Source organism: Halomonas sp. SCS19 (assembly GCF_040147015.1).
In the GTDB taxonomy this organism is placed as follows: domain Bacteria; phylum Pseudomonadota; class Gammaproteobacteria; order Pseudomonadales; family Halomonadaceae; genus Halomonas; species Halomonas litopenaei.
Map to the genome: position 1 here is coordinate 2,859,512 of NZ_JAMSHN010000001.1, position 115,343 is coordinate 2,974,854.

The following is a 115,343-nucleotide window of genomic DNA, read 5'->3' on the forward strand; positions in this document are numbered from 1 at the left end:
ATATGGGCGAGGTCATCGAGGTGCTGTCGCGGGTGGTCGAGCTGGCCTCTCCAGGGAGTCGAGAGGCCGCCGTGGCGGTGCCATCCCGCGCGGCGATAACCCGGGTACTGCGCTATCCGGCAGCGCTCGATGATGAAGAGATCGAGGCCCGTATCGAATGGGAGTCAGACAAGCACATACCGTTTCCGTTCCGTGAGGTGGCCTTTGACTTCTATCGCCTGGGGCGCTGCTCCGACGATCCGCAGTGGCAGGAGGTACTGCTGGTGGCCTGTCGTCGCCAGGACGTCGAGCAATTGACCCAGGCGCTGGAGGCCAGCGGGCTCATGCCTGCGGCGGTGGATGTCGAGAGCTTCGCCATCGAGCGGGCCATCGCTGGCCTTTGCCGTCGTCGCCGACTGGGGGACGGCGCCCTGGCCCTGGTGGACGTGGGCGCCTACCTCAACACGCTGCACGTGGTGGTGGCCGGGCGCATCGTCTACAGCCATGACAGCCTGTTCGGCGGCATGCAGCTCACCGAAGCGATCCAGCGTCACTACGGTATCGGCATGGATGAGGCCGGCTTCGGCAAGAAACGGGGCGGTTTGCCGGACGACTATTCGCAGACGGTGCTGGGGCCCTTCGTCGAGACCCTGGTGGAGCACATCCAGCGATCGTTGCAGCTGTATCAGGTGTCGGACCATGTGCGCCCGCTCGAGCGACTGCTGTTGACGGGAGGTGGCAGCCTGGTCGCGGGGCTTGCCGATCGTCTGAGCCAGGCCCTCGGCCTGCCGGTCAGCCAGGTGGACCCGCTGGAGGGGATGGCGCTCAAGCCATCGCTGGACGCGGCGGCACTACGCGGCGAAGCGCCGGCCCTGCTGACCGCCTGCGGCCTGGCCATGCGAGGACGACCATGAAAGATGTGACGATCAACGAGGTCCAGGTCAATCTGCTTGACTGGCGCGAGGCCGCTCGCGCCAGGCGCACGCGACGCTTCTGGCTGGCGGTGGCGCTGTCGGCGTTGGCGGGTGTCGGGCTCGCGTTGATGGCGACGCTCTGGCTGCAGTGGGGGTTGAGGCAGATGGAGGCCCGCCAGCGACATGTCGCCGCTGCCGTCGAGCGTCTGGAAGAAAAGTCCGCCGAGATGGTAGATCTCGAACGCCAGCTCTCATTGCTGGATCAGGAACAGGCGTTGCTCGAGCGGCTGCAGGACGAGCGGCGCCAGACGCTTGCGGTGGTCAACGCCCTGGCAGCCACCCTGGCGCCGGGGGTCCGCTATCAGCGTGTCGAGCGCATCGGCGACAGATTGATGCTCGAGGGCGAGGCCGTGGACAGCGCCAGGCTGGTCGAGCAGCTGCGCTCCCTCGAGCGAGCGCAGGTCTTTGCCGAACCACTCTTGTCGCGGGTGGGGGCCGAGCAGGGCTATCAGCATTTTGCGCTGGAGATGACCCTCGCGGCATTGCCGGCGCTTGAGCCCTTGCCATGAATTCAGAGCAGGGCGGTGACGTCAGCTGGCGTGAGCGCTGGCTCGATGAGTGGCGCCGGCTCAAGGCGCTGGACTGGCGTCGGCTGGAGCTGAGTGAGGCCGGGCGCTGGCCGATGTCGCTGCGGACCCTGGTGGCGATCCTGGCTTTCGTGCTCGCCCTGGTGGCCATGGTGGTGGGCTATCTGCATCCCCTGTCACAGCGTCTGGTGGAGCTGCAGCGTCAGGAGCGAGAGGTGGTTGCCGACTTCGAAGGTCGCGCACGCGAGTTGGCGGAGCTTGATCGCCTCAAGCGGCTGTTGGTGGATCTCGATCAGCGTGTCAGCGAGCGGCGGCGCATGTTGCCGGATGGCGCCGCCATCCCATCGCTGTTGGAAGGCATCGGCCAGGTGGCCAAGCGTCGCGGGCTATCGCTGGAGGAGCTCGAACTGAGGCCGGCGCGCCCCCTGGAGCTTTATGTCGAGCGGCCTTTTGATCTGCGGGTGCGGGGCGACTACCACGCCATCGGTGGTTTCGTGGCTGATCTGGCCAACCTGCCCCGACTGGTGACGTTGCACGATTTCAGCCTGTCGCCGGTCGAGGGAGGGCTTGAGCTGCACGCGCTGGCGCAGACCTACAGTATTGGTGACGGCGCGCGCGTCGCGGATTCGACGCCGGATGCCGCCGATGCGCTGGTGGAGGATTCATGAGGCGGCGCCGGCTGGTGGGCGTGCTGATGGGCGCCTTGTTGGGTGTGGCCCTGACGGGTTGCCAGCAGGCGGACCTCGACGCCCTGGATCGGCGTCTGGCCGAGGCGCTGGCGCCGGAGCTCGATCGGCGGCCGGTAGCGTTGCCCGAGGTGGTGAGCCTGCCGGTGCTTCAGTATCGCTACGCCAACGCGAGAAGCCCCTTTCGCTTCGAGGGCCAGGGCTTCGGCGGTCAGCGGTTTGGGCAAGGCAGCGGTCTTGCTGCCTTTTCCCTGGACGAACTTGAACTGGTGGGAGTGCTGGGTCGAGGGCAGCGGCATTGGGCGCTGTTCGAGGCGCCCGATGGTCATCTCTATCGGGTGGCGCAAGGGGAGATGCTGGCCAATCCGCCCGCCAGGGTCGCGGCGATCAGCGCTGAGGCCGTCAGGCTGGAGGCGGTTGCAGGCAAGGACTATCGCTGGAAGGAGCGTGTCATGAGGGTAGGCGAGTGAGCAGGCGACCTGATATCGGTTCATGTCGGACAGGCGAATCGGCGTTTTCGCCTGGGCAGGCGATCGCGCGGTGGCTGGTGGGGCTGGTGGTCGGTGTGCTGCTGGTGTCGCCGGGCTGGGCGCAGGGCGAGGGCTATCAGGGCGCGCCGATCACTCTGAACTTTCAGGATGTCGAGGTGCGCTCGGTGCTGTCGGTGTTGAGTGACTTCACCGGCCTCAATATCGTCGCCAGTGATAGCGTCGCTGGGCGGGTGACCCTGAACCTGGAAGCGGTGCCCTGGGACCAGGCGCTGGACATGGTGCTGGAGAGCCAGGGGCTCGATAGTCGTCGGCAGGGCGACATCCTGCTGGTGGCGCCGGCCTCGGAACTGGCCGAGCGTGATCGCCTCAAGCTCGAGGCGGCCTCGCGGCTGGACGAGCTTGAGCCCCTGGTGACCGAACACATCGAAGTGCGCTATGCCAAGGCGGCGGAGCTCGCCGCCTTGCTGCGTGGCGAGAACGGTTTCGGGCTGTTGTCCGATCGCGGGCGCGTGGCCACCGATCCGCGCACCAATACCCTGCTGGTCCAGGACGTGGCCAGTCAGCTTGACGAGATTCGCTGGACCCTGGCGCGCCTGGATGTGCCGGTACGCCAGGTGCAGATTTCGGCGCGCATCGTGGTGGCCCGAGACAACACCGCCGAGGAGATTGGCGTCAACTGGGGCGCGCGCAGCCGCCACGACAAGTTGCCTGTGGGGAGCGGGGACGGTGCCCTGTCCGGGGCGCTGGGTGAATCGGTACAGATCGGTGATGGGGTCTTCGGCAATCGAGGGGATGCCTACGGTGGCCTGGGGGTGGATCTGGGCGATGCCCTGGATCCGGGAAGCTCTTTCAAGTTCGGCTATCTGGCCGGGGATGTGCTGCTGGATCTGGAGTTGCATGCGCTGGAGAGCGAGGGCAAGAGCCAGACCATCTCCGAGCCGCGGGTGATTACCGCCAATCAGCACACCGCCCTGATCAAGCAGGGCAAGGAGATCCCCTACCAGGAGTCCACCTCCAGCGGTGCCACCAACGTGGAGTTCAAGGAGGCGGTGCTGGCGCTTGAGGTCACCCCGCAGATTACCAGCGATGACCGCATCGTCATGGATCTGACCATCAACAATGACACCCTGGCCGAGCAGAGCTTCGACGGCGAGCCGGCCATCGATACGAACGAGATCCAGACCCAGGTGCTGGTCGAGGACGGCGAGACCGTGGTGCTGGGGGGGATTCTCACCACCCAGCAGCTGCATACGCTGTACAAGACGCCCTGGCTTGGCGATATCCCCTGGCTGGGAAAGCTGTTTCGCTATACCGAGGACGTCAACGATAAGGTAGAGTTGTTGGTATTCATCACTCCCCGGATACTCGACGACGGCCTGGCGACTCACTGATGCAGGAAGTACCCAACCTGATTCTGATAGGCCCCATGGGGGCGGGAAAGAGCACCATCGGCCGCCTGCTGGCGGCCGAATTGTCACGTCCGTTCTACGACAGTGACCACGAGATTCAGTCACGCTGTGGCGCGGATATCCCCTGGATATTCGATGTCGAGGGCGAGAGCGGCTTTCGTGACAGGGAAAGCGCCATGATCAGCGAGCTGGTGGACTACGACAAGGTAGTGATCGCCACTGGCGGCGGCGCGGTGCTGCGCGAGGAAAATCGCCAGCGTATCCGCGAGGGCGGTACCGTCATCTATCTGTTCACTACCGTGGAGCAGCAGTTGAAGCGCACCGCCAAGGATCGCAACCGGCCGCTTCTGCAGCGCGGCGATCGCGAGCAACTGCTGCGCGACATGTTCGCCCTGCGTGACCCGCTGTATCGCGCCACCGCGGACCTGGTGATCCGCACCGACCGCCGCGGGCCGCGCTCGGTGGTCAACGATATCGTTCGTCGCGTCCATCGCCTCCTCGACCCTCTCACCTGCAAGGCCTCATCATGAGCACACCCACGTCCGTGAATCCCTTGACCCTGACCGTCGCCCTGGGCGATCGCAGCTACCCCATCCATATCGGACCGGGGCTGGTCGATGACGGTGAGCGTCTGGCCTCCTATCTCAGTGGTCGCCAGGTGATGGTGGTGACCAACGACACCGTTGCCGCGCACTATCTCGAGCGGTTGACCTCGGCGCTGTCAGCGGCCGACGACCGCCTCAGGATAGAGACCCTGGTGCTGCCGGATGGTGAAGCCCACAAGAATGTCGATGGCGTCTCGCGCATCTGGGACGCCCTGCTGGAGGCCGGTTTCAACCGCAAGGCCACGCTGGTGGCGCTGGGCGGCGGGGTGATCGGCGATATGGTCGGCTTCGCCGCGGCGTCCTACCAGCGCGGCATCTCCTTTATCCAGGTGCCCACCACTCTGCTGTCCCAGGTGGATTCTTCGGTAGGGGGCAAGACCGGGGTCAATCATCCGCTGGGCAAGAACATGATTGGCGCCTTCTGGCAGCCCCGCGCAGTGCTGATCGATACCGCCACGCTCTCGACCCTGCCCGAGCGGGAGCTGTCCGCGGGTCTTGCCGAGGTGATCAAGTACGGACTGATCCATGACAGTGACTTTCTCGGCTGGCTGGAAGATGAGATGGCTGCGCTGCGTGACCTCGACGATGTTGTGCTCGCCAAGGCCATCGAACGTAGTTGCGCGATCAAGGCCGAGATCGTCGCCCTCGACGAGACCGAGCAGGACGTGCGGGCGCTTTTGAATCTGGGGCACACCTTCGGGCACGCCATCGAGGCCTACATGGGTTATGGCACCTGGCTGCACGGCGAGGCGGTGGGTGTGGGCATGCTGATGGCGGCGGACCTGTCGATGCGCCAGGGCTTTATCGAGCAGGCCGATGTGACGCGCACCCGTCGAGTGATCGAGCGGGCGGGTCTGCCGGTGGCGGCGCCCAGGGAAATGACGGTTGAGGATTTCGTGTCGCGCATGAAGCTCGACAAGAAAAATACCGATGACCGCATGCGCCTGGTGCTGATGCGCGCGCTCGGTGAGGCCTGCGTCTACGATCAGACCCCGCCGGCGCTGCTCGGCGAATGCATCGAGGCCTACCCGCGGGCCTGATGATGCCAGTCTCCAGCGTATCGACTGCGACGCCCGCCTTGCGCGGGCGTTGTCGTGTCTGGGGCACGCCGAGCTGCAAGGTTGGCTTTGGTTGGCACGGGTGGCTTTGGCGTGGCTTTGGCGTGGCTTTGGCGTGGAAAGGAACGGCAAGAGACGGGACAGGTATTGGCCGAACAGGGCTTCACGGAGTGCGGTACGAGGTGCTGTCGACGGCTTCGGGATGGGGGGAATAGGCGCCGCTCATGCGTGGATCTGTATGTCGTATGCCTGATCGGCATGGGGTGTCGACAGTTTTTGCGACTAAAGTCTAGTGGCGAAAGGCGTACAGCAAGACTTGCTGGAAACGGCTTCCAAGTCGTTGACCTGATAAGGTTTTTTTTCGAAGCCTTGGTGCAAGCATCAGATTTACGGTGTTTTTTTATGGGGCGTGCGCGGCGGGGAGATTGCGCGAGGGCGGGGGGCTGGCTATGCTGGGTACCCATTTTTCGTGCAGTTAGCGAAAGCCCTTAAGGGCTTAAAATCAAAAGAAAAACCGATAATAATATCGCGATTATGCTGTGACTACAACCCTTTCACCTGAGGCGCGCCCATGAACAGAGGTCTTCACCAGCCCGGCGAGTTCCGTGACAACTGCGGGTTTGGCCTGATCGCCCACATGGAAGGGCAGGCTAGCCATGAACTGCTCAGTACTGCCATCGAATCCCTGACCTGCATGACCCACCGTGGCGGTATCGCTGCCGACGGCAAGACCGGTGACGGCTGTGGCCTGCTGTTGAAGATGCCCGACGGCTTCATGCGCCACGCCGCCAAGGAAAGCCTGGGTATCGAACTGGGCGACAGCTATGCCGTGGGCGTGATCTTCCTGCCCGACGACGACCAGCGTGAGGAGCGCGCCCGCCAGGTGCTCGAGGCGAGCCTGACAGAGCGTGGTGTCAAGGTGCTCGGCTGGCGCGAGGTGCCGGTGGACCCCAGCGTGTGCGGCCCGATGGCGCTGGAGTGCCTGCCGCGTATCCGTCAACTGTTCGTCGAGCCCGGTGACGCCGAGGAAGCCTTTGACGTCTCGCTGTTCATGGCCCGCCGACTGGCCGAGCAGGCGCTGATCGACGAGCCGGACTTCTACGTCAGCTCGCTGTCCAGCGACGTCGTCTCCTACAAGGGACTGGTGATGCCGGTGGACCTGCCGGCCTTCTATCAGGACCTGGGTGACGAGCGCCTGGAAACCGCCATCTGCGTGTTCCACCAGCGTTTCTCCACCAACACCGCGCCGCGCTGGCCGCTGGCTCAGCCGTTCCGCCTGCTGGCCCACAACGGCGAGATCAACACCATCGAGGCCAACCGTGGCTGGGCCAACTCGCGCAAGGAGAACTTCGTCTCCGAGCGGCTGCCCGACATCGCCAGCCTCGACCAGATCGTCAATACCACCGGTTCCGACTCCTCGAGCATGGACAACATGCTCGAGGTGCTGCTGACCGGCGGCATGGAGCTGCATCGGGCGGTGCGCATGATGGTGCCGCCGGCCTGGCAGAACGTGGAGATCATGGACGGCGATCTGCGTGCCTTCTATGAGTACAACTCCATGCACGTGGAGCCCTGGGATGGTCCCGCCGGTGTGGTCATGACCGATGGCCGTCAGGCCCTGTGCATGCTCGACCGCAACGGCCTGCGCCCGGCGCGCTGGGTGATCACCCGCAACGGCTTCATCACCCTGGCTTCCGAGATCGGTACCTACGACTACAAGCCCGAGGACGTGGTGGCCAAGGGCCGTGTCGGCCCCGGTCAGGTCCTCGCCGTGGACACCGAGACCGGCGAAGTGCTGCACACCAGCGACATCGACGAGCGGCTGAAGTCGGCCTATCCCTACAAGCGCTGGCTCAAGCAGGAGGCTCAGTTCCTGGAGTCCGCGCTGACCGAGCTCGCCGCCTTCAAGAACATGGACTCCGACACCCTTCAGGTGCAGCAGAAGATGTTCCAGGTCAGCTTCGAGGAGCGTGACCAGGTGCTGCGTCCGCTGGGCGAAAGCGGCCAGGAAGCGGTGGGCTCCATGGGCGACGACACCCCCATGGCGGTGCTCTCCGGCAAGCACCGGATGCTGTCGGACTACTTCCGTCAGAAGTTCGCCCAGGTCACCAACCCGGCCATCGATCCGCTGCGCGAAGCCATCGTGATGTCGCTGGAGACCTGTATCGGTGCCGAGCGCAACGTGTTCAAGGCGACCCCGGAGCACGCCCACCGTATCGTGCTGACGACCCCGATCCTGTCGCCGCGCAAGTTCACCGCTCTGGTCGGCCAGGACGACCCGGCCTTTGCCAGCCAGCGTCTGTCGCTGGGCTATGACCCGGAGCAGACAGGGCTCAAGGCGGCGCTGCTCGAACTGTGTCGCGAGGCCGAGGCGGCGGTTCACGAGAACAAGGTGATCCTGGTGCTGTCCGACGCCGACCTGCCCCAGGGGCAGGTGCCGATCCATCCGGCGCTGGCGGTGGGCGCGATCCACAACGAACTCGGTCGCAAGGCCCTGCGCCCGCGGGTCAACCTGATCGTCGAGACCGGCTACGCCCGTGACGCCCACCAGATGGCGGTGCTGTTCGGAGTGGGCGCCACCGCGGTCTATCCGTGGCTGGCCTACCAGGTGATGGCCGACATGCATCGCACCGGCGAGCTGTCCGGCAATCCGGCGGACGCCCGCGAGAACTACCGCAAGGGCCTGCAGAAGGGACTGTTCAAGATCCTCTCCAAGATGGGCATCTCGACCCTGGCGTCCTACCGTGGTTCGCAGCTGTTCGAGGCGGTGGGTCTGTCCTCCGAGGTGATGGATCTTTGCTTCACCGGCATGGCCTCGCGCATCGAGGGCACCGGCTTCAACGAGATCCAGCTGACCCAGGTGGCGCTGGCCAAGGACGCCTGGAAGCCGCGCAAGGGCATCTCCCAGGGCGGCCTGATGAAGTACGTCCATGGTCACGAGTACCACGCCTACAACCCCGACGTGGTCAAGGCGTTGCAGGAGGCGGTGCAGGAGGGCGACTACGCCAAGTGGAAGAAGTTTGCGCAGCTGGTCAATGATCGCGCGCCCGCCACCATCCGTGACCTGCTGAAGCTGAAGCCCGCCGCCGAGGCGTTGCCGCTCGAGGAAGTCGAACCGGTCGAGGACCTGCTGCCTCGCTTCGACAGCGCCGGCATGTCGCTGGGTGCGCTGTCGCCGGAGGCCCACGAGGCCCTGGCCCAGGCCATGAACGAGGCCGGTGGGCGCTCCAACTCCGGTGAGGGTGGTGAGGATCCGTCGCGTTACGGCACCATCAGAAGCTCCAAGATCAAGCAGATCGCCTCCGGGCGCTTCGGTGTCACCCCGGCCTACCTGGTCAACGCCGAGGTGCTGCAGATCAAGGTGGCCCAGGGCGCCAAGCCCGGCGAGGGCGGCCAGCTTCCCGGTGGCAAGGTCAACGAGTTGATCGCCCGGCTGCGTTATTCGGTGCCGGGGGTGACCCTGATCTCGCCGCCGCCGCACCACGACATCTACTCCATCGAGGACCTGGCCCAGCTGATCTTTGACCTCAAGCAGGTCAATCCCGACGCCCAGGTGTCGGTCAAGCTGGTCTCCGAACCCGGCATCGGCACCATCGCCACCGGCGTGGCCAAGGCCTACGCTGACCTGATCACGGTGTCCGGCTACGACGGCGGCACCGCGGCGAGCCCGCTGACCTCGATCAAGCACGCCGGTTCACCCTGGGAGCTGGGCCTGCCGGAGGTGCATCAGGCGCTACGCATAAACGGCCTGCGCGACAAGATCCGGCTGCAGACCGACGGCGGCCTGAAGACCGGCCTGGACGTGATCAAGGCGGCGATTCTTGGCGCCGAGAGCTTCGGCTTCGGTACCGCACCGATGGTGGCGCTGGGCTGCAAGTACCTGCGTATCTGCCACCTCAACAACTGCGCCACCGGTGTCGCCACCCAGATGCAGTACCTGCGCGACGAGCACTTCCGTGGCACCGTCGACATGGTCAAGCACTACTTCCGCTTCATCGCCGAGGAAGTGCGCGAACTGATGGCGCTGGTGGGTGTGCGCAAGCTCACCGACCTGATCGGGCGCACCGACCTGCTCGAGGTGTTCGAGGGGCTGACGCCTTCGCAGCACAAGCTTGACCTGACGCCGTTGCTGGCCAACGACCATGTGCCGGCAGATGCCCCTCAGTATTGCCAGGTCAGCCGTAACGTGCCCCATGACCCGGGCGCCAAGAACCTCGAGGTGCTGGAGGCGCTCAAGGACGCCATCGAGTCCAAGGGCGGGGCCGACGTGTCCTTCACCATCACCAACTGTGATCGTTCGGTGGGTGCGCTGACTTCCGGCGCCATCGCCAAGCGTTACGGCGAGGCGGGTCTTGACGACGCGCCGGTGACCGCGCGATTCACCGGTGTCGCCGGTCAGAGCTTCGGGGTGTGGAACGCCCGCGGACTCAATCTGTACCTGGAAGGTGACGCTAACGACTATGTCGGCAAGGGCATGAACGGTGGCAAGATCGTCATCACCCCGCCGAAGAGCAGTCAGTTCGAGAGCCACAAGACGGCGATCATCGGCAACACCTGCCTGTACGGCGCCACCGGCGGCAAGCTGTTTGCCGCGGGTACCGCCGGCGAGCGCTTCGGCGTGCGCAACTCCGGCGCCCACGCGGTCATCGAAGGCTCGGGCGATCACTGCTGCGAGTACATGACCGGCGGCATCGTCTGCGTGCTCGGCGAGACCGGCGTCAACTTCGGTGCGGGCATGACCGGCGGCTTCGCCTACGTGCTCGACGAGGATCGCTGCTTCGTCGACCGTTACAACCACGAACTGGTGGAGATCCATCGGGTCAACACCGAGGCCATGGAGGCCTATCGGAGACACCTCAGGGAAACCATCGAGGAGTATGTGGCCGAGACCGGGTCATTGCGCGGTCAGGCGATCCTCGAGGACTTCAGCGACTTCATCCGCCACTTCTGGCTGGTGAAGCCCAAGGCGGCGAGCCTGAATGGCCTCTTGGCCCAGTCCACGCGTCAGCCCGAATAACCCGACGGCGTCCCGAACAAGGCAGGAGAACATCATGGCAAACCGTTTGAACAACGACTTTCAGTTCATCGACGTCGGTCGTCAGGATCCGCAGAAGAAGGCGGCGCGCACCCGCGCCCGCCAGTTCGCCGAGATCTACGAGCCGTTCAAGCCCATGGAGGCGGCCAGCCAGGCGCATCGCTGCCTGCACTGCGGTAATCCCTACTGCGAGTGGAAGTGTCCGGTCCACAACTACATTCCCAACTGGCTGCAGCTGGTCAGCGAAGGCAACATCCTCGAGGCGGCGGAGATGTCGCATCGCACCAACTCGCTGCCCGAAGTGTGTGGCCGGGTGTGCCCCCAGGACCGCCTGTGCGAGGGTGACTGCACCCTCAATGACGGCTTCGGCGCGGTGACCATTGGTTCGGTGGAGAAGTACATCACCGACACCGCCTTCGCCATGGGCTGGCGCCCGGACATGAGCCAGGTGACCTGGACCGACAGGAAGGTCGCGATCATCGGCGCGGGCCCCGCTGGCCTCGGCTGCGCCGACATCCTGGTGCGCAACGGCGTCAAGCCGGTGGTCTTCGACAAGTACGCCGAGATCGGCGGCCTTCTGACCTTCGGCATCCCCGAATTCAAGCTCGAGAAGACGGTAATGGAACGTCGTCGTGCGGTGTTCGAGGAGATGGGCGTGGAGTTCCGCCTCAACGTCGAGGTGGGCAAGGACGTCGCCTTCGAGGATCTGTTGGCGAAGTACGACGCCGTGTTCCTCGGCATGGGCACCTATACCTATATGGAAGGTGGCTTCCCCGGCGAGGACCTGCCCGGGGTGCACAAGGCGCTCGACTACCTGATCGCCAACGTCAACCACCGCCTGGGCTTCGAGAAGAATCCCGAGGACTTCGTCTCGCTGGAAGGTCAGCGTGTGGTGGTGCTGGGTGGTGGCGATACCGCCATGGACTGCAACCGTACCGCCATTCGCCAGGGCGCCCGTGAGGTGACCTGCGCCTACCGCCGTGACGAAGAGAACATGCCGGGCTCCCGGCGTGAGGTGGCCAATGCCCGCGAGGAAGGCGTGGACTTCCTGTTCAATCGTCAGCCGGTGGCGGTGGTCGGTGAAGAGCGGGTCGAAGGCGTCAAGGTGGTGCGTACCCGCCTGGGCGAAGCCGACGAGAACGGCCGTCGCCGTCCCGAGGTGGTGCCGGGCTCCGAGGAGATCATCCCCGCCGACGCCGTGGTCATCGCCTTCGGCTTCCAGCCGAGCCCGGCGCCCTGGTTCGAGTCGGTGGGCATCGAGGTCGACGAGCGTGGCCGGGTCAAGGCGCCTGAGCATGGCAGCTTCGCCTTCCAGACCACCAACGAGAAGATCTTTGCCGGTGGCGACATGGTGCGCGGCTCCGATCTGGTGGTGACTGCGGTCTATGAAGGTCGCCAGGCCGGTGAGGGCATCCTCGACTACCTCGACATCTGAGGCTCTGCCGAGCCCCGTCCCCCGTTGTGAGAACCATGGCGGAGGGGCGGGGCGGTTTCTCCAGGATGACTTCCTGTTGTGCAAATTGAGCCGTTAGTCGATATCTGCTAGTCTGTCGTCCCATCCTGGCGCGGCTTCCTGCCGGGCCTACCGATCACGTTTCGACAGGTTCTCCATGACACGATATATCTTCGTGACCGGCGGCGTTGTGTCCTCTCTTGGCAAGGGCATTGCGTCGGCCTCGCTGGCGGCGATTCTCGAGGCTCGCGGCCTCAAGGTCACCATGCTCAAGCTCGACCCGTACATCAACGTGGATCCGGGCACCATGAGTCCCTTCCAGCACGGCGAGGTGTTCGTCACCGAGGATGGCGCCGAGACCGACCTGGACCTGGGCCACTATGAGCGCTTCATCCGCACCAAGATGACCCAGTCCAACAACTTCACCACTGGCCGGGTCTACGAGCACGTGCTGCGCAAGGAGCGTCGTGGCGACTACCTGGGCGGCACGGTACAGGTCATCCCGCACATCACCGACGAGATCAAGCGTCGTGTCTACGAAGGTGGCGAGGGCTTCGACGTGGCACTGGTGGAGATCGGTGGCACCGTGGGTGACATCGAGTCGCTGCCGTTCCTCGAGTCCATCCGTCAGATTCGCAGCGAGAAGGGCGCCAGCAACGCCATCTTCATGCACCTGACGCTGGTGCCCTACATCCAGACCGCCGGCGAGACCAAGACCAAGCCGACTCAGCACTCGGTCAAGGAGCTGCGCTCCATCGGTATCCAGCCGGATATCCTGATCTGCCGCAGCGAGGTCGAGCTGGAAGAGACCGAGCGTCGCAAGATCGCGCTGTTCACCAACGTGGAAGAACGCGCGGTGGTACCGCTGCAGGACGCCGATACCATCTATCGGATTCCGCTGATGCTGCACGAGCATGGGCTCGATGACATCGTCTGCGACAAGTTGCGCCTCGAGGCCGACGAGGCCGACCTCAGCGAGTGGGTCAAGGTGCTCGACGCCAAGCTCAACCCGCTCAAGTCGGTGAACATCGCCATGGTCGGCAAGTACATGGAGCTCTTGGACGCCTACAAGTCTCTGAACGAGGCGCTGATCCACGCCGGCATCCAGACCCGCGTGAAGGTCAACGTCGACTACATCGACTCCGAGGACATCGAGCGTCACGGCACCGACCGGCTGGCCGGCAAGGACGCCATCCTGGTGCCCGGCGGCTTCGGTGAGCGCGGTGTGGAAGGCAAGATTGCCACCGCGCGTTTCGCCCGCGAGAACGACATTCCCTACCTGGGCATCTGCCTGGGCATGCAGGTGGCGGTGATCGAGTACGCGCGCCATGTGGCCGGCTGGAACGATGCCGACTCCACCGAGTTCACCCACGACACCCAGCACCCGGTGGTGGGCCTGATCACCGAATGGCTCAACCCCGAGGGCAAGATCGAGGTGCGTGACGAGGCCTCCGATCTGGGCGGTACCATGCGTCTGGGTGGCCAGGAGTGCCGTCTGGCCAAGGGGTCCAAGGCCCGCGAGGCCTACGGTGACGACATCATCGTCGAGCGTCATCGTCATCGCTTCGAGGTCAACAACCAGTTCATCGAGGACCTGGAAAAGGCAGGCCTGGTGGTCTCCGGACGCAGCGTCGACAACTCCCTGGTGGAAATGGTCGAGCTGCCGGACCACCCTTGGTACGTGGCCTGTCAGTTCCACCCGGAGTTCACCTCGACGCCGCGTGATGGCCACCCGCTGTTCACCGGCTTCGTCAACGCGGCCCTGGGTCACAAGGCCAAGCGCACCCGCGCCCAGTCCGCGCATCAGGAGTGATCGCCATGTCAGACGCCCAGCGTACCATCGAATTTGCCGGCCTGAGGGCCGGCAATTCATTGCCTCTGGTGCTGTTTGCAGGGATGAACGTGCTCGAATCCCGTGAGCTGGCCCTCGAGGTCGCCGAGGCTTACGTCGAGGTGACCGGCAAGCTCGACATCCCCTATGTGTTCAAGGCCAGCTTCGACAAGGCCAACCGCAGCTCGGTGCATTCTTACCGCGGTCCCGGCCTGGACAAGGGGCTCGCGATCCTCGATGAGGTCAAGTCGCGCTTCGGGGTGCCGGTGATCACCGATGTCCACGAACCGCACCAGGCGGCACCGGCGGCCGAGGTGGCCGATGTCATCCAGCTGCCGGCGTTTCTGGCTCGCCAGACCGACCTGGTGGTGGCGATGGCCGAGACCGGTGCGGTGGTCAACATCAAGAAACCGCAGTTCCTGGCCCCCCACGAGATGCGCCACATCATCACCAAGTTCCAGGAAGCCGGCAACGAGCGGCTGCTGCTGTGCGAGCGCGGCTCGAGCTTCGGCTACAACAACTTGGTGGTGGACATGCTCGGCTTCGGCGAGATGAAGGACACCGGCTTCCCGCTGCTGTTCGACGTGACCCACTCGCTGCAGCGCCCGGGCGGGCGCAGTGACAGCGCCGATGGCCGCCGCGCCCAGGTGCTGGACCTGGCCAGGGCCGGGGTGGCGGTGGGCATCGCCGGGTTGTTCCTGGAAGCCCATCCCGATCCCGATTCAGCAAAATGCGACGGCCCCTGTGCACTCCCGCTTGATAAGCTCGAGCCTTTCCTGTCGCAGATCAAGGCGCTGGATGACGTAGTAAAAAAACTACCGTCGATCGAGATACGCTGACGCTACCTCCGTTGGATCGTGTGTTCTGGCCCTGGGGCCTATGGTGTCACCCGGGCGGATCGACAACGCTGACACGAGTTTTTCACCCACAAGGATCCTCAAGATGACCAAGATCGTCGATATTCGTGCCCTCGAGGTGCTGGACTCTCGCGGCAACCCCACCGTGCAGGCGGAAGTCCGCCTGGAAAGCGGCGCGATCGGTGTCGCCTGCGCACCGAGCGGCGCCTCCACCGGCTCTCGCGAGGCGCTGGAGCTGCGTGATGGTGACAAGAGCCGCTACCTCGGCAAGGGCGTGCTGAAGGCGGTGGACGCGGCCAACGGCAAGATCCGTGAGCGTCTGCTGGGTATGGACGCACGCGATCAGCGCGGGCTGGATGATGCCATGCTCGAGCTCGACGGCACCGACAACAAGGAAAACCTGGGCGCCAATGCCATCCTGGCGGTCTCCCTGGCCGCGGCCAAGGCCGCCGCCAACGCCAAGGGCGTGCCGCTCTACGCGCACATCGCCGAGCTCTACGGCCAGCCGGGCAAGTACCTGATGCCGGTGCCGATGATGAACATCCTCAATGGTGGCGAGCACGCCGACAACAACGTCGACATCCAGGAGTTCATGGTCCAGCCGGTCGGCGCGCCGAGCTTCCGCGAAGGGCTTCGCGTCGGTGCCGAGATCTTCCATGCGCTGAAGAAGGTGCTGTCGGCGCGTGGTCTGGCCACCGCCGTCGGTGATGAGGGCGGCTTCGCCCCCAACCTGGCCTCCAACGCCGAGGCGCTGGCGGTCATCAAGCAGGCCGTCGAGGATGCGGGTTACGCGCTGGGCAAGGACGTCACCCTGGCGCTGGACTGTGCCGCCAGCGAGTTCTACAAGGACGGGCAGTACCTGCTGGCCGGCGAGGACAAGAGCTTCGACGCCGAGGGCTTCGGTGACTACCTGGTGGGCCTCAGCGACGAGTACCCGATCGTGTCCATCGAGGATGGTCTGGACGAGTCCGACTGGGACGGCTGGAAGTCGCTGACCGCCAAGCTCGGCGATCGCGTGCAGCTGGTGGGTGACGACCTGTTCGTGACCAACACCCGCATTCTCAAGCGCGGCATCGACGAGTCCATCGGCAACTCCATCCTGATCAAGTTCAATCAGATCGGCTCCCTGTCCGAGACCCTCGATGCCATTCGCATGGCTCAGGACGCCGGCTTCACGGCGGTCATCTCCCACCGCAGCGGTGAGACCGAGGACACCACCATCGCCGACCTGGCCGTGGGCACCTGTGCCGGTCAGATCAAGACCGGCTCTCTGTGCCGCAGCGATCGTGTGGCCAAGTACAACCGTCTGCTGGTCATCGAGCAGGAGCTGGGTGAGCGTGCGAGCTATCCGGGCCGCTCCGCCATCAAGGGGCAGGCGTAGGCCCTTGGCAAGGCACCGATGGTGCTAGTGTCGACGCGTCTTGTAAGAGATTGACTACAGTTCTTGTAAGACATTGACTATTTTGGCGTCGAAAAGGCTCGCAACCGTGTTGCGGGCCTTTTTTATCGCCTTGATTTTTCAATGCTTTTTCCGACAGGCCCTCTCGGTCTGCGTCATGGGTGAGAAAAGTAGGGTGCTTGTGATGACCCCAGAAACTGACAGAATGGCCACACGAATCGAGAGGTCAGGCTTCGCGGCGGCAAGTCGCCCGTCTGTCCCACGGAAACTTCATTGTTTCGGCATCGTTTCCGCAAGGAGGTGGAGTCGACGTCGGCAGTGAAGGGGCATGGATGTCCTCGGTGGTTGACACCCGGATGGGCCGGACTTGCCACTCTTCGGTTCAGGTAGGTGTTTTCGGGATGCGTTCAGGAGTCAAGAGCGCGCCTGGTGCGACAGGAAGTCGCTTCTGGGCACGGAGGGCGCTCAGGGAGTAGGGCGGAGGGAGCCGCCCAAGGAAACGCTTGGAGCGGGCGGCCTACGGGCCGCCTTTTTTTATGCCTGCCTGTCGGGCACCTGCTTCGAAAGGCCATTGCACCACGTCCTTCCTGCGCCGATGTCAGGCAGAAATCCGCGCCGGTCGATGCTTGTCCGGGGGCGAGTGGGCCGGACACCCTCCTTCAAGATTGCCGTTACACAAACGCGACAGCCGCCCGGATAAGGCGGCTGTCGCGTTTGTTCAGGTACTGCCTGGCGGCTAGGCTCAGCGCTCGAGCTTTTCCAGCTTGCCCGGCTTGCCGTCCCACTGCTCGGCGTCTTCCGGCGGATCCTTCTTCTCGGTGATGTTGGGCCACACCTCCGCCAGCTCGGTATTGATCTCCAGGAACTGTTCCTGGCCCTCGGGCAGTTCATCCTCCGAGTAGATCGCTTCGGCCGGGCATTCCGGCTCGCACAGGGCGCAGTCGATGCATTCGTCGGGGTGAATCACCAGGAAATTGGGGCCTTCGTAGAAGCAGTCCACCGGGCAGACCTCGACACAGTCGGTGTACTTGCACTTGATGCAGTTTTCGGTGACGACGAATGTCATGCCAGTCTCCCTTCCTCGGGCCAGCGCCTTGCCGGCCTCTCTGTACAGTGGTGGCTTTCGCCCGGGTCGTTGGTGACGTGCGTGCGGCGTGGCGCCCATGCAGGCCATGCAACCTTCGCGTCCGGCGTAACATGCCGGCGCGTCTTAAGCCTTAATGTTATATAGAAATGGCTTTTTATAATCTACGGTCCTTGGGTGCCACATTCTAGTCCTCGCGCCGCTATCGGGCAAGAGTATGCCTCACAAGGGCCTCACAGTGCCGACTTCCAGCGGTACAGCAGTTCCAGTGCCTGGCGTGGACTGAGGTCGTCGACCGCCAGGCCGCCGAGTTCTTCCACCAGAGGGTGGGGGGCGCTGGCGAACAGGTCCGCCTGCTGGGGGGCGGACTGGTGGTGTCGGCTTCCGCCATCCGGATCAGCGCTCCTGCGGCCATGATCGATCTCCTGCTGCTCCAGGGCGGCAAGCTTGGTCCGTGCCTCGGCGATGACGGTCTGGGGCACACCGGCCAACTGGGCCACCTGCAGGCCATAGCTCTGGCTCGCGGGGCCGTCCTCGACCCGGTGCATGAAGACGATGCCATCATTGTGTTCGGCGGCGGTCAGGTGGACGTTGGTCACCGCCGGCGCCTCTGTGGCCAGCGCCGTCATCTCGAAGTAGTGGGTGGCGAACAGGGTAAAGGCGCGGGTACGGGTCAGGTGTTCGGCGCTGGCCCAGGCCAGTGACAGGCCGTCGAAGGTGCTGGTGCCCCGGCCGATCTCGTCCATCAGCACCAGGCTGTGGTCGGTGGCGTTGTGCAGGATATTGGCGGTTTCGGTCATCTCCACCATGAAGGTGGAGCGCCCGCCGGCCAGGTCATCGCTGGAGCCGATGCGGGTGAAGATGCGATCCACCGGGCCGATGGTGGCGGTGTCGGCGGGCACAAAGCTGCCGCTGTGGGCGAGCAGGGTGATCAGGGCCGCCTGGCGCATGTAGGTCGACTTGCCGCCCATGTTGGGGCCGGTGATCACCAGCATGCGGCGATCGTCGTCCATGCGCAGGTCGTTGGGCACGAAGGGGCCGTCGCTGACCTGTTCGACCACCGGATGGCGACCACCGCGGATATCGAAGCCTGGGGTCTCTGACAGCGTCGGGCGGACGAAATCCAGCGCCCGGGCTCGCTCCGCCAGGGTGCACAGCACGTCGAGTGCGGCCAGCGCCCTGGCCGTCGCCTGGAGCCTGGCAAGTTCGGCGTTGAGGCTGTCGAGCAGGCTGTCGTACAGCAGTTTTTCCCTGGCCAGGGCGCGGGACTTGGCCGACAGCGCCTTGTCCTCGAACTCCTTGAGCTCCGGGATGATGAAGCGTTCGGCGTTCTTCAGCGTCTGGCGGCGAATATAGTCGGCCGGGGCCTCCTTGGCCTGGGCACGGGGGATCTCGATGTAGTAGCCGTGAACCCTGTTGTAGCCGACCTTGAGCCCGGCAAGCCCGGTGCGCGAGCGTTCGCGGGTCTCGAGCTTCACCAGGTAGTCCCCGGCGTGTTCGGCCAGGCCCCGGTGCTCGTCGAGCTCGTCGTCGAAGCCTTCGGCGATGACGCCGCCGTCGCGGATCACCACGGGAGGATTGTCGACCAGGGCTCGGGTCAGCAGTTCGGCCAGCTCCGGGAAGGGGCGAATGTGCTGGCGCAGGCCGTCGAGCGTGGTGCCGTCGGCGTAGCCGGCAAGGCTCGCCTCGAGTGCCGGCAGGGCGTTGAGGGCGTCGCGCAGCCGTGCCAGGTCCCGCGGGCGGGCACTGTTGAGGGCCACCCGGGCCAGAATGCGTTCGACGTCACCGATCGCCTTGAGGTCGTCGCGCAGCGGCTCATGGCCGTCATGGTCGAGCAGCAGGCTGATGGCCGCCTGGCGCCCCATGACCTGCTCGCGATCACGCAGCGGTCGATTGAGCCAGCGCTTGAGCAGGCGTGAGCCCATGGCGGTGGTGGTGGTGTCGAGCACGCTGGCCAGGGTGTTGTCGCCGCCCCCGCCAAGGTTGGTGTCGATCTCCAGGTTGCGCCGGCTGGCAGCGTCGATGACCACGGTGTCGTCGCGACTCTCGACGCCGATGGCGGTGACATGGGGCAGGGCGCTGCGCTGGGTGTCTCTGGCGTAGTCCACCAGTACCCCGGCGGCGATGATCGCCGCGTGCAGGTGGGCGCAGCCGAACCCCTTGAGGTCCTGCACGCCGAACTGGTCACACAGCACCCGATGGGCGCTCTCGTGGTCGAACAGCCAGTCGCTCTGACGCCGCAGGCCCCGGCGTTCGCCAAGCGCCGGCGGCAGCTCGGTACTTTCCGGTACCAGCAGCTCCGCCGGGTCCAGGCGGGTCAGCTCCGACAGCATCTCTGCCTCGCTTTCCACCTCGAGCACGCTGAAGCGGCCGCTGGAGACCTCGAGCCAGGCCAGGCCGATGCGCTCGCCCTGGGGCGCGATCGCCACCAGCAGGTTATCGCGGCGGGCGTCGAGCAGGGCTTCGTCGTGGAGGGTGCCGGGGGTGACGATACGCACCACCTTGCGCTCCACCGGTCCCTTGGAGGTGGCCGGGTCGCCGATCTGTTCACAGATCGCCACCGACTCGCCGGCGCTGACCAGGCGTGCCAGGTAGCCCTCGGCGCTATGATAGGGAATGCCGGCCATGGGAATCGGCTTGCCGGCGGACTGCCCGCGCTGGGTCAGGGTAATGTCGAGGGCCGCGGCGGCGCGCTTGGCGTCCTCGTAGAACAGCTCGTAGAAGTCCCCCATGCGGTAGAACAGCAGCACCTCGGGGTGCTCGCGCTTGATCCGCAGGTACTGGGTCATCATCGGCGTATGGCTGGGGGCGCTGGGCTTGGCCATGTCGTTCATGGGATCTCGAAGCGATGTTGATGAGTCGTCGGCGGCGGGCCGGCATCGCGAGGGACGCTGGCGAAAGGCGTCAAGGATAGCATGGGCGCAGGGCGCGCCTGTACCGCTGTGCCGAGATCCGTCTCGGGCTTTCTTCCCGGGGGCCAGGCGTGTCAGCATGATGTATCCACGATGCAGCATTTGTGGGGCCAGAGGGTGTCCGTCTACCCTTGTGGGTGATCGGTCGACGCCTTTTCTGGTGAGTGCGGAGCGATTTTCAAGGAACTCTCTTCCCTTGCGGGACTCTCTCAAGGAGTCGCCTACAAGGAACTGTCTTTACGGACTATTCAAAGGAGCTGTCATATGGACGTTGTACGCATTATTCTCGCGATCCTGCTGCCCCCGCTGGGCGTCTTCCTGCAGGTGGGCTTTGGTCTGCACTTCTGGCTCAATATCCTGCTGACCCTGCTGGGCTATATTCCCGGTATCGTTCACGCCATCTGGATCATTGCCAAGCGCTGAACCTGCCTGGATGACGGGTATCACTGTCGCGGCGACCTCGGTCGCCGCGATGCGTTGGTGGGCGCTGTACCTGTCGGCTTGTTGTCGCGGTTGTCGTGGCAAGACGTTTCCGAGGCGACGACGAGCCTGTCATTGTTGTCGTGATGTCGTATCGTGACACCCTGTTTTCACCACAAGAGACGGGCCTGCGATGACAAATGCAGACGATCGTGTTCGTCGCCTGGCGATTCGGCTGGGTGAGTTGTGTGTCGAGCGTGGGGTCTCGGTGACCGCCGCCGAGTCCTGTACCGGTGGCGGCGTGGCCGCTGCCATTACCGATATCGCCGGCAGTTCACGCTACTTCGAGACCGGCTACGTGACCTACTCCAACGCCGCCAAGCAGCGGCTGCTGGGGGTGCCCGGCGAGACCCTGGACGCCCATGGCGCCGTCAGTCAGCCGGTGGTGGAGGCGATGGTAGAGGGCGCTTGTCGCGACAGTGGTGCCCGACTTGGCGTCTCGGTCAGTGGCGTCGCCGGTCCGGATGGCGGCAGCGCTGAAAAGCCTGTCGGTACGGTGTGGTTTGCCTTCGCCGTCGACGGGCGGCTCGAGGCCGATCGGCAGCGCTTTGCCGGCGGTCGCGATGAGGTTCGCCAGGCCGCCGTGGTCCATGCGCTCGAAGGCCTGATCAGGCGGCTCGAGAGCCTGACCTGAGCCTTGCCGGTGATGCCCCTTGATGTGCCCGTGGGCGTAGCGTCCAGCGCCGTGTGCCGGGCGTGGGGCGCAAGCGTTCCGGCCCCGCGGCTGTGGCGGTGCAGCGATCAACCCCTCATCCACTATTGATTTGCCCTATGCGCTCGATTCGTCACCTCGAAGGGCTGGTCGTCGTCCGCAAATTTCGTCATACTACTGTTCAGTCATACAGTAATTGCCAGGGTCCGGCGCAGGGCCCGATGGGGACTCGGGCAAGGCGCTCGACCCCGATCCATTGTCTACAGGAGCTCCGTAATGGCGCAGGATCAGAACCGCAGCAAGGCGCTGGACGCCGCCCTTTCCCAGATCGATCGCCAGTTCGGCAAGGGTACGGTGATGCGTCTGGGAGACGCTCCCAGGGTGGTGATGCCGTCGGTATCCACCGGCTCGTTGGGTCTCGATATCGCACTTGGCATCGGCGGTCTGCCCTATGGTCGAGTGGTGGAGATCTTTGGTCCAGAGTCCTCGGGCAAGACCACCCTGACACTGTCGGTGATCGCCCAGGCCCAGAAGGACGGCAAGACCTGCGCCTTTATCGACGCCGAGCATGCCCTCGATCCCAGCTACGCCGAGAAGCTTGGCGTCAATCTGGATGATCTGCTGGTGTCGCAGCCGGATACCGGTGAGCAGGCGCTGGAAATCTGCGACATGCTGGTGCGTTCCGGTGGCGTCGACGTGATCATCATCGACTCGGTGGCGGCGCTGACGCCCAGAGCCGAGATCGAAGGCGAGATGGGCGACTCCCACGTCGGCCTGCAGGCCCGACTGATGTCCCAGGCGCTGCGCAAGATCACCGGCAATATCAAGAACGCCAACTGCATGGTGGTGTTCATCAACCAGATCCGCATGAAGATCGGGGTGATGTTCGGTAGCCCCGAGACCACCACCGGCGGTAACGCCCTGAAGTTCTACTCGAGCGTGCGTCTGGATATCCGTCGTACCGGCTCGGTCAAGCAGGGCGACGAGGTCACCGGCAACGAGACCCGGGTCAAGGTGGTCAAGAACAAGGTGGCGCCGCCCTTCCGTCAGGCCGAATTCCAGATCCTCTACGGCAAGGGCATCTACCACGCCGGCGAGGTGGTGGACCTTGGCGTTCAGTGCAAGCTGGTGGACAAGGCCGGCGCCTGGTACAGCTACCAGGGCAACAAGATCGGCCAGGGCAAGGCCAACGCCGCCCAGTTCCTCGAGGACAACCCGGCCATCATGGAAGAGATCGAGTCCCAGATTCGTGCCCAGCTGCTGACCCAGCCGGAGCCGAAGAAGAGCGAGAAGGAAGCGGAAGCCGCGGCGCCCGCTGGCGACGACCTTGGCGACGATCTGCTGTAGCAGGTCGACTCGCGGCAGGCCGGCACGCCGGCCTGTGACGTCGCAACGTACGACTTTCCTCGGGCCCCTCGACAGGGGCCCGAGGCGTTTGTGAAAGGGGGCTCGCGCCGTCGGTGCTCGCCGTCCCGTGCCAACAGGAGATGACATGCACAAGGCTGCCAGCCAGATGTCCCCACGCGAGCACGCCATCGATCTGCTCGCTCGACGCGAATACGGCCGTGAAGAGCTGCGAGGGCGATTGCTGGCCAAGGGGCACGCCCTCGAGGACATTGACCAGGCCCTGGAAGCGCTTGCCGATCAAGGCCTGCAGAGCGACCGGCGCTTCGCCGAGAGCTTTCTGCGCGGTCGGTTGATGCGTGGGCAGGGGCCGGTGAAGATGCTGGCGGAACTGGGCCAGAGGGGCGTCGATCGAGCGCTGGCCAGGGAGGCGCTGGCGGAACTGGAGCGCGAGGAGTCCGTCGACTGGTATCGACTGGCCAGCGAAGCGCTGGAGCGGCGCTTCGGCCGAGAGCTGCCAGCGGATGCCAGGGAACGTGCTCGACGTGAACGCTTTCTGGCCGGGCGCGGTTTCGACTTCGACCATGTGCGCGAGGCGATACGGGCCCTCGGCGATGATTGAACCGCCGCCAGACGGGCCTTCTCGGATGCGGTTTTGCACGACCCACTTTAGTCGCTTGACAACTACGCTATAATGTCCCCTTTTGCGACAGCCCCGGGTCGCGGTTTCATGCTCGGATGCTCCGGCGTGCCACGGCAGTGGGCCGGTTCGACGCGCTCTATCGCTCATCGCCACGGATATTTCATGAAAAGCGCAGATATCAGACAGGCCTTTCTGAGGTTCTTCGAAGAACAGGGTCATACCCGCGTGCCGTCCAGTTCGCTGGTGCCGGGCAACGATCCGACGCTGTTGTTCACCAACGCCGGCATGGTGCCGTTCAAGGACGTCTTTCTCGGGCGTGACCCCAGGGACTATGTGCGGGCTACCTCCTCCCAGCGCTGCGTGCGCGCCGGTGGCAAGCACAACGATCTGGACAACGTCGGTTACACCGCGCGTCATCACACCTTCTTCGAGATGCTGGGCAACTTCAGCTTCGGCGACTACTTCAAGCGCGACGCCATCGGCTTTGCCTGGACCTTCCTGACCGAGGTGCTGGGACTGCCCAAGGAGAAGCTGTGGGTCACCGTCCACGTCAGTGATGATGAGGCCGAACGCATCTGGAAAGACGAGATCGGTATCGATCCCGAGCGCTTCTCCAAGCTGGACGAAGACAACTTCTGGCAGATGGGCGACACCGGCCCTTGCGGTCCCAGCTCCGAGATCTTCTACGATCATGGCGCCGAGGTGTGGGGCGGCCCTCCCGGCAGTCCGGAGGAAGACGGTGATCGCTACATCGAGATCTGGAACCTGGTGTTCATGCAGTTCGATCGCGACGCCAGCGGCGAGATGAAGCCGCTGCCCAAGCCGTCCATCGATACCGGCATGGGGCTGGAGCGCATCGCCGCGGTCATGCAGGGGGTCCACTCCAACTACGAGATCGACCTGTTCCAGAATCTGCTCAAGGCCGCCGCCGAGGCGACCGGTGCGAGCGACCTGGAGGCGCCGTCGCTGCGCGTGATCGCCGACCATATCCGTTCCTGTGCCTTCCTGATCGCGGACGGCGTGCTGCCTTCCAACGAAGGTCGTGGTTACGTGCTCAGGCGGATCATTCGCCGGGCAATCCGCCATGGTCACAAGCTGGGCGCCCAGGGAGCCTTCTTCCATCGCCTGGTGGCGGCGCTGGACGCCGAGATGGGCGAGGCCTACCCGGAACTGCGCCAGGCTCGCGCACAGATCGAGCGCGTGTTGCTGAAGGAAGAAGAGCAGTTCGCTCGCACCCTGGATCATGGCATGGGCCTGCTGGAGCAGGCGCTGGCCGCGCTCGACGGTGACACCCTGCCGGGCGAGACGGTGTTCAAGCTCTACGACACCTACGGCTTTCCCTATGACCTCACCGCCGATGTCTGCCGTGAGCGTGGCGTCACCCTGGATGCCGAAGGCTTCGAGCGGGAGCTCGAGGCGCAGCGTGAGCGGGCCCGGGCGGCCAGCCAGTTCGGCGCCGAGTACAGCGCCACGATCGAGCTCGAGGGCCAGACCGAGTTCACCGGCTACGACCGCCTCGAGGACAGCGCCAGGGTGGTCGCGCTCTATGACAGCGAAGGCAATGCGCTCGAGCGCCTGACGCCTGAGCATCCCGCCGTGGTGGTGCTGGACCGCACCCCCTTCTACGGCGAGTCCGGTGGCCAGGTCGGTGATACCGGCTACCTGAACGTCGAGGGCGGACGGTTCCTGGTCAAGGACACCCAGAAACAGGCGGGGCATCACCTGCATCAGGGGGTGTTGCTCGAAGGTGAGCTGGTGGTCGGCAGCGAGGTCACGCCCCAGGTGGACGAGAGCCTGCGTGCGGCGACGGTGCGTAACCACTCGGCGACCCACCTGCTGCACAAGGCCCTGCGTCTTGTGCTGGGCGATCATGTCCAGCAGAAGGGCTCGCTGGTGACGCCTGAGCGCCTGCGTTTCGACTTCAGCCACTTCGAGGCGATGAGCGCCGAACAGCTCAAGGAAGTGGAGCGCCTGGTCAACCAGCAGGTGCTGGCCAATGCGCCGACCCGGATCGAGAGCATGACCCTCGATGAGGCCAAGGAGAAGGGCGCCGCTGCCCTGTTCGAGGCCAAGTACGCCGACAGCGTGCGGGTGCTGACCATCGGTGCCGACGACTTCTCCATCGAGCTGTGTGGGGGTACCCACGTGGCCCGCAGTGGCGACATCGGCTGCTGTCATATCGTCGCCGAGAGCGGCATCGCCTCAGGCGTGCGGCGGATCGAGGCGATCACCGGTGAGGGGGCGCTGGCCTACTTCGGCGAACAGGAGGCGCGCCTTGCGCGTGTGGCCGAGCGCCTCAAGGCCAAGCCCGAGCAGCTCGAGGAGCGCGTCGACAGCCTGGTCGAGCGTAATCGCGGCCTGGAGAAGGAGCTCGAGCGGCTCAAGGCCAAGCTCGCCAGCGCCGCCGGCAGCGACATGCTGGCAAGCGCCACCGAGGTCAAAGGCGTCAAGGTACTGGCGACGCACCTGGATGGCGTGTCGGGCAAGGAATTGCGTGGCGTGCTTGACCAGCTCAAGAACAAGCTTGGCTCCGGCATCATCGTGCTGGGGGTGGCCGACGAGGCCGCCGGCAAGGTCAGCCTGATCGCCGGGGTGACCGATGATCTGACCGCCAGGGTCAAGGCCGGGGAGCTTGTCAATCACGTCGCCGGGCAGGTCGGCGGCAAGGGCGGCGGTCGTGCCGACATGGCCCAGGCCGGCGGTAGTGACGTCAATGCACTGCCGGCGGCGCTGGAGAGCGTCCCGGCCTGGGTGGACGCCAAATTGTGATCCCTCTGGGGTCGGGGGCTCGAGAGGGTCCCCGGCCCTTTTTTCTGCCCTGACAAAACTTCGCAGAGACAACAGTTTCATTCATTGAATCCAACGAGCGAGGAAGACGGCATATGGCACTATACGTACAGAAGTTCGGTGGGACGTCGGTCGGCTCGGTGGAGCGCATCAAGGCCGTGGCCGAGAAGGTCAAGGGCTTCCGCGACCAGGGCCATCAGGTCGTGGTGGTGGTCTCCGCCATGAGCGGCGAGACCAACCGCCTGATCGGGATGGCCAACGAGATCAACGACGAGCCGACCCCCCGTGAGATGGACATGCTGGTGTCCACCGGCGAGCAGGTGACCATCTCGCTGCTGGCGATGGCGCTGCACAAGCTGGACGTGCCGGCAACGTCCTACACCGGCTCTCAGGTCGGCATCATGACCGACAGCGCCCACACCAAGGCGCGTATCCAGCGCATCGAGACCGACGAGATGCGTGAAGACCTGGACGCTGGCCAGGTGGTGGTGGTCGCCGGCTTCCAGGGGGTCGATGAGGAAGGCAATATCACCACCCTGGGTCGTGGCGGCTCGGACACTACCGGTGTGGCGCTGGCGGCCGCGCTCAAGGCCGACGAGTGCCAGATCTACACCGATGTGGACGGCGTCTACACCACCGACCCGCGGGTCTGCTCCAAGGCCCAGCGCCTGGATTCGATCACCGTGGAGGAGATGCTGGAGCTTGCCAGCCTCGGCTCCAAGGTGTTGCAGATTCGCGCCGTCGAATTTGCCGGCAAGTACAATGTTCCGCTGCGCGTGCTGTCCAGTTTCGAGGACGGCCCCGGCACCCTGATCGTTGCAGACTCCGAACAAGACGAGGATTCCATGGAAGAACCGCTGATCTCAGGCATCGCCTTCACCGCCAACGAAGCCAAGCTGACCCTGCTCAACACGCCGGACGTGCCGGGCGTGGCCTCGCGCATCCTGGGCCCGATCGCCGACGCCAACATCGAGATCGACATGATCGTGCAGAACGTGGCGCCGGCCGGTGACTACACCGACTTCACCTTCACCGTAGCCAAGGGTGACTACAAGCAGACCATGCGCATCCTCGAGCAGCAGGTCATCCCCGATCTGGGCGGTGGCGAGTTGCGTGGCGACGATAATATCGCCAAGGTGTCTCTGGTAGGGGTGGGTATGCGCTCACACGCCGGGGTCGCCTCGAAGATGTTCCGCGTGCTGTCCGAGGAAAACATCAACATCCGCATGGTCTCGACCTCGGAGATCAAGATCTCCGTGGTGATCGACGAGAAGCAGATGGAATTGGCAGTACGTGCGCTGCACAAGGCATTTGGTCTCGACAAGGCCGATATCGAGAGCGAATAAGTTTCTCGGCGCGGCGCACACCTTCTACGCTTTAAGGAGTCCCCTCGCCAATTCGGCCGGGGGCTTCCCTTAAACGGCACAATCAGGTGTCATGAGTCGCTAGTGCTCGCCACCAAGAAAGAGGGCACGTCGTCCGGAAGCGTGACGGCGTAGCGACTCACGTAACAAGTCTGAGAAGGAGATCAGTCATGCTCATCCTGACACGCCGCGTCGGCGAAACCCTGATGATCGGGGACGATATCACCGTCACCGTTCTGGGGGTGAAGGGAAATCAAGTGCGTATCGGCGTGAATGCGCCCAAGGACGTTGCCGTCCACCGTGAAGAGATCTACCAGCGCATCCAGCGCGAGAAGGCTGACGATGGCGCTGCCGATGATGAGTGAAGGTGGTGGCCGAGCGGAGAACTTTTTTCGCCTCGGGCTGGACAAAGGCCTTACGTCTCGGTAGGATACGCACCGTGCCGATGAGGGAGAGGTGGCCGAGTGGCTGAAGGCGCTCCCCTGCTAAGGGAGTATGGGGTTTATAGCCTCATCGAGGGTTCGAATCCCTCCCTCTCCGCCATTTTACGATGCATGTCGTGAAGCGGCTTCATGGGTACCGATGATCAGGCATGTTGGATGCCTGGTGCATCAAGAGATTGATACGCGCCCGTAGCTCAGCTGGATAGAGTACCTGACTACGAATCAGGTGGTCGGAGGTTCGAATCCTCCCGGGCGCGCCATCTTCTCCCAGGTTGCATTCCGATAGTTTCCTGGAATACGACATCGCAATGAGTTTCATTGCCTACGCGCCCGTAGCTCAGCTGGATAGAGTACCTGACTACGAATCAGGTGGTCGGAGGTTCGAATCCTCCCGGGCGCGCCAGATTCAGACCCGCTCTCTTCGGAGGGCGGGTTTTCTGTTTCCTGCCAAGTTTCCTGTCCAGTTTCGTGCTGACCGGCTGGCGACCACTGCCGGTTGCGATCGTTTAGGCGCCTGTCGAAGGATGGGCGCCTTTTTTTATGCTGTTTCCTGCCAAGTTTCCAGACAAGTTCCGTGCTGACCGGCTGACTGGTGTCGATCCGTTATGAACGGTGCTGTGTCGAGCGTCGGTCGTTGTCTCCCCTGGCCTGGTCTAGGCTGAAGCCTGACATTCACGCATCGGGAGGGCGGCGCATGGGCGGCAAGGTGGCGGCGGCGTATCAGGCGACCAGGGGGTCAGTGCTCGACGTGGATCGCGCCTTCTATGACGGCCTGACCGAGCGGGCGGGGAGGCGGCGGCGGGTGGCCAGTCACCGGGTCCCGATTCGTGATGGGCTGGCATGGGAGGTCAAGGCGGGGCAGGTCTTTCGCATCGCCATCGTCGATGGCGCCCAGGTCGGTGACTTCAACATGTGGCATCGCCATGACCCGCGCGAGCGCATGTGGGCCTCGCGCACCCGTCAGCTGCAGCGGGCCCATGTCAGCACCTACGACAGGCTGTGGTCGACGCTGCCCTTTCTGCGTCCCATGGCCACCATCATCGACGACACTCTGGCAGGCTACGGTGAGGACGCCGAAGGCGGGCGTGTGCATGACCTGCTGGGAACCCGCTGCGATCCCTACGTCAATCGCCTGTTGACCGGCGAGGATTTCGACTTTCACTGCCATTCCAACCTGGTGAGGGCGGTCGCGCCCTGGGGGTTGACCGAGTTTGACGTGCATGACGTGCTCAATGTCTTCCAGTGCACCGGGCTCAACGACGATGACCAGTACTTCATGAAGGCCTGTCCGGCGCGGCCTGGGGACTATCTTGAGCTGTTTGCCGAGATCGACCTGTTGTGCGCGCTGTCCTGCTGTCCCGGTGGCGATCTGTCGGTGGATCTATGGGGGCCGGACGCCAGAGATCCGCTGTCCACCTGCCACCCCTTGGCGGTGGAAGTGTTCGAGGTCGAGTCCGAGCGGCTGGCGCAGTGGCAGCCGCCCGAATCTCCGGCCTATGCAGGCGGCCATGGGCGGCGTGATCCCGATGTGGATTGGGCCGATCTCAGGGACAAGAGCTAGGCGCTGCTCCGATCGGATTCCTCTCCGGGAGGGGAGGTTGGCCTGCCTATCCCTATTGGGCGGCGGCGACTGCCTCGCTTCGGTGCTTGGGTGAGGCGAGATTCTGGCGCAGTGTGGCGTCAGGTGCGGTTTCTGGCGCTGCGTCTGATTCGATGCGCTGGGCGCCCAGTCCCGCAAGGAATTCATCGAGATCGGTGATGCGGCGCAGGGCCTGAAAGCGGGAGGCGGCCTCGCGGTCGCGCGCCTTCATGTGGTTCATCCACTGCTTTAGTAGCGATACCACCACTTTTGCCGGGAGTGTGGTACGCTGCATTGCAGCATAGGACGTCAGGATACCGGCTCGCTCGGCCCATGTCGTGGCCGGCAGGCGCTCTCCGGTGCGCTGCCAGTGGCGGATGCGCGGGGCGAGTTTCGGGTCGGCCAGGGCGCCGCGGCCAAGCATGACGTCGCGACAGCCGGACAGGGTGCGTGCCTTCCAGTAGTCCTCGAGGGTCCAGATGTCGCCGTTGGCGACGACCGGGATGCGCAGGCGCTGGTTGATGCGGCCGATCCACTCCCAATGGGCCGGCGGGCGATAGCCCTCGTCCCGGGTGCGGGCATGCACCACCAGTTGGGTGGCGCCGGCGGCTTCGGCGGCCAGGGCGCAGTCCAGTGCCCGGCGGCGGTCGGAGAAGCCCAGGCGGATCTTGGCGGTGACCGGGATGCTGTCGCCCACGGCACGGTGGACGGCGTCCACGGCACGCTCCAGGCGTCGCGGATCGCGCAACAATGAGGCGCCGCCGTCATGGCGGTTGACCAGCTTGGCTGGGCAGCCGAAGTTCAAGTCCAGGCTGATGGCGCCGAGGCGCAGCGCCTGGCGGGCATTGGCGGCCAGGGCGTCGGGGTCGGAGCCGAGCAGTTGCAGGTGCACCGGGATGTGGTTGGGGGTGATGACGCCCTCGGTCGCCAGTTCCGGGCAGTGCTTGTAGAACACTCGAGGCGGCAGGCGCGCGTCCACCACCCGTACGAACTCGGTGACCGTCCAGTCGAAGCCGGCGTCACGGGTCAGCAGGTCGCGGGTGTGGGCGTCGATCACGCCCTCCATGGGCGCGAGCCCGATACGACCTTCGTCTAGCCCCTGTTTATGTAGTAATTTAACAACCAAAACTGCTACCTTTAGACCATGGTGCTGTGCCGGGGATGTGGCAGGGTATAGCATCAAAATTTTTGCGCAAGCCGTATGATCCAGAAAGATCAAGGCAACTTTGGCGCTACAACGCGGAGGATCCCGCATGCAAGACACTCAGTTGCTCAACGAGGGCCTCAGCCTGATGGCGCTCGGCATGGGTTTTGTTTTTGTTTTTCTTACGGTGCTGGTGATCACCACCACGCTGATGTCTCGTGTCATCGGTCGCTACTTTCCCGAACCGGTGCCGGTCGAGGCGCCCAAGCGCGGGGCGGCACCCGCCGCGCCGGGCCAGGACGATGCGGTGATGGCGGCGATCTCGGCCGCGGTTCACCGCTACCGCCAGCGTCGCTGAGGTCGTCCGTACCAGGCGACGACCCTGACCGTGAATTTCGACAAAGCGCTTCATAACGATAAGGACCCAGCCATGAGCGAATCTGCACGCCCGCTAGGCATCACCGATGTCGTGCTACGCGACGCCCATCAGTCTCTGTTCGCCACCCGCATGCGTATCGACGACATGCTGCCCATCGCCGAGAAGCTCGACAAGATCGGCTTCTGGTCGCTGGAATCCTGGGGCGGCGCCACCTTTGACGCCTGTATCCGCTACCTCGGCGAAGATCCGTGGGAGCGGATACGGGCGTTGAAGGAAGCCATGCCCAATACGCCCCAGCAGATGTTGCTGCGGGGCCAGAACCTGTTGGGCTATCGCCACTATGCCGATGACGTGGTCGACCGCTTCGTCGAGCGCGCCAAGACCAACGGGGTCGATGTCTTCCGCGTGTTCGATGCAATGAACGACCAACGTAACCTCGAGCGTGCGATCCAGGCGGTCAAGGCCAACGATGGCCATGCTCAGGGTACCATCTCCTACACCAAGAGCCCGGTGCACACCCTGGATAGCTGGGTGGAATTAGCCAAGTCCATCGCCGACATGGGCGCCGACTCCCTGGCGATCAAGGACATGGCGGGGCTTCTGACTCCCTATGACGCCTTCGAGCTCGTCACCAAACTCAAGTCGGCGCTGAATATTCGCATCCATCTGCACTGCCACGCCACTACCGGGCTTTCATCGGCGACCGCGCTCAAGGCCGCCGAGGCAGGCGTCGACAACGTCGATACCGCCATCTCCTCGATGTCGATGACCTACGGCCACAGCCCCACCGAATCGCTGGTGGCGATGCTCAAGGACACCGAGCGCGATACCGGCCTGGACCTGGAGGCCCTGGAAGATATCGCCGCCTACTTCCGTGAGGTGCGCAAGAAGTACGCCGCTTTCGAGGGCTCGCTCAAGGGCATCGACTCGCGCATTCTGGTGGCCCAGGTGCCCGGTGGCATGCTCACCAACATGGAAGGCCAGTTGAAGGAGCAGGGCGCCGGTGACCGTCTCGATGAGGTGCTCAAGGAGATTCCTCGGGTCCGTGAAGACCTCGGCTATATTCCGCTGGTGACCCCCACCTCCCAGATCGTCGGCACCCAGGCGGTGATGAACGTGATGATGGGGGAGCGCTACAAGTCCATCTCCAAGGAGGTGCAGGCGCTGCTCAAGGGCGAGTACGGCGCTGCGCCGGCGGACTTCGACAGCGAATTGCAGAGCCGGGTGCTGGACGGTGCCTCGCCGATCACCGAACGTCCCGCGGATCGACTGGATCCCGAGATGTCGCGGTTGACCGATGAGCTGGCCGCCAAGGCCAAGGACGACGGCATCCGCCTGGCCGAAGGCGAGCGTCAGGTAGACGACGTTCTGACCTACGCACTGTTCCCGCAGATCGGGCTCAAGTTCCTCAAGAACCGTGACAACCCCGACGCCTTCGAACCTGCGCCCAGCGTCGAGGCGGCGACGCCCGCTGCGCCCGCCAAGGCGCCGGCGGCCAAGGCTGGTACCGCCGGACCCGAGACCTACACCGTCAAGGTCAACGGCACCGCCTACGTGGTCGAGGTCGCCGAGGGTGGCGACATTTCCCAGGTCAAGGAAGCGCCCGCCGCTGGCTCTTCTGACGCTGCACCGGCGGCGCCGGCAGCTTCCTCCGGCGAGACCATCGATGCACCGCTGGCCGGCAACATCTTCAAGGTCAACGTCAAGCCCGGCGACAGCGTGGCCGAGGGTGACGTGGTGGTCATCCTCGAGGCGATGAAGATGGAGACCGAGGTCCGCGCTGCCGCTGCCGGCACCGTGTCCGACGTCCAGGTCGCCGAGGGCGACAGCGTCTCCGTCGGCGACACCCTGATCGTGCTTTAAGGACCTCCCATGGAGAAGATTCTGACCCTATGGTACGGCTCCGGGCTGTACAACCTGACCCTGGGCCAGGCGGTGATGCTGGTGGTGGGCCTGCTGCTCTTGTGGCTGGCCATCGCCAAGAAGTTCGAACCGCTGTTGCTGGTGCCGATCGGCTTCGGCGGCATCCTGGCCAATATTCCCGAGGCGGGGCTGGCGTTGTCGGCGGCAGAGCAGGCGGCCCACCTGGGGCGTCCCGAGCTGCTGGCGCAGATGGCCCAGGCGCTCGGCACCAGCCTGCCGGCGGGCGCCGACGTGGATACCTGGCGCTACGCCATCAGCGAGACGCTGCACGGTGATATCTCGCCGGCGCTGCTTCGTACCGCCAACGACCTGGCCATGGATGGGGGCTATTCCCATGGCATGCTGTATCAGTTCTACAGCGTGGCCATCGCCTCCGGTATCGCGCCGCTGGTGATCTTCATGGGGGTCGGCGCGATGACCGACTTCGGTCCGCTGCTGGCCAACCCGCGCACCCTGTTCCTCGGCGCCGCCGCCCAGTTCGGCATCTTCGCCACTCTGATCGGGGCGGTGGGCATGACCGCCATGGGCTGGATGGACTTCAGCCTCAACCAGGCTGCGGCCATCGGCATCATCGGTGGAGCCGACGGTCCGACCTCGATCTATGTCTCGAGCATCCTGGCCCCCGAGCTGCTGGGTGCCATCGCGGTGGCGTCCTACTCCTACATGGCGCTGGTGCCGTTGATCCAGCCGCCGATCATGAAGGCGTTGACCACCCAGAAGGAGCGCAGCATCGCCATGACCCAGCTGCGTCCGGTGTCGAAGCTCGAGAAGATCGTGTTTCCGCTGGCACTGCTGATCCTGGTGGTATTGTTCCTGCCGGATGCGGCGCCGCTGCTCGGGATGTTCTGCTTCGGCAACCTGATGCGTGAGTGCGGGGTGGTCGAACGGCTCTCGGACACGGCGCAGAACGCCCTGATCAACATCGTGACCATCTTCCTCGGACTGTCGGTGGGCTCCAAGCTGATGGCCGACCGCTTCCTGGCGGTGGAGACCCTGGGCATCCTCGGGCTCGGCATGGTGGCCTTTGCCATCGGCACCGCCTGCGGTGTGCTGATGGCCAAGCTGCTCAACCTCATCAGCAAGCATCCGATCAACCCGTTGATCGGCTCCGCCGGTGTCTCGGCGGTGCCCATGGCAGCGCGGGTGTCCAACAAGGTGGGGCTCGAGTCCAATCCCCACAACTTCCTGCTGATGCACGCAATGGGGCCCAATGTTGCTGGTGTCATCGGCTCGGCAGTGGCCGCCGGGGTGATGATCAAGTACTTGGGGTGACACCCCGGGATAGTGATCAAACATCAGGATCAAGGTCATCCGGGCCTGCAGCCCAGGTTTGACCGAACGCAGCGCCCCCGCCGCCAGGTGGGGGCGCTGCTTTTGTAGCTGACTCTGGTCGAGCCCGTCATCCCGCTTACACGCGATCGCCACGGTGCTGTCATGCGCGCTTTCTAGTCTGGCGGCTATTGCCACCGACGGAGGACGGGCATGATCGATGTCGAAAAGGCCTTGATGGCCAAGGTGCCGAAGGCACAGAGCTGGCCAGCCTGGTGCCGCCGCCTGTTGAGCGCCGGCCTCAAGGGGCTGGTGCACGAGCGCGAGATCAATGCCTTTCTCGAGCGTCATCGCCGCGCCGGAGGGCTCGAGTTCATCGACGCGGTGCTCGATCAGCTGAACTTCGGCTATTCGCTGTCGTCGCGTGATCGCGACAACATTCCGGTCGCCGGCAGGGTGGTGATCGTCGCCAATCATCCCCTCGGTGCTCTGGATGGGCTGGCGCTGGTACGCATGGTGGCGGATGTACGCCCTGACGTGAAGATCGTCGCCAATGATCTGTTGATGCAGCTTTCGCCGTTGGCACCGTTGCTGCTGCCGGTGGACAACCTGTCGCGCAGGGGCTTTCGCAAGAGCCTGCAGGGCATCGTTGATGCCCTCGACGATGAACAGGCGGTGATCGTCTTCCCCGCCGGCGAGGTGTCGCGGGCGGGGCCCAAGGGGGTAAAGGACGGCAACTGGCTGTCGGGTTTCCTGCACGCGGCCCGGCGCACCAATGCGCCGATCCTGCCGGTGCACGTGGGCGGTCGCAACTCCTCGCTGTTCTATTCGTTGGCCTCGCTGTACTCGCCGCTGGGCACGCTGCTGTTGCCCCACGAGATGTTTCGCCAGAAAGGGCGGCACATCACGCTCAAGGTGGGGGGCGAGATCCCGCTGTCACGCTTCGACCGCGAGGACCTGGCCACCGTCGCCAAGCTCAAGCTGTTGCGCAAGCACGTCTACCGTCTGGGGCGGGGACGCAAGGGCGTGTTTGTCTCCGAGGCCGGTATTGCCCATCCGGAAAATCGCCAGCACCTGCGAGAGGAGCTGGTCGACGCCGAGGTGCTGGGCAGGACGCCTGACGGCAAGCAGATCCTGCTGTTTGACCATCGTCCCGACTCTGCGGTGATGCGTGAGATCGGGCGGCTGCGCGAAATTGCCTTTCGCCGGGTCGGCGAGGGCACCGGCAAGAAGCGGGATCTGGACGAGTACGACGAGCACTATCGTCATCTGGTGCTGTGGGACGATCGTGACCTGGAAATCGCCGGGGCCTATCGTCTCGGTGAGGTCGGGCGCATCCTCGATAGCAAAGGCATCGAAGGGCTCTACAGCGCCACCATCTTTCATCTCGAACAGGCGCCGATGGATCGCTGGCGCCACGGGCTGGAGCTGGGCCGCAGCTTTGTCCAGCCACGCTACTGGGGACGTCGCAGTCTCGACTATCTCTGGCATGGTCTTGGCGCCTACCTGCGCCATCATCCCGAGGTGCGCTGGCTGTTCGGGCCGGTGACCATTCCCAATCATCTACCGCCCCTGGCCAAGGACCTGCTGGTCAGCTACTACCGGCACTACCACGGGGACGGTGACAGCCCGATCCGGGCCAAGGCGGTGTGCACGATGTCGCGCGCCGGGCGCGAGGAGGCGGATCGGCTGTTCGCCGGCAACGATGCCGGCGAGGACTTTCAGCGCTTGAAAGGCGCCCTGCAGGCCATGGGGGCGGGGGTGCCGGCGCTCTACAAGCAATACGTGGAGGTGGCCGAACCTGGCGGCGTCAGCTTCAAGGCCTTCGGCGTGGATACCGCCTTCGGCTACTGCATCGATGGCCTGGTGGTGGTGGACGTGGCACGGCTCAAGGCCGACAAGCGCAGACGCTATATCGGTGAAGACGCTGTCTCGTCTGGAGAGGACACTCTCACCAAGGACGAACGCGCCGTCCTGGAGAGGCCGCTTTAGCAGGGGGCGCGTCGGACCGGCCCCGGAGGCGGAACAGACGGGGCTGGAGGCTCCCTCGATGTTAGCATCGAGCGGGCCTAGCCTGCCTGATGGTCCAGGGACTCGATGCGGCCCTTGAGGCGAGTGCTGAGCTCGCTCAGGTCGGTGGTCCGTTCACTGGGCCAGCCCAGGGTCAAGGTGACGCCTTCGGCCCCGTAGTCCACCGCCTGCACCGGGATATCCTGCCCCTGGCACCACTGTCGGGCGTCGGCCTCGCCGGCAAAGTCGACCCGTATCTTGAGTGGGCGGCGCTCGATGCATTCGCCCCTGGGCAGGCTTTCCAGCGCCGTGACCAGCGCCTGGGTATAGGCGCGGGCGAGTCCGCCGGTACCGAGCTTGGTGCCGCCGAAGTAGCGGGTCACCACCGCGCCCACCTGGCCGATGCCATCGCCATCGAGTGCCTGAAACATCGGTCGGCCGGCGGTACCGCCCGGCTCGCCGTCATCGGAGAAGCCAATGTGCACCTGCTCCCCGGGCGGGCCTGCGATGTAGGCGCTGCAATGATGGCTGGCATTGGGATGCTGCCTGCGAGCCTCGGCCAGCAGCGCTTCGAAGTCCGCCACCTTGGGGGCGTGGGCCACCCAGGCGATGAAGCGACTCTTTTCCACCTCGATCTCGCTTTCGTGCCACTCACCGGGGGCAAGCTCGGGTATCGGGTAGCGCATCAGGCGGCCATTTCTTCCTGGCGGGCGACACCCATGACCAGACCCAGCACACGGATGTCACTGTTCTTCAGGTAGATCGGGGGCATGGTCTCGTTGGCCGGCTGCAGGCGAACACCATTCTTCTCGATATAGAGCTTTTTCAGGGTGACCTCCTGGTCATTGATCATCACCACCGCCGTTTCGCCGTTCTCGGCGCTTTCCTGGCGTTCGATGATGATCACATCGCCGTCGAAGATATTGCAATCGATCATCGAGTTGCCGCACACCTTGAGGGCGTAGGTGTTGCGCCTGACCATGCGCGATGGCACCTGCAGGGTGGCGTTGTCAAGGCAGGCCTCGATCGGCATGCCGGCGGATACCTGCCCCAGCAGGGGGACCTCCACCAGGGCATCCGAGGTGGAGTCGACGGGTGCCCAGCTGTCGGCGATGGGCAGGTTGGGCAGGCGTTCGAGGAACTGGCAGGTCGCGATATCCATGGCGCGGGGTCTCCCTTGTTGTGAGGGTCGGGCTGTCACGGGATGGAGTAGCGGGTGGCGATTGGTGTCAACGTCGAGGGATCTTGATACTGTCGATTCATACAGTATGTGAAAGATAGCAGGCCTCGCCGCTCGTGCAAGTGCCATGGATCAACGAAAGGTGCATTGCCTGTGCGATTGCGGCTGTCAGCTGCGCTGGCTGTCTGGTTCGGGTAGTGCAATCGGTGTAAAGTCTGTGCGTGATTTGCTGCCCCGTCCCTGGTTGTGGAGTGCCCTTTGCGTCTGTGTCTTGAAGCCCGACAACTGGCCTGTGAGCGCGATGGCCGCTGGTTGTTTCGAGGATTGGATGTTGTCCTCAAGGCGGGGGAAGTGCTCCGAGTCGAGGGACCCAACGGCAGTGGCAAGACCACGCTGTTGAAGATCCTGTGCGGCCAGATCGCCGACGTCGATGGAGAGGTGCGCTGGCAGGGGCGGGCGCTGCCCCGCGCCCGCGCCGACCTGCTGGCCAACCTGCTGTATCTGGGCCATGCCCCGGGTATCAAGGCCAACCTGAGTGCCCTGGAAAACCTGCGTTGGTATCAGGCGCTGGGGGGCGAGGGGCGCCCCGATGCCGAGCTCGAGGCGGCCCTGGCCGAAGTCGGCCTGGCCGGCTTCGAGGACGTCCCCACCGCCCAGCTATCGGCCGGCCAGAAGCGCCGGGTGACCCTGGCTCGTCTGGTGTCGAGTCGCCGTGCCCTGTGGGTGCTGGACGAACCTTTTACCGCGATCGATGTGGCCGGCGTGGCCGCCCTGGAGCGCCGCCTGGCCAACCATGCCGCCAGCGGCGGCGCGGTGCTGGTCACCACCCACCATCCGCTGTCCAATGTGCCTGGCGTGCGCCGGCTGACCCTGGACGGACACCGACAGGTGGCTTCATGAACACGCCGACGTCTGGGTCGATCGAAGCCGCCGAGCCGGTCAGAGAGGCCGGTGATGGCCTTGGTCGCGCGATGGCTGCCACCTTCCGCCGTGACTTGACGGCGGTCGCCCGTCGACCGGGTGACGCCCTGACCCCGCTGGTGTTCTTCGCCATGGTGATCACCCTGTTTCCACTGGGGATCTCGCCGGAACCCGAACGCCTGGCGCTGATCGCCCCTGGCGTGTTGTGGGTGGCCGCCTTGCTGTCGGCACTGCTGTCGCTGGACGGCTTGTTTCGTGGCGACTTCGAGGACGGCACCCTTGAGCAACTGTTGCTTGCACCGCACCCGCTGTCGTTGCTGGTGCTGGCCAAGGTCGCCGTGCACTGGTTGACCACCGGGCTACCGCTGGCGTTGATGGCCCCCTTGCTGGGGGTGCTGCTGGCATTGCCCCAGGGCAGCTACCTGGCGCTGAGCGCGACCCTGGCACTGGGAAGTGGCTGCATCAGCCTGATCGGTGCCATCGGCGCAGGGCTGACGGTGGGGCTGGCGCGTGGTGGCATGCTGCTGTCGCTTCTGGTGTTGCCACTTTTCATGCCGGTGCTGATCTTCGGCACCGGCGCCATGGGCGCGGCGCTGGGCGGCGGGGAATGGCTTGGGCACCTGGCGGTGATCGGCGCGCTGTTGTCGGTAGCGCTGATGGCGGCTCCTGTGGCCATTGCCGCGTCGCTGCGCATCAGTATCCATGGTTGATCGGGCCGTCGTGGCCATCACGAATTCAAGGTTGATCGAGGTACAACGCTCATGTGGGCCTTCTTTCACAAGCTGGGATCGCCGCGCTGGTTCTACGGCATAGCCGCGCGTCTCTCTCCCTGGTGCTGGGCGCTGGCGCTGGCGCTGATCCTGGTCGGCAGCGTCTGGGGGCTGGCCTTCGCTCCGGCGGACTACCAGCAGGGCAACAGCTTTCGCATCATCTACGTGCACGTGCCTGCGGCCTTCCTGGCCCAGTCGATCTTCATGGCGCTGGCCGCCTCCGGCTTCGTATTCATGGTCTGGAAGATCAAGATCGCCGACATGGCGGCAGCGATGATGGCGCCGCTGGGCGCCGCCATGACCGCCATCGCCTTGCTGTCGGGGTCGGTCTGGGGCAAGCCTACCTGGGGCACCTGGTGGCAGTGGGACGCCCGCCTTACCTCGATGCTGATCCTGCTGTTTCTGTATCTTGGCGTGATGCTGATCCGGCGCGCCTTCGCCCGCCCCCAGAGCGGCGCCAAGGCGGCGTCGGTGCTGGCCATGGTGGGGGTGATCAACATACCCATCATCAAGTACTCGGTGGAGTGGTGGAACACCTTGCACCAGCCCGCCAGCTTCACCATCACCGAACGCCCGGCGATGCCGGTCGAGATGTGGATGCCGCTGTTGATCATGGTGCTGGGATTCTACGCCTTCTTCGCGGCCTTCACCCTGACCCGCACCCGTACCGAGATCCTGCGCCGTGAAGGCCACAAGCGCTGGGTGAAAGAGCTGTTCGAGGAGCGTCCATGATGGCTTTCGAATCGCTGGCCGAGCTGGTCAGCATGGGCAGCCACGGCCCCTATGTGTGGACCGCCTGGGGTGCGACCCTGGGCTTTCTGCTGTTGAGCGTGATTCTGGTTCGCGGTGAAAGCCGCGGTGTTCGGCGCACCTTGCGCCGCCGGCTGAGGCGTGACGCCGCGGTCGCAAGTTCCCCCTCGGAGGATCAAGATGAGGGCTAAACGCCGAAATAAGATGCTGCTGGTGCTTGGACTGGTGGCGCTGTGTGCGGTGGCGGTGGGACTGACGCTGTACGCCCTGCGCTCCAACATCAACCTGTTCTTCAGCCCGGTGCAGATTGCCGCCGGAGAAGCCCCCGTGGACCGGCAGCTACGTGCCGGCGGGATGGTCAAGGAAGGCAGCGTCCATCGTGACAGTGACAGCCTGGACGTCAGCTTCGTGGTCACCGACTACGTCGACGATGTCGAGGTGCGCTACAGCGGCATCCTGCCGGACCTGTTTCGCGAGGGGCAGGGCGTGGTGGTGGTCGGCGAACTGACCGGCGACGGCTATATCGCGGCCGACAAGGTGCTGGCCAAGCACGACGAGAACTATATGCCGCCCGAGGTCGCCGAGGCATTGGAAGACGCCGGCTATTCGCCGGCAGACTACAAGCAGGCGGGCCCAGGCACGTCGCAGTAGGCTGCGTGCATCGACAAAAAAGGTATCCCGACAACAGGGCTCCGTGGTGCGGGGCCTTGTTTGCCCGAGGGGGCAGGGCCGAAGGCGCTTCTTCGAGCCAGAAGGGGACAGGGTCAATCGACCATAACGCAGGCGTTCCGGGCCCATGGGCCCACGCGATTCAGTCGCAGAGCCAGGCGCCAGTGGACTGACGCGGACGGAAGGCGGGCCAAGGTGAATCCATGCTGATCAAGATGATTCCGGAAATCGGACACTACGCGCTGATCGTGGCGCTGCTGATGGCCTGCGTGCAGGCGGTGCTGCCGCTGGCCGGGGCTGCCACTCGGCGCCCGCTGTGGATGGCCTACGCGCGGCCGATGGCGGCGGGCCAGCTGGCCTTTCTGTTGATCGCCTACGGCTGTCTGACGGCGAGCTACATGCTCGACGACTTCAGCGTGGTCAACGTCGCCAACAACGCCAACTCGCTATTGCCCTGGTACTACAAGTTCAGCGCGGTGTGGGGCAACCACGAAGGCTCGGTGCTGCTGTGGAGCCTGATCCTCGGAGTCTGGACCTTCGCCGTGGGCTGCTTCTCCCGGGGGCTGCCACCGGACATGGTGGCGCGCGTGCTCGGCGTGATGGGGCTGGTCAGCGTGGGCTTTCTGGCCTTTGTGCTGATCACTTCCAACCCCTTCGAGCGTTCGCTGCCGAATATCCCCGCCGACGGCGCCGACCTCAATCCGCTGCTGCAGGACGTCGGTCTGATCATCCATCCGCCGATGCTGTACATGGGTTACGTGGGCTTCAGCGTGGTCTTCGCCTTTGCCATCGCCGCGCTGCTGGGCGGACGCCTTGATAGCGCCTGGACCCGTTGGGTGCGCCCCTGGACCAATATCGCCTGGGCCTTTCTCACCGTCGGCATCGCGCTCGGTAGCTGGTGGGCCTACTACGAACTGGGCTGGGGCGGCTGGTGGTTCTGGGACCCGGTGGAGAACGCCTCGCTGCTGCCCTGGCTCGCCGGCACCGCGCTGATCCACTCCCTGGCGGTGACCGAAAAGCGCGGCACCTTCAAGAGCTGGACGGTGCTGCTGGCGATCACCACCTTCTCGCTGTCGCTGATGGGCACCTTCCTGGTGCGCTCAGGGGTGCTGACCTCGGTGCACGCCTTCGCCAATGATCCTTCGCGGGGCCTGTTCATTCTGGTGCTGCTGGGCATCACCGTGGGCCTGTCACTGTTGATCTTCGCCCTGCGCGCGCCACGGGTCAGCCAGCCCGGAGGCTTCAACTGGGTATCCCGCGATGCCCTGTTGCTGGTCAACAACATCCTGCTGGTGGTGATGACGGTGACGGTGCTGCTCGGCACCGTCTATCCGCTGCTGCTCGACGCGCTGAACCTGGGCAAGATCAGCGTGGGGCCTCCCTACTTCAACGCCCTGTTCGTGCCCCTGACCGTATTGCTTTGCGTGTTCATGGGGCTTGGCCCCAGCGCCCGCTGGAAGCGCATGGCCGGGCGCGAGCTGCTGACCCGCCTGTGGATCGCCGGTCTCGGCGCTCTGGTCATCGGCGTGGCGGCGCCGCTGGTCTACACCGGGCAGTGGAACCTGAAGGCGTCGCTGGGCCTGGTCGCGGCGCTGTGGCTGGTGCTGTCGCTGGTGCGCGACCTGTGGGGCAAGACCTCCCGAGCCGGCTCGCGCCTTGGCGCCCTCAAGCGCCTGACGCCTGCCTACTGGGGCATGGTGCTCGGCCATCTGGGGCTTGCCGTGACCATCATCGGGGTCGCCCTGGTGTCCAACTATTCGGTGGAGCGCAACGTGCGCATGAATGTCGGTGACCGCGTCGAGGTCAACGGAATCGGCTTTCACATGACGGCGCTGGACGAGCGTCGTGGGCCGAACTATGTCTCCGACGCGGCCACCATCGAGGTGACCCGAGAGGGCGCCAGCGCAAGCTTCGAGATGCACCCGGAGAAGCGCCTGTACATCGCGCGCGGCATGCCGATGACCCAGGTGGCGCTGCGGCCTGGCCTGTTCCATGACCTCTACGTGGCCATGGGCGAGGAGCTCGACGACGGCAGCTGGGCGCTCAGGGTGCAGATCAAGCCCTTCGTGCGCTGGCTGTGGCTGGGCGCGCTGCTGATGGCCGCCGGTGGCATCATCGCCGTCGCCGACAGGCGCTACCGTCGCCGCTTGAGCGTACGTGAGCCCGAACCTGTCGTGACGGCCAGGGAGGCCAATGCATCATGAAAGATCGTCAGCCGCTGGCCTTCGCTCCTGTCATTGTCGTCACGGCCAGGGAGACCCGTGCATGAAACGTCGACTTCTATTGCTGTTGCCGCTGGTGCTGTTTCTGGCGCTCGGGATCTTTCTCTATCAGGGGCTGTCGATCAACCCCTTTGAAAGGGAATCCGCGTTGATGGCCAGAGAGTTCCCCGACTTCGAGCTGTCGACCCTCGAGGAACCCGAGCGCAAGGTGAGCCAGGGCGCGCTGTCCGGCGAGCTTTCCCTGGTCAATGTCTGGGGTAGCTGGTGTCCGACCTGTCGTCAGGAGATGCCGCAGCTTCTGGATCTGGCCGAGCGCGGGGTACGCCTGGTCGGGGTCGACTACAAGGAAGAAGGTGCCAGCGACGGCGAGCGCAGAGCCAGGGGAAGCGCCTTCCTGACCCAGTTCGGCAATCCCTTCGAGTTCAATATATTCGATCCCGAGGGTACCCTCGGCTTCGATCTCGGCGTCTACGGCGCTCCCGAGACCTTTCTGGTAGACGCCGAGGGGATCATTCGCTACCACCACACCGGCTATATCACCGCCGACGATGTGGAGAAGATCATCTTGCCGGAGGTGGAAAAATGGCGTTGATCGATCTGTGCTGCTCGAGCGCTATCAGCGCCCGCACCCGCGCTATCAGCTCCAGCGCCCGCACCCGCGCTAGCGGCGACGACCGCAGCGCCCGTGCACGTAACCTGCCTGGCTCGGGCCTTGGCTGGCTGGCGGGCATGGTGCTGGCGCTGTTGATGCTTGTCGCTGCGCTCGACGCTCGGGCGGAAGCCATCGAGGTACGCGGCTTCGACAACCCGGTGACCGAAAAGCGCTATCAGGAGCTGACCGCCACCCTGCGCTGCCCCAAGTGCGAGAACCAGGCCATCGGCGACTCCAACTCGCCGATCGCCGCCGACATGCGCGAGCGGGTCTACGCCCAGCTTCAGGACGGCCGCTCGGACAAGGAGATCATCGACTTCATGGTCCAGCGCTTCGGCGACTATGTCCTCTACAATCCGCGTCTCGAGGGGCGCACCCTGCTGCTGTGGGGGCTGCCCGGCGCGCTGGTCGTCATCGGCGCCCTGGTGCTGTGGCTGATCATCCGCTCACGGCGACGCACCCAGGTACGCAGGCTGTCCGCCGAGGAGCAGGCGCGCCTGGACGACCTGATCGATAGAGAGGGATCCGCATGACCCTGTTATGGCTGGCCTTTGCCGTTCTGCTGCTGCTCGCGGCCTGGCTGCTGATCCTGCCCCTGCGCCGTGCGGCGAAGGTGGAACGCCTGCAACGTGCGCTGGAGGACAGCGATGACGCCGCCGCCCAGAACGTGGCGGTCTATCGTCGTCGGGTGGCGTCGCTGGAAGCGGCCAAGTCTCGGGGAGACATCGACGCGGCACGCTTCGACGAGGATCTCAGTGAACTCCAGCGCAGCCTGCTCGATGACACCGAGCGGCTCAAGCGCTCGCCGCTGAAGTCTGCCGCTGCGGGCAAGCTGGCGGTGCCGCTGGTGCTGGTGGCGGTGGTGGTGGTCAGTGTGCTGTGGTACCGCTGGGAGGGCGCCGAGGGCGACCTGGTGCTGTATCAGGCCATCGAAGAGGTACGCAACGACCCCGAGGCGAGCCTCGCGCTGATGATCCAGCGCCTCGAGCAGCAGGCCGAGAGCCAACCCGACAACCCTCGCGTGTGGCAGACGCTGTATCCGCTTTACCGCGACAGCGGCGCCTACGCCGAGGCCAGCGATGCCATCGAGCGTGTGCTTGCGCTGGAGGGGCGTTCACCCTGGTGGATCGGCGAGTTGGCCAAGATGCAGTACTTCATCAACGAAGGGCGGCTCGACGATCGCATTCTGGCGCTGTCCCGGGAGGCCAGTCGCGAGGCGCCGAATCTGCCCTCGGCCATGTGGTTTCTGGGGGTCGAGGCCTTCCAGCAGGACGACTACCAGGGCGCCCTGGGCTTCTGGCGGCGCGGTCTGTCGACGGCAGACGACTCGCCGTTGTCCGAGGCCATGCGCCAGGGCGTCGCCCAGGCCGAGCAACGCCTGGCCCCTGCGGCGAGCGAGCGCAATGTGCTGGTCAGCCTGTCGCTGGCCGACGAACTGGTCGGGCGTCTGGCGCCGGAGACCACGGTGTTCGTGGTGGCACGGGACAGCGAAGGCAAGCTGCCGCCGCTGGCCATCGAGCGCCTGACCCTGGCCGACCTGCCGGCCAGCCTGACCCTTGACGCCAGCGATGCCATGTCGCCCATGGCAAGCCTCGCGCAGGTCGATGAGGTGCGTCTGCTGGCGCGGGTATCGTCCAGCGGCCAGGCCCAGCCCCAGGCCGGCGATCTCATGGGTGAACGACAAGGGGTTGCAGTAGGCGGCCCGGACATGGATCCTGTCGCGCTTATCATCGATCGAGTGATTGAATAGTCCATGCGTCTGACGTCGATCCGGCTGGCCGGGTTCAAGTCCTTCGTCGATCCGGTCACGGTGCCCTTTGACGGCAACATGACCGCCATCGTCGGTCCCAACGGCTGCGGCAAGTCGAACATCATCGACGCCGTACGCTGGGTCATGGGCGAATCCTCGGCCAAGACCCTGCGTGGCGAGTCGATGACCGACGTCATCTTCAACGGCTCCACCGGGCGCAAGCCGGTGGGCATGGCCTCCATCGAGCTGACCTTCGACAACCGCGACGGCACCATGGGCGGGGTCTACGCCCAGTACGCCGAGATCTCGGTCAAGCGTCAGGTCACCCGGGACGCCCAGTCCAGCTACTTCTTCAACGGCCAGAAGTGTCGCCGACGCGACATCGCCGACCTGTTCCTGGGCACCGGCCTGGGGCCGCGCTCCTACGCCATCATCGGCCAGGGCATGATCTCGCGGCTGATCGAGGCGCGTCCCGAAGAGCTGCGCGCCACCCTGGAAGAGGCCGCCGGTATCTCCAAGTACAAGGAGCGCCGTCGCGAGACCGAAAATCGCATGCGTCGCACCCAGGAGAACCTGGACCGGCTCGACGATATCCGTGAGGAGCTGGACAAGCAGCTCGAGCGGCTCAAGCGTCAGGCCGAGGCGGCCAGACGCTACCAGTCGTTGAAAGAAGAAGAGCACCGGGTCAAGGGGGAGCTTGCGTTGTTGCGCGGACGCGCCTTGCGTGCCGCCCAGACCGAGCAGGACACCCGGGTGCGCGAGCTAGAGACCGCGGTGGAGCGCGAGGTGCTCGGCATGCGCCAGTGCGAGACCCGGCTGGAAGAGGCCCGCGCCGAGCACGATGGCCTGGCCTCTGAGCTCGACCAGCGCCAGGCACGCTTTTACGAGACCACCACTGCCATCGCCCGCCTCGAGCAGGAGCTCGAACACACCCGCTCCCGCGATCAGCAGCTGGCGCGGGATCTCGAGAGTGCCCGCCGCGAGCTCGAGGAGCTCGATCGTCTCGGCGAGGACGACAGTCAGCGCCTGCTGGCCCTCGAGGATCGCCTGGAGACCCTGGGCCCCGAGCAGGAAGAACTGGCAGAGCAACTGGCCGAGCTGGAAGCGGCGCTGGAGGAGGCCGAGCCCGCGGTGGAGGAGGCCGACGCCGAATGGGAGGCCTTCAACGAACGCTGGCGCAGCGACAGCCACGAGGCTGAACGCACCCAGGACCGACTGCGTGAGCTGGAAGCTCGGCTCGAGCGCATCGCCGCCGACCGTGCCAAGCGCCGTCAGCAGTTCGATGAATTGCCGGACCTGGCCGGCCTCAGCGCTCAGCGCGAAGAAGTGAAGAGTCAGCTGGCCGAGCACGAGGCCCGCGCCGAGGAGCTCGAGGAGCGTCGTGAACGGCTGATCGAGCAGCGCGACGCCAACCGTCGCGAGGTTGTCGAACATGACCGCGCGCGCGAGCAGGCGCTTGCCCGTCACAGCGCCCTGGGTGGCGAGATCGCCTCGCTGGAGGCGCTGATCGAGGCGGCCCTGGCCGACCACGACGAAAGCCTGGACCGGCACCTGGCCGAGCATGGCCTTGCCGAGGCGCCACGCCTGGGCGAATGCCTGAATGTCGAGCCCGGCTGGGAGGAGACGGTGTCCTGGGTGCTGGGTCCCTGGCTCAGGGCCCGCATGGCGTCGTCGAGTCACTGTCGTGAGGTGATGGCCTCGCCGCTTGCCGCCGAACTGGCACTGCTCGATTCAGAGGCCAGCGTCGACGCTGCCGGCGACAGCCTGGCGGCGAGGGTCAAGGGCGCCGGTGCGGCCGCGCAGTGGCTCGCCGGCATTCGCTGTGCGGCCTCCCGTGACGAGGCCTGGCAGGCACAGGATCGGCTCGAGGCGGGGGCCAGCCTGGTGACCGCCGACGGCCTGTGGCTAGGCCCTGGTTGGGCGCGCCAGCGGGGCGAGGGAGATGGGCCGGATGCGTTGCTGGTGAGCCGTGCCCGGCTGGACGAGGCAAGTGCCGCCCTGGCAGAGCAGGAACAGCGGCTGGCGTCAGTCGAGCAGGCCCGCGAAGGTGCCCAGGCGCTGGTCGATCAGGCCGAGCAGGGGCTCGAGCAACTGCGGCTGTCGGAGCGTGAGCTGGATCAGGCGCGTCAGCAACTGGCGGTTCAGGACAATGGTCTGGCCAGCCGGCTTGAGCATCTGTCCAGTCGCGGCGCCGAGATCCACGAGGAGCTCGAGGGCCTGGCCGAAGCCGACGAGGAAGCGCGGCTGGCCATCGAGGAAATGCGCGAGCAGTGGCAGAGCGCCATGGCCCGGCTGGAAGAGGGCGCCGAGGTACGCGAGCGTCTCGAGCGCGAGCGCACCCAGGCGCGCGAGCGGCTGGCCTCGCTGCGTACCCGCCAGCGTCCGCTGAGCGAGCGCTCCCAGCAGCTCACCCTGGAGCACCAGCGGTTGACCACCGAGCGTGCTGGCCTGGCCGAGCAGCAGGGGCGCGCGGGGGATACCCGCTCACGCCTGGAGGAGCGGGTGGCCGAACTCGAGGAAGCGCGTGAGGGGCTGCATGAGCCGGATGAGGAACGTCGCGAGCGTCTCGATGAGCTGTTGCACCGGCGCGAGCAGGAGGAGCGCCAGCTCAATGAGTCGCGGGCACGGGCGGCGGCGCTGGTCGAGCGCCTGCGCGACGACGAGCAGGCGCGGCAGAGCCACGAGCGAAATCTCGATGGCGTGCGCGAGCGTCTGCAGGAGGCGCGTATGCAGGTTCAGGCATTGGCGCTGAAGGCCGAGACCCAGGATGAGCAGCTCAGGGAACTTGGCCACGATGCCGAGGCTCTGACACAAGGGCTGGACCCCAATGCCACCGAGTCCGCCTGGCAGACCCGGCTGGAGGAGCTGGGCGAGAAGATTCGCCGGCTGGGGGCGATCAACCTGGCCGCCATCGAGGAGTACGAGCAGCAGGCCGAGCGGCGTGACTATCTCGAAGCGCAGCAGGCCGAGCTGAACGAGGCCCTCGAAACCCTGGACAAGGCGATCCGACGTATTGATCAGGAGACGCGGATGCGATTCCGCGATACCTTTGAGCGGGTCAACGCCGGCCTGCAGTCGCTTTTCCCGCGAGTCTTCGGTGGTGGAACCGCATGGTTGACCCTGACAGGCGATGATTTGCTGGAAACCGGGGTGGCCATCATGGCGCGACCTCCGGGCAAGAAGAACAGCACCATTCATTTGCTGTCCGGGGGAGAAAAAGCACTGACGGCGTTGTCCATGGTATTCGCCATCTTTCAGTTGAACCCGGCGCCGTTCTGTATGCTCGACGAGGTGGATGCGCCCCTGGACGATGCCAATGTCGGGCGCTATGCCAAGCTGGTGAAGGAAATGTCCGAGAGCGTTCAGTTCATCTATATCACCCATAACAAGATCGCCATGGAGGCCGGTGAACGACTGATGGGTGTGACGATGCAGGAACCTGGCGTCTCGCGACTGGTCTCGGTGGGCGTGGACGAGGCGGCCGCGCTGGCAGAAGCATGATGCACTTGAAAGGTGGTTATAATAGGGTTACCAAGTAAGACCATGATACTGCATGGCAAGGTAAGCAAAGGGAGTTGGAAGGGCGAATGCGAAGGGCACTGTCGAGAAGACCGGAGAAAATCCGGCGCTTGACAAATAAAAAAAGTGGCCCTTTTTTTCGCAATCACGCTATGCTGTTGACGGACAACCATCAGGCATGGCGCCTTAGCAAAGGCATGACGACCCATGGAACTAAGAGAGTGGCTGATCATTCTGGGGCTGGCACTGGTGACCCTCATCGTTATCGATGGGGCGCGTCGCCTCCAGCGCCAACGTCGCACTCCCCGCCTTGATGAGGTGCAGGGAGACGTCCTCGATAGTGGCTACGGTAGCTACGAAAGCGGCTATGGCAGTGGTCATGGCAGTCGCCATGATCAGGAACCCGCCATGGCGGCGAGCCCCGGACCCAGCGCGCCAGAGCGTCGGGAGGTGGCCTCGGTAGAGGACGACCCCGAGGAGCGTGCGCGCCAGGAAGAAATCAACTGGGAGCTGCCCAATGGAGGGGCCAGGGTCGTCAGGCCTGCGGACTTCTCCAATGTTCAGCCCAAGCCCAAGCTGCAGCGCCAGGAGCACCCCGGGCCCTCCCGGGTGTTGTCCGAATTCCGCTCCAGTCAGGCCAGTCGCGCTCAGGAGGCTGGGGACAGCCAGCGCGCCGATGGATCGTCGACCAATGACCGGCCGGCGGACACCGTTGCCCCGCGAGCCAGTCAGCCGGCACCTGCAGCCCGGGCCGAGCAGCCCACCCAGGCAGAGGGTGTAGAAGAGGGTGCAGAACAAGCGCCCGCCGAGGCAGAACCGACTCCAGCACAGGCAGAGCCGTCGGTGCGGGTCGATCAAGCGCCCGCGCAGGCCCCGAACGCTGAAAACGCTGAAGAAGTGGCCGAGCAGTCCTCCCTGTCAGACGAGCCCATGGCGGCCGACAGCCGCGAGGAGCCAAGGGCCACCAGCGAGACGACGATGGACGCTCCGGTGGACGCTGACGCCTCCACCGGCAAGACTGCCCAGGACGAACACGCGGTGCGTGACGATGTCGCCGACGCGGGTGATGGGCGCCGCGAGCCCAGCTTGAGCGCGCGTCGTGACGATGACGTCGCGAGCGAGCCCGGCGACGCTGCCATGCCGTCTCTGGCGGCGGACCCACAGGACCACGAGGAATTCGACGAGGATCAGTATCGTCTGGTGGACTTCGAGGGGATGGGAGATTCGTTGAAGGATCGCTCTCGTCGAATGGGGTCCTCCGTGCATCGTTTTGGCGCTTCGCTGCAGAAGTCGCTGGGAGAACGCCGGGAACAGAAGCGTATCGAACGCGAGAAGCGTGAGAAGGAAAGAGCCGAGAAGGCACGACTCAAGGCCGAGCAGAAGGCCGAACAAGCCAAGCTCAAGGCCGAGGAAGAAGCTCGCCGGCAGGCCGAACAGGCACAGCATCAGGCCGAACAGCAGCGTCAGCGGCAGCAGGAAGAAGGGCTGCGTCAGGAGCAGGCCGCTCAGGAGGCCGAGCGCCGCCGTCAGGAAGCCTTGCTTGCCAGGCAGGCCGCTGCCGATCAGCGTGGCGCCTCGTCGATGGAAGACGAAGCCTCGTTTGACGATGCCACGTACGACGAAGCCGCGTATGACGAAGCCGCATTTAACGAAGCAGCGGACGCCAATGTCGAAGACTCCAGGGTGCGCACCCATCCGGTGCTCGAGAAGGCCCTGCGCCACGACGTCAACGCCGAGCATGCCCGTGACAGCCTGAGCAACGCCGAGGAAATCATCGTCATCAGCGTGATGTCCCGTGACGAGGACGGCTTCCCTGGCACGACCCTGCTGGAGCTGATGATGGCCTGCGGTTTGCGCTACAGCCGAGACATGGGAATCTTCCATCGCTTCGAGACCGAGGATGAGGGCAGCGCCCTGCAGTTCTCCATGGTCAACGTGCTCAAGCCCGGGACCTTCCCGATCGAAGCCATGGACGACTTCACCACACCTGGCATCACCCTGCTGATGCCGCTGCCCAGCGCCAAGGACAGCTCGGCGGCCTTCGAGGCCATGGTCGAGACCGCGATGGTGATCGTGCGCCATATGGGGGGTGAGCTGAAGGACGAGAATCACAGCGTGATGACCGCCCAGACCGTGGAGTTTGCCCGCCAGCGGGTGCAGGAGTTCGAGCGCCGCCACCGCCTGCATCGTTATCAGGTGAACTGACCGCGCAGGCGCTGCCTGGTACGCGACGGCCCCGTGGAGACACGGGGCCGTCTGCGTTTTCCTGCTGTGTCTTGATGGGGTGGACCGGGCTTGCCTGTCGGGGGCGGTGATGTCTGGCGGTTTTCTCCCGGCGGGCATGGGGTAGAATGGCCGATCATCAGCACTTCGCACTTCGCCAGGACAAGGGTTTACATGACCACCGATGCTTCGACCCGTGACGAGGTCGCGCGGCTTCGCACCGAACTCGATGACGCCAACTACCGCTATCACGTGCTCGACGACCCACGCCTGCCCGACGCCGAGTACGACCGGCTGCTGCGTCGGCTGACGGAGCTCGAACAGGCCCATCCCGAGCTTGCGAGCCCCGACTCGCCGACCCAGCGGGTCGGTGCCAAGCCCGCCGACGGCTTCCCCGAGGTGACCCACGCGCTGCCCATGCTGTCGCTGGACAACGCCTTCGATGACGATGAGATACGAGCCTTCGTCAAGCGGGTGGCCGAGCGTATGGAGCTGGACGCCGACGCACTGTCGTTCAGCTGTGAGCCCAAGTTCGACGGCGCCGCGGTCTCGCTGGTCTACCAAGACGGTGTGCTGGTCAGCGGTGCCACACGTGGCGACGGCCGTACCGGCGAGGGCATCCTGTCCAATCTGAAGACGCTGAAGTCCATTCCGCTGCGCCTACGGGGCGAGACGCCGCCGACGCTGATGGAGGTGCGCGGCGAGGTCATCATGCGTCACCAGGAGTTCGAGGCGATGAACGAGCGTGCCCGTGAGCAGGGCAGCAAGGTATTCGCCAATCCCCGCAATGCCGCCGCCGGCAGCCTGCGCCAGCTCGACCCCAGGGTGACCGCCACGCGGCCACTCGAATTCCGTGGCTACCAGGTGGCGCGCATCGAGCCCGACGACGGCGCAAGCACCCATAGCGAACTGATGCAGCGGGTGGCCGAGGTCGGCCTGCCGGTCAGTCGCGAGCTCGAAGTGGTCAAGGGGGCGGACGGTGTGATCGACTACTGCCGCCGCCTGGGGGAGCGTCGTGAGCGCCTGGACGTCGATATCGACGGGGTGGTGATCAAGGTCGACGAGCTACGCCTGCAGCGCGAGCTGGGCTTCGTTTCGCGCGCGCCGCGCTGGGCCATCGCCTTCAAGTTCCCGGCCCAGGAGCAGACCACGACCCTCACCGACGTGGAATTTCAGGTGGGGCGCACCGGGGCGATCACCCCGGTGGCACGGCTCGATCCGGTCAGCGTGGCCGGGGTGACGGTGTCCAACGCCACCCTGCACAACGCCGACGAGATCGCGAGGCTTGGCGTGCGCATCGGCGACCGGGTCGCCATTCGCCGCGCCGGCGACGTGATCCCCCAGGTGGTCAGGGTGGTCGAGGCGGCAGGCGAAGGTCAGGATATCGTCTTCCCCGAGCGCTGCCCGGTGTGCGAGTCCGAGATAGAGCGGATCGAGGGCGAGGTGGTGGCACGCTGCTCCGGCGGGCTGGTATGCGCCGCCCAGCGCAAGGAGGCGCTCAAGCACTTCGCCTCGCGCCGGGCGATGGACATCGACGGCCTCGGCGTCAAGCTGATCGATGCCCTGGTCGAGCGTGACTGGGTCAAGACCCCGGCGGACCTGTTCAGCCTGTCCGCCGAGCGGCTGGCAGAATTGCCGCGCATGGCCGAGAAGTCGGCCAGCAATCTGGTCGAGGCGCTGGAAAGGGCCAAGGCCACCACCCTGGCACGCTTTATCTACGCCCTGGGTATCCGCGAGGTCGGCGAGGCCACCGCGGCCAACCTGGCGAGCCACTTCGGCAACCTCGATGCCCTCAAGCAGGCCGACCGTGAGACGCTGGAGGCGGTGGACGACGTGGGGCCGGTGGTGGCCGCCCATATCGCCACCTTCTTCCACCAGGCGCACAACCTCGAAACGCTGGAGGCGTTGATCGCCGCGGGGGTGCACTGGGACGAGGTCGACGTCGGCGAGCGCCCCACGCCATTGGAAGGCCAGGCCTGGGTGCTCACCGGTACTCTGGAGACCATGACAAGGGACGAGGGCAAGGCGCGCCTGCAGGCGCTGGGCGCCAAGGTGGCCGGCAGCGTGTCGAAGAAGACCCATTGCCTGGTGGCCGGCCCCGGTGCCGGCAGCAAACTGGCCAAGGCCGAGCAGGCGGGGGTCGAGGTGATCGACGAGGCGACCTTCCTCGCGCGCCTTAACGAGTGGGAATCCGAGAGTTCGGAGGAGCAAGCATGAGCCGTTTCGTCGAAGTACCCTATCGCATGTTGCCCGGGGAGACACTGGACGCCCTGCTCGAGAGTTTCGTCACCCGTCAGGGCTACGACACCACCGACACCGGAGAGGGCATGAATGGTTGGGTCAAGGAGCTCAAGGGCCAGCTCGAGCGCTCGGAGCTGATCATCGCCCACGATCTGGAGACCGAGAGCACCGAGGTGCTGACCCTGGCCCAGTGGCGATCTTTTGGCAGAGACATCGCAGATGACGAGGAAGAAGGAGACATCTGATCTGCCGATGCCCCCGGCCGCCTGACGCTTGCTGCGGCGGGTGAAAAAGACGACGGGCCGCCTTCAAGGCGGGCCGTCGGCGTCTGGGCGTTGCTGCTCGCGTCCAGCCCTGGAGCAAGCTCTGGTGCTAGCCCTGGTGCAAGCCCCGGAGCTAGCTCTATAGCCAGGCCCTGGAGCCCGCCCTTTTGCTAGCCCTGTCGCTAGCCCTGGCGCTTGCCCTGGACGATATCGCGGATCAGCCGCCGCCCCGGGTGCAGGTGGTCGGCCAGGGGGGCTTCCAGCGGCAGCGGTTCATCGCAGATCCGCGAGGCCAGCAGTTCGGCGCACAGCGGCGCGCTGGCCAGCCCCCGTGAGCCGTGGGCGGCGCTGATCCACAGGCCGGGATGGTGGCTGCTAGCGACGTCCGGCACCCGGGTGGCGTCCTTGGCCAGCACCGCGTAGTCGCGAAGCCATGCCGGCTGATCGGGCAGCGGGCCAGCGTAGGGCGTCTTGTCGGGGCTTGCGCAGCGCACACCGCCACGGCCATCGAGGTTCTCTATCGCCAGAGGATGGCCGGCCTGGCGCAGCTGGTCGAGGTAGCCCGGCAGGGTTCTGTCGAGTTCCTCCAGGTTGGCCTGGTGGTCTTCGTCGAGGGTGTCGTTGTCGCTACGCCCCGGGGCAAAGGTCGCGCCGAAGGTCAGCACGCCATCCAGCGGCGGTGCCACGTAGCCACCGGCGCAGACCACTCGCTTCGGCGCCGGGGCCTCGAGCGCCAGGGGCGCGCGGCTGACCTGGCCGCGTACCGCCTGCAGCGGCAGGCCAGTGACCTGGCTGAAGTCAGCCGAGCGATAGGCGGCGGCGACGATGACCTGATCCACCTCGATGGCGACGCTGGTGTGATCGCCCTTCAGGGCGTGGCTGCCGACAAGACGCCAGCCGCCGTCCTCCAGAGGCTCGATGCTGTCGATGCTGGCCTGGACGAAGGTCACCCCTGGCGTGCGGGCGAGCTGCTCGCACAGCTCGCGCGGCCTGGCCCAGCCTGCCAGCGGATAGTAAAGGCCGCCGTGGGGCAGCGAGAGCCCGGCGAGGCTGGAGGCCTCGTCGGCGTCGATGCCACGCACCACCGTGTGGGGAAGGCCGTGGTGATCGAGAAAGCGTCGCTGGCGACGGGCCTCGCGCTCGTTGGCACCGAGTTGCAGCACGCCACAGGCTGACCACAGGAGCTGCTCGGGGTCGAGCCGGGCGAGCCAGCGCTGGCTGTAGAGCAGTCCGCCCAGATAGACCCGGCTCTGGTGGTTGGTGTCGGCGGCGAGCTTCACGTATAGCGCGCCCTGGACATTGCCGGAGCCCCCGCTGCCGGGTCGCGAAGCGTCGATCAGGGTGACCTCGACACCACGTCGGGCCAGCGCCTCGGCGGCGCTGCAGCCGGCGATGCCCGCGCCGACAATGGCCACGCGCCGACAGGGCCGCGCCTCAGGAGGGCGAAACCAGGGGGTGTGACGTCTGCCGGTATCGTCGGGAGGCGAGTCGATTTCGCCGGCGAGCATCTCGCGCTTGCGTCCATGGCCCGGTACCTTGCGCCAGGTGAAGCCGGCGGCCTTGAGCCCGCGCTTGACGATGCCTGCGCAGGTGAAGGTGGCGAAGGTGGCGCCAGGACGGGAGTGCGTCGCCATCGCGGCGAACAGTGCAGGCTGCCACATCTCGGGATTCTTCGAGGGGGCGAAGCCGTCGAGGAACCAGGCGTCCACCAGGCCGTCGAGCAGCGCAAGGCGTTCGCTGCTGTCACCCAGGTGCAGATCGAGAATGACCCGGGGCGACAGCACCAGTCGATGCACCCCGGTGACCGCCGCCGGCCATTGACGAATCAACGCCGCCGCCTTGTCGGCCAGATCCGGCTGGCCTGCCAGGGCCCGAGTCAGATCCTCGGCGCTCATGGGATAGCGCTCGGTGGAGACGATGTGCAGCCGCGCCCCGGGGGGCGCCAGCGCCTCGAAGCTGTGCCAGGCGCACAGCACGTTGAGCCCAGTGCCGAAGCCCGTTTCACCGATCACGAAGGGGCGCTGCTCGTGCCAGGCGGCAAAGCGCTGGGGCAGCCGGTTGGCGGCGATAAACACGTGCTCGGTCTCGGCGCGACCGTCGTGGCGCGAGAAGTACACATCGTCGAAGGCACGGGAGTGAGGGCTGATTCCGCTGTCGTCCTCGCGCCAGTCCAGTTCGGCGGTAGTGGCGGCGGTCAGGGCGGGGAGGCCATCTGGAGATGATGTCACGTCGAAGATTTCCGGCTGGCGGGGCTGGTCAAGAATTGATCACTCTGTTGTCGAGGGCGTGGCAACAGGGTTACAGCAATGCGTCCGCGGCGTTTCAACAGACTTTTCCACAGACTCTGTGAACAAGCAGGCTGTGAACAAGACCTGTGCAAACAGGCTGTTCGTGAACGGCAGCCAGGACATCGCCTGTCCACGAACAGGTGCCAGAAGCAGGGTGCCCGCGATCCCGCCAGGTGCGCGGGGCAGGCACTCGGCTCGCCTCAGGGCAAGACCTTCTTGAACGGCTTGACGGTGACCGACGCGTAGACGCCGGCGATCATGTAGGGGTCGGCATCGGCCCAGGCCTGGGCGCTGGTCAGGTCGTCGAACTCGGCGACCACCAGGCTTCCACTGAAGCCGGCGTCTCCGGGATTTTCGCTGTCCACCGCCGGGTGCGGTCCGGCCAGTACCAGGCGTCCCTCATCGCGCAGGGCCTCGAGTCGAGCCAGGTGGTCGGGCCGGGCGGCCAGTCGACGTTCCAGGCTGTTGTCCACATCTTCGCTGATGATCGCGTAGAGCATCGATAGTTCCTCGATAGGGCCCGGTTGACGTTGGCCCGGGCAGACTCGCCGGGCGGTCGGATGCCGCTCTACGGCATCCTGGATGACGATCACCCGGCTCGGGGAGGCGCATGCGCGACGCGACCAGCATTGACCGCGGCAGGCGCCACGCGCACCATGGAGGCCATATTCTGTCAAAGTCGCCGCCCGGCGTCATGTCGAGGAGCCAGTTTCCTGTCCCATGCCAGCCCTTCCTGAGTCCTTCGAGGGCACGGCCCTCGCCATCGATCTGCATATGCACTCGACCGCTTCCGACGGCGCTCTTGCGCCGTCGGAACTGGTGACGCTGTGCCACGCCAAGGGGCTTTCGCATATCGCCCTGACCGACCATGACAGCCTCGAGGGGGTCGCCGAGGCCGACCGTCGCGCCCGCGAGCTTGGGCTGTCGGTGCTGCCCGCCAGCGAACTGTCCTGTCAGTGGCGGGGACTCAATATCCATGTGGTCGGGCTGTTGCCGTCGGGGCCGGGGGACATGCTGGAAGCCGGCCTTGCCGAGCAGGCCATCGCCCGCGAGAAGCGTGCCGAGACCATTGCCCGGCGACTCGAACGCATCGGCCTGAGCGACGGGCTGGCCAAGGCGCGTGCCTGGGCCGGCAGCGACCGGCCGCTCAATCGCCCCGACTTCGCCCACGTGATGGTGGCAGAAGGGCTGGTGGCGGATCTGTCCGGGGCCTTCAGCAAGTATCTTGGCAACGGCAAGATCGGTGACGTGAAGTCGCATTGGCCCTACCTGTCCGAGGTGGTGGAGTGGATCCTCGACAGTGGCGGCGTGGCGGTGCTGGCTCACCCCCTGCGCTACAAGCTGACTCGACGCAAGCGCGGCTTGCTGCTCGACGAGTTCTGTCGAGCGGGTGGCCAGGCGGCGGAGCTGGTCAGCGGCTTCCAGAACCCGGATGTCACCCGGGACCTGGCGCGACAGTTGATGGAGCGCGACCTGTACGGATCGCTGGGCAGCGACTTTCACTTTCCGGGAGGACACCTGGCACCGGGCAGCATGAGTCCGATTCCGCGCACCGCGGTGGCGCCGGTGTGGGCCCATCCGCGCCTTGCCGACTGGTTCGCCAGCGCGGCGAGTACGGACGTGGCGGGCCCTGGCGTGACAAATGCGAGCGTGGACGATGACACCCCGCGCGCCGGCCCGGAAGACAAGAGCCCCGAAGACAAGAACGCCGCCCATTCGGTCTAGTCTCAGAGGGAAGGCCCGCGCTGCGCCTCGTGCTTTCTTCGCCAACTTCTTTTGCCCGTTTGTTCGCCAGGGAGGCAACATGACCCAGTACTTTCAGATTCACCCCGACAACCCCCAGAAGCGCCTGATCGACCGCGCGGTCGAGATCATCCACAAGGGCGGAGTGGTGGCCTATCCGACCGACTCGGGCTACGCCCTGGGCTGCCACCTGGGGGACAAGAAGGCCATTGAGAAGATCAAGTGGCTCAGGTCGCTGGACGACAAGCACAATTTTACGCTGGTGTGCTCGGACCTGTCGGAGATCGGCACCTACGCCAAGGTGGACAACGCCGTCTTCCGCCTGCTCAAGGCCCACACCCCGGGCGCCTACACCTTTATCCTGCACGCCACCACCGAGGTGCCCCGGCTGCTGCTGCATCCCAAGCGCCGCTCCATCGGTGTACGGGTGCCGGACCACGAGATCTCGCGTGCCCTGCTTGAACGCCTGGGCGAGCCGCTGATGAGCGTGACCCTGATTCCGGTGGGGGAGGCGTTGCCGATGACCGACCCCGAAGAGATTCGCGATCGCTTCGGTGCGCACCTGGACCTGGTGATCGACGGTGGCGCCTGTCAGCTGGAGCCGACCAGCGTGATCGATCTGCGCGACATGCCGCCGGTCATCGTGCGCGAAGGGCGCGGCGATATCTCACCCTTCCAGGAGTAGCGCTCGACGCAAACCAGCGAAAGCATGCGGCGCATTGTCAGAAAGGCGACAGGCGAATACCGCCACGATGATGGGGTCGCGTTCCTGGCTCGCTCTCCCGGGCCGCGGTTGTGGACCCCGCCTTAGACAGAGGGCCCGCTGCGGTCGGGATTGCTGACGCCATCGTCTTCGTCATCTTCGCGCTTGGCCTTTTCTTCCTCACCGCCGTCGTCCTCCGGTTCCTCTTCTGGTTCTTCCTTCGGCGCGTTGGGGTCGGGGGTGTCCTCGTCGAGCCAGGTGCCACAGATCAGGCAGTACTTGGCACGCTGCTCGTGGCGGTCGTGGCCGCAGCCTGGGCAGGCTTCGTCGGAGTAGCGATCGGCACGAATCGAGCGGATTACCTCGGCGGAGAAGACCCCGGTGGGGACCGCGATGATCGAGTAGCCGATCAACATGACCACCACGCTGATGGCCTGGCCAAGCGGCGTCACCGGTGAGATATCGCCGTAGCCCACCGTGGTCAGGGTCACCACCGCCCAGTAGATGGCTACGGGAATGCTGGTGAAACCGGCCTCCCTCGGCTCGATCAGATACATCATCGAGGCGAAGATGGTCACCAGCATGAACACCGTGAACAGGAACAGGAAGATCTGGTGGCCGCTGCGCTTCAGCGCGTCGATCAACAGGCGTCCCTCGCCGACGAATTCCATCAGTCTCAGTATCCGGAAGATGCGCAGGCTGCGCAGCAGGCGGATGACAATCAGCGACTGGGCCCCGGGGATCAGCAGCGCCAGCCAGCTCGGCAGGATGGCGATCAGGTCGACGGTGCCGTAGAAGCTCTTCAGATAATTGAGCGGCCGCTCGAGGCAGTAGAGCCTGAGGACCAGCTCGATGGTAAAGAGGATGGTGAAGGTCCATTCGATGGCCCGGAACAGCTCGCCATACTGCATGCGCAGGCTATCGACGCTCTCCAGCACCACCACCAGCACGCTGGCCAGGATGGCGGTGATCAAGGCGATGTCGAAGCCCTTGGCCAGCCGGGTATCCGACTCGAAGATGATCTGAAAGATGCGCGTCTTGAGGCCTTCGGCGGCCGGCTTGTAGCCGTTGATCACGGGCGTGTCCTTGTGGTCTCGGGGCATTCTCCTGCAGGGATTAGGTTATCGCCTACAGGAAATGGGGCCATCGTCGGCGTTGCTCGCTATTGACGTTACTCCATCTCGACGTTGTCGGGTAGCCGGCGACCGAGTCTCAACAGGCCGGCGCCGACCTCGGCACTGAGCCAGTCGGGACGGTGCTCTGCGTCCTCGAGGGAGTCTTGCAGGTGCTTGACTTCCTCACCGACACCGGGCGCCGACGAGCACTGTGCAAGCCGCTCTAGCGTCTCCCGGGCGGTGACCATCCAGCCGCTGTCCTGGGTGTCGGCGTAGGCGTCGAGGGCGACCACCAGGCGATGCAGCAGGGTCGAGGGGCTGTCGCCGGACGGCAGCCGCCAGCCCTCCGCCAGTGCCGTCCCGCGAGCCGCCTTGCTGGTGTCCGATGGGCGCAGCGGGACGCTCTCGGCGAAGCCATCGGCCAGCTCCAGTAGCTGTCTGGCGTCTCCCCGCTTGAGCTCGAGCTCGACCTCGCGGATGGTAACGCTTAGCTCCCCCACGCGAATCTCGCCCTCGTCGAGGGCGATTTCGACCTCGCCACCATCGCTTTGCAAAAGCCACACCTCCCGCTGAAAGTCGGTGGTAAAGCAGGGGGCGAGGCGGGTCAGCAGGGTCTCGTCCAATGCCTGGATCGGCTCGAGCCCCTTGAGACCTTCCAGATCGAGGGTGTCGCCGGCCACCTTCCATTCCCATTCTCCCCGGGTGGACAGGCCACCACCGCCCTGGCCGCTGGTCTTCAGGGTCTGGCGCCACTCGTCGCCGATACGCCGCAGACGCAGGGCGACGCGGGCCTCTTTGAGATCTCCCTCAGGGGTGTCGTAGTAGGTATTGACCAGCGTCTGACGGCGGGAAGCCTCTCCGGCGAGGCGGGGGTGGCGTCGTAGCGCATCCGGGCCATCCGGCCCCAGGGCGAGTTTGAGTTCGACTTCATGGCTCATGCGGAGCGTCCTGGCAGGGATAATGGAGGGTGAATCACATCAATGTGACGTTAGTGAGGCAGTATTTTTTCCATGACGTGACAGTTTGGGGTCACTATACTGTCGCCGCCATTTCTCCAGTGTCCGTGACTCCCTATGGTGACATCAAATCCGTTTTCGGCGATGTTTGGCCGCTCCCCCTTTCAACCGCTGCTGGCCCATATCGAAAAGGCGCACGACTGCTCTGCCGAGCTGCTGCCCTTCTTCGAGGCGACCCTTAGGGGCGACTGGGATGCGGCGGCCTCGCATCGTGAAGTGATTACCCGGCTCGAACACGAGGCGGACTCGCTGAAGACCGAGCTGAGGCTGAACCTGCCCAACACCCTGTTCCTGCCGGTTTCCCGTTCGGACCTGCTGGACCTGGTCAGCGTTCAGGACAAGATCGCCAACAAGACCCGCGACATCACCGGCATCATGCTCGGCCGCCAGATGCAGGTACCCGACGCCCTGGCGACCCCGATGCGCGAGTACATCGCCACCGCCGTCGACTGTGTCGCCCAGGCGCGTCAGGCCCTCGAGGAACTCAAGGACCTGCTCGAATCCGGCTTCGGACGCAATGTCACCGAGCTGATGCAGAAATTGATCCGTGGGCTGCATGATCTCGAGCAGCGTGCCGACGAGCAGCAGATCGCCATTCGTCGCCAGCTGTTCGCCCTCGAGAAGGACCTGCCGCCGGTAGACGTGATGTTCCTCTATCAGATCATCGAATGGATCGGAGAAGTGTCGGACCGCGCCGAGCGGGTCGGCAGCCGACTCCAGATCATGACGGCGAACTGAAGACCGTCTTTCCATCCGACCGCCTGCGGGCGGTCTGACGTCATTCAGACTTTCCTCAGTCAGCAATCAAGGGATCTTCTCCCATGTCGATCATTGCCCAGCACGGTGACATCTTCATCCTACTGGCCTGCGCGTTCGGTTTCTTCATGGCCTGGGGCGTCGGTGCCAATGACGTGGCCAACGCCATGGGTACCTCCGTAGGTTCACGGGCGGTCACCATCAAGCAGGCGATCATCATCGCCGTCATCTTTGAATTTCTCGGTGCCTGGCTGGCCGGTGGCCAGGTCACCGAAACCATCCGCAAGGGCATCATCAATCCGGCCCTTCTGGAAAACGACCCCCAGTTCCTGGTCTACGGCATGCTGGCCTCGCTGCTGGCCGCCGGCACCTGGCTGCTGATCGCTTCGATGAAGGGCTGGCCGGTGTCCACCACCCATTCCATCGTCGGTGCCATCGTCGGTTTTGCCCTGGCCGGGCTCGGCATCGAGGCGGTGGGCTGGGGCAAGGTGGGCCAGATCGCCGCCAGCTGGATCGTCTCGCCGCTGCTCGCGGGCTCCATCGGTTTCATGCTGTTCAAGTCGGTGCAGCGTCTGGTGTTCGAAGCCGACGACCCGTTCGCCGCTGCCAAGCGCTATGTGCCGATGTACGTGTTCCTGGTGGGTTTCATCGTCGCCATGGTGACCCTGACCAAGGGCCTCAAGCACGTGGGCCTGCACCTTGCTCCGTTCGAGAGTCTGCTGATCGCGGTGCTCTTTGGCCTGGCGCTGATGGGCCTGGGTATCTGGCGCGAGCGCAGCATCGGCCGTAGCCAGCGCAAGACCGACTCCTTCGGTTTCGAGGGTGTCGAGCGGGTGTTCGGCGTGCTGATGATTTTCACCGCCTGTGCCATGGCCTTCGCCCACGGTTCCAACGACGTGGCCAATGCCGTCGGCCCTCTGGCCGCGGTCATCAGCGTGGTGCATGAGCATGGCAGCATCGAAGGCGCCTCGGCGGTGCCCTGGTGGGTGCTGGTGCTGGGCGGTGGTGGCATCGTGGTCGGCCTGGTGACCTATGGTCACAAGGTCATCGCCACCGTCGGCACCGGCATCACCGAGCTGACCCCGAGCCGTGGCTTCGCCGCCACCCTGGCCGCCGCCACCACCGTGGTGCTGGCCTCGGGAACCGGCCTGCCGATCTCGACCACCCACACCCTGGTGGGTGCGGTGCTGGGCGTGGGTCTGGCCCGCGGTCTTGCCGCCCTCAACCTGAGGGTCATCGGTACCATCGTGATGTCCTGGCTGATCACCCTGCCGGCAGGGGCGGGCCTTGCGATCATGTTCTTCTTCATGTTCAAGGGGATCTTCAACTAGGCAAGGGATCTTCAACTAACGGGTTGGAAAGGGGCTATAGGGCGATCATGTCGCTCACTCCTCCCCCCCACGACGGCGCCTTCGGGCGCCGTTGTCGTGTCTGGCGTCCGCAGGTGCGCAGGTGGCAACAGGGCGTAACGGGCGGGGCGGGTGTGGGTCGATAGCAGGCTCTGATATAGTGAGAACTCCTTTCTCCTTGTCCGCCGCAGCAGGTCCGGTCCTTGAACACGTCCTTTTCCTTCGTCGACTGGTTTCGCCATTCCTCGCCCTATATCAATGCCCACCGTGGCCGCACCTTCGTCGTGCTGGTCGAAGGGGAGGCGATGGCGGCGGGGCGAGGGGAGTCGCTGATCCAGGACCTGGCGCTCTTGCACACCCTGGGGGTCAAGCTGGTGGTGGCCTTCGGCATTCGCCATCAGGTACACAGCGTGCTCGAAGCCGAGGGTATCTCGCCGGTGCGCCATCAGGGGCGCTGGGTCGCCGACGAAACCATCATGGCCAGGGTCGAGCGGGTCGCCGCCGAGCAGCGCCTGTGGCTCGAGGCGCGGCTGTCACTGGGGCTGCCCAACACGCCGCTGCACGGTATCGAGTTGACCACGGTGTCCGGCAATCTGGTCATGGCCAAGCCCCTGGGGGTGCGTGACGGCGTCGACTTCCAGCGTTCCGGCGAGGTACGCCGGGTCCGCTCGGGGGCGGTCAGAGCCCTGCTCGAGCAGCACTCGCTGGTACTGCTGCCGCCGCTCGGGTTTTCCAGCACGGGCGAGGTCTTCGATCTGGACGCCGCAGAGGTCGCCCAGCAAGTGGCAGTGGCGCTGAAGGCCGACAAGTTGATCCTGCTGGGGGAATCCGACGGTCTGCGCGATGACAGCGGGCGGTTGTTGCGACAGCTGTCTCCGGCGGAGGCGCGGCCGCTGTTGGACGACGCCTCTATCGGTGAGGAGCGCGCACGCCACCTGGGAGCCGCCTGCGAGGCGGCGTCCCATGGCGTCGCACGCACCCACCTGTTGTCCTGGCGCGACGCCGACGCTCTGCTGGGCGAACTCTTCACCCGTGACGGCGTCGGCACCATGATCACCCAGCATCGCTACGAACAGCTTCGAGCGGCGGGCGTGGAGGATATCGGCGGGCTGCTGGAACTGCTGGATCCGCTGGAGAAGCGCGGCATGCTGGTCCCGAGATCCCGCGAACGGCTCGAGCACGAGATCGACGACTACCTGGTGATCGAGCGTGATGGCATGGTCATCGGTTGCGCCGCCCTGCACCGTTTCGACGACGCCAACGTCGGTGAGCTGGCCTGCGTGGCGGTGCACCCGGACTATCGTAGCGGGGCCCGTGGTGAACGCCTGCTGGCAGAGATCGAGCGTCAGGCCCGGCGCCAGGGCATCGATCGTCTGTTTGCCCTGACCACCCACACCGCCCACTGGTTTCTTGAGCACGGCTTTGTCCCCTCGGCGCTCGATGAACTGCCACCGCTGCGACGCGACGCCTACAATCATGCGCGGAAGTCGAAGGTAATGAGCAAGGCCTTGTAGGGCGTACCAGGGAAGGTGCTCGTCGACGTTTCGGCCAACCATTACGGCGTCTCCATTTGGAGACGCCGTAATTGTTTGTTAAGTAAGGATATTTTGATTTTGGCTCGTTTTGCGTCTGGATTTGGCGACGTTTGTTCAAGGCTCAGACCTCGAAAGTCGGCCATGACGCTTAAGATGGCTGTGGTTGGCAATTTTTGATAATTTTAAGTTATTGATAATAAATAGGTTGCTTTGTTTTTGGCACGGTGATCGCAATAGTCTTGGCGAGCAGGGAAGGTGGCGATCAAGTGTCGTTGTCCTTCCGGGATCGGCGGAAAAATCACTGCCCTGTGCGACTCCGACGAACCCAGCGCCTGCTCCGCGTGATGTGCGACACAAGGTTGCGATGAGACGGCACCGGCCGATCAGGCATGGAGAGGTGTCGTGAAGAGCAAGGATGCTCTGGCAAGGAAGCCGACCCCTTCGGGGGAGTCTTTCGCTCCGCCGCCCAGGCGACGGAGCCAGAACGAGGCAGGATGGGAGACCATCCAAGAGGTGAGATCAGGTTCCTGGTAACGACGATCGCACCTTGGCTTCGGGCCCTTTGGGCCACCCGAAAACCGTTCAATGGGCGGACCAGGCCATCGATTGATCTGTTTTCGACCCTTCAGTTCCCTGCGTATTCGGGCCGGCCTAGCCGGCCCCTTTTTTTTCATACGGTTTTTTGCGAAGTCGGCTGAGCGTTTGACGCGGGGGTAACGGGCCAATTCTGGTATTCTTCTGGATGGATTGATGGACGCTTCATTCACCTTCCTTCACAGAACTCTGGTCATGACCTCTGCTGCCACGCGCCGTTGGCGCCCTCGCTCGCTGTTGCAACTGGTGCTGCTGGCCTTCGTGGTGGTCATGCTGCCGCTTGGTGTGCTGATGTACCAGGCTGGTCAGGCGCTGTCGGAGCTGTCGCGGCTGGCCGAGGTCAGCGCTCGTCAGGCGGTGTCCGAGACACGTCGGGCACGCACGCTGGGGTCGCTGGCGGTGGAAATGGAGCGTGGTGCGCGCCAGTACGCGGTGATCCAGGAAGAAAGCCTGCTCGACATCTATGCCGATCGTCTGGCCGAGTTCCGTGAGTTGCTGGCGCGCCAGCGCCTGCTGCTGCCCGATGACCCCGACATCCAGGCGCTGGAACGCCTGCTCGACGAACTCGCGACCCTGCCGCAACAGCCGCCGGAGGCCTACGCGGCTTCGCTCGACGACTTTGTAGCTTTTTCCCGACACGTCGAGGGTATGCGCCAGGCCACCAACAGGCGCATCGATCTGCGCCTGGACGCCATCCGTGAACGGGCGCGACAAGTGCAGCAACGCCTGTGGTGGCAGACCGGGGCACTGGTCTCGGCGAGTCTGATGCTGATGCTGTTGTTCACCCGCTTGATCATACGCCCGGTGCGTCAGCTCGAGCGGCGCATCCTCGGCATCGGCAGTGGCTATCAGGACAGCCAGCAGCGCCACGTTCAGGGTCCTGCAGAGCTGGTGGCGCTGGGCGAGAGGCTCGACTGGTTGACCCATCGCCTGGAAGAGCTCGAAGCCCAGAAACAGCAGTTCCTGCGCCATATGTCCCATGAACTGAAGACACCGCTGGCCAGCGTTCGTGAGGGATCGGCGCTGTTGTCCGATGGCGTGGCCGGTGAGTTGAGCCCGCGTCAGCGTGAAGTGCTGGACCTGATCGACGCCAGCGGCGCCGAACTGCAGCGCCTGATCGAGCAACTGCTCGACTATAATCTGTTGCAGCACCACCGCAGTGCGGCCATCGAGCGCCTCGACATGGCCACGGTCGCACGCGAGGTGCTGGCCAAGCATCGATTGAGCCTGCAGTCCAAGGAGATGGCGGTCGAAGTGTTCTCGGGCCCGCTGCAGTGGCGTGCCGATCATCAGGCCACCGCCCGATTGCTCGATAATCTGGTGTCCAACGCCGTGGCTTACGGTGAGGATGGTGGCAAGCTGCTGATTCGCGCCCGTGCACGCCACGACAGGCTCGAGCTCGAGGTGGCCAACACCGGCGAGCCGATCGCCGAGCAGGACCGTGACCACCTTTTCGAGGCCTTCTACCAAGGACGAGCACGACGCAAGGGTGCGCTCAAGGGCTCCGGCATCGGACTCTCCGTGGCGGCCGACTGCGCTCGTCTACAGCACGGCCGGCTCGAGCTGATCGATGATCCCGAGTGGCCGGTGTGCTTTCGACTGACGCTGCCGGCAGCACCACCGGAAGATGGCCGACATTACGGCCTACATAACGATACAAGGCCCGCATTGACGGGTCAGGACGCAAGGAACCTGACGCTATGAACTCAAGGGGTGTGACCCTGACACCTCGACGCTCGCTTACCCGAGTCGTCGGCCCTGCCGCTGTTGTCAGTCTGATGCTGGTGATCAGCGGTTGCGAAATGCTGCCTATCGAGTCAGTCGGTGACGAAACACCGGCGGTCGAAGCGCTCGATCTGACCACCTGCCATGCAGAGGTGCCGACCTTTGCCGAGTCTTCTTGCATGTTGACCGACTGGATCGCCTTCGGTCTGGCCTCCCAGCGTGGCGATCGCCAGTGGCGTGACGCCATGCTGGCGCGGCTGGAAGGTCATGCGCCCGAGCAACGCCTGGGGCGTGCCGTGGCCTTGAGCTGGGGCAGCGAAGCCCAGTGGGACCAGGCGTCGGAGCTTTACAAGGCGGACCTGAGCCTGGCGCCCGTTGAACTCCAGCCCCTGCTGCGCTATTGGCTCAACGAACTCGAAGGGCGGCGCGCCCTGGATGACCGCGCCGGTCGCCATCATGGCGAGGTGGCTCGGCTACGCCAGGAAAACAAGGAACTGGCAGACAAGCTCGATGCCATGACTGCCATCGAGCAGAACATCAATCTGCGACAGCAGGCGGAATGAGAGCAGAGCACCAACCAGCGACAGCGGATGGAGTGAAATTGTGGAGACGGTGATATGAAGCAAGTCGCAGCGACCGCGAACGCCAGGACATCGGCCCATGTACTGCTGGTAGACGATGATGTCAGCCTGCTGAAGCTTCTGGGCATGCGCCTGGAAAGCCGCGGCTACCGGGTGACCACCGCCGAGAGCGGTCGCGAGGCGCTCAAACGGCTGGAAGAAGGGCGGCCGGATCTGGTGCTGTCCGACCTGCGCATGGATGAAATGGACGGCATGGCGCTGTTCCAGGATATCCAGCGGCGCATGCCCGGCCTGCCGGTGATCATCCTGACTGCCCATGGCTCGATTCCGGATGCGGTCAGCGCCACTCGCCAGGGCGTGTTCAGCTTTCTGACAAAACCGGTGGACCGCGAAGAGCTGTTCGGGGCCATCGACGATGCCCTGTCCAATACCGCTAGCAGCGGCGAAGGTGATGATAGCTGGCGCGACGAGATCATCACCCGCAGCCCTGAAATGGAGCGTATTCTCGAGCAGGCGCGGATGGTGGCGGGGTCCGATGTCAGCGTGCTGGTCACTGGACCATCGGGCTCCGGCAAGGAGCTGCTGGCCAATGCCATCCACAAAGCCAGCGCCCGCGCCGACAAGCCCTTTATCGCGATCAACTGCGGCGCGCTGCCGGAGCAGTTGCTGGAAAGCGAGCTGTTTGGCCACGCCAAGGGCGCCTTCACCGGGGCCATCAGCGAACACGGCGGGCTGTTCCAGGCGGCCGACGGTGGCACCCTGTTCCTGGACGAGATCGGCGACATGCCACTGGCGATCCAGGTCAAGCTGCTGCGGGTACTGCAGGAGCGTCAGGTGCGCCCGGTGGGCTCCACCACGTCGGTGCCGGTGGACGTGCGGGTGCTGTCGGCGACCCATCGCGATCTGGATCAGGCCATGCATGAAGGTGAGTTCCGTGAGGATCTCTACTATCGCCTCAACGTGGTCAACCTGAAGCTGCCGGCGCTCAAGGATCGCGCCGAGGACGTGCCGCTGCTGGTCAAGCATCTGGTAGCCCAGGCGGCGTCGCGCCACAAGCCCTTCGTCAAGGGGTTCTCGCCGGAGGCGCTCAATCTGCTGGCAACCTGTGCCTGGCCCGGCAATGTGCGTCAGCTGGTCAACGTGGTCGAGCAGTGCGTGGCACTGTCCAGTGCGCCGATGATCCCGGAAGCCCTGGTGGCCCAGGCGCTGGCGGCGGAAGACAACGCCATGCCGACCTTCAACGACGCTCGCGCAGGATTCGAGCGTAGCTACCTGGTCAAGGTGCTGAAGATTACCGAGGGCAACGTGACCCAGGCGGCGCGCATCGCCGGACGTAACCGTACCGACTTCTACAAGCTATTGTCCCGCCACGAGCTGGAACCCGCCTCGTTCAAGCCGGGGGTGGCAAGCCCTTCTCGCTAGCCCGATGGGCAGGCTTGGTCCGATGGGCCGAGCCCCCGAAGATCCCCGCTCCGGCCCCGTCCGGCTGCTTCAGCCGGCGGCGGTTCGCCGCCAAGGTGCCGCCGGCAAGGTGCCGCCGGCAAGATACCGACAACCTAGGCGCTGTCCGAAAAGTCGACGAGCGAAGGTTAGACAAGGCAAAAATCGGTGAGAAAGCGCAGTTTACGGGGTGTAAATGAGCATTTTGATCCGATTTTTAACGCTGTATTACCGAGCGCAGGCACTTTTCAGACAAGCCCTAGGCCTCGTCGTCGGATCGGTTGTCCGGGGCCTGCTCGGCTGCCGGCCATGTCTCGATCACCTCGACGTCCAGCTCGCCATCGGCGAGACGAGCGTGCAGTCGCTGGCCGGGCGCGGCCTGATCGGCACGGCGCACCGCCTGGCCGTCGCTGGCGGTGAGGATGGCGTAGCCACGACCTAATACGGCCAGCGGACTGACCGCCTGCAACTCCCGGGCGGCGGCTGCCAGGCGCTCGCGCCGATGGACCAGCGATAGCCGCTGGGCGCCGTCGAGACGGCGTCTCAAGCGGCTCAGTTGGCGCCGATTCTCGTCCAGGGTGAGTCCGGGCGAGCGCAGCGACAGACGGTGAGCCAGGTCTGTCTGGCGGCGCCGCTCGGCGACCACTCGACCGCTGATGGCGCGTCCGAGGCGTTCCTTCAGCTGGCCAAGACTATCGCGCTGACGTGCGATCGCCTCGCCGGGGTGACGCAGGCGCGAGCGCAGGTGATCCAGCCGCTGGCCTTCCCGCTGCAACAGGCGTGCTTGTGCACCCTTCAGACGATTGTCTGCCTGGGTTAGCCGGGCCGTCAGTTCCTGGCGCGAGGGCACCAGACGTTCGGCGGCGGCGGAGGGCGTCGGTGCGCTGGCGTCGGCGGCCAGATCCGACAGGCTCTGGTCGGTCTCGTGGCCCACCGCAGACATCACCGGCAGGCGCGAGTGGTGGATCGCTCGGGCCAGGTGTTCATCGTTGAAGGCCCACAGATCCTCGAGACTGCCGCCGCCACGGGTGATCAGCACCACGTCCCGGTCCTGGTCCAGCGTCGCCTGGCGATTGAGCAGGCCCAGGGCGGCGATGATCGCGGGCGCCGCCTCGGCCCCCTGGACCGGTACCGGTATCAGGGTCACCGTGACCAGCGGCCAGCGTGCCCGGAGTACCGCCAGCACGTCGCGCAGGGCGGCGCCGCTGGCGGAGGTCAGCACCAGCAGATGTCGCGGGGGAAAGGCCAGCGAGCGAGCGTTGGTGAAGACCCCCTGGTCGCCCAGGCGTTGCTTGAGCGCCGCCAGGGCGGCGAGCAGGGCGCCGGCTCCGGCGGCCTGCACCGCCTCGACGATCAACTGGTAGTCGCCCCTGGGCTCGAACAGCGAGACTCGGGCGCGCACCCGCACCAGATCACCGTCACGCATGGGCGTCGACACAAAGCGTCCACGCGTGCGAAACAGCACCGCCTTCACCTGGGCGCGTTCATCCTTGAGGGTGAAGTAGACGTGCCCCGAGGCCGGGCGCGAGACCCCCGACAGCTCGCCTTCGATCCACTGTTCGCCGAGATCGGCTTCCAGCGTAGCGCGCGCGCGTCGATTGAGGTCGCTGACCGAGAGTACGTCCTGGGCGCTATCCGACGTCGCTGTCATGGAGGCTTCCTGGGCTGGCATTGAAGAGAATCGGCGAGCATCAGCGACTGGCAGGACCACGCTGGCAAGTGACAGGTTACCAGAGCCCAGGTCGCCGCTTCAGCAAAGTCGAACTACGCTTAACGGGACAGGCGGGCAACCGGTCTGCCTCGCACGCGCCGCTGCGACGGAGGAGGGCACATGTCGGGACTTCGCGCGCCCGATATCGGGCCTATCGTGGGGCACACCACGGCTCACAGCTGTCGGCTGTGGGTTCGCGGTATCGCTCCCAATGATGATGGCGTCGACCTGACCGCGTCCTTGCGCACCGTGGGCCTGCTGGCGGTGGTCGAGGACAATGGCTTGCCCCGCCTGATCGACGGTGATCCGTCACGTCCCCACGCCTTCTATTTTCGTCTGCACCGGGAGTTTGATCGTACCGGGACCTTCGAGCTGGGGGCCGAGGAAGGTCTGGGAGCGATCGATGGCGTGGCGCCGCTGGGCCAACCCGATGGGGTGGTGCCGTTGACGCCCGATACCCGCTACAAGGTGCGTGTCGCGACCCTCACCCTGGATGACACGACGCCCGACGTGGAAAGCCTGAGTGACGCCCAGATCGCCGCCAGGCTGCCCGACGTTAACGGCATGGCGTCGCTGCTCGCCGACCTAGATGGCGAGCACTGCGAGGCCGAATTCACCACCTTCGCCGCCGCAGTGGAGCCACGACTGGCCTTTCTGCTGGGGTCCTGTCGCTATCCCGGTACCCTGTGGAAGACCAAGGAAGCCGATCGCATCTTCGGCCCCATGGCCAGTCACTTGAGGCGTCGAGGCAGTCGGCCGGCGGCGCGCTTCAGCCTGCTGGTGGGCGATCAGATCTACGCCGATCAGTACAGTCGCTTCGTGCCGATCGGTCGCGCCGAGACCTTCGCCGAGTTTCAGGACCGCTATCGCCAGGCCTTTGGTTCCCCGCAGATGCGCCACTTCCTGCGCCAGGCACCGGTGTACATGATCCTCGATGACCACGAGATCGAGGACAACTGGCATCGTGACCGCCTCGCCGCCAAGCGCGAGCTGTTCAATGTCGCCATTGGCGCCTACATGAGCTACCAGTGGTCACACTGCCCGCGCAGCTTCGGGCGTCATCTGCACTATCACTTCGACTGCGGCGGCTATCCCTTCTTCGTCTGTGACACCCGTACCCATCGTACCTACGGTCGCGAGAACCGGGTGATGGACAACCATCTGCTGGGACGGCCCAGCATCGACCCCCAGCATCCTTCCCAGCTGGACGTGCTGCTCACGTGGCTGAGCGACCAGCAGGCCAGGTGCGGCGCGATGCCCAAGTTTGTCGTTACCTCGACAGTTTTCGCGCCCAGTCCGCTGGATGAAAGGCTCGATCCGGCCCTGGATGGCCATGACGCCCAGGCGCCGACGGATCTGGTGCGGACCAACCTCTCCCGGCGTGCCGAAAGCGATAGCTGGTCGGGGTTTCCGGCCACCCGCAAGGCGCTGGTCGAACATATCGTCGAGGCCGGCATCGACAACGTGATCTTCCTCAGCGGCGACGTGCACTGCGCCAATATCGCCGAGATGGTGGTGGAAGGGGGCGGTGGCGAGCCGCGACGGCTGTATGACGTCACCTCCTCGGCGCTGTACTGGCCGTTCTTCTGGGCCGACGGGGACCCCAACGGCTTTGTTCACGACTCCCGTCTGCCCGGTCAGGTGGATGGCTTTCCGCTGTTTGATGGTGACGTGACGCTGCACTACCGGGCCTTTGGCTTCTATCAGCAGGAAAACTTCTGTCGCCTGGAGCTGGACCGCGCTCACCACCGTCTGCGGGTCAAGGTGATCGATCGCTACGGCGATGAAGTCAGGGTGACGGACCCCGATGGCTCCGTGGTGCCCTATAACGATCTGGCGCTGGTGCCCTGGTAGCGAGCGATATGGCCGGTAGCGGCAATGTCGAAAGCGGGGCTGAAGGGCGCTGGGCTGGAGAGTGCTCGTCGGAAGAGTGCTGACGGGCCGGTCGCCAAAGGGCGGGCGGCCCGGACGACAGGCGCAGGAGCAGGTCCTTTCCTGGAGAAATGGCGGTGAATACGACTAACCCCATGCTGGCGGGATTGCTGTTCGAGGAAACCATGCGAGGCCATTTTTCGCTCGGAAGCCAGGCGCCCGAGCGTGGTGAACGGCTGGGGCATGCAGAAGGCACCGAACTGGCCCTCCATGCCAAGGTCCAGATCGATGACATGGGCGCCTTCCTGGCCGACGACCGCCACCACGGCAGGCTGGGTGGTGTCGTCGATTTTGCCCCGCTGGGCCTTGGGCTGGTGATTCTCGAGGGCGACTTTCAGTTGTTTTCCCAGGGCCCCGGGACGGGGCGTCAGATGGTCTACGACGCGGTTCTGGAACTGGATGAGCGGCGATTGTTCCTGCACGGGGTGAAGCGGGTCAACGACGATCCGGGGCCTGATCTCTGGCGCGATACCACCACCCTCTATACCACTCTGCATGAGGGCGAGAGCGCCACGGCCGACATTCTCGGGGCGGGCATCCTGCACCTGGGCGTGGCCGAGTTGATGGCCATGCTCAAGACCATGACGCCGACGGGCCAAGGGGACCTGCGCACGGTGGCGGATTTCGGTCGCTTCTTCTTTGGTGAACTGTGGCACCTCTATGCGCCCTGGGTCATTCGCCGGGAGCCCGAGGCATGAACTACGACGCCATCGTGGTGGGGTCAGGGTTTGGTGGGGCCGTGGCGGCCTGCCGGCTCGCCGAGGCCGGGCTCAAGGTGCTGGTGCTTGAGCGCGGAAGACGCTGGGAGCGCGAGGACTTTCCCCGGGGGCCGGATGATGACTGGTGTTTCGATGTGGACGCCCCTCGGGAGCGTCATGGCTGGCTCGACCTGCGCTTCTTTTCGCGCATGGCGGTGGCACAGGGCGCTGGCGTGGGTGGTGGTTCGCTGGTCTACGCCAATGTCTCGGTGCCAGCTGAGCGGTTCGCCTTCGACAGTGGCTGGCCGGAGGCGATCGACTTCAATGAGCTCGTCCCCTACCAGGACCGGGTAGGCCAGATGCTGGAGGTGGCCGAGGTCCCCGCGGGCCAGGTCAGCGAGCGCTATCGACTGGTCCAGGAGGCCGCCGTGCGCAGCGGAGACGGCGATCGCTTTCGCCCCTTGCCGCTGGCGGTGCGCTTCGACCCCGACTGGAACTATCGGCTCAGTGAGCCTCACCACCGTCGACACAGTCGGCAGGCCCTCAATGTCCACGGCAAGGAACAGGGGACTTGCATCCACTGCGGCTATTGCGATATCGGCTGCCCGGTGGGGGCCCGCAATACCCTTGACCTGAATTACCTGGCCCGGGCGGAGCAGTTGGGGGCGCAGATACGTCCATTGAGCATGGTGCGATCGCTGGTGCCGGAATCCGGGGGCTACCGGGTGACCTTTCAGCATCTGGAAGGCGCGCCGACGATCCGTCACGAGCGCGCCGAGCGAGTGATCCTTGCCGCTGGCTCGCTGGGGTCCACCGAGCTGTTGCTGCGGGCCAGGGACCAGTACCGCACCCTGCCGGAACTGTCGCCGCTGCTCGGCCATCACTGGTGCGCCAATGGCGATTTCCTGACCCCCGCGATCTACCCGAACAGACGCATCGATGCCTGTCGCGGGCCGACCATCAGCGCCGCCATCGACTATCTCGACGGCAGCGACGGCGGTGAGCGCTACTTCGTCGAGGACGGCGGCTACCCTGACTTGATCGCCCACGCCTTGACGGAATTGCTGTCGCGCTCCGCCACCGCGAGCATGTTGCGGGGTGGCTGGCGCGCGGTGCTGGCCGAGGCGCTCAAGGAGAATGACCCCGATCGCTGCCTGATGCCCTGGTTCGGCCAGGGCATGGACACCGCCGACGGGGTGCTCAGGCTGACGCGGCGTTGGCTGGAGCGAGAGCCGTCGTTGAGCCTGGACTATCGGGTGGCCGCGTCGCGAGCCACGGTGCAGGCGCTGTGCGAACGCCACAAGCGCCTGAGCGCGGCCACCGGAGGCGTCGCCATCGAGCCACCGAGCTGGCGCCTGCTGGACTATTTGATCACCCCGCACCCACTGGGCGGTTGTCCCATGGGAGAGAATCGCTGGGACGGGGTGGTCGACCATGCCGGGGAGGTGTTCGGCTATCCGCGACTGTACGTGCTCGACGGTGCCATCGTGCCGCGCGCGCTGGGGCTCAATCCCTCGCGCACCATCGCCGCCCTGGCCGAGCGCGCCATGGCGCGGATGCTGGCCTAGCAGACGGAAGCGGCGACCCACCGGGAGGTAACATCATGGCCCGCGAGATCCCCCTCTATACCCTCGACGGCGTTGTCGACGCCGGGGTCACCCAGCACGGCTTCTGTACCGAGGACGGCCTGGGGCTGTCACTGCTGCGCTTTCGTCGTGGCCAGGGGCGCATGGCGGTAATGATCGTTCACGGCCTGACCACCTCCAGCGACATGTTCATCCAGCCCGAGCATCGCAATCTGGTCAGCTTTCTGCTGGACGAAGGGGTCGACGAGGTGTGGACGCTGGACTTCCGCATGAGCAACCGCCACCCCTACAACCTGCAGCCCAACCGCTACTCCATGGATGACTGTGCGCTGTTTGACTTTCCCGCGGCGGTGGCAAAGATCCGTCAGGTCGCCGGTGACGACGTCGAGCTGCACGTGATCGCTCATTGTCTCGGCTCGATGGGCTTTGCCATGGCACTGTTCGGCGGCACCGTCAGCGGCATTCGCTCCTGCATCCTCAACAGCGTTGCGCTGACGCCCCATGTACCGCGCTGGTCGAGGATCAAGGGCCACATCTTTCCCTTCGTGATCGAGCGCATCTTCCAGCAGCCCTACGTCAGCCCGCGCTGGAGCGAGGATCCAAGATTCACGCTGGGCAAGCTGTTGTCGAAAGGCGTATCGCTGTTCCACCGCGAATGCGATGTGCCGGCCTGCCATATGCTTTCGCTGATGTGGGGCACCGGCTGGCCGGCACTGTACAACCACGAGAACCTGGACGAGCGCACCCACCGACGGGGTGGTGACCTCTACGGCCCGGTAGGGCTCAACTACCACCGGCATGTCTTGAAGATGCTGGGCCGGGGCCATCGCACGGTGAAGATGCGCGAGGCGCCCGAATACGCCGCGCTACCCGACGACTACCTGCTCGAGGCGCGCCGCGTCGATACCCCCTGCCTGTTGCTGACGGGACGCGACAATCGCGTCTTCACCGACAGCAACGTGCACTGCCACCGGGCCCTGGAGGAGGTCGCCCCAGGCCGCCATGAGCTCGCGATCATCGACGGCTACGGTCATCAGGACGTGTTCATGGGCGCCCGGGTCGACCGTGAGGTCTTTCCCCGGTTGATGACGTTTCTGAACGCCCACGCCTGAGCCCAGGCGCCACGCCTGAATCCAGGTGCCGTCAGGCCCTGAGGCGGCGATGGGCCCAGCCCACCAGCGGCGGCAACGCCACCAGCAGAACGGTGATGCGCAGCAGATGGTGGGAGGTGACGAAGGCCGGTTCGATGTTCAGCGAAAGCGCCACCAGGCTCAGCTCCGGCGCCCCGCCCGGCATGTAGGCCAGCAGTGCCGCAGCCACCGAGATGCCGGTCAGCGCCTGGCCGACCCAGGCTGCCGCTACCGCCAGCACCACCAGGATCAGCGCCTGGACCACCGCCAGACCCAGTTGCCGCGCCATGTCGGACAGCGCCACGCCGACGAAGCGCACGCCCACCGAGGTGCCGATGACTACCTGAGCCAGGGCGATCAGCGCCGGTGGCAGCACCGCGTGGGTCAGCCCGGAAAAGTGCAGCAGCGACGACGCCAGCGCCGGGCCGAACAGCAGGGCGTTGGGCAGGCGCAGCACCCGGCCGACCACGGCGCCGAGCGCCGCCGCTACCACCAGCCAGGCGGTGCCGGCGAGCGAGGGTAGCTGGCTCCACTGGGCCGGCCCGTTGCTGGCGCCGGCCAGATCCACGTGGCCGAACAGGCCGAGGATCGGTGGAATCGTCAGCAGCAGCACCAGGATACGCACCGCGTGGGTGATACCGACGGCACGCAGGTCAGCGCCAGACTCGTGGGCCATCATCAACAGCGCCGACAGTCCGCCCGGGGCGCCGGCGTAGAGCGCGGTGTCCAGCGAGTGACCGGCCACGCGGTAGCTGAAGGCCACCGCCACCACCATCATTACCGCGGTGGCGGCGAGCATGATTGCGGCGCTGGCGGCCCAGGCGGTGATATCGCCGGACAGCTCCGGGGTGAAGGCCGAGCCCAGCATCACCCCGATGACCACCAGAACCCCCTTGCGCAACCGTCCCGGCGAGCCCAGGCGCACCCCGGCGAGGCTGGCCAGGGTGGTGGTGATCAGGGCGCCGAGCAGCCACGGAAGCGGCAGGTCGATCAGGTAGGCGATGACCCCGCCCAGGCCGCCCAGGGCGAGGGTGGGCAGGAAGCGCCAGGCGCCGGGGGGAAGGAGTGTGGGGGCGGCGGGCATGGCGTCTCCTGTGTGCGTTGCCTGTACTCTGTGCACAGGTGGTGGTGATCGAGCCTGACGACGGCGCGCGGCGCCAGATGGCGCCGCGCGGGGACTACATAAGGGCTACATCAGGGCTACGCAGGGGCTTTGTGCGGGCCACACAAGAGCGATGCCGAGAGCGATGCCGAGAGCTATGCCAGGGCCTTTGCCGGGGCGACTCGAGCATGGCCCTGAAGCCCGTTGCATCAAGCCTGGCTCGAGGGCCGTTGCTTGAGCAGCTTGGGTACCAGCCAGGGCAGTACCAGCAGCGCCGAGGCGGCGATCCACAGCGACAGCGAGATGCCGGACTGCCACAGGATGGCGGTGTCGCCACCGCTGATCGCCAGCGCCCGACGCAGGTTCTCTTCCATCAGGCCGCCCAGCACGTAGCCGAGGATGACCGGCGCCAGCGAGAAGCCGAGCTTGCGCAGCAGGTAGCCGAAGACACCGATGACGAGCATCAGATAGATGGCGGTCAGGTCGGAATGCAGCTGATAGACCCCGACGAAGGATAGCACGGCGATGGCCGGCACCAGCACCCAGCGCGGGATGGTCAGCACCTTGGCGAAGACCCCGGCCAGCGGCAGGTTGAGCGCCAGCAACACCAGGTTGCCGATGTACAACGAGGCGATCAGGCCACCGGCGACCTCCGGGTTGTCGGTGAACATCATCGGACCCGGGGTGATGTTGTAGAGCATCAGCGCGCCGAGCAGCACCGCGGTGGTGCCGGATCCGGGGATGCCCAGGGTCAGCATCGGTACGAAGGAGCCTGCGGCGGAGGCGTTGTTGGCCGCTTCGGGCGCCGCCAGGCCACGCATGTCGCCGGTGCCGAAGGTGTTGTCCTTGTCCACCAGCCGCTTTTCGGTGGTGTAGGACACCGCCCCGGCCACCGAGGCGCCGGTTCCGGGCAGTACGCCGATAATGAAGCCGAGCACGCCGGAGCGCAGCATGGTGCCCTTGCAGGCCATCACTTCCTTGAGGCTGACGAACACCCGGCCCAGCGGCGGCAGGGTGTCATCGACGTCGTCGCGATGGGCGTGCTCGAGCATCAGCAGGATCTCGCTGATGGCGAACAGGCCGATGATCATCACCACGAAGTCGATACCGTCATAGAGCTCCGGCATGCCGAAGGTGTAGCGCATCACGCCGGTGCCGGAGTCGACGCCGACGGTGCCGATCAGCACGCCGAGCACGGCGCCGATGGCGGTCTTGATCGGGTCCTTGCCCATCATCACCGACATCGACGAGAAGGCGAACACCATCAGCGCGAAGAATTCGGCGGGGCCGAACATCACCGCCACCCGGGCCAGCAGCGGGGCGAACAGGGTCAGGCCGATGATGGCGATGGTGGCGCCGACAAACGACGCCACCGCCGACAGGCCCAGCGCCGGACCGGCCAGGCCACGCTTGGCCAGCGGATGGCCATCGAGGGTGGTCATCACCGCGCCGGCGTCGCCGGGCACATTGAGCAGGATGCTGGACATGCGCCCGCCGTACTCGGCACCGGTGTAGATGCCGGCCAGCAGGATCAGCGCGGATTCGGCGGGCAGGCCCAGGGTGTAGGCCAGCGGCATCAGGATGGCGATGCCGTTGATTGGCCCGATGCCCGGCAGGGCGCCGAACAGGGTGCCCAGCAGCGCGCCGAGGAAGGCCAGGCCAAGATTGAGCGGCGTCAGGGCGACGCCGAAGCCTTCAATAAGAAAGTCGAACATGGGAACACCTTGATCAGGGATCGGTGGCGGTCAGGGCTGGGGCAGCGCTGGCAGCTGAGCTGTTACAGGAGCTGGCTTCAGGGCGGCGGTTCGCGCTACCACGGCAGGCCGGGCAGGCCGATGCCAAGGCCATGGGTGAACAGCCACTGGCCGCCCAGCGCCATCAACACACCGGTGGCCACGGCCTTGAGCGGACTGGCCTCGAACAGCCAGGCCAGGGCGGCGATCACCAGCATTGAGCTCAACAAAAAGCCCAGGCGCGGGAACAGCACGGCGTAGACCAGCAGCAGCACCAGCACGCCGATCAGGCGCAATCCCAGGCGCTTGTCGGGCCAGTGGCCGTTTTCACCCGGACGTATCACCAGCACCAGCGACAGCAGCCCCAGCAGGATGGAGAGCCCCAGCGGAAAGGCCTTGGGGCCGACGGGGTCGTAGCTGAAGGGCACCTCGAGGGACAGGGCGTTGACGGCGGTGAACGCCGCCAACCCCATCAGGGCGATACCCAGACAGCGGTCGGCGGCGATACTCATTGGGTCAGACCCACTTCCGTGGCCAGCTCCTTGAAGCCGGCGACCTGATCCTTGACGTAGCCGTCGAAGTCGTCACCGAAGCGGGCCATGGGGAACAGGCCGCGAGCTTCGCGCAGCTCGGCGAAGGTCTCGTTGTCGGCCAGGTTCTCGAGGCGCTCGACCCAGGCCTGGTAGGCCTCGTCGCTGACCTCGGGGCCCATGTAGTAGCCGCGCCAGATCGGCCACTGGACGTCGTAACCCTGTTCGGCGGCGGTGGGAATCTCGGCGTAGGGGCCGCCCATGCGCTCCTCGGACAGCGCCGCCAGCACGCGGATGTCGCCGCTCTCGAGCTGGGACTTGAGCTCCGACAGGTCACCGGAGAACACCTGGATATGGTTGCCAAGCAGTGCGGCCAGGGCTTCACCGCCACCCTCGAAGGCCACGTAGCGCAGGCTGCGCGGGTCGACGTCGGCGGCCTTGGCGGTCAGCGCGGCCTTCATCCAGTCCTGGCTGCCCACGCTTCCACCGGCGCCGAAGGCGACCTGGGTGGGGTCTTCCTGCAGCGCCGTCATCAGCTCATCCAGGGTCTGCCAGGGCGCGTCGGCCTTGACCACGATGGCGCCGTAGTCGACCCCCAGGGCACCGACCCAGCGCACTTCGCTGGCGTCGTACTGGCCGAACTTGCCCAGCGCCAGGTTGACCGCAGCGCCGGTGCTGGCGGCGACGATCAGGTTGGGGTCGTCGGTGCGCACGCCATTGACGTGGTTGTAGGCCACCGCACCGATGCCGCCGGGCATGTAGGTGACCAGCATCGGGTCCTCGATCAGGCCGGTCTCGAGCAGGCCATTGGCGGCCAGCCGGCAGGTCAGGTCGTAGCCACCGCCGGGCTTGGCCGGGGCGATGCATTCGGCCTCGTCGGCGGCCTGGGCGGTGCCGACGCTGAGGCTGGCGCCGAGCAGCAGGGCGGCGGGCAGAGCTGTGATATTCTTCATGCGGACTCCTGACAACTATTATTATGGATTGATGAAACCGGGGTGCTTTAACGTGAGAGATGCTAGGCCGACTAGCTTTCATCAACCTGTCATGCCCTCCCTGCCTGGATAAGACATTAGTCGCATGCGCCTTCTCGTCGTCGAAGATGATGCCCTCATCAGCCGCTCGCTGGTCGAGGCCCTGACCCCCCTTGGCAATACCGTAGAGGTGTTTGCCTGCTGTAGTGATGCCAGGGCAGCGCTGCGCCAGGGTGGGGTCGACCTGATGCTTCTGGACATCGGGCTGCCCGACGGTGACGGCCTGTCACTGCTGGCCGAGTTGCGTGACGCGGGCGATCGCACCCCGGTGATCATCCTGACCGCCCGGGACGCGCTGGATGACCGGGTCAGGGGACTCGACCTGGGGGCCGATGACTACCTGGCCAAGCCCTTTGAACTGGCCGAACTTGAGGCGCGGGTACGCGCGCTGCTCAGGCGCAGCCAGCAGCGCGCCGACAACCGTCTTGGCCTGGGTCCCTTGTCCTTCGATCCGGCCAGTGGCGCCGCCAGTCTGTTCGGCGAACCCATGGCGCTGCCCCATCGCGAGCTGCTGCTGGTCGAAAGCCTGTTGCTGCACGCTGGAGCCATCGCGCCTCGCGAGACCCTGGAGGGGCGACTTTTCGGCTTCGGCGAGGTGGGCTCCAACGCCCTGGAGGTCTACGTCAGCCGGCTGCGCAAGCGGCTCAAGGGCGCAGGTCTGCGCATCCGTACCTTTCGCGGACTTGGCTACCGCCTGGAAGAGGACGACGGGTGATCGAGGTCGATGGATCACTCAAGCGTCGGCTCGGTGGCTGGCTGGTGGTTACCGTCGGGGTGCTGGGGCTGGCGCTGATGGTGGAGGCCTGGGTCAGCAGTCAGCGGGCGGCGGCGCGGGCCTTCGACGCCCAGTTGCAGGCGGCGGCGCTGACCATCGCCGAGGCGGTGCGCTGGCAGGACGGCATCCCCCAGGTGGTGGTGCCGGCGGCGGCGCTGCAGATCCTCGCCACCGACAGCCAGGCGCGGCTGTTCTACGCGGTGCTGGACGATGACGGCAGGACGCTGTCGCGTAACTGGCCGGTGGACATCCCCGCTAGCTGGCAGCAGGCGCTGGGTGAAGGCGGCATGTCGCGGGACCTGACCACGACGCTGGGAGAGCTGCGTCTGCATGCCCAGCGGGTGGCCTCGGCGGGTTGGGTCACCCAACTGCCGGTGCAGGTGTGGGTCGGGCATACCCTTGAGGGGCGTCGAGCCCTGGCCCGCTCACTGTTCGAGCGTTCGCTGTCGCGCTTTATTGCCATGGTGCTGCTGACCGGGGTGCTGATGGGCTTGACCATGCGCGCGGCGCTGTCTCCCCTGCGCCGCCTGCGCCGCCAGATTCGTGGGCGCGGCGCCGATGACTTCAGTCCGCTGGCGGCCAGGGTGCCCAAGGAGCTTCATGAGCTCGCCCAGGCCTTGAACCACCTGTTCGCCCGTCAGCGCCAGGGACGCGAGGATCTTCTGCGCTTCACCGCCGACGCCAGCCACCAGCTCAAGACGCCGCTGGCGGGACTCAAGGCCGTCAGCGAGCTGGGCCTTCGCAGCAGTGATCCGGAGGAATGGCGCCAGGCGCTCACGCGCGTTCACGCCCGGGCCGAGGACACCAGTCGACTGGCCGGCCAATTGCTGTCGCTGGCGCGACTGCGCCACCTCGACCGGGAGACGGCGCTGCCTGCGCTCGACCTGGGTGAGCTGGTGCGCGACGTCGCCCTGGACTGGGCGGCGCGGGAGCGGGCGGCGGAGCATGACCTCGGGCTTGGCAGCCTGCCAGCCGAGCCGCTGAAGGTCTGTGTCGAGGACTGGGCACTGCGCGAAGCCCTGGGCAACCTGATCGACAACGCCCTGCGCTACACCCCGACAGGTTGCGAGATCACCCTGCATCTGGCGCGCGAGGGCGACTGGGCGCGGTTGTCGATCGTCGATGACGGCCCCGGTGTCGCCGACGCGGCGCTGGCGACGCTGGGGCAGCCGTTTCAGCGGGGTGGGCGCCAGGACACCGAGGGCTCTGGACTGGGTCTTGCCATCGTCGATACCACCGCCCGGCGCATGGGCGCCCGCGTGCAATTCGCCAACCGCTCACCGCATGGACTCGAGGTGGTGCTGTGGCTGCCGCTGGCGAAGGACGAACAGGATGTCACCGGTGCCTTTGCGGCCGGCGTGAATCCAGGAGAGAACACTTGATGCCCCTGCAGCCTGGACAACGCCTTCGATCCTGTGGACGTCTCCCGGCCCGCTGTGCGACGCAGGTCACACGGCGGCAGCCCCTGGTGGTGTCGCAGTGGCTGCCGCTTTTACTGCTCATGCTTCTGCTGCTGGGTGGCTGTCACAGCGGCGATAGCCGCACCCCCACAGATAACGATCCGCTGGTGATCTCGGCGGCGCTGGATCTTGACGTGGTGGCACCGCTGCTGGAGGCCTTTCGCCAGGCCTATCCCCAGGTTCCCCTGCGCTTTGAGGATCGCACCACCCGGGAGGTGGACGACAGCGTGGTGGGACATCTTCAGGGAGGCCAGGCGACGGGTGAAGGGACGAGCAGAGCGCCGGACGTGGTGATCAGCTCGGCGATGCCGTGGCAGATGGCCAGGGTCAATGAAGGACTGGCGCGGCGCCTGAACGGGCCGGAGATCGAGCGCTGGCCGGAGTGGGCGCGCTGGCGCGACGAGGTCTTCGCCTTCACCTTCGAGCCGGTGGTGATGGCCTATCGGCTGGATCTGTCGCGGCATATGCTGCCGCCCCAGACCCATGGCGACCTGCACGCACTGCTGGCGACCCAGGCCCGCTGGCTGACGGGCAAGGTGACCACCTACTCGCCGCTTTCCAGCGGGGTGGGCTACACCCTTGCCCAGCAGGATGCCCGCTACTCCTCGCGCTTCTGGGAGCTGGTCGGCGCCATGGGGCGTGTCGATACCCGCCTCGAGACGACCACCCGGGCCATGCTCGAAGGGCTCAGCCAGGGACGCTACTGGCTCGGCTACAACCTGCTGGGTTCCTACGCCATGGTCTACGCCCAGGAACATCCCGAGGTGATCGTGCAGGTGCCCAGGGACTATTCGCTGGTGCTGATGCGCATGGCCTTCGTGCATCGCGATGCCTCCCACGTCGAGGCCGCCGAGACCTTCGTCAAGTTTTTGCTGAGTCAGCGTGGCCAGCGAGTACTGGCGGGGCAGACGCCACTGTTCAGCGTGCTGCCGGGGGTGACCGGCCCCTACACCGCCGCCAGGCTGCGCACCCAGGTGGGGGAGCGGCTCTACCCGATACTGCCCAACGCCACCTTGCTGGCCTTCGTCGATCCTGCCCGCCGGGAGGCCTTCGCCGACCACTGGCGAGCGCGTTTTCAGGGCGAGCAGGCGCTGGATGAAGCGGTCGAACGGGGTAGCGGGGCGCTGGCGCCGGAGTAGACGGCGGGTGGCAACCGAGGCGCACCGATGTGTCAAGCTGGCACATTGCCGGAGGCCGGGGCGGAACGTTATAATGGGCGATTAACTTCTTCCCTCCCTCTAAAGCCTCAGTGGGTGTTGCCGATTATGCTACGTATGGCCCAAGAAGCACTTACGTTTGACGACGTATTGCTCGTTCCCGGCTATTCCGACGTTCTCCCCAAGGACGTCAGTCTCCGGACCCGCCTGACTCGCGACCTCTTCCTCAATATTCCCCTCGCCTCCGCCGCCATGGATACCGTCACCGAAGCCCGCCTGGCCATCGCCATGGCCCAGGAAGGTGGCATCGGCATCATCCACAAGAGCATGGGCATCGCTCAGCAGGCGCTGGAAGTGCGCAAGGTCAAGAAGCACGAGAGCGTCATCGTCAAGGATCCCGTCACCGTCGGACCCAAGGCCAAGCTGCAGGATCTGCTGGCGATGGCCAAGGAACACGGCTTCTCCGGCTTCCCGGTGGTCGAGGGCGAGACCCTGGTCGGCCTGGTGACCGAGCGTGACATGCGCTTCCAGCCCAACCATGGCGACAGCGTCGCCGACATCATGACCCCGAGCGATCGCCTGGTGACCGTGCCGGAAGGCACCCCGCTGGATGTCATCAAGGGCAAGATGCAGGAGCACCGGGTCGAGAAGATGCTGGTGGTGGACGGCGACTTCCGCCTGCGTGGCCTGGTGACCTTCCAGGACATCGAGAAGGCGCGCACCTTCCCCAGCGCCGCCAAGGACGCCGACGGTCGCCTGCTGGTCGGCGCCGCCGTGGGCACCGGTCCGGAAACCCCTGACCGAGTCAAGGCGCTGGCCGAGGCCGGCGTCGACGCCCTCGTCGTCGATACCGCCCACGGTCATTCCCGTGGCGTGATCGAGCGGGTGCGCTGGGTCAAGGAGCACTTCCCGCAGATCCAGGTCATCGGCGGCAACATCGCCACCGCCGACGCCGCCCGGGCTCTGGCCGAGGCCGGTGCCGACGCGGTCAAGGTGGGCATCGGTCCTGGCTCCATCTGCACCACCCGCATCGTCGCCGGTGTCGGCGTGCCGCAGATCACCGCGGTGTCCAACGTGGCCGAGGCGCTCAAGGAGTTCGACATCCCGCTGATCGCCGACGGTGGCGTGCGCTTCTCCGGCGACATCGCCAAGGCGGTAGCCGCCGGTGCCAGCTGCATCATGGTCGGTGGCCTGCTGGCCGGCACCGAGGAGGCGCCGGGCGAGGTCGAGCTGTTCCAGGGGCGTACCTACAAGGCCTACCGTGGCATGGGTTCCATGGGCGCCATGTCCCAGACCCAGGGTTCCAGCGACCGCTACTTCCAGGACAAGGACGACGGCGTCGAGAAGCTGGTGCCGGAAGGCATCGAAGGCCGGGTGCCCTACAAGGGCGTGATGGGTGCCATCGTGCACCAGCTGATGGGTGGCCTGCGTGCCTCCATGGGCTACACCGGCTGTGCCAGCATCGACGAGATGCGCACCAAGCCCGAGTTCGTCAAGATCACCGGCGCCGGCTTCAACGAGTCCCACGTTCACGACGTCCAGATCACCAAGGAAGCGCCCAACTATCGAGCAGGGTAGGCGCTGACGTGACGCGCCAGGCGTATCGCACCAGACGCGTTGCACCAGAAGGCGCGCGGGGCGACTCGCCCCTCGTCACCCTGAGCTGGAAGCGGTCCGCCGCTTCCAGCTTTTCGCTTTTCGCTTTTCGATTGCTCGGCCCACCGGCCCCACTGCCTGCAAGGTAAGTCCCCATGACCGATATCCACGCCCACAAGATCCTGATCCTCGACTTCGGCTCCCAGTACACCCAGCTGATCGCTCGCCGGGTGCGCGAGATCGGCGTCTACTCCGAGATTCGCGCCTTCGACATCACCGAGGAGGAGATCCGCGAGTATCGCCCCAACGGCATCATCCTGGCCGGTGGCCCGGAGTCGGTGACCGAGCTGGACTCGCCGCGGGCGCCGGCCTGCGTGTTCGAGATGGGGCTGCCGGTGTTCGGTATCTGCTACGGCATGCAGACCATGGCCGAGCAGCTGGGTGGCAAGGTCGAGGGCTCCAATAAGCGCGAGTTCGGCTACGCCCAGATCCGCCTGGACGCCGAGACGGCGCTGTTCAAGGACATCAAGGATCACGTCGATCCGGATAGCGGGCGCGGCCTGCTGGACGTGTGGATGAGTCACGGTGACAAGGTCGCCCAGGTGCCGGAGACCTTCACCGTCACCGCCTCCACCCCGAGCTGCCCGATCGCTGCCATGGCCTGGGAGGAAAAGCGCTTCTACGGCGTACAGTTCCACCCCGAGGTCACCCACACCCTGCAGGGTCAGCGCATCCTCGAGCACTTCGTGCTGGAGATCTGTGGCGCCGAGCGCAACTGGACGCCGGCCAAGATCATCGAGGACCAGATCGCCCGGGTGCGCGACCAGGTCGGTGACCGCCACGTGCTGCTGGGACTGTCAGGCGGGGTCGACTCCTCGGTGGTCGCGGCCCTGTTGCACAAGGCCATCGGCGATCAGCTGACCTGCGTGTTCGTCGACAACGGCCTGCTGCGCAAGAACGAAGGCGATCAGGTGATGGAGACCTTCGCCCAGCACATGGGCGTGCGGGTGATCCGCGTCGACGCCGAAGAGCTGTTCCTCGGCAAGCTCGAAGGTGAGGCCGACCCCGAAGCCAAGCGCAAGATCATCGGCAACACCTTCATCGACGTCTTCGACAGCGAAGCGGCCAAGATCGAGGGTGTGGACTTCCTGGCCCAGGGCACCATCTACCCGGACGTGATCGAGTCGGCCGCCGCCAAGACCGGCAAGGCCCACGTGATCAAGTCCCACCACAACGTCGGTGGCCTGCCGGAGACGATGAAGCTCAAGCTGGTCGAGCCGCTGCGTGAGCTGTTCAAGGACGAGGTGCGCAAGCTCGGCCTGGAACTCGGCCTACCCTACGACATGGTCTACCGTCACCCCTTCCCGGGGCCGGGCCTGGGCGTGCGTATCCTCGGCGAGGTCAAGAAGGAGTACGCCGACATCCTGCGCGAGGCCGACGCCATCTTCATTGAAGAGCTGCACAACTCCGGCTGGTACCACAAGACCAGCCAGGCCTTCGCGGTGTTCCTGCCGGTCAAGTCCGTCGGTGTGGTCGGTGATGGCCGCCGCTACGAATGGGTCATCGCCCTGCGTGCCGTCGAGACCATCGACTTCATGACCGCCCGCTGGGCCCACCTGCCCTACGAACTGCTGGAGAAGGTCTCCAACCGCATCATCAACGAACTGTCCGGTGTCTCCCGCGTCACCTACGACGTCTCGTCCAAGCCGCCGGCGACGATCGAGTGGGAATGATCCCTTCTCCGACGACCTGACGGCGTCGGTGCAATGTTCGAAAACCACAACACCCGCCATCTGGCGGGTGTTGTGCGTTCAGGTGCAGACGATTGGCCCGGGCCAGGCGCACCATCAAGCCGCGCCGGTCGGGGACTCTGTCGTTCAATCGCTCTCGTACAGTTCTGCCTTGGCGTCACGCATGATGTCCTCGCAGGCGGCCTGCTGGGCCAGCTCGGTCATCAGGGTCTGGGAAAGGGCAAAGCCCTTGCCCAGGCAACGATCCACATCGTCCTTGGCGATGGAGGGCTGGACATCCACATCCAGAATCAGGGTGCGGCGGCCTCCTTCGAGACGGTCTGCCATCTGCCTGAGCTGCCAGGCCAGGCGATTCTTCCAGCTTGCGGTCTGCTCTGCGCCCTCGGTCACGTTGAGGGTACATTGCCACTGAGGTTTGTAGACCTTCATGTGAACCTCCTTGCTGGTGAAGTGAGCGATCTCCTGTTCTTTCATCACGTTCAGGTCCCAGCATACTCGCATATGACGTCCTTGCCACTCCCTCCCTCGGGGGCGCTACCTCAACCCTGTTGGGTCGTCTCGTGTAAGTGAGTCCTTGCTGGGGGATTTGGGCACTATCCTTCCTCTGGGTTGAAACTTCGCTGGCGGCACAGTGCCGCAGGAAAGGTATGCCGGAAGGAAGCGGCTACACTGAGTCTGGGCGACAAGGAGTGCTGCGATGCAGTGGGGCGGCGGAGGTGAGTCGGGCAGAGGCATGGGGCGGCTTTGGCTTTTGTTGACCGCGATGGTGGTGCTGCTGGCGTGGGAGCTGGCGGGGGAGGCCTCACGCCCACAGCCCAATGTGTCGCTGTGGGTACTCGACCACCAGGGGCAGCAACCACCGGAGAAAGGAGCGCTTTCTACGGTTACCGCAGAGTCTCTCGATGAGCAGGTCAGCCTGGGACTCAAGGCGCATCCGGTATGGCTGCGACTGAGGGTGGTGGGTGCTCTGCCCGGGCAGCGCCTGGTGCTGTCCAATCCTCTGGTTCAGGGAGTCGAGCTGCTGGTCTGTGACGACTCGGGGTGTCGCCCCGTCGCGAGGGAGACGCATTTTGCCGATGATCCGGGGCTCGCTGCTGCCTTGCCCCAGTTCCGCTTGCCTGTGGCAACGAATGAACTGCTGTTGCGCGTCGAGACCGATCAGGCGATACGCTTCAATGTGCAGGTACTGGATGACGTCGATCTACACCGTTACTGGCGTGACTTGTTGCTGGGGCAGGGGCTCTATTTCGGCTTGATTGCGGGCCTGGTGATCTACAACAGCCTTCTACTGTTCAGTCTTCGCGATACCAACTACCTCTGGTATCTGGGGTTCTTGAGTGGAGCGGGCGCTTACTTCTTGTGTCAGAACGGCTTGCTGCTGCTTTATTTTCCGCAGATGGGGGCACGCCTGAACGAGGCCTTGCTGCTGACGGCCCTGTCGGTGATCAGCATCTGCGGGTTGCAGTTCTGCCGGCGTTTTCTGATGACGGCGCGCCAGGACCCGAGAGTGGACTCGTTGATGCGGTGGCTGTGCTGGCTCCTGGCGCTGGCCGCCGCCATCGCCTGGCTGCTGCCGAGCTTCTTGACCGTGGTGTTCTATTCGCTGCTGGGGGTGCTGACGCTAACGGCTTTTCTGCTGTCGTCGGTGCGTGGCTTGTGGCGTGGCTTTCGCCCCGCTCAGTGGCTGTTGATGGCATGGTCGGTGCTGGTGGTCGGGGTGGTCCTGTTGCTGCTGGTGACCTATGGGTTGTCCCCCCACAACTTCTGGACGCTGCACGGTTTCCAGATCGGTTCCGCGCTGGAGGCCATCCTCTTGTCGCTGGCCCTGGCCGATCGCATCAGTCTGTTGCAGCGCGAGCGAGAGACGCTGCTGGAGGAGAAGGCGCGGTTGCACGGCATGAGCTATCTCGATGGTCTTACTGGTGTGCACAATCGCCGCTATCTCGATGAAGCCTTGCCCGCTGCGGTGGCCCAGGCCGAGGTAAGCGGGCGACCACTGTCGTTGATCATGCTGGATATCGATAACTTCAAGCGATTCAACGATGGCTGGGGGCATGCCGAAGGTGATCGCGCGCTGCAGCATCTGGGCAAGGTGATCGAGGAGGTCGTGCGCGACATCGATCCGGTGTGTCGTTACGGGGGAGAAGAGTTCGTGATTCTGCTCAAGGAGCGCGACGAGCATCAGGCGCTGGATATCGCCGAACGCATTCGCAAGGGTCTGGCGACAACGCCCTTGACGCTGCTCACCGGAGAGCAGGTGTTGTTGACCTGTACCCTGGGGGTGGCCAAACGACTGGAGGGCGAGAGCGCCTCAGCACTGTTGCGGCGGGCCGACCAGGCGCTGTATCGAGGCAAGTACGCCGGCCGCGATCGGGTGGTGCTGAATGCCTCCGGTGGCGTCGCCTCGACAACCTCATGAAGGTACCTTCTGAAGTCTGGCGTCTGGCCGGTTCCCTGATCTTCGACATGCGCAGGCGGGGAACCCTTGGCAGGATGGCGGTCCAAGATGCGTCACATGTTGCCACAGCAGTGTGCCAGCATCGTTTCTTCAACACCAAGGGGGCACCATGAAACCGACTCCAGGAACTCTACGCCAGTCGCGTCTGTGGGGGACGGCCTGGCTGTTGCTGCTGATGGCCGGTTGTACCGGGGCGTCGTCGAGTGGCACCGGGTCGAGCGAGTCGTTCCAGGCAGAGGCGTCCAGCCTGGCGCCACTTCCTGCGAGCTTTCGTGGTGAACTGTCCTGTGATGACTGCAAGGCGGTACGTCTCGATCTGGCGCTCGATGACGGGGGGCGATATCTGCTCAAGGAGACGCATCTGGGACCCGGCGAGCAACCTCGCCGCCGCCACCGTGGTCAGTGGCAGTTGACGGATGGCGAACTGTCGCTGGGCGAGCCCGCCCCGGAGGCGGCGCAGCGGTGGCAAGTCGTGCAGGGTGGCGATCTTGTGTCGCAGGCGTCGCGTACGCCAGATGGCGAGGCTGCCCGCCTGGCGCGGCTGCCCGAACCGCTGCACGAACCACTGGAAGAGCGCTACTGGAAGCTGGTGCAAGTCGACGGAGAAGTCGCTGTCGACGGTTCTGCGCATATCGTGCTGCACACCCAGGAGGGCCGCCTGGCCGGATCCGGAGGGTGCAACCGCCTGATGGGAAGTTACCAGCGCGAGGGGGCTGCGCTGTCGCTGGCCCCGCTGGCCACTACCAGGAAGGCCTGCCAGGGGCCTGTCATGGCCCAGGAGCGCGCGCTGGTCGAGGCACTGGGGGCCACTAGAGCGTTTCGTCTGCTGGCCGATGAGCTTGAACTGCTCGATGAAAACGACAAGGTGCTGGCGCGCTTCGAGGTGGTCCACCTGACCTGAGTCCTGCCTCAAGGCAGGCTTTGACGGGCGGCATTTGATTGGCGTGGGAGCGATGACCGAGCGCTGTCCAGGTGGTCGCTTGGCGCTTGCCGGCTAGAGCGGCGGAGGGACCTGCTCCTCTGACTCATCGCTGATGATCCGGTCCCGACCTTCGGCCTTGGCTCGGTAAAGCAGGTGATCGGCGCGATTGATCAGCAGATCATAGTGCATGCCGGGCGTATGGCTGGTCACGCCGACGCTGACGGTCAAGGAAATGACGTCGCCGTTGTGCATGATGGGCAGGCTGCGAAGGCGCTCCTGGAAACCTTCGAGCACCGGAAGGATCTCGTTCAAGTCGGCGCCGGGGAAGATCAGCAGGAATTCTTCGCCGCCCCAGCGGCAGAGTACATCCGAGCGGCGAAAGTGGCGCACCAGCAAATCGGAAATCTGGATCAGGCACTGGTCGCCGACCTTGTGCCCATGCTTGTCGTTGATCAGCTTGAAATGATCGATATCGATCAGCGCGAGGCTGTAGGGCGTGTTGGTGCCATCCTGTCTGTCGCCTGACAACTGGCGCAGGTATTCGCCGGCAAAACGACGGTTGTGCAGGCCGGTGAGGGCATCACGGGTCGCCATGCTGGTCAGCGTTTCTTCCTGGGTCTCGTAGACGTGGCGGGCCAGCATGGCGAAGCCGACCATGGTGAACAGCGCACAGGAGAGGTTCAGGGTCGCCAGCATCAGCGGGAAGCCGGGGCCGCTTTCCAGCGGAAACATCTGGGACAGCGGGAACTCCAGGAACAGGAAGATCAGCATCCCCATCAGGCCGAGCACCAGCGCGACCCACTTGACCGAGTGGGTGACGGCCGCCCAGCAGGACAGTGTCAGCAGGTAGAAGTGAAAGCCGGCGGAGGTACCCAGGATCACGGTGGCGATGATGGCGTGGCAGTAAGCCTCGGTGGTGATCAGGTAGACCGCGCGGTCCTGCTCGCCATGTTGATTGGCGAGATAGGCGCCAAGCCACATGGCCACGCTGATCACGTTGATCAGTGCCAGCAGCGAGTGATCGAGCACCCAGAACAGTGGAATGAAGAGGAAGTGCACCGCCGCACCCATCAGACTGGCCCAGCGGGTGAGCAGGTGCTTGCGAAGATTGCGGTGTCGAATGTTGTCCGGGCGTTGTGCGGCAGCCTGGGTCAGGGTTGAAAATGGGGCCATGCACGGAAACTCGCTCTCGGTGGAAGTAGTCGTCGAAGCGTTCCAACGAACGGTAGAGTCCTCGCAGTTCTATCGAATCCCATGCCCGGAAGCAGTGTCAGGGCAGGGCTCATGCCTGGGTACGAGCCCCTGCCGGGCACTGCGATGCTACTTAACTGTAGCAGTTTCGTCAGTCGAAAGGCGTCGATGCGCTAGGGTAATTCAGCGCTGTGGTAAACGTTCTGGACGTCATCGAGGTCGTTGAGCATGTCGAGCAGCTTTTCGAACATGGCCAGGTCATCCCCCTCCACCGGCGTGGTGGCCTGGGGCAGGAACTGGATCTCGTCGATCTCGAACTCCTCGGCGCCGAGGGATTCGCGCAGCGCCTGACGCGCCTTGGCGTAGTCGGTCGGCGGAGCAAACACGGTGATCAGGCCGTTCTCGTTCTCGATGTCGGTGACATCCACGTCGGCTTCCATCAAGGCTTCCAGCGCGGCTTCTTCATCCTCGCCGGTGTAGGCGAGGATCGCCAGATGGTCGAACATGTGGCTGACGCTGCCCGGTGTGCCGATCTTGCTCTTGGTCTTGGTGAAGCAGGCACGAACGTCGCCGAAGGTCCGGTTGGGATTGTCGGTCAGACATTCGACGATCACCATGGCGTTGCCGGGACCGAAGCCCTCATAGCGTGCCAGCGAGTAGTCCTCGCCGCCGACGCCCGACGCCTTCTCCAGCGCCCGATCGATGACATGACCCGGTACCTGGTCCTTCTTGGCGCGGTCGAGAAGGCTGCGCAGCGACAGATTGGCGTTCGGATCGACGCCTCCGGACTTGGCGCAGACGTAGATCTCGCGTCCGTACTTGCTGTAGACCTTGGTCTTGGCGGCGGCCGTCTTGGCCATGGATTCCTTGCGGTTCTGGAAGGCCCTGCCCATTGCGTATTCCTGTGGCGTGTCTACACGAGTCTGGAATTCTACGAGAGTCCGCCCCTCGGCGAGAAGTCTTATTTCCCCTCGGCTTGCCCGGGATCGCCTGGAAGACGAACCGGCTTGACTGTCTACACTGTGGTGAATCGATCAAGGAGACGGCCCATGGATCACCATCAGTACCGCCAGGCCCTGGCGGTAGAGCACGCCGGAAGCGAACTGCCGTTTGCCGCCGAGGAGTTCGATCGCCGGCTGGCGCGCGCTCGCGATGCCATGCAGCGACAGGGGCTGGACGCCCTGCTGCTGTGCCAGGCGGCGGACATCTTCTATCTATGTGGCTATCACACCTTCGAAGTCTCCGTGCACGCGGCCCTGGTGGTCACCCCTTCGCGCACGCTGCTGCAGGTGGCGTCCATCGAGACCGGGCCCGCCGTGGTGACGGCGAGGGTCGATGAAGTGGTCGGCTATCGCTGGGAAGCCCTCGATGAGGTGATCGATCCGTTGGCTGACGCCTTGGCGGACAGTCACGACATCGGCATCGATGGCAGCAGTAGCGGTCTACGGTTTGGCCTGATGCGTCATCTGCAGGGGCGACTCGGTGGCGATCGCTTCCATGATAGTGCCGGTGGCCTGATGGCGAGCCTGAGACTGGTCAAGAGCGACGCCGAACTCGATTGCCTGACGCGCAGCGCCAAGATGACATCGCTTGGGCTTGCGCGTGCCATCGAGGTGGTCGAGCCCGGTGTCACCGACAACCAGGTGGCCGCCGTCGGTGCCCAGGTGATGCTCGAGGCCGGCAGCGAATTTTTCAGCCTGGCCCCGATCGTCACCAGCGGGTCGCGCAGTGGCATCATCCACGTCAACCACAAGCGCCGGGGCATCGCTTCGGGCGATGCGGTGTTCCTCGAGTTTGGTGCCGTCTGGCAGCGCTACACCGCGCCGACCATGCGCACGGTGGTGGTCGGGCCGATCAGCGACGAGATGCGCCTCGCCGCCGACCTGTGTGTCGAGATGGAGGCCCGCATGTGCGAGGCCATGACGCCGGGCACACCTTTCGAAGACGTCGCCCGGCTCGCCGATGCTATCCTGGCGCCACACCGCGAACGCTTCTTCCATTCGGGGGTTTACGGCTACGCGGTCGGTGCCCAGTTTCCGCCGAGCTGGGTGGAAGGCACGGGTTTTCTCGCCGCCGGGCAGACCAAGCCGCTTGCCCGCAACATGGTCTTCCACCTGCCGCTGTGTCTGCGCTTGCCGGGAGGTTTCGGCATCGGTCTAAGCAATACGGTGAGGGTCACCGATCGAGGCGCGATGCGCCTGACCGACCACGACATGGCACTGGTGCACCGACCTTGACAGCACACGCCGCATGAACGGCACAAGGGTATGATGAGCGGCTGGCGTCATGCGATACGAGAGCGGAACATGCTGCGTTTTTTCGAGAGGCTGGTGGATCCCTATCCCGACCAGCCCGAGTCGGTACCCGCGGACCGGTTGTGGCCCTTCGTGCTGCACTACTCGCGTCCCTTCACCGGGCTGTTGGCGGCCATGGCGGTGGTCACGGCGCTGGTCTCCATCGCCGAGGTGGTGTTCTTCACCGCCATGGGCGAACTGGTGGACTGGCTGGCCGAAGCCGACCGTGAGGGCTTTGTCGACACCCACCTGACCAGCTTGATCGGCCTGGGAGCGGCGGTGCTGGCAGGACTGCCACTTCTGGTGTTTTTGCTGTCGTTGATCACCCACCAGGGAATCTTCGGCAACTACCCCATGCTCGGGCGCTGGCTCTCCCATCGGCTGATGCTCGAGCAGAGCCTGTCGTTCTTTCATGACGAGTTTGCCGGGCGCGTCTCGCAGAAGGTGATGCAGACCGCGCTGGCCATGCGCGAGACCGTCACCAAGGTGCTCGACATGCTGGTCTATGTGCTGGTGTATTTCACCGGCGCGCTGGTGGTGCTGGGGGCCGCCGAGCCCTGGTTGATGGCTCCTCTGGTGCTATGGCTTGCGGGCTACCTGGCATTGATGAGGGTTTTTATCCCCCGGCTGCGCCGAGTGTCCATGGCCCAGGCGGACGCGCGCGCGGTGATGACCGGGCGGGTCGTGGACAGCTACAGCAATATCCAGACGATCAAGCTGTTTGCCGATGCCGGGGCAGAGCAGGCTTACGCCCGGGAAGCCATGGATGGCTTCATGGGAACGGTACATCGGCAGATGCGCCTGGCCACCTGGCTATCGGTGTCGTTGGCGACCCTCAATACCCTGCTGCTGGTGGGTATGGCGGGACTGGTCGTACTGGCCTGGTATCACCGCTGGGTGTCCCTTGGTGAAACGGCGGTGGCGATCGGTCTGGTCATGCGGGTGCGCTCCATGTCCGACTGGATCCTGTGGGAAGTCGCTGGCCTGTTCGAGAATGTCGGCACCGTTCAGGACGGTATCAACACCCTGTCGCGTATCCCCGAAGTGCAGGATCGACCAGCGGCCCCTGCGCTGCGGGTCCAGCACGGCGAGATTCGTTTCGAGGACGTGGTCTTTGGCTACGCCCGGGGAAGCCAGGTGGGCCCCAGGGTGTTCGACGGTTTCGATCTGAACATTTCCCCGGGCGAAAAGGTGGGCATCATCGGCCGCTCCGGCGCCGGCAAGTCGACCCTGGCGTCGCTGCTGATGCGCTTTCATGATCTGCAGGCCGGGCAGATAACGATCGATGGTCAGAATATCGCCGAGGTCACCCAGGCATCGCTGCGTCGACAGATCGGTATGGTGACCCAGGATACGTCCCTGCTGCATCGATCGCTGCGCGAGAATCTGACCTACGGTTGTCGAGACTGCAGCGAAGAAAGGTTGTGGCAGGCGGTGCGTCAGGCGCATGTTCACGAGTTTATCGAGGATCTGGTCGATCCTCATGGGCGTCGGGGCCTGGATGCCCAGGTGGGAGAGCGCGGTGTGACCCTGTCTGGGGGGCAGCGCCAGCGGATCGCCATCGCTCGGGTGTTGCTCAAGGATGCGCCGATCCTGGTGCTCGACGAGGCCACCTCGGCGCTGGACTCCGAGGTGGAAGCGGCAATTCAGCAGCATCTCTATACCCTGATGGAGGGCAAGACCGTCATCGCCATTGCCCATCGTCTGTCGACCATCGCCATGCTCGATCGACTGGTAATCATCGACAAGGGGCGCATCGTCGAGATGGGTGAGCACGAATCTTTGCTGGCCCGGGATGGCCTCTATGCTTCCCTGTGGCGCCGCCAGGTCGGAGGTTTTCTGGGGGAATGATGGACCATGGTCAGCTTGGTGTGATCAAGAAACTAGGCGGTTTAATGCGCGAGTGGTGCGCAAGTACTGCGCAAGTAGCGCAGGGTTGGCTATGATCACTCGTCCATGCCCAAGACAGTCGACGGAATCTGGATGCGCACCTTCCACATGAATGCTCTAGAGGCGAAACGACGACGTGTCCGTGTCAGTTGATCCATCCCCCTTTGTGACGAATGCGTCCGACTCGGGGCGTCGTCGTGCCATTGCGCTCTATGTGACCGCCTTGATGCTGCTGGTCGCCGGCATCGTGTGGACTCTCAGGGGCCAGTATCTGGCCGAGGTGGAGCGTGTGGAGCAACGTCTCGACGCGCGAGCGGAGGTGGTCGAGGCGCTGGTGGCCGAGCCTTTTGACGTCGCGACTCACGCGCTTGCCGGGCTACTGGCTCTCGATGAAATGATCAATCCTGCCGGCAATGGACCGCCGATGGCACCCTTGCTCAGGGAGCGAACCAGGTCCCTTCCCCTGGTAGAAGACCTGGCGATCCTCTCGGACCCGACAAGCGCAGAAGCTCGCTTTTTCGAGGGTTGGTTACCCCAGGATGCGTTTCTTCGACAGTTGGCCGGATTGAGGAGGGGAGAGACCCTGGTCTCGTCTCTGCACTATTCGCCGTCTGCCGGCGAATACCGCATGACCCTGGTGCAACGGAGCACGGCAGAGACCACTCAGATGCATGTTGCCATGGCATCGATCGACCCCGGGCCCTTGGCTGAAGCGATCAAGGGGTTCGGCCTGATGCAGGGAGAAAGCATCGCCCTGGTCGACAGCGAGGCACGGCTGGTGGTCCGCGTGCCTGCGGCTGGGCTGGCGCCGGGAGAATTGGTGTCGCAGGCGGGAAGTCGATCGCTGACCGCGGACGCGCCGGATACGCTTCACTTTCGTCAGCAATCCCCGCTGGATGGTCAGGAGCGGTTGTTCGTGGCGAGGCGAGTGGCCGAACTGCCTCTGTGGCTGGTGCTGGGCTACAGTCACGAGGCGTTGCTGTCGGGCTGGAGCCAGCGCCTGTGGCCACTGGTAGTGCTGGGGGCGTTGCTGGCCCTGCTCGGATTATGGTTGCTGCGTCACGTGCTGGCGCAGGGGCGTGCCCAGCTGGCGTTGCAGGGGGAGGTGGTCGAACGGCAGCGCGCCGAACAGGCCGCCCACCGCCGTGAAGCTCGCTTGAAGGCGTTGATCGGTTCCATGCAGGACCTGGTACTGGTGCTGGATCGCGGTGGCCACTTCTCCTTTGTCCATGCCGGAGACGAAGCCTTGCTGCTGGCACCGCCGGAGGTCCTGGTCGGCAGCCACTACCGCGCCTTTCTGCCGCCGGACATCGCCAGACGTCTGGACGAGGCGCTGGCCGAGGTGGCGGCCAGCGGTGAAGTACGTCGGTTTGATTATTCTCTGACCGTAGGTGGCGGCCCCCGTGACTTCAGTGCATTGATCAGTCCGCTGCTCAGCGGTGATGGGGAGCATGACGGTGTCCTGCTGGTAGTGCGTGATGTCACCCTGGAGCGGTTGCATCAGGCCAACATGAGCATTGCCGCGGTAGCCTTCGAGACCCACCTGGGCATGATGATCACCGATGTCGATGGCCGCATTCTCAAGGTCAATCGGACCTTTACCGACATCACCGGCTATCGCGAAGACGAGGTCCAGGGGAGTCGCCCAGACATCCTGCGCTCGGGGCGACATGACGAACACTTCTATCGACAGCTATGGCAGCGGATCGGCGATACCGGTGCCTGGCAGGGCGAGATCTGGAATCGTCGCAAGAGCGGAGACATCTATCCTCAATGGCTGACCATCAGCGCGGTGCGTGACGAGCGGGGCCAGCTGCGCAACTACGTGGCGACGCTCAGCGACATCACCGAGCGCAAGGCGGCGGAGGAAGAAATTCATCAGCTTGCCTTCTTCGACCCGCTGACGGGCCTGGCCAATCGACGCCTGCTACTCGATCGACTCGGCGAAAAACTGGAACGTTGTCAGCGGGATGGCTGTTACGGCGCACTGCTGCTCATTGATTTCGATAACTTCAAGCAGGTCAACGATACCCTCGGCCACCACGGCGGTGACGAGCTGCTCAGAGAAGCCGCCCGTCGCTTCGAGTCGGTATTGCGCGAGGAGGATACTCTGGCACGTCTCAGCGCCGATGAGTTCGTGGTGGTCCTCGAAGGCGTGGGCGTGGAACTCGAGACCGCGGTGCGCGTGGCCGATACCGTTGCTCGCAAGCTGCTGAACACGCTGGATATGCCGGTCTGGATCGAAGGACGTCCGGTGTCGCCGAATGCGCGCGTCGGTATCAGTCCGTTTCGCGACGAGGTCTCTCGCGAACGGTTGTTGCAGCAGGCCGACATGGCCTTGTTCCAGGCCAAGAGTCAGACCGCCAGCGACGTCTGCTTCTTCGACCCGGGGATGCAGCGACGGATGCAGCAGCGTGCTCAGCTATACGAAGACCTGCTTGGCGCGCTGGCGCGCTCTGAGCTGTATCTGGTCTACCAGAAACAGGTCGATCAGCTTGATTGTGTCACCGGGGTCGAGGCGCTGATCCGCTGGCGACACCCCGACAGGGGCCTCGTTCCGCCGTCCGAGTTCATTCCGCTGGCCGAGGAGCGCCCACTGATCCATGAACTCGGTCTCTGGGTCATCGAGCAGGCCTGCCTGACGCTGGTGGATTGGGTGCAGCAGGGTGATGACAGCACCAGGACCGTGTCGGTCAACGTCAGTCCCAGGCAGTTTCAGGATCCCGGCTTCGTTGCCCGGGTCAGTGATATCCTCGCGCGCACCGGGGCGCCGGCCCGGCGTCTCAAGCTTGAGGTGACCGAGTCGCTGTTCGTGGCGGATCGCGACGGGGTCGAGCGCACCATGACGCGGCTCAAGGCACTGGGCGTGACCTTCGCGCTGGACGACTTCGGCACCGGCTACTCGTCGCTGGCCTATCTGAAGCGTCTGCCGCTGGACGAGCTGAAGATCGACCAGTCCTTCGTTCGCGACGTGCTCGACAACGCCACCAGCTCCGCCATCGTGGCAAGCACCATTGCTCTGGCGCGCAGCCTGGGGCTTGATGTGATTGCCGAGGGAGTGGAGTCAGCGGAGCAGCGGGACTGGCTTCATCGACACGGTTGCCACCGCTACCAGGGCTTTTTGTACGGACAGCCGGCGCCGCTGTCCGAGCTTGATTTCTCGACCTTGTAAGCGGCGGGCGCGGCCCGCCTGACGAACACCTGATGGAGCCTGCATGACCGCGCCTTTTTTCATCGACGCCTGGTCGTTTGGCCAGGAAGTCCGCCAGTTGCCCGAGCCAGCGCCTGGCCCGCTTCAGGCAGGCGCCTGGTACCACTTTCAGCGGGATGCCGAAGCCACCTGTGAGCGCCTCGAGCTGGCAGGAATCCCCGAATCCGCCATCGACGGCGTGCTGGCCGAGGACACCCGGCCGCGCTTCGAGACCCTCGGCGACGGCAACTTCCTGTTGATTCTGCGTGGGGTCAACCTCAACCAGGGCGAGCAGCCCGACGACATGCTCAGCATCCGCATCCTCTATTACGATGGGGTGCTGATTTCCACCCGCAAGCTGCCTTCCCGGGCCATCGCCGACATACGCCGTGAGCTCGAGCAGGGCAAAGGGCCTGACGATCTGGGAGCAGTGGTGGTGGATATCATCGAAAAGCTCCACGATCGCATCGAGGATTTCGTCGAGCCCTTTGACGCCACCATCGCCGCCCAGGAAGAAGAGCCTGAGGCCGACAACGCCGTCCTGATGTCGCTGAACAAGCGGTTGATCAAGCTGCGTCGCTTCCTCAAGCCCCAGCGCTACGCCATTGAAGCGATGATCGACAGCCTGCCACCGCTGCTTGCCGATGATCGATTCGATCTGGCCAATGCTCGCGACACCATCCAGCGAATCAACGAGTCGGTGGACTTCTATCTTGAGCATGTAGGCATGGTTCAGCAGTACCAGACCCATCAGCACACCGAAAAGGTAAACCGCAACACCTACCTGCTGTCGATCATCTCCGGCATCTTCCTGCCGATCAGCTTTCTGACTGGCCTGCTGGGCGTGAATATCGGCGGCATGCCTGGCGTCGACAATCCCATGTCCTTCGCCCTGTTCTGCACCTTCATGGTGGTGCTGGTGGCGGTGGAGCTGGTGGTGCTCAAGCGCTGGCGTTTTATCTAGGCCCCGGCAGCCGCTTGAGCCAGCCTCTTGAGCCAGGCGCTTGAGCGAGCCGGTTCAACGATCTTTGGCAGCCGAACGCTGGCCACACCACGTCGACGGTCAGCCGTCGCCAGCGATGGCCCGTCGCGCCTTCAGCAGAAAGCCAAGGCCCACCAGGGCAAGTCCCGCCAACAGCCCGAACAGGGCGGTATAGCTGCCGAACAGCCCATGTAGCGCACCCAGCAGGGGTAGCCCGACAAGCACACCGCTGTAGGTCAGCACCAGGCAACCGCCGGCGGCGTCGGCCACCCGTTCGGCGGGGGCCAGACGGGTGATCTCGGCCATGAACACGCCGTTCCAGCCAAGCGCCGACAGGCTCATGAGGCACAGCACCGCGACCATTGCCCAGCGCGGCCAGTCGGCGTCCATGGTGGCGATGGCCAGGCCGCTACCGGCGCTCAGGCAGGCCAGCCCCATCAGGGTGATCAGGCGATCGTCGAGGATATCGCCGACAAGGCCCCACAGCACTCGGCCGATGATGCCGAAGACCTGGACCGCGGACATGGTGGCGCCGGCGACGACCAGGCCGACGCCCAGATCCTCGACCAGCAGCGCCACGGTGAAGGCCGAGACCGATAGCTGGATGGCTGAAAAGCAGAGACTCAAGAGGGCCAGGTAGCGCAGCGCCGGGCGCTGCCAGACCACCTGGAGCCCGGCCAAGGGGGTGGTCAGCCAAGGAGTGCGAGGGTCGCGCTCGCGGTCCCAGTGATGGCGCTGAATCTGCAATAGCAGAATACCGATGACGGCGACCAGGAACAGGCAGCCCAGAGCCGCCTGCCAGCCGATGGCCAGCGCCAGGGCGGGGGCGACAAGGCCCGCCAGCACGCCACCGAAGGGCACCCCGGTCTGCTTGAGCGAGAACACCAGGCCCTGGCGGTGACGCGGAGTCACCCGAAACAGCAAAAGCGACGCAGAGGGGTTGGTCAGGCCATAGCCGAGCCCGGCGATCAGCGAGGCCAGGGCGAAGGTGGCCAGCGACGGCAGGGTCAGCAGCGCCGCGCCGCCGCCAAGCAGCCCCAGCGCCAGCTGGCTGACGCGACAGGGGCCATAGCGTCGGGTCAGAGGCCCGCCGACCAGCGAGGTCAGCATGGCGCCACCGAAGATCAGGCTGACCTGGATACCCACGGTGGCGGTGGAAACTCCCAGCGAGTCCGCCAGGGTCGGCGCGATCGCCGAGGGAAACAGCGCCACCAGCGACGAGAAGGCCAACACCAGGGTCGTTGCCAGCAGGGCGATACCGACCTGGGGAGGCGGAGAGGGTGGTGAAGAGGGAGCTGTAGAGGGCGCCGTCTGCTGGTTCATGCCCCCGCGTCTGCCCCGGCCAGGCCCTCACGTGGAACCCGGCGCAGGTGGCTTTCGGTCTTGCCGCCGGGCAGTGCCGCGATCAAGTCGGCCGCGTGCAGCAGCGCGCCAAGATCGATGTCACCTGCCAACCCGCCCCCCTGCAGGGCGTAGACCAGGTCTTCACTGGCGGTGTTGCCGGTGGCCCCCGGAGCGAAGGGACAACCGCCGAGTCCTGCGCAGGCGGCGTCGAGTGCGGTGGCACCGTGGCGGGCCGCGAATAGGGCGTTGGCCACGCCCATGCCGAAGGTGTCGTGGCCGTGGAACGCCCAGGACAGGGCGGGGGATCGGTGGCGCTCGGTCAGCTCGGTGAAGTGGTCCGCCACCTGGAAGGGTGTGGCGCGACCGGTGGTGTCGCACAGGGCGACTTCCACCGGCAACTCGCCGGTGATGGCGAGCGCCTTAGTGAGCACCTCATCGACCCGGCGCCAGTCGACCCTGCCGTCGAAGGGGCAGTCGAAGCTGGTGCCAAGGTCCAGGCGCAGGGCGGTGTTGCCCTTGGCGCGCACCGCCTCGACCACACGGGCGAAGGCCTCCAACGATTCATCCACCGACTGGCGCACATTGTTGCGGTTGTGCGCCTCGGACACCGAGACCACGTAGACCAGCTCGCTGACATCGTGTTCAAGCGCAAGCTCGGCTCCCTTGAGGTTGGGAACAAGCGCGGAGAATCTCACATCGCGGCGATGGGCGAAGGCGCGGATCAGCTCGCCGGTGTCCGCCATCTGCGGAATCGCCCGGGGGCTGACGAAGGAGCCGATCTCCATGCGTCGGATGCCGGCGTCGAGCAGCGCCTGGATGACCTCGATCTTGCGCTCTGTCGGCAGCGGATCGGCGATCGACTGGAAGCCGTCGCGTGGGGCGACCTCGACCAGTTCGATCGGGGCGGGTGACGTGGTGGTCATGCGGGAGTCTCCGTCGGGTTCAAGGGTGGGTGGCATCGATGTGATCGGAGCCGTCCGGCGGCGGCAGTGGGGCGCCGCGGGAAAGGCTCGCCAGGGTGTCGATCAGAAACTGAAGGCCGAGTGCGGTGAAGCCGATCGGCAGCAGCGCGTAGGGGATGCCCATGGGGGTGCCGAGGGCGCTGGACACCCGTTCGCCGTACTCGAAGGCCTGGGCCGCCATCAGATAACCGCGCCAGGCGAGGATCGCGCAGAACGTCATCCCGGCAAGACCAGTGAACACTTCCAGCAGGCGACGCGCCTTGGCGGGAAGCTTGTCCTTGAAGAAGGTGATACGGATATGGGCGTCGAAGCGTTGGGCCTCGGCGGCGCCCATCACCGCCAGATACACCAGCAGGAAGGAGTTGATCTCCAGGCTCCAGTGGGTGGGGGCGGAGAAGGCGTAGCGCATGACAGTGTCGTAGCAGATCGACACCGTCATGAACACCAGCACCGCCATCGAGGCCAGGCGCAGGATGGCGAGTACGCCATCCCAGCCCTTGAGGGGGATCCTCTGTGCGTGCGCTTTCATGGCGACCTCAGGCCTGTCCCAGCGCGAGCTTGATGGCACGTTCGCCGAGTTCCTCACCGACCTCGCCTTTCCAGTGGTCCCATACCTTGTGGGTGGCCTCGTTGAAGGCGGCCAGATCCTCGTCGCTGGGGGCGATGATCTCGACGTTCTCCTCGCGCACCTGAGGCCAGTACTCGTTGGGATAGATATCGTCGTTGCAGTGGCTGATGAAGTTCTCGTCGTACCAGCGGGCGGCATCTTCGAGGATCGCACGGCTGTCGTCGTCGAGGCTGTCCCAGCGGTCACGCAGCATGAAGGGCGCCACCGAGAAGCCGGTGATCGGCAGCTGGTAGCACACGTCCACCTGCTCCTGCAGGCTGCGCCCGATGATGGTGGAGATATTGAACACGCCGGCGTCCACGGTACCGCGCTGCAGCGCCATGTAGGTCTCGGACGAAGGAATGCGCACCGCACCGATGTCGTAGGCCTCCAGCGCCGAGGTGGCCTCGAAGCTGACCACCCTGACCTTCTTGCCGCGAATGTCCTCGAGGCTGCGCACCGCGTTGTCCTGGGTGCTCCAGATGTACTCGGGCTCGAGGATGCCGCCGCCGGAGGTCAGCATGTAGAGGTTTTCCTTGGCCAGCTCCTCATTGATCAGGTCGAACAGCGGGCTGCCCTGACGCAGCCGCTCGGGGTGGCGGTACAGCTCGCCGACGACACCGGGCAGCCCGGTGATGCCGAGGATCGGCAGCGAGCGGGTGATGTAGGAGGTGGTGTGGAACATGAAGTCGATATTGCGCGAGCGCAGCGCGGGAAGCTGTTCGTCGGCCTTGAGCAGCTGGCCCGAGTCGTAGAAATCGACCTCGAGCACGTCGCCGCCGTTGTCGCGCAGGTAGTTGACGAAGCCGGCGGAGCCGTAGGTCAGCGCCTTGTAGGACGGTGGCAGGTAGGTCACGCCGGTGAAGGTGGTGGCGGCGCGGGCATGGCGTGGCATCAGCGCCTGGGGGCCCAGCAGCGAGGCCCCTGCGGTGGCGAAGGCGGTGGTCTTGAGCAGTTGGCGGCGGGTCAGGTTCATGGGAATGTCTCCGTCTTGTCATTGTCGTTGTTGCCCCTGGCCAGCGGGGCGAGTGAATCGGGGCCCCTTCAGTGCATCAGGCTCGGTAGCCACAGGCTGATGCTGGGGAAGAACACGAACAGCATCAGCACCAGGAACTGCACCGCCACGAAGGGCAGCGCGCTCTTGATGATCTCCTCCACCGACAGCTCCGGGCAGACCCCCCTGAGCGCGTAGAGGTTGAGCCCTACCGGCGGGGTGATCACCGCGATCTCCAGGTTCAGCACCATGACGATGCCGAACCACAGGGGGTCATAGCCCATGGCCTGGATCAGCGGCAGCAGCACCGGCGTGGTGACCACGATCAGCGAGACCGCATCGACGATCATGCCGAGCAGGATCAGCAGCAGCATGACCGCCAGCAGGATCGCCCAGTCCGGCAGGCCCGAGGCGGTCAGCGATTCGGTCAGTAGCTGCGGCACCCGCACCATGTTGAGGTAGTCGCCGAAGATCTTGGCGCAGCCGATGATCAGCAGGATGGCGCCGCTGACTCGCGCGGTGCTGGCCAGGATGCGGCCGAAGGAGGCAAGCGTCAGGCAGCGGAAGATCAGCGCGGCGATCACGAAGGCGCCGAAGGCGCCGATGCCGGCGGCCTCGCTGGGGGTGGCCAGTCCAGAATAGATAGAGCCAAGCACCACCAGCACCAGCAGTGCGGCGTGCCAGATGTGGGCAAGGCTGGCGAAGCGCTCGCGCCAGCTGAAGCGTTGCTCGACGCTGGGCGCTTCCTCGGGCTTCAGACTCACCCGGATAAAGATGTAGAGCGACAGCGCCAGCGCCAGTACCACCCCGGGGACGATACCGCCGATGAACAGGTCGGCCACCGATACGCTGGCCACGGCGCCATAGATGATGAAGGGCACACTGGGCGGGATCAGCATCGCCAGGGCGCCGGCGCTGACCACCGCACCGGCGGCTAGCGAGCGGCTGTAGCCGCGCTCGAGCATCTGCGGTACGGCGATCGAACCGACCGCGGCGACGCCGGCCAGGCTCACCCCGGACACCGCGCCGAACACCGCCGAGGCACCCACCGAGGAGATCGCCAGGCTACCCCTGAGCCAGTGCAGCCACCTCACCGCCGCCTGGAACAGGTTGCTGCCCACCGGCGTAGCACCGAGCAGGTTGCCCATCAATATGAACAGCGGCAGGGCAATCAATTCGAAGGCATTGAGCTGGCCAAACAGCGACGACGGCGCGAAGAAGAACGCCATGGAGCCCCGGGCCATGTACAGGCCGGCGAGCCCGGCCAGCCCCAGGGACAGAAAGATCGGCAGGCCGACGGCGATCAATACGATCAGTAGCGCCAGGACGAGTAGGGGTTCCATGCAAGAGCCTCTAGGTTGTTGTTGTCGGCAGAGTGGTCGCTGGTTGGCGGTGCTAGATCACGCTGTCCTTGCGCAGGGCATCGATGCTGTTCTGGTCGAGTTCCAGCCAGTCGCCGAGCACCGCCTCGGTGTGTTCGCCCAGGGCCGGGCCGACCTGGCGCACCTTGCCCGGCGTCTGCGACAGCCGCGGAAAGACGTTCTGCATCGGCAGCGGCTTGCCGTGGCGGTCCGGCACCTCGACGATGGAGCCGCGCTCCTTGATGTGTTCGTCTTCGAGCATGTCCTTGGCGGTGTACACCAGGCCCGCCGGGACACCGGCGTCGGCCAGCAGGTCGACGATATGCTGGGCATCGTGGTGGGCGGTCCAGGCGGCGATCAGCTCGTCGATGGCCTGCTGGTTCTCGCCGCGCGCGCGATGGTCGGCGTAGTCCGGATGATCGGCCAGGGTGGGCTGGCCCATGGCCTCGCACAGCCGGCGGAAGACGGTGTCCTGATTGGCGCCGATGATGACATCCCGGCCGTCCCTGGCGGGATAGGCGTTGGACGGGGCGATCTTGGGCAGGAAGCTGCCTGCGCGCTCACGGATCTTGCCGGCCCGGGCGTAGTCGGGGATCAGGCTCTCCATCATCGCCATCACGGCCTCGAAGATGGCACTGTCCACCACCTGGCCACGCCCGGTCTTCTCGCGCTGGTGCAGCGCCAGCAACGCGCCCATGGCGCCCTGGACCCCGGCCAGGGTGTCGCCCAGCGAAATCCCCACCCTGACCGGGGGGCGGTCCGGGTAGCCGCTGATGTAGCGCAACCCGCCCATGGCTTCGCACACCGCCGCGAAGCCGGCACGCGACGCGTAGGGACCGTCCTGGCCGAAGCCGGTGACTCGCACCATGATCAGCCCCGGGTTGTCGGCCGACAGGCTCTGGTAGTCCAGGCCCCAGCGCTCCATGGTGCCGGGGCGGAAGTTTTCGATCAGCACGTCGGCCTTGGCCGCCAGTCTTCGCAGCAGGTCCTGGCCCTCTGGCTTGCGCAGATCGAGGGTCAGCGACTGCTTGTTGCGGGCGATCACGTTCCACCACAGCGGTTCGCCGCTCTCGTCGGTCTGGCCCCATTGGCGCATGGCGTCGCCCTTGCCCGGTGGCTCGATCTTGACCACCTGGGCGCCGAAGTCGGCCAGTACCTGGCCGCAGGTGGGCCCGGCGATCAGCTGGCCGAGTTCGAGCACCTTGAGGTCGTCCAGCGGGAGTGAGGCGATAAGCTCGTTCATGTTGGAGGTCCGTGGTCAGAGGTCGAAGGTGGAAGATGAAGGGTGAAACGCAAAAAAGGGCCGCGTCGGGAGGATCACGGGGGCGATGAGGTCGCGGTCGAGGTGTCGACGGTCACGTGCAATACCCGCGCGGCCAGCAGGTGGGCGCGCATCACGTTCTCCGCCCAGGCGGCGTTGCCGGCGCCGATGGCGATCAGCATCTCGCGGTGGTGCTGCATGCTGCGCTTGAGCGCCGAACGGTCGTAGCTGGCGAAATTGCGTCGGATGATCGAGGTACGCACCACGCTCTCGAGGATCTGGGCCAGACGCTGGTTGTCGCTGGCCTGGATCAACAGGCGGTGAAACTCGTGGTTGAGCGAGGCCAGCTCGCTGTGGCCCGCACCATCGAGGGGGCTCTCGGTCAGGGTCTCCATGCGCGAGGCCAGGTCGTCCAGATGGGCGAGGGTGTCAGCGTCGATGTGTCGGCAGGCGAGTCCGACCGCCATGGGTTCGAGTACCAGGCGCAGTTCGAACACTTCACGAGCGTCCTTTTCGGTCCACTCGGCCACCCTGGCGCCCTGATGGGGAATGGCCTCGAGCCAGCCCTCGGAGACCAGCTCCCGCAGCGCCTCGCGGACCGGGGTACGGCTGACCTCGAGTTCCCTGGCAACCGCCGCCTCACGCACGAATTCGAGCGGTCGATAGACGCCGTCGAGGATGCGTTGCTTGATGGCTTCATGGACCTGGGCGGTGGCCGTGCGGGCACCGCTGGCTTCGAGCGGGGTGGTCGGAGTCACGAGGAAATCTCTTACATTGCATACAATCGTAAGAGTAGAGGGCTTTATGGCTGGGCGAAGTTAGACTTTTGGTCGAAATTGCATGCAGCGTCTGGTGATTCCCCGGTGGTGGACCAGTCCTAGGCGCTGTCCGAAAAGTCGACGAGCGAAGGTTAGACAAGGCAAAAATCGGTGAGAAAGCGCAGTTTACGGGGTGTAAATGAGCATTTTTATCCGATTTTTAACGCCGTATTACCGAGCGCAGGCACTTTTCAGACAAGCCCTAGCCCACCGCGTCGTTGGCCGCGAATACGCTGTCGGCCAGGTAACGTTCGTCGAACTGGCCGGCATCGGCCAGGGCGGCCGGATCAGGCAGCAGCAGACGATGACGGTTCCGGTGCAGCAGGCCCTCCTCGTCGAGTGCGCTGAAGGTGCGACTGACGTGCACAGGACTCAGCCCCAGCACGTCGGCCAGCATTTCCTGGGACAGTGGCAGACGGATGCTGTGGTCTTCCTGCCGGCCAGCGGTCTTGGCCAGGCGCTCGTACATTTCCATGATGAAGTGGGCCAGCTTCTGCCTGGCGCTGCGTCGCGACAGGTTGACCAGGCGCTCGGTCAGCAGCACCTGCTGGCGGCTGGCCATGGCGAAGAGGATCGAGGTCAGGGTGGTCGACTGTTGAAAGATGTCGGTCAGACGGGCGTGGGGGAAGCGGCAGATGGTGCCGTCCTCGATCATCTGGACGCCGGTAAGACGCTGATGAAAGGCGTATTCGCGTAGCCCGATCACGTCGCCGGGGAGGTAGACCTCCAGGATCTGGCGCGCGCCGTCTTCCAGCTGCCGGTAGGAGAAGGCCCAGCCCTGGCTCAGGGTGAAGAAGTCCTGGGCAGGATCGCGTTCTTCCCAAAGGCTATCGCCGGCCTTGACCTCCAGCGGTGACTTCTCGAGCGCGCCCAGCAGCTGGCGATCGCCATCGCTGAGCGGGTGATAGTGGCGAAAATGCTTGACGATGCAGCTGTCCCGGTTCGACACGGCAAGGCTCCTTGCACGACAGGCTCGATGGAGAATGCGTATTAGGGGTTTACGTTAACTCAGGTTATGTCGGCGCGGTAGATACAGGCCCAGGATGGGGGTCCATCGCCGAGGTCGGTCAAGGCACAGCGTCTCCGGTCACGGCGATCCATTCTGGAATCGTTACGGAGGCGGAGTCATGACTTACGCACCCAACCAACTGTCGATCCGTTCGGATGATGGCTATCCCACACGGCTCGACGCGCCAATGGGCAATATCGCCCGCCATTGCCCGGTCGTCCATGCGACGCCCGAGCAGCGCCAGGCCGGGCCGCTCGACGAGCAGGAGCTGGCCGCATTCGAAGAACGTGGCTTTCTCTGGTTCGACAGCTTCTTTGAGGCCGACGACATCGAGCCTTTCTTCGATGAACTAAGCGCCATGGAGCGCGATCCCGAGCTGACCGGCAGCGACAAGGTCATCACCGATCCTGTCTCTGGCGCCATTCGTTCGGTGTTCGGCATGCACGAACTGTCCGAGCGCTTCGATCGCCTGACTCGCTCGCCGCGGCTTCTGAAGATCGTCGAGCAACTGCTCGGGGGCGGTGTCTACGTGCACCAGTCGCGGATCAACGACAAGGCCGGCTTTCAGGGCAGTGGCTTCGACTGGCACTCGGACTTCGAGACCTGGCACGCAGAAGACGGTATGCCCGGCATGCGCGCGCTGAGTGTCTCGCTGATGCTCACCGACAACGGCGAGTTCAACGGACCGCTGATGCTGGTGCCGGGGTCCCATCGCCAGTTTGTTCCCACCGTGGGACGCACCCCGGACCAGAACTGGGAGACCTCGCTCAAGGCGCAGCACATCGGCGTACCGACCCGGGAGCAGCTGGGACCGATCATCGAAAAGCAGGGCATCGAGGCGCCCAAGGGGCCGGCCGGGTCGATTCTGCTGTTCGACTGCAACGCGCTGCATGCGTCCAACAGCAACCTGTCACCGTGGCCGCGCTCCAACCTGTTCTTCGTCTACAACAGCGTCGACAACCGCCTGGTCACCCCCTTCGGCGCCAAGTCCCCACGGCCCGAGCACCTGGCGGCGCGCGAGCGCACGCCGGCACTGGGATGATCCGGCGCCTGCCAATGTCGGTAGATGGCTTCGCCCTTGGGCGTGGCCGCTCCCCATCAAGAGAAAAGAGCCATCAAGAGGAAACCCCCATGCACATTGGCGACACCCTGCTGATTGCCCGTGATCTGGTCATGGTAGCCGAGGACCAGTTGTCCTCGGGTAACACCGCCGAGATCATCGATACCTCGGCCCTGGTCGAAGGTGACGGTGACGACATACGTCTGCCGCGCTATCGGGTACTGATCGACGAGGTGGGGGAGCGGGATTGCTCCTGCACCATTCTCGAACGCCTCGAATAGTCGGGTGCTGGCGCCTGGTCTGACGATCGGCATCGGCATCGGCTGCGAGTGCCAAAGCCACACGGGGTGACGGCCGGGCCATGCGTCTGTTAAGGATGGAGCACATTCTCGGTCGTGGAGGCACGATGACGATTCAGCTCAAGCGGGCCTACGATGCGCCCGCCGACAACGACGGCTATCGGGTGCTGGTGGACAGGCTCTGGCCGCGGGGGATCGCCAAGGACGAGGCGCGTATCGATGAATGGATCAAGGAGGCCGCCCCCAGTGATGACCTGCGCAAGGCCTTTCACAGCGAAGCACTGGGCTGGGGCGAGTTTCGTCAGCGCTATCTGGCTGAGCTCAAGGCGCAGCGGGAAACGCTCAGACCCCTGGCCGAGCGCAGCCAGCAGCACAAGGTTACCCTGGTGTTTTCCTCGAAGGATGAGACCCACAACAACGCAGTGGTGCTCAAGGACTATCTGGCCATGCTGACCGGGTGACATTCGGGCGGACCACCGGGCATCACGGCCTCGAACCTCCGACCCACGCATTACGAAGGCGTTGCTCTACCTGCTGAGCTACACCGGCTTTCTTTAAAATCAATTAGGTATGATAGGTCGAGAAAGGCGAATCTACCCCGAGGCCTTCGAAGCCGCCTGACCGTGGTGGTTTAAAGTGTCTGAAGAGACGGGCAAGTCCAGTTGCTCATTCTGTTCATGGGTGTACGCCAATGGCCCAGACTCTTCGAGTTCTTGAACGATGTTTCCACCATTGGTGAGAGTATAATGACACCTCGTTCAGCAAGCCACCAAACAGTCCGCTTAACACTATCATGACGAGACGGCGTATCTCTCGCCTGATCGTCGATGGATACCGCTCGAGTAGAGCCGCCACCTGCCTGAGGCTAAAGCCTTGCGCGAGGCTGACTTGGATAGTCGCACGTTCTTCGATGCAGAGATTCAGAATAAGACATGGGTACAACACCTTACGAATTCGATCAGGTGTTGCACTCAGAATTTGCGACCATGGCTCTGATGTTGTATATCTTATGAGATTTTTGGCGAGCTGTATAAATGGTTGTTTTTTTGGGGTTGAGGACTGAAGTAAGAAAGGGAGATGTTACTGAGAGTCACGCTTCTATAGTAGGTTTTTTGGATGTTTGGAAAGCAAATAAAAAATAGATTATTATTACCATGAGTTTCAAGAGGTTAAGTTCCTCGGCGAGAAATTTGGTGTTGTGGTTTTTTCATAATTGTTTTTAAGTTATTGATTATTGATTATTGATTATTGATTATTAATTATTAATTATTGATTATTGATGAAAGGATGACGGGATGTATTTTAAGTACGCACCGGTTCGCGACGAAAAGAAAAGAGTGGATTATTATTTTGAGTTATCAAGAGGAAGAATTAAAGTCGTTATAATGCATGGTGAAGAAATATATTCTCGTGAAAACAATAGATATGTTTCTAGTTTTGAAAGTTGCTGTTGCGAAGTGAAGTATTTTTATTTTGATTCGAAGTTTTTTTATAACGATTCTTTGCATTGCTATATCACAAGAGATGCTGTTGGTGTCGGGGTCATAAACGCCGAATGTTTCCGGTTGCTTAAGCCGCACTGTGAAGATGTGATGGATAATTTGTCAGTAACTTATTCTGATTGGAACGAGGTGTTGGAAGATTCTAAAGAAGGCGATATGGATCTAAAGACATCGTTGTCTGAGTTTGATATTTTTATACATAGATGGAATCGCCGACTTAATGAGATAGTATGTCAAACACATAATTTATTCTGTCTTTTGAAATCTGAATATGCAAAGATTAATTCTAGGGAACCACCTTTCGCATCGCCTATTACAGTTAGATCTTTGAAGACTGCCGTATTGCAAAATGTGGCACTATATATCGAAGCAACTGCAAATTTCTTGTCAGAGTTGGCTTTGCAAATTAACTCATGTGTAGATGGAGCTCCTAGAAAGATAGCTGTATTGAATAAGGAGGATATTGTTAAGTTGAAAGAGGAAAGACGGTTTGTAAGTCTTGAAGAGAAAGTTAGACTCGCCCCTAAGTGTATCGGGACGCTTCTAAATTTTGAGTGCTCCATTGATAGAAGTGGGCGCCGTTGGTCAGATTTTAAAAAAATAAAGTCTAAAAGAGACCATCTTACTCATGTTAAATCAAGAACCATTTCTCTCGGTGATAGTCCTTCTCTTGACAGTATGCTGGCCGCTGTAGAACTGACTGATATGGACCTATTTGGATCTGTTGAGGTGCTGTGTTGGTTTAATTTCCATCTTGAGTCTATAATGTCGTTTGTTGGTGGGGACGCATTTTTGCGAGGACATAGGTATAATGGTCTTATCGTAAGTAAAATTGTTGTCTTGTCATCTTCATTCGCTGAAGTTGATGGTGGTCCAACTTTGGCTGAATTTTTCGAGTAGTTGATTAATATCTGGATTTATATGGTATTCCATAAGTTAAAAATGAGTTATGTTGCGTTTGTTTTAGTATGTTGTACTGTGTTCTTGTTGTTATAACTACAAAAAAAATCTACGCTCTGTGTGGCCCTTAACTCTCTAAAGATGGCTCAAAAAGCTCGAAACGTCCCAGTGTTCTTGAACAGCCCCATTGGCTCCTGTACCCCCTGTTTGAAATATCCCAATCCTCATCCCCGTTGGGCTCTCAGGAAGCCAGGCCACCCCCCTCTCCCGCAAGCCCTTCTATTCTCAAGCTAAGCATTGGCCTTGTCGGTTCTCACGGGACTTCAGCAAGCCTTGTAGGCGGGCAGGGCAGATAAAGCTTGTTGGATGGTGAGGCGTGACCAATCGTTTTGGCACGGAAAATCTGACAGCGTGACGATGTGCGTGGGCGGCAAGCGGTAAGTCACTTGCACATGCACTGGGTCGAACGTGGGTCTTTTCGTAGTGAGGCGTCGGGAAGGGTGGGGTATCATCCGGTCACGAGGTTGTGCGTGCTGACACCTAATCGACACCTAGAAGAGATTGGGGCTTCAGAAACGAAAAAGGCTCCTGCGTGAATGTTCACAAGAGCCTGATTCTGCTGAATTTTTGGTCGGAGTGACAGGGTTCGAACCTACGACCTCTGCCTCCCGAATGCGTTGCTCTACCTGCTGAGCTACACCGGCTTGGCGTCGCCTTCTCGAGCACACCTGGCCTGCCGCCCGCCGCTCTGGCGGGGTTGTTACCGTCTCTGGCTGGCCCCGCGTGTGCTAACCCTTTGTTTCCCTCAAGCGCGTCAGGCCTTCCTGGGCGCTGGAGGCCACCAGTTCGCCTTTTCGATTGTAGATACTGCCTCGAGCCAGGCCTCTGGCGCCGCCGGCCCAGGGGCTGTCCATGTCGTACAGCAGCCAGTCGTTGACGGCCACGTCCTGGTGAAACCACAGCGAGTGGTCGAGGCTGGCGATCTGCAGCTTGGGGTCGCCGAAACGGATGCCATGGGGCACCAGGGCGGTGGTCAGCAGGTTGAAATCCGAGCTGTAGGCGAGCAGGTAGCGATGCAGAGCGGGGTCATCGGGAAGCTCGCCATTGAGCCGGAACCACAACCGCTTGCGTGCGGGCGCGCCGTCCTCGGCGGTGTCTTCCACATGGCGAAATTCGATCGGGTGGCCGGGGAAGCGCAGGATCTCGTCGCTGTCGCCGGGCTCTGTTGCCTCGAGGGCGGGCATGCTGGCCTGGTGGCTCAGGCTGTGTTCCTGGCCATGGAAGGAAGCGCTGCAGAAGAAGATCGGACGGCCCTTCTGGATCGCGGTGATGCGGCGGGTGGTGAAGCTGCCTCCGTCACGAACGCGGTCGACCTGATAGACCACCGGCATGGCGGCGTCGCCGGGACGCAGGAAGTAGCCGTGCAGCGAGTGCACCTGACGCTCCGCCGCGACGGTCTGGGTGGCTGCCGACAGCGCCTGGCCCAGTACCTGGCCGCCGAACAGCTGGGGAAGCCCCAGGTCCTGGCTGCGTCCACGAAACAGGTTCTCTTCCAGCATTTCCAGGCCCAGCAGGTCTACCAGACCCTTCAAGGCGTCCGACATTCGCGTATCCTCCTTGCGCCGGGGTAGCCCGGCTAGTCGATGGCGGTGACACGGTGGCGATTGCCGTGCCCGCGACAATGGTTCAGCATTTGCCTGGGCTCAGTGTACGGGAGTGCAACACCTTGCGCAGTGACGAATTTTACATGCATCGAGCGCTGGAACTGGCCGAGTGGGCGGCCCAGGCAGGAGAGGTGCCGGTCGGTGCGGTGGTGGTAGACGCGGCCGGAGAGATCATCGGTCGCGGCGCCAATGGCCCCGTGGCGAGCCATGATCCCAGCGCCCATGCCGAGGTTCAGGCGCTCAGGGACGCCGGGGTGAGCCTGTCGAACTATCGGCTCGAGGGCTGCACGCTGTACGTGACGCTGGAACCCTGCATGATGTGCTCCGGGGCCATCATCCACGCCAGGATCCGGCGTCTGGTCTACGGTGCCGCGGAGCCTCGTTCCGGCATGGTCGAGTCCCGAGCCAACCTGTTCGCCCAGCCCTGGCACTTCCACCAGGTGGAGGTCGAAGGTGGGGTGCTGGCGAACCGAGCCTCTCGCCTGCTCAAGACGTTTTTTGCCGAGCGCCGATGAGCCTTTGCCGAAGCGCAAAGCACTGAGGCAACGTCGGCGGTGCCGACGGGTTGCTCAAGACTCCCGTTACAGGTTTCGAGCCTTGCTCAGGCGGTGAAGGGCGGTGTGTCCAGGTCCGATGCGCCGTCGACGGTATCCACGAAAAGCTCGACCCGGTCGCGTCCCTGGTGCTTCGCTGTATAGAGCGCCTGGTCCGCCTGCTGTATCAGGCGTGCCAGATCTAGCGGTGCCTGGTCCTGGCATGCCACCCCCAGGCTGATGGTCAGTGGCGTGCCGTCGTGATGAGCCAGCGGTGCCTGTCGGACGGCACGCCGCAGACGCTCGGCCACAGCGCTGGCTTCGGCTAGCCGTCCTTCGGGAATGATCACCAGAAACTCTTCCCCGCCGTAGCGCCCCAGCAGGCCGTCATCCCCCAGGGTCTCCTGTGCAAGTCGACCTACCGCCTTGAGCACTCTGTCGCCTTCGGCATGGCCGAGGCAGTCGTTGATGCGCTTGAAGTGGTCGATGTCGACAAGAATAACGCTAAGGGGCAAGCGCGCCCGCCAGGTCTGGGCGGTGGCCTGAAGGTGACGTCGGTTCGGCAGACCGGTGAGTTCGTCGTGGTCGGCGAGCCAGCTGAGTTGCTGCTGCAGGCGATGGCGAGTGCGGACCTCGCGGCGAAGGTCTCCGTTGGAGCGTGCAAGCGCACGATGCTGGGAGGCCATCTGGTGCTGGCTGAACAATGTCAGATAGAGGAACTGGCTGAACAGCAGACCCAGCATCAGGGTGACAGCCGGAAGACGGCTGCGCAGGCGCGTCAGCAATCGGGTATCGGGGCGCAAGGTCAGCTCGAGCGGTAGATAGGCTGTGTCGACTGTCACCGCCTTATTGTCGGGTCGATGCAGGGGAATGGCGTCGAGGGGAACAGATACTGTCCACGGGGCCGGATGCCCCTCCATGGGCCATTCCTTGATCAGACGGTTGTGGTAGGTAAGTCGGACCTGCAGGCTCCCCGCCCCCGAGGGGGGATGCGTATACATATTCTCGGCCATGGCTGACAGTGACAAGGTCGCTGCCAAGTGCCCGAGCGGCTTTCCACCGGGACGGCGAATCGGTAGCGAGAGCGTGATCTTCATCGTCGGTGCAGGAGCGTCGATGGCGAGGGTAGTGATCTGGGCCGCCGGGGGGAGCACCGCGGCAGGTTGAGGCATATCAGTGGACCTGGGGACGACTGTGGTCGCGGGGCTTCGCACATTGCCGCCGGTCACTTCGACGTAGCGCAGCGTCGCAAGGTAGGGAAAGTGGTCGCGAAGAGGTCGCGTCAGGTGCTGCCAGCGTTCGGTAGAGGGCGGGAGCGGCGATTGTTCGAGGAAAACCTGCAAATGTTGCAGGGAGTGTCGAAAGTCATTGAATTCGCTAGCCAGGCGTTCCTCCATGGCACGGCCTTCGCGCTGTCCTAGATATTGCAGTTCGCCATCGGCCTGAATCTCCAGGTACTGCCAAAGTGCCAGGGTCATCACGACCAGAAGTGTCGAAGGCCAAAGCCCACGCCTGAGACTGTCGCGGGTGGGACGCCAGCCGCTTACCACGCCCACCCACTGGCCGGCCAGCAACAGGCCGAGGACGG

91 protein-coding genes, 3 tRNA genes and 2 pseudogenes (2 of these 96 running past the window's edge) are annotated in these 115,343 nt (G+C 64.6%); 68 read left to right on the forward strand and 28 right to left on the reverse strand.

The features are described from left to right. The 12 genes and pseudogenes from pilM to eno form a co-directional block, all read left to right on the forward strand. Positions 1-893, forward strand: partial view of a type IV pilus assembly protein PilM gene (gene pilM, locus NFH97_RS12550; protein WP_045991143.1) — the 3' portion only. Its footprint begins 160 nt before the window's first position; 893 of the gene's 1,053 nt are visible here — the last part of the coding sequence; its start codon lies off the left edge, out of view; it ends in the stop codon at positions 891-893. Further along, a complete protein-coding gene (locus tag NFH97_RS12555) occupies positions 890-1,462 on the forward strand; it encodes a PilN domain-containing protein (RefSeq protein WP_222570016.1) in 573 nt (190 codons plus the stop codon). Before pilM ends, NFH97_RS12555 begins: the two co-directional genes overlap by 4 nt. Continuing rightward, positions 1,459-2,148 carry a type IV pilus inner membrane component PilO gene (locus tag NFH97_RS12560; RefSeq protein ID WP_108449768.1) on the forward strand — a complete coding sequence of 230 codons (690 nt, stop codon included), beginning with the start codon at positions 1,459-1,461 and terminating at the stop codon, positions 2,146-2,148. Before NFH97_RS12555 ends, NFH97_RS12560 begins: the two co-directional genes overlap by 4 nt. Further along, positions 2,145-2,636, forward strand: a complete 492-nt coding sequence (locus NFH97_RS12565) for a pilus assembly protein PilP (RefSeq protein WP_108132312.1) — start codon at positions 2,145-2,147, stop codon at positions 2,634-2,636. The genes NFH97_RS12560 and NFH97_RS12565 overlap by 4 nt, the downstream gene beginning before the upstream one ends. 122 nt (positions 2,637-2,758) lie before the next feature. Continuing rightward, positions 2,759-4,048: pseudogene (locus tag NFH97_RS12570) on the forward strand (type IV pilus secretin PilQ); the annotation flags it as partial. Next, positions 4,048-4,596, forward strand: a complete 549-nt coding sequence (gene aroK, locus NFH97_RS12575) for a shikimate kinase AroK (RefSeq protein WP_045991139.1) — start codon at positions 4,048-4,050, stop codon at positions 4,594-4,596. The pseudogene NFH97_RS12570 and the gene aroK, both read left to right, overlap by 1 nt. Next, positions 4,593-5,711, forward strand: a complete 1,119-nt coding sequence (gene aroB, locus NFH97_RS12580) for a 3-dehydroquinate synthase (protein ID WP_045991138.1) — start codon at positions 4,593-4,595, stop codon at positions 5,709-5,711. The genes aroK and aroB overlap by 4 nt, the downstream gene beginning before the upstream one ends. 589 nt (positions 5,712-6,300) lie before the next feature. Continuing rightward, positions 6,301-10,746 (forward strand): glutamate synthase large subunit, encoded by a 4,446-nt coding sequence (gene gltB / locus NFH97_RS12585; RefSeq protein ID WP_349624889.1) that lies wholly within the window; start codon positions 6,301-6,303, stop codon positions 10,744-10,746. 34 nt (positions 10,747-10,780) lie between these two features. Next, entirely contained in the window at positions 10,781-12,199 is a 1,419-nt protein-coding gene (locus NFH97_RS12590) for a glutamate synthase small subunit GltD family protein (protein WP_045991136.1), read from the forward strand. A 175-nt stretch (positions 12,200-12,374) separates the two neighbouring features. After that, the gene (gene pyrG, locus NFH97_RS12595) at positions 12,375-14,030 is read left to right on the forward strand and encodes a CTP synthase (RefSeq protein ID WP_045991135.1); all 1,656 of its coding nucleotides are present in this window, start codon (positions 12,375-12,377) and stop codon (positions 14,028-14,030) included. A gap of 5 nt (positions 14,031-14,035) precedes the next feature. Further along, positions 14,036-14,887, forward strand: a complete 852-nt coding sequence (gene kdsA, locus NFH97_RS12600) for a 3-deoxy-8-phosphooctulonate synthase (RefSeq protein WP_108449773.1) — start codon at positions 14,036-14,038, stop codon at positions 14,885-14,887. Between the two features lie 103 nt (positions 14,888-14,990). Next, positions 14,991-16,286 (forward strand): phosphopyruvate hydratase, encoded by a 1,296-nt coding sequence (gene eno / locus NFH97_RS12605; protein ID WP_108132316.1) that lies wholly within the window; start codon positions 14,991-14,993, stop codon positions 16,284-16,286. Positions 16,287-17,046: 760 nt separating this feature from the next. Here eno and fdxA read toward each other — a convergent pair. Together fdxA and mutS are read right to left on the reverse strand one after the other, a co-directional pair. Beyond that, on the reverse strand, positions 17,047-17,370 hold the full coding sequence (gene fdxA / locus NFH97_RS12610; protein ID WP_045991132.1) for a ferredoxin FdxA: 324 nt from the start codon (positions 17,368-17,370) through the stop codon (positions 17,047-17,049). Between the two features lie 251 nt (positions 17,371-17,621). Continuing rightward, positions 17,622-20,222 (reverse strand): DNA mismatch repair protein MutS, encoded by a 2,601-nt coding sequence (gene mutS, locus NFH97_RS12615; RefSeq protein ID WP_502878691.1) that lies wholly within the window; start codon positions 20,220-20,222, stop codon positions 17,622-17,624. A 342-nt stretch (positions 20,223-20,564) separates the two neighbouring features. On the opposite strand from mutS, the gene NFH97_RS12620 reads away from it, so the two are divergent. The 11 genes from NFH97_RS12620 (at position 20,565) to NFH97_RS12670 (ending at position 29,574) form a co-directional block, all read left to right on the forward strand. Then, positions 20,565-20,723, forward strand: coding sequence for a YqaE/Pmp3 family membrane protein (locus NFH97_RS12620; RefSeq protein ID WP_045991131.1), 159 nt, complete (start codon positions 20,565-20,567; stop codon positions 20,721-20,723). Positions 20,724-20,913: 190 nt separating this feature from the next. Further along, the gene (locus tag NFH97_RS12625; RefSeq protein ID WP_045991130.1) at positions 20,914-21,414 is read left to right on the forward strand and encodes a CinA family protein; all 501 of its coding nucleotides are present in this window, start codon (positions 20,914-20,916) and stop codon (positions 21,412-21,414) included. Positions 21,415-21,708: 294 nt separating this feature from the next. Continuing rightward, positions 21,709-22,779 carry a recombinase RecA gene (gene recA / locus NFH97_RS12630; protein ID WP_045991129.1) on the forward strand — a complete coding sequence of 357 codons (1,071 nt, stop codon included), beginning with the start codon at positions 21,709-21,711 and terminating at the stop codon, positions 22,777-22,779. Between the two features lie 145 nt (positions 22,780-22,924). Further along, positions 22,925-23,398: a regulatory protein RecX gene (locus NFH97_RS12635; RefSeq protein ID WP_349624890.1), complete on the forward strand. Its 474-nt coding sequence runs from the start codon at positions 22,925-22,927 to the stop codon at positions 23,396-23,398. A gap of 183 nt (positions 23,399-23,581) precedes the next feature. After that, complete coding sequence (alaS, locus tag NFH97_RS12640; RefSeq protein ID WP_222570022.1) at positions 23,582-26,188, forward strand: alanine--tRNA ligase; 2,607 nt, start codon at positions 23,582-23,584, stop codon at positions 26,186-26,188. Positions 26,189-26,301: 113 nt separating this feature from the next. After that, a complete protein-coding gene (locus NFH97_RS12645; RefSeq protein ID WP_045991126.1) occupies positions 26,302-27,552 on the forward strand; it encodes an aspartate kinase in 1,251 nt (416 codons plus the stop codon). 188 nt (positions 27,553-27,740) lie between these two features. After that, complete coding sequence (gene csrA, locus NFH97_RS12650; protein ID WP_045991125.1) at positions 27,741-27,935, forward strand: carbon storage regulator CsrA; 195 nt, start codon at positions 27,741-27,743, stop codon at positions 27,933-27,935. Between the two features lie 85 nt (positions 27,936-28,020). After that, positions 28,021-28,113: transfer RNA gene (locus tag NFH97_RS12655), tRNA-Ser, on the forward strand. An 83-nt stretch (positions 28,114-28,196) separates the two neighbouring features. Next, positions 28,197-28,273: transfer RNA gene (locus NFH97_RS12660), tRNA-Arg, on the forward strand. A 66-nt stretch (positions 28,274-28,339) separates the two neighbouring features. Then, positions 28,340-28,416, forward strand: a tRNA-Arg gene (locus NFH97_RS12665). 291 nt (positions 28,417-28,707) lie between these two features. After that, a complete protein-coding gene (locus NFH97_RS12670; RefSeq protein WP_349624891.1) occupies positions 28,708-29,574 on the forward strand; it encodes an urea carboxylase-associated family protein in 867 nt (288 codons plus the stop codon). 52 nt (positions 29,575-29,626) lie between these two features. Here the strand turns inward: NFH97_RS12670 and NFH97_RS12675 are convergent, their stop codons facing one another. Continuing rightward, positions 29,627-30,658 (reverse strand): tRNA dihydrouridine synthase, encoded by a 1,032-nt coding sequence (locus NFH97_RS12675; protein WP_349624892.1) that lies wholly within the window; start codon positions 30,656-30,658, stop codon positions 29,627-29,629. 187 nt (positions 30,659-30,845) lie between these two features. Here NFH97_RS12675 and NFH97_RS12680 point away from each other — a divergent pair, with 187 nt between their 5' ends. The 4 genes from NFH97_RS12680 to olsF all read left to right on the forward strand — a co-directional run bounded on the left by NFH97_RS12680 (position 30,846) and on the right by olsF (position 36,299). Then, positions 30,846-31,094, forward strand: a complete 249-nt coding sequence (locus NFH97_RS12680; RefSeq protein ID WP_045991122.1) for an OadG family protein — start codon at positions 30,846-30,848, stop codon at positions 31,092-31,094. Positions 31,095-31,166: 72 nt separating this feature from the next. Further along, the gene (oadA, locus tag NFH97_RS12685) at positions 31,167-32,978 is read left to right on the forward strand and encodes a sodium-extruding oxaloacetate decarboxylase subunit alpha (protein WP_349624893.1); all 1,812 of its coding nucleotides are present in this window, start codon (positions 31,167-31,169) and stop codon (positions 32,976-32,978) included. 9 nt (positions 32,979-32,987) lie between these two features. Then, positions 32,988-34,310: a sodium ion-translocating decarboxylase subunit beta gene (locus NFH97_RS12690; protein ID WP_045991120.1), complete on the forward strand. Its 1,323-nt coding sequence runs from the start codon at positions 32,988-32,990 to the stop codon at positions 34,308-34,310. A 210-nt stretch (positions 34,311-34,520) separates the two neighbouring features. Beyond that, on the forward strand, positions 34,521-36,299 hold the full coding sequence (gene olsF / locus NFH97_RS12695; protein ID WP_045991119.1) for a bifunctional ornithine lipid synthase OlsF: 1,779 nt from the start codon (positions 34,521-34,523) through the stop codon (positions 36,297-36,299). A 77-nt stretch (positions 36,300-36,376) separates the two neighbouring features. Here the strand turns inward: olsF and NFH97_RS12700 are convergent, their stop codons facing one another. Together NFH97_RS12700 and lexA are read right to left on the reverse strand one after the other, a co-directional pair. Continuing rightward, the gene (locus NFH97_RS12700) at positions 36,377-37,003 is read right to left on the reverse strand and encodes an IMPACT family protein (protein ID WP_045991118.1); all 627 of its coding nucleotides are present in this window, start codon (positions 37,001-37,003) and stop codon (positions 36,377-36,379) included. Beyond that, complete coding sequence (lexA, locus tag NFH97_RS12705; RefSeq protein WP_045991117.1) at positions 37,003-37,479, reverse strand: transcriptional repressor LexA; 477 nt, start codon at positions 37,477-37,479, stop codon at positions 37,003-37,005. Before lexA ends, NFH97_RS12700 begins: the two co-directional genes overlap by 1 nt. A gap of 276 nt (positions 37,480-37,755) precedes the next feature. On the opposite strand from lexA, the gene ccmA reads away from it, so the two are divergent. The 13 genes from ccmA (at position 37,756) to NFH97_RS12770 (ending at position 53,459) form a co-directional block, all read left to right on the forward strand. Continuing rightward, the gene (gene ccmA, locus NFH97_RS12710; RefSeq protein WP_108449931.1) at positions 37,756-38,397 is read left to right on the forward strand and encodes a cytochrome c biogenesis heme-transporting ATPase CcmA; all 642 of its coding nucleotides are present in this window, start codon (positions 37,756-37,758) and stop codon (positions 38,395-38,397) included. Beyond that, positions 38,394-39,128: a heme exporter protein CcmB gene (ccmB, locus tag NFH97_RS12715; protein ID WP_108449932.1), complete on the forward strand. Its 735-nt coding sequence runs from the start codon at positions 38,394-38,396 to the stop codon at positions 39,126-39,128. The genes ccmA and ccmB overlap by 4 nt, the downstream gene beginning before the upstream one ends. A gap of 51 nt (positions 39,129-39,179) precedes the next feature. Beyond that, on the forward strand, positions 39,180-39,920 hold the full coding sequence (locus NFH97_RS12720; RefSeq protein WP_045991114.1) for a heme ABC transporter permease: 741 nt from the start codon (positions 39,180-39,182) through the stop codon (positions 39,918-39,920). Further along, complete coding sequence (gene ccmD, locus NFH97_RS12725; RefSeq protein ID WP_231498600.1) at positions 39,917-40,129, forward strand: heme exporter protein CcmD; 213 nt, start codon at positions 39,917-39,919, stop codon at positions 40,127-40,129. Before NFH97_RS12720 ends, ccmD begins: the two co-directional genes overlap by 4 nt. Further along, on the forward strand, positions 40,119-40,589 hold the full coding sequence (gene ccmE / locus NFH97_RS12730) for a cytochrome c maturation protein CcmE (protein ID WP_045991113.1): 471 nt from the start codon (positions 40,119-40,121) through the stop codon (positions 40,587-40,589). The genes ccmD and ccmE overlap by 11 nt, the downstream gene beginning before the upstream one ends. 221 nt (positions 40,590-40,810) lie before the next feature. Then, positions 40,811-42,811 carry a heme lyase CcmF/NrfE family subunit gene (locus NFH97_RS12735; protein ID WP_108132329.1) on the forward strand — a complete coding sequence of 667 codons (2,001 nt, stop codon included), beginning with the start codon at positions 40,811-40,813 and terminating at the stop codon, positions 42,809-42,811. A gap of 61 nt (positions 42,812-42,872) precedes the next feature. Beyond that, entirely contained in the window at positions 42,873-43,421 is a 549-nt protein-coding gene (locus NFH97_RS12740; protein WP_349624894.1) for a DsbE family thiol:disulfide interchange protein, read from the forward strand. Beyond that, complete coding sequence (locus tag NFH97_RS12745; RefSeq protein ID WP_308812416.1) at positions 43,412-44,014, forward strand: cytochrome c-type biogenesis protein; 603 nt, start codon at positions 43,412-43,414, stop codon at positions 44,012-44,014. Before NFH97_RS12740 ends, NFH97_RS12745 begins: the two co-directional genes overlap by 10 nt. Continuing rightward, entirely contained in the window at positions 44,011-45,231 is a 1,221-nt protein-coding gene (gene ccmI, locus NFH97_RS12750; RefSeq protein WP_108132331.1) for a c-type cytochrome biogenesis protein CcmI, read from the forward strand. Before NFH97_RS12745 ends, ccmI begins: the two co-directional genes overlap by 4 nt. Before the next feature lie 3 nt (positions 45,232-45,234). After that, positions 45,235-48,732 carry a chromosome segregation protein SMC gene (gene smc, locus NFH97_RS12755; protein WP_349624895.1) on the forward strand — a complete coding sequence of 1,166 codons (3,498 nt, stop codon included), beginning with the start codon at positions 45,235-45,237 and terminating at the stop codon, positions 48,730-48,732. 225 nt (positions 48,733-48,957) lie between these two features. Further along, positions 48,958-50,955, forward strand: a complete 1,998-nt coding sequence (gene zipA / locus NFH97_RS12760; protein ID WP_287164321.1) for a cell division protein ZipA — start codon at positions 48,958-48,960, stop codon at positions 50,953-50,955. Positions 50,956-51,147: 192 nt separating this feature from the next. Then, entirely contained in the window at positions 51,148-53,190 is a 2,043-nt protein-coding gene (gene ligA / locus NFH97_RS12765; protein ID WP_349624896.1) for an NAD-dependent DNA ligase LigA, read from the forward strand. Continuing rightward, positions 53,187-53,459, forward strand: a complete 273-nt coding sequence (locus NFH97_RS12770) for a YheU family protein (protein ID WP_108449937.1) — start codon at positions 53,187-53,189, stop codon at positions 53,457-53,459. Before ligA ends, NFH97_RS12770 begins: the two co-directional genes overlap by 4 nt. A 200-nt stretch (positions 53,460-53,659) precedes the next feature. On the opposite strand, the gene mnmC is transcribed toward NFH97_RS12770, so the two are convergent. Beyond that, positions 53,660-55,705, reverse strand: a complete 2,046-nt coding sequence (gene mnmC, locus NFH97_RS12775; RefSeq protein ID WP_349624897.1) for a bifunctional tRNA (5-methylaminomethyl-2-thiouridine)(34)-methyltransferase MnmC2/FAD-dependent 5-carboxymethylaminomethyl-2-thiouridine(34) oxidoreductase MnmC1 — start codon at positions 55,703-55,705, stop codon at positions 53,660-53,662. Positions 55,706-55,965: 260 nt separating this feature from the next. Next, on the reverse strand, positions 55,966-56,265 hold the full coding sequence (locus tag NFH97_RS12780; RefSeq protein ID WP_349624898.1) for a YciI family protein: 300 nt from the start codon (positions 56,263-56,265) through the stop codon (positions 55,966-55,968). Positions 56,266-56,485: 220 nt separating this feature from the next. Here NFH97_RS12780 and NFH97_RS12785 point away from each other — a divergent pair, with 220 nt between their 5' ends. After that, on the forward strand, positions 56,486-57,490 hold the full coding sequence (locus tag NFH97_RS12785) for a PHP domain-containing protein (RefSeq protein ID WP_349624899.1): 1,005 nt from the start codon (positions 56,486-56,488) through the stop codon (positions 57,488-57,490). Positions 57,491-57,569: 79 nt separating this feature from the next. Beyond that, positions 57,570-58,193 carry an L-threonylcarbamoyladenylate synthase gene (locus NFH97_RS12790; RefSeq protein ID WP_045991103.1) on the forward strand — a complete coding sequence of 208 codons (624 nt, stop codon included), beginning with the start codon at positions 57,570-57,572 and terminating at the stop codon, positions 58,191-58,193. Positions 58,194-58,315: 122 nt separating this feature from the next. On the opposite strand, the gene NFH97_RS12795 is transcribed toward NFH97_RS12790, so the two are convergent. Further along, positions 58,316-59,284, reverse strand: a complete 969-nt coding sequence (locus NFH97_RS12795; protein WP_315901234.1) for an ion transporter — start codon at positions 59,282-59,284, stop codon at positions 58,316-58,318. A gap of 98 nt (positions 59,285-59,382) precedes the next feature. Next, positions 59,383-60,264, reverse strand: a complete 882-nt coding sequence (locus NFH97_RS12800) for a CYTH domain-containing protein (RefSeq protein ID WP_348827050.1) — start codon at positions 60,262-60,264, stop codon at positions 59,383-59,385. A gap of 135 nt (positions 60,265-60,399) precedes the next feature. Between NFH97_RS12800 and NFH97_RS12805 the strand changes: the two genes are divergently transcribed. The 6 genes from NFH97_RS12805 to glrR all read left to right on the forward strand — a co-directional run bounded on the left by NFH97_RS12805 (position 60,400) and on the right by glrR (position 68,304). Further along, positions 60,400-61,080 (forward strand): TIGR00153 family protein, encoded by a 681-nt coding sequence (locus NFH97_RS12805; RefSeq protein ID WP_045991100.1) that lies wholly within the window; start codon positions 60,400-60,402, stop codon positions 61,078-61,080. 83 nt (positions 61,081-61,163) lie between these two features. After that, positions 61,164-62,429, forward strand: a complete 1,266-nt coding sequence (locus NFH97_RS12810) for an inorganic phosphate transporter (RefSeq protein ID WP_045991099.1) — start codon at positions 61,164-61,166, stop codon at positions 62,427-62,429. 221 nt (positions 62,430-62,650) lie between these two features. Further along, positions 62,651-63,961, forward strand: a complete 1,311-nt coding sequence (gene argA / locus NFH97_RS12815; protein ID WP_045991098.1) for an amino-acid N-acetyltransferase — start codon at positions 62,651-62,653, stop codon at positions 63,959-63,961. Positions 63,962-64,771: 810 nt separating this feature from the next. Next, positions 64,772-66,280 (forward strand): sensor histidine kinase, encoded by a 1,509-nt coding sequence (locus NFH97_RS12820; RefSeq protein WP_124803404.1) that lies wholly within the window; start codon positions 64,772-64,774, stop codon positions 66,278-66,280. After that, on the forward strand, positions 66,277-66,864 hold the full coding sequence (locus NFH97_RS12825; RefSeq protein ID WP_231498601.1) for a hypothetical protein: 588 nt from the start codon (positions 66,277-66,279) through the stop codon (positions 66,862-66,864). The genes NFH97_RS12820 and NFH97_RS12825 overlap by 4 nt, the downstream gene beginning before the upstream one ends. A 54-nt stretch (positions 66,865-66,918) precedes the next feature. Beyond that, positions 66,919-68,304 (forward strand): two-component system response regulator GlrR, encoded by a 1,386-nt coding sequence (gene glrR / locus NFH97_RS12830; RefSeq protein ID WP_045991097.1) that lies wholly within the window; start codon positions 66,919-66,921, stop codon positions 68,302-68,304. Between the two features lie 277 nt (positions 68,305-68,581). On the opposite strand, the gene xseA is transcribed toward glrR, so the two are convergent. Further along, positions 68,582-69,973 (reverse strand): exodeoxyribonuclease VII large subunit, encoded by a 1,392-nt coding sequence (gene xseA, locus NFH97_RS12835; RefSeq protein WP_124803400.1) that lies wholly within the window; start codon positions 69,971-69,973, stop codon positions 68,582-68,584. 180 nt (positions 69,974-70,153) lie between these two features. On the opposite strand from xseA, the gene NFH97_RS12840 reads away from it, so the two are divergent. The 4 genes from NFH97_RS12840 (at position 70,154) to NFH97_RS12855 (ending at position 75,361) form a co-directional block, all read left to right on the forward strand. Further along, a complete protein-coding gene (locus NFH97_RS12840; RefSeq protein ID WP_108449943.1) occupies positions 70,154-71,887 on the forward strand; it encodes an alkaline phosphatase D family protein in 1,734 nt (577 codons plus the stop codon). Positions 71,888-72,042: 155 nt separating this feature from the next. After that, on the forward strand, positions 72,043-72,663 hold the full coding sequence (locus NFH97_RS12845) for a hypothetical protein (protein ID WP_349624900.1): 621 nt from the start codon (positions 72,043-72,045) through the stop codon (positions 72,661-72,663). Further along, positions 72,660-74,231 (forward strand): GMC oxidoreductase, encoded by a 1,572-nt coding sequence (locus tag NFH97_RS12850; RefSeq protein WP_349624901.1) that lies wholly within the window; start codon positions 72,660-72,662, stop codon positions 74,229-74,231. Before NFH97_RS12845 ends, NFH97_RS12850 begins: the two co-directional genes overlap by 4 nt. Positions 74,232-74,266: 35 nt before the next feature. Next, positions 74,267-75,361: an alpha/beta hydrolase family protein gene (locus tag NFH97_RS12855; protein ID WP_045991093.1), complete on the forward strand. Its 1,095-nt coding sequence runs from the start codon at positions 74,267-74,269 to the stop codon at positions 75,359-75,361. A gap of 31 nt (positions 75,362-75,392) precedes the next feature. Here the strand turns inward: NFH97_RS12855 and NFH97_RS12860 are convergent, their stop codons facing one another. The 4 genes from NFH97_RS12860 to NFH97_RS12875 all read right to left on the reverse strand — a co-directional run bounded on the left by NFH97_RS12860 (position 75,393) and on the right by NFH97_RS12875 (position 79,697). Next, the gene (locus NFH97_RS12860; RefSeq protein WP_349624902.1) at positions 75,393-76,463 is read right to left on the reverse strand and encodes an AbrB family transcriptional regulator; all 1,071 of its coding nucleotides are present in this window, start codon (positions 76,461-76,463) and stop codon (positions 75,393-75,395) included. A 227-nt stretch (positions 76,464-76,690) separates the two neighbouring features. Further along, positions 76,691-78,196 (reverse strand): tripartite tricarboxylate transporter permease, encoded by a 1,506-nt coding sequence (locus NFH97_RS12865; protein WP_045991091.1) that lies wholly within the window; start codon positions 78,194-78,196, stop codon positions 76,691-76,693. Positions 78,197-78,291: 95 nt separating this feature from the next. Continuing rightward, the gene (locus NFH97_RS12870) at positions 78,292-78,726 is read right to left on the reverse strand and encodes a tripartite tricarboxylate transporter TctB family protein (RefSeq protein ID WP_045991090.1); all 435 of its coding nucleotides are present in this window, start codon (positions 78,724-78,726) and stop codon (positions 78,292-78,294) included. Beyond that, on the reverse strand, positions 78,723-79,697 hold the full coding sequence (locus tag NFH97_RS12875; protein ID WP_349624903.1) for a Bug family tripartite tricarboxylate transporter substrate binding protein: 975 nt from the start codon (positions 79,695-79,697) through the stop codon (positions 78,723-78,725). Before NFH97_RS12875 ends, NFH97_RS12870 begins: the two co-directional genes overlap by 4 nt. A 124-nt stretch (positions 79,698-79,821) precedes the next feature. On the opposite strand from NFH97_RS12875, the gene NFH97_RS12880 reads away from it, so the two are divergent. The 5 genes from NFH97_RS12880 (at position 79,822) to guaA (ending at position 86,496) form a co-directional block, all read left to right on the forward strand. Beyond that, a complete protein-coding gene (locus NFH97_RS12880) occupies positions 79,822-80,490 on the forward strand; it encodes a response regulator (RefSeq protein WP_045991089.1) in 669 nt (222 codons plus the stop codon). After that, on the forward strand, positions 80,487-81,932 hold the full coding sequence (locus NFH97_RS12885; protein WP_349624904.1) for a sensor histidine kinase: 1,446 nt from the start codon (positions 80,487-80,489) through the stop codon (positions 81,930-81,932). Before NFH97_RS12880 ends, NFH97_RS12885 begins: the two co-directional genes overlap by 4 nt. 86 nt (positions 81,933-82,018) lie before the next feature. Continuing rightward, positions 82,019-83,149 carry an ABC transporter substrate-binding protein gene (locus NFH97_RS12890; protein WP_349624905.1) on the forward strand — a complete coding sequence of 377 codons (1,131 nt, stop codon included), beginning with the start codon at positions 82,019-82,021 and terminating at the stop codon, positions 83,147-83,149. 126 nt (positions 83,150-83,275) lie between these two features. Next, positions 83,276-84,745, forward strand: a complete 1,470-nt coding sequence (guaB, locus tag NFH97_RS12895) for an IMP dehydrogenase (protein ID WP_045991087.1) — start codon at positions 83,276-83,278, stop codon at positions 84,743-84,745. Positions 84,746-84,918: 173 nt separating this feature from the next. Next, positions 84,919-86,496 carry a glutamine-hydrolyzing GMP synthase gene (gene guaA / locus NFH97_RS12900; RefSeq protein WP_045991086.1) on the forward strand — a complete coding sequence of 526 codons (1,578 nt, stop codon included), beginning with the start codon at positions 84,919-84,921 and terminating at the stop codon, positions 86,494-86,496. A gap of 144 nt (positions 86,497-86,640) precedes the next feature. On the opposite strand, the gene NFH97_RS12905 is transcribed toward guaA, so the two are convergent. Then, positions 86,641-86,943, reverse strand: a complete 303-nt coding sequence (locus NFH97_RS12905; protein WP_045991267.1) for a hypothetical protein — start codon at positions 86,941-86,943, stop codon at positions 86,641-86,643. A 268-nt stretch (positions 86,944-87,211) separates the two neighbouring features. Between NFH97_RS12905 and NFH97_RS12910 the strand changes: the two genes are divergently transcribed. Further along, positions 87,212-88,933, forward strand: a complete 1,722-nt coding sequence (locus NFH97_RS12910; RefSeq protein ID WP_108132347.1) for a GGDEF domain-containing protein — start codon at positions 87,212-87,214, stop codon at positions 88,931-88,933. A gap of 148 nt (positions 88,934-89,081) precedes the next feature. Further along, positions 89,082-89,873: an META domain-containing protein gene (locus tag NFH97_RS12915; RefSeq protein WP_349624906.1), complete on the forward strand. Its 792-nt coding sequence runs from the start codon at positions 89,082-89,084 to the stop codon at positions 89,871-89,873. A gap of 93 nt (positions 89,874-89,966) precedes the next feature. On the opposite strand, the gene NFH97_RS12920 is transcribed toward NFH97_RS12915, so the two are convergent. Together NFH97_RS12920 and NFH97_RS12925 are read right to left on the reverse strand one after the other, a co-directional pair. Continuing rightward, complete coding sequence (locus NFH97_RS12920) at positions 89,967-91,067, reverse strand: GGDEF domain-containing protein (protein WP_348814803.1); 1,101 nt, start codon at positions 91,065-91,067, stop codon at positions 89,967-89,969. A gap of 191 nt (positions 91,068-91,258) precedes the next feature. Next, positions 91,259-91,978, reverse strand: a complete 720-nt coding sequence (locus tag NFH97_RS12925; RefSeq protein ID WP_108132350.1) for a YebC/PmpR family DNA-binding transcriptional regulator — start codon at positions 91,976-91,978, stop codon at positions 91,259-91,261. A gap of 156 nt (positions 91,979-92,134) precedes the next feature. On the opposite strand from NFH97_RS12925, the gene NFH97_RS12930 reads away from it, so the two are divergent. The 4 genes from NFH97_RS12930 (at position 92,135) to NFH97_RS12945 (ending at position 99,423) form a co-directional block, all read left to right on the forward strand. Beyond that, positions 92,135-93,322 carry a M24 family metallopeptidase gene (locus NFH97_RS12930; RefSeq protein ID WP_349624907.1) on the forward strand — a complete coding sequence of 396 codons (1,188 nt, stop codon included), beginning with the start codon at positions 92,135-92,137 and terminating at the stop codon, positions 93,320-93,322. Between the two features lie 69 nt (positions 93,323-93,391). Further along, positions 93,392-95,230, forward strand: a complete 1,839-nt coding sequence (locus tag NFH97_RS12935) for an ABC transporter ATP-binding protein (protein ID WP_349624908.1) — start codon at positions 93,392-93,394, stop codon at positions 95,228-95,230. Between the two features lie 181 nt (positions 95,231-95,411). Continuing rightward, positions 95,412-98,441, forward strand: coding sequence for a bifunctional diguanylate cyclase/phosphodiesterase (locus NFH97_RS12940; RefSeq protein WP_348814801.1), 3,030 nt, complete (start codon positions 95,412-95,414; stop codon positions 98,439-98,441). Between the two features lie 43 nt (positions 98,442-98,484). Then, entirely contained in the window at positions 98,485-99,423 is a 939-nt protein-coding gene (locus NFH97_RS12945; RefSeq protein ID WP_349624909.1) for a CorA family divalent cation transporter, read from the forward strand. Between the two features lie 99 nt (positions 99,424-99,522). Here NFH97_RS12945 and NFH97_RS12950 read toward each other — a convergent pair whose 3' ends face one another. From NFH97_RS12950 to NFH97_RS12985, 8 genes are all read right to left on the reverse strand, one after another. Beyond that, positions 99,523-100,764: an MFS transporter gene (locus tag NFH97_RS12950; protein WP_349624910.1), complete on the reverse strand. Its 1,242-nt coding sequence runs from the start codon at positions 100,762-100,764 to the stop codon at positions 99,523-99,525. After that, positions 100,761-101,708 carry a hydroxymethylglutaryl-CoA lyase gene (locus NFH97_RS12955; protein ID WP_349624911.1) on the reverse strand — a complete coding sequence of 316 codons (948 nt, stop codon included), beginning with the start codon at positions 101,706-101,708 and terminating at the stop codon, positions 100,761-100,763. The genes NFH97_RS12950 and NFH97_RS12955 overlap by 4 nt, the downstream gene beginning before the upstream one ends. Positions 101,709-101,727: 19 nt before the next feature. Beyond that, positions 101,728-102,276 (reverse strand): TRAP transporter small permease, encoded by a 549-nt coding sequence (locus NFH97_RS12960; protein ID WP_108132356.1) that lies wholly within the window; start codon positions 102,274-102,276, stop codon positions 101,728-101,730. 7 nt (positions 102,277-102,283) lie between these two features. Further along, a complete protein-coding gene (locus NFH97_RS12965; RefSeq protein ID WP_045991077.1) occupies positions 102,284-103,330 on the reverse strand; it encodes a TRAP transporter substrate-binding protein in 1,047 nt (348 codons plus the stop codon). A 68-nt stretch (positions 103,331-103,398) separates the two neighbouring features. Continuing rightward, on the reverse strand, positions 103,399-104,691 hold the full coding sequence (locus NFH97_RS12970) for a TRAP transporter large permease (RefSeq protein WP_045991076.1): 1,293 nt from the start codon (positions 104,689-104,691) through the stop codon (positions 103,399-103,401). 52 nt (positions 104,692-104,743) lie between these two features. After that, positions 104,744-105,952 carry a CaiB/BaiF CoA transferase family protein gene (locus NFH97_RS12975; protein WP_045991075.1) on the reverse strand — a complete coding sequence of 403 codons (1,209 nt, stop codon included), beginning with the start codon at positions 105,950-105,952 and terminating at the stop codon, positions 104,744-104,746. A 74-nt stretch (positions 105,953-106,026) separates the two neighbouring features. Then, positions 106,027-106,728 (reverse strand): GntR family transcriptional regulator, encoded by a 702-nt coding sequence (locus tag NFH97_RS12980; protein WP_253028767.1) that lies wholly within the window; start codon positions 106,726-106,728, stop codon positions 106,027-106,029. 262 nt (positions 106,729-106,990) lie between these two features. Next, the gene (locus NFH97_RS12985) at positions 106,991-107,737 is read right to left on the reverse strand and encodes a Crp/Fnr family transcriptional regulator (protein ID WP_045991981.1); all 747 of its coding nucleotides are present in this window, start codon (positions 107,735-107,737) and stop codon (positions 106,991-106,993) included. A 178-nt stretch (positions 107,738-107,915) separates the two neighbouring features. Between NFH97_RS12985 and thpD the strand changes: the two genes are divergently transcribed. The 3 genes from thpD to NFH97_RS13000 all read left to right on the forward strand — a co-directional run bounded on the left by thpD (position 107,916) and on the right by NFH97_RS13000 (position 109,617). Beyond that, positions 107,916-108,839: an ectoine hydroxylase gene (thpD, locus tag NFH97_RS12990; RefSeq protein WP_045991982.1), complete on the forward strand. Its 924-nt coding sequence runs from the start codon at positions 107,916-107,918 to the stop codon at positions 108,837-108,839. A gap of 89 nt (positions 108,840-108,928) precedes the next feature. Next, complete coding sequence (locus tag NFH97_RS12995; RefSeq protein ID WP_108132360.1) at positions 108,929-109,138, forward strand: hypothetical protein; 210 nt, start codon at positions 108,929-108,931, stop codon at positions 109,136-109,138. A 125-nt stretch (positions 109,139-109,263) separates the two neighbouring features. Then, the gene (locus NFH97_RS13000) at positions 109,264-109,617 is read left to right on the forward strand and encodes a DUF488 domain-containing protein (protein WP_349624912.1); all 354 of its coding nucleotides are present in this window, start codon (positions 109,264-109,266) and stop codon (positions 109,615-109,617) included. A 340-nt stretch (positions 109,618-109,957) separates the two neighbouring features. Here the strand turns inward: NFH97_RS13000 and NFH97_RS13005 are convergent. Further along, a pseudogene (locus NFH97_RS13005) lies at positions 109,958-110,090 on the reverse strand (helix-turn-helix domain-containing protein); the annotation flags it as partial. Positions 110,091-110,451: 361 nt separating this feature from the next. On the opposite strand from NFH97_RS13005, the gene NFH97_RS13010 reads away from it, so the two are divergent. Then, positions 110,452-111,558, forward strand: a complete 1,107-nt coding sequence (locus NFH97_RS13010) for a hypothetical protein (protein ID WP_349624913.1) — start codon at positions 110,452-110,454, stop codon at positions 111,556-111,558. A gap of 788 nt (positions 111,559-112,346) precedes the next feature. Here the strand turns inward: NFH97_RS13010 and NFH97_RS13015 are convergent. Further along, complete coding sequence (locus NFH97_RS13015) at positions 112,347-113,162, reverse strand: acyl-CoA thioesterase (RefSeq protein WP_045991987.1); 816 nt, start codon at positions 113,160-113,162, stop codon at positions 112,347-112,349. Positions 113,163-113,284: 122 nt separating this feature from the next. On the opposite strand from NFH97_RS13015, the gene tadA reads away from it, so the two are divergent. After that, positions 113,285-113,737, forward strand: coding sequence for a tRNA adenosine(34) deaminase TadA (gene tadA, locus NFH97_RS13020; RefSeq protein ID WP_349624914.1), 453 nt, complete (start codon positions 113,285-113,287; stop codon positions 113,735-113,737). Between the two features lie 86 nt (positions 113,738-113,823). On the opposite strand, the gene NFH97_RS13025 is transcribed toward tadA, so the two are convergent. After that, a protein-coding gene (locus NFH97_RS13025) for a GGDEF domain-containing protein (protein ID WP_349624915.1) crosses the window boundary here: on the reverse strand, positions 113,824-115,343 show its 3' portion. It continues 535 nt past the right edge of the window; 1,520 of the gene's 2,055 nt are visible here — the last part of the coding sequence; its start codon lies off the right edge, out of view; the stop codon is at positions 113,824-113,826.

Bases quoted from the DNA above. Each gene is read 5' to 3' on its own strand.
- NFH97_RS12820 (WP_124803404.1), top strand. From the start codon at position 64,772: ATGACCTCTGCTGCCACGCGCCGTTGGCGCCCTCGCTCGCTGTTGCAA.
- NFH97_RS12905 (WP_045991267.1), bottom strand. From the start codon at position 86,943: ATGAAGGTCTACAAACCTCAGTGGCAATGTACCCTCAACGTGACCGAG.
- pyrG (WP_045991135.1), top strand. From the start codon at position 12,375: ATGACACGATATATCTTCGTGACCGGCGGCGTTGTGTCCTCTCTTGGC.
- smc (WP_349624895.1), top strand. From the start codon at position 45,235: ATGCGTCTGACGTCGATCCGGCTGGCCGGGTTCAAGTCCTTCGTCGAT.
- NFH97_RS12875 (WP_349624903.1), bottom strand. From the start codon at position 79,697: ATGAAGAATATCACAGCTCTGCCCGCCGCCCTGCTGCTCGGCGCCAGC.
- NFH97_RS12915 (WP_349624906.1), top strand. From the start codon at position 89,082: ATGAAACCGACTCCAGGAACTCTACGCCAGTCGCGTCTGTGGGGGACG.
- mutS (WP_502878691.1), bottom strand. From the start codon at position 20,222: ATGAACGACATGGCCAAGCCCAGCGCCCCCAGCCATACGCCGATGATG.
- NFH97_RS12635 (WP_349624890.1), top strand. From the start codon at position 22,925: ATGCACAAGGCTGCCAGCCAGATGTCCCCACGCGAGCACGCCATCGAT.
- guaB (WP_045991087.1), top strand. From the start codon at position 83,276: ATGCTACGTATGGCCCAAGAAGCACTTACGTTTGACGACGTATTGCTC.
- NFH97_RS12865 (WP_045991091.1), bottom strand. From the start codon at position 78,196: ATGTTCGACTTTCTTATTGAAGGCTTCGGCGTCGCCCTGACGCCGCTC.
- NFH97_RS12745 (WP_308812416.1), top strand. From the start codon at position 43,412: ATGGCGTTGATCGATCTGTGCTGCTCGAGCGCTATCAGCGCCCGCACC.
- NFH97_RS12970 (WP_045991076.1), bottom strand. From the start codon at position 104,691: ATGGAACCCCTACTCGTCCTGGCGCTACTGATCGTATTGATCGCCGTC.
- oadA (WP_349624893.1), top strand. From the start codon at position 31,167: ATGAGCGAATCTGCACGCCCGCTAGGCATCACCGATGTCGTGCTACGC.
- olsF (WP_045991119.1), top strand. From the start codon at position 34,521: ATGATCGATGTCGAAAAGGCCTTGATGGCCAAGGTGCCGAAGGCACAG.
- alaS (WP_222570022.1), top strand. From the start codon at position 23,582: ATGAAAAGCGCAGATATCAGACAGGCCTTTCTGAGGTTCTTCGAAGAA.
- NFH97_RS13000 (WP_349624912.1), top strand. From the start codon at position 109,264: ATGACGATTCAGCTCAAGCGGGCCTACGATGCGCCCGCCGACAACGAC.
- NFH97_RS12945 (WP_349624909.1), top strand. From the start codon at position 98,485: ATGACCGCGCCTTTTTTCATCGACGCCTGGTCGTTTGGCCAGGAAGTC.
- ccmD (WP_231498600.1), top strand. From the start codon at position 39,917: ATGATGGCTTTCGAATCGCTGGCCGAGCTGGTCAGCATGGGCAGCCAC.
- zipA (WP_287164321.1), top strand. From the start codon at position 48,958: ATGGAACTAAGAGAGTGGCTGATCATTCTGGGGCTGGCACTGGTGACC.
- NFH97_RS12590 (WP_045991136.1), top strand. From the start codon at position 10,781: ATGGCAAACCGTTTGAACAACGACTTTCAGTTCATCGACGTCGGTCGT.
- NFH97_RS12920 (WP_348814803.1), bottom strand. From the start codon at position 91,067: ATGGCCCCATTTTCAACCCTGACCCAGGCTGCCGCACAACGCCCGGAC.
- NFH97_RS12960 (WP_108132356.1), bottom strand. From the start codon at position 102,276: ATGAAAGCGCACGCACAGAGGATCCCCCTCAAGGGCTGGGATGGCGTA.
- NFH97_RS12805 (WP_045991100.1), top strand. From the start codon at position 60,400: ATGGTGACATCAAATCCGTTTTCGGCGATGTTTGGCCGCTCCCCCTTT.
- ccmI (WP_108132331.1), top strand. From the start codon at position 44,011: ATGACCCTGTTATGGCTGGCCTTTGCCGTTCTGCTGCTGCTCGCGGCC.
- NFH97_RS13015 (WP_045991987.1), bottom strand. From the start codon at position 113,162: ATGTCGGACGCCTTGAAGGGTCTGGTAGACCTGCTGGGCCTGGAAATG.
- NFH97_RS13010 (WP_349624913.1), top strand. From the start codon at position 110,452: ATGTATTTTAAGTACGCACCGGTTCGCGACGAAAAGAAAAGAGTGGAT.
- NFH97_RS12690 (WP_045991120.1), top strand. From the start codon at position 32,988: ATGGAGAAGATTCTGACCCTATGGTACGGCTCCGGGCTGTACAACCTG.
- NFH97_RS12855 (WP_045991093.1), top strand. From the start codon at position 74,267: ATGGCCCGCGAGATCCCCCTCTATACCCTCGACGGCGTTGTCGACGCC.
- NFH97_RS12700 (WP_045991118.1), bottom strand. From the start codon at position 37,003: ATGCGCTACCCGATACCCGAGCTTGCCCCCGGTGAGTGGCACGAAAGC.
- NFH97_RS12810 (WP_045991099.1), top strand. From the start codon at position 61,164: ATGTCGATCATTGCCCAGCACGGTGACATCTTCATCCTACTGGCCTGC.
- NFH97_RS12620 (WP_045991131.1), top strand. From the start codon at position 20,565: ATGGACGTTGTACGCATTATTCTCGCGATCCTGCTGCCCCCGCTGGGC.
- NFH97_RS12740 (WP_349624894.1), top strand. From the start codon at position 42,873: ATGAAACGTCGACTTCTATTGCTGTTGCCGCTGGTGCTGTTTCTGGCG.
- xseA (WP_124803400.1), bottom strand. From the start codon at position 69,973: ATGACAGCGACGTCGGATAGCGCCCAGGACGTACTCTCGGTCAGCGAC.
- NFH97_RS12770 (WP_108449937.1), top strand. From the start codon at position 53,187: ATGAGCCGTTTCGTCGAAGTACCCTATCGCATGTTGCCCGGGGAGACA.
- NFH97_RS12645 (WP_045991126.1), top strand. From the start codon at position 26,302: ATGGCACTATACGTACAGAAGTTCGGTGGGACGTCGGTCGGCTCGGTG.
- ligA (WP_349624896.1), top strand. From the start codon at position 51,148: ATGACCACCGATGCTTCGACCCGTGACGAGGTCGCGCGGCTTCGCACC.
- NFH97_RS12850 (WP_349624901.1), top strand. From the start codon at position 72,660: ATGAACTACGACGCCATCGTGGTGGGGTCAGGGTTTGGTGGGGCCGTG.
- ccmE (WP_045991113.1), top strand. From the start codon at position 40,119: ATGAGGGCTAAACGCCGAAATAAGATGCTGCTGGTGCTTGGACTGGTG.
- NFH97_RS12825 (WP_231498601.1), top strand. From the start codon at position 66,277: ATGAACTCAAGGGGTGTGACCCTGACACCTCGACGCTCGCTTACCCGA.
- NFH97_RS12780 (WP_349624898.1), bottom strand. From the start codon at position 56,265: ATGCTCTACGCGATCATCAGCGAAGATGTGGACAACAGCCTGGAACGT.
- NFH97_RS12860 (WP_349624902.1), bottom strand. From the start codon at position 76,463: ATGCCCGCCGCCCCCACACTCCTTCCCCCCGGCGCCTGGCGCTTCCTG.
- NFH97_RS12925 (WP_108132350.1), bottom strand. From the start codon at position 91,978: ATGGGCAGGGCCTTCCAGAACCGCAAGGAATCCATGGCCAAGACGGCC.
- NFH97_RS12965 (WP_045991077.1), bottom strand. From the start codon at position 103,330: ATGAACCTGACCCGCCGCCAACTGCTCAAGACCACCGCCTTCGCCACC.
- NFH97_RS12880 (WP_045991089.1), top strand. From the start codon at position 79,822: ATGCGCCTTCTCGTCGTCGAAGATGATGCCCTCATCAGCCGCTCGCTG.
- NFH97_RS12565 (WP_108132312.1), top strand. From the start codon at position 2,145: ATGAGGCGGCGCCGGCTGGTGGGCGTGCTGATGGGCGCCTTGTTGGGT.
- ccmB (WP_108449932.1), top strand. From the start codon at position 38,394: ATGAACACGCCGACGTCTGGGTCGATCGAAGCCGCCGAGCCGGTCAGA.
- NFH97_RS12555 (WP_222570016.1), top strand. From the start codon at position 890: ATGAAAGATGTGACGATCAACGAGGTCCAGGTCAATCTGCTTGACTGG.
- glrR (WP_045991097.1), top strand. From the start codon at position 66,919: ATGAAGCAAGTCGCAGCGACCGCGAACGCCAGGACATCGGCCCATGTA.
- recA (WP_045991129.1), top strand. From the start codon at position 21,709: ATGGCGCAGGATCAGAACCGCAGCAAGGCGCTGGACGCCGCCCTTTCC.
- NFH97_RS12870 (WP_045991090.1), bottom strand. From the start codon at position 78,726: ATGAGTATCGCCGCCGACCGCTGTCTGGGTATCGCCCTGATGGGGTTG.
- NFH97_RS12935 (WP_349624908.1), top strand. From the start codon at position 93,392: ATGCTGCGTTTTTTCGAGAGGCTGGTGGATCCCTATCCCGACCAGCCC.
- aroB (WP_045991138.1), top strand. From the start codon at position 4,593: ATGAGCACACCCACGTCCGTGAATCCCTTGACCCTGACCGTCGCCCTG.
- NFH97_RS12560 (WP_108449768.1), top strand. From the start codon at position 1,459: ATGAATTCAGAGCAGGGCGGTGACGTCAGCTGGCGTGAGCGCTGGCTC.
- NFH97_RS12790 (WP_045991103.1), top strand. From the start codon at position 57,570: ATGACCCAGTACTTTCAGATTCACCCCGACAACCCCCAGAAGCGCCTG.
- aroK (WP_045991139.1), top strand. From the start codon at position 4,048: ATGCAGGAAGTACCCAACCTGATTCTGATAGGCCCCATGGGGGCGGGA.
- NFH97_RS12950 (WP_349624910.1), bottom strand. From the start codon at position 100,764: ATGAACCAGCAGACGGCGCCCTCTACAGCTCCCTCTTCACCACCCTCT.
- NFH97_RS12680 (WP_045991122.1), top strand. From the start codon at position 30,846: ATGCAAGACACTCAGTTGCTCAACGAGGGCCTCAGCCTGATGGCGCTC.
- fdxA (WP_045991132.1), bottom strand. From the start codon at position 17,370: ATGACATTCGTCGTCACCGAAAACTGCATCAAGTGCAAGTACACCGAC.
- NFH97_RS12675 (WP_349624892.1), bottom strand. From the start codon at position 30,658: ATGGAGGGCGTGATCGACGCCCACACCCGCGACCTGCTGACCCGTGAC.
- NFH97_RS12785 (WP_349624899.1), top strand. From the start codon at position 56,486: ATGCCAGCCCTTCCTGAGTCCTTCGAGGGCACGGCCCTCGCCATCGAT.
- NFH97_RS12910 (WP_108132347.1), top strand. From the start codon at position 87,212: ATGCAGTGGGGCGGCGGAGGTGAGTCGGGCAGAGGCATGGGGCGGCTT.
- NFH97_RS12670 (WP_349624891.1), top strand. From the start codon at position 28,708: ATGGGCGGCAAGGTGGCGGCGGCGTATCAGGCGACCAGGGGGTCAGTG.
- NFH97_RS12800 (WP_348827050.1), bottom strand. From the start codon at position 60,264: ATGAGCCATGAAGTCGAACTCAAACTCGCCCTGGGGCCGGATGGCCCG.
- NFH97_RS12975 (WP_045991075.1), bottom strand. From the start codon at position 105,952: ATGAACGAGCTTATCGCCTCACTCCCGCTGGACGACCTCAAGGTGCTC.
- NFH97_RS12625 (WP_045991130.1), top strand. From the start codon at position 20,914: ATGACAAATGCAGACGATCGTGTTCGTCGCCTGGCGATTCGGCTGGGT.
- NFH97_RS12840 (WP_108449943.1), top strand. From the start codon at position 70,154: ATGTCGGGACTTCGCGCGCCCGATATCGGGCCTATCGTGGGGCACACC.
- thpD (WP_045991982.1), top strand. From the start codon at position 107,916: ATGACTTACGCACCCAACCAACTGTCGATCCGTTCGGATGATGGCTAT.
- guaA (WP_045991086.1), top strand. From the start codon at position 84,919: ATGACCGATATCCACGCCCACAAGATCCTGATCCTCGACTTCGGCTCC.
- NFH97_RS12995 (WP_108132360.1), top strand. From the start codon at position 108,929: ATGCACATTGGCGACACCCTGCTGATTGCCCGTGATCTGGTCATGGTA.
- eno (WP_108132316.1), top strand. From the start codon at position 14,991: ATGACCAAGATCGTCGATATTCGTGCCCTCGAGGTGCTGGACTCTCGC.
- csrA (WP_045991125.1), top strand. From the start codon at position 27,741: ATGCTCATCCTGACACGCCGCGTCGGCGAAACCCTGATGATCGGGGAC.
- gltB (WP_349624889.1), top strand. From the start codon at position 6,301: ATGAACAGAGGTCTTCACCAGCCCGGCGAGTTCCGTGACAACTGCGGG.
- kdsA (WP_108449773.1), top strand. From the start codon at position 14,036: ATGTCAGACGCCCAGCGTACCATCGAATTTGCCGGCCTGAGGGCCGGC.
- lexA (WP_045991117.1), bottom strand. From the start codon at position 37,479: ATGGATATCGCGACCTGCCAGTTCCTCGAACGCCTGCCCAACCTGCCC.
- NFH97_RS12735 (WP_108132329.1), top strand. From the start codon at position 40,811: ATGCTGATCAAGATGATTCCGGAAATCGGACACTACGCGCTGATCGTG.
- NFH97_RS12930 (WP_349624907.1), top strand. From the start codon at position 92,135: ATGGATCACCATCAGTACCGCCAGGCCCTGGCGGTAGAGCACGCCGGA.
- NFH97_RS12955 (WP_349624911.1), bottom strand. From the start codon at position 101,708: ATGACCACCACGTCACCCGCCCCGATCGAACTGGTCGAGGTCGCCCCA.
- NFH97_RS12720 (WP_045991114.1), top strand. From the start codon at position 39,180: ATGTGGGCCTTCTTTCACAAGCTGGGATCGCCGCGCTGGTTCTACGGC.